Source organism: Blastococcus sp. SYSU D01042 (genome assembly GCF_054050515.1).
The window spans coordinates 54,134-169,476 of the sequence record NZ_JBJGZM010000007.1; the positions used below are offsets into that span (position 1 = coordinate 54,134).

Consider the following 115,343-nt stretch of genomic DNA (forward strand, 5'->3'; position numbering starts at 1 on the left):
ACCGGACCTGCTCGTGGAGGTCGAGGCGGTCGCCGTGCTCGCGTGACGGCGGAGCCGGTGCGGACCGGCGGTGAACGAAGAGTGCCCCCGGCAGGATTCGAACCTGCGCCCCTGCCTCCGGAGGGCAGTGCTCTATCCCCTGAGCTACGGGGGCTCGACTCGTTCGCGTCGTTCGGGGGAGAACCTATCAGCCCCCGGAGGCGCCGCGGGCGGTGGGCCTACGGCGCCGGGAGCGGGGTGCCGCCCCGCGCGGCGAGCATCGTGGCCATCGTCCGGGTCTCCGCGGACTGGGCGCGGGCGATGGCCTGCGCGAGGTCGCGCACCGCCGGGACGTCGGCGTGCTCGACGGCGTACTCGGCCATGTCGAAGCCGCCCTGGTGGTGGCGGATCATCAGCCGGAGGAACTCGACGTCGAACGCGGTGCCGCGCAGCTCGCGCAGGTTCGCCAGCTCCTCCTCGGTCGCCATCCCCGGCATCAGGCCGCCGTCGGTGGCCGTGTGGTCGTGGCCCCCGCCCTCCGACATCCAGGCCATGGTGTCCCCACCGCTCTGCGGCACGCCCCACAGCGACAGCCAGCCCTGCATGCGCCCCGCCTGGTTGGTCTGCGTGGCGGAGATGTCGAAGGCGATCTGCCGGACCTCCGGGTCCTCGCTGCGCTCGGCCACCATGTTCGCCATCTCGACGCCCTGCAGGTGGTGGCGGCCCATGTCACGGGCGAAGCCGGCGTCGACCGAACCCGCGGCCGGGGTGTCCGTGCGGCCGATGCCGACCGCCACGGCCAGGCCGCCGCCGAGCAGCACCAGGCCGACGGCGATGACTGCCAGGAGCGCGGTGCGCAGCGGGCGGCCGCGGTGCTCGGCAGGAGCGGTCACGTCGGCCTCCACCTCGGGTGCGCGGGTCAGCTCGGTCGTCGTCATGCGCGGATCAGCCCTGCTCCTCCGTGCTCGGCATGTCGCTCGGGCCCACCGGGGCGCTCGCGTCGCCCTCGACCAGCGGGTCGGCGGCGAACGCGGGGTTCTCGCAGGAGGCGCCCGGCTCGGGGAACGCCAGCGCCTCGTTGCGGTCGGTGTCGTCGCCGTAGGGCGAGCGGTTGTAGGTCATGAAGTCCGCGAACTGCTCGATCCGCGGGTCGTCGGCGCTGTCCACCTTCAGCTGGTGGTTCCACGACTGGAGGCTGATCGGGGTGTCCATGCCGGCGACCGGCGACATCATCCGGCCGGACTCGCCGTCCACCAGGTCGGCCAGCGTCTCGACGTCGGCGTCGGGGACGGCGTCGGGGTCGTAGGCGATCCAGACCGCTCCGTGCTCGAGGCTGTGCACCGCGTTCTCGTGCCGGATGTCGACGTCGTAGACGGTGCCCGTGCAGTCGGCCCAGGTGCCGTCGTGCGGGCCGCCGACCGGCGGCGACTCGGTGTAGTCGACCTCGGTGGTCACGTGGTCCTGGCCGGGGGAGTAGTCGGCGGCCACGACGCCGGAGATCTCCTCGATCGAGGCGAGCTTGTCGGCGTTGGCCTCGTTCACCTGGACGACGGCGTAGGTGATGGTGGCCGCGGCGAACACGACGACGGCGACCGCGCCGGCGATGAGGCCCCACGGACGCTTCTGCGCGTTGGCCACGACCTGCGTCGGCGGGCGCGTCCGGCCCCCCTTGGCGCGGTTGGGGTTGCCGCCTCCGGACCGGGTGGCGCCGCCGCGGGGGCGGGCGTCGTCGGGCTTGCGGTCCTTGGCCAAGGCCACTCCTCGTTCGCGGGTGCACGGTGCGCCGGCGAGTCTAGGTTGCGAACCTGGGCATTCCCTGCATGCGGCGGGCGGGGGCGCCGGAGCGGCCCGGGGCGGTCAGTACGCTCGTGCGGTGACACCGGAGCAGCTGCAGGACGTCGTCCGTACCGCCGTGGCCGCGGTCGTCGACCGCGGCGCGCTGCCCGTGGAGGTGCCCGCCGAGGTCGTCGTCGAGCGGCCGAGGAACCCCGAGCACGGCGACTACGCCACGAACGTCGCCCTCCGGCTGGCCAAGCCCGCCGGCCGGCCGCCCCGCGAGGTCGCCGAGGTGCTGGCCGAGGAGCTGCGGGCGCACGAGGGGATCGCGTCGGTCGACGTCGCCGGGCCGGGCTTCCTGAACATCACCCTGGCCCAGGGCGCGCTGGGCACGATCGCGGTGCGCGCCGTCGCGGCCGGTGCGGCCTACGGGCGCACCGACGCCTTCGCCGGCCGGAAGCTGAACCTGGAGTTCGTCTCGGCCAACCCGACCGGCCCGGTCACCCTGGGCTCGACCCGCTGGGCCGCCGTCGGCGACGCGCTGGCCCGCCTGCTCGAGGCCACCGGTGCAGAGGTCAGCCGCGAGTACTACGTGAACGACGCCGGCGCGCAGATCGAGCGGTTCGGCCGGAGCCTGCAGGCGGTCGCGCAGGGCCGGCCGGTGCCCGAGGACGGCTACCAGGGCGACTACGTCGAGACCGTCGCCCGGCAGGTGGTGGCCGCCGTGCCGGGCCTGCTCGACCGACCCGAGGAGGAGCAGGTCACCGTCTTCGCCGAGCAGGGCGTCGCGGCGATGGTCGCCGACATCCGCAGCACCCTCGACGGGTTCGGCGTCCACTACGACCGGTTCTTCTCCGAGCGGACGCTGCACGAGTCGGGCGCCCTGGAGAAGGCGGTGGGCCGGCTGCGCGAGCAGGGCCACGTGTTCGAGGCCGACGGCGCCGTCTGGCTGCGGACGACGACCTTCGGCGACGACAAGGACCGCGTGCTGGTCAAGGCCGGGGGCGAGCCGACCTACTTCGCCGCGGACTGCGCCTACTACCTGGACAAGCGGGCACGGGGCTTCGACCGGGTCGTCATCATGCTCGGCGCGGACCACTCCGGGTACGTCGGGCGGTACAAGGCGCTGGTCGCCGCGACCGGCGACGACCCCGACACCCACCTCGAGATCCTGATCGGCCAGCTGGTGAACCTGGTCAAGGACGGCGAGCCGGTGCGGATGAGCAAGCGCAAGGGCAACTTCGTGCTGCTCACCGACCTGGTGGACGCCGTCGGCACGGACGCGGCCCGCTACGCGCTGGCCCGCGCCTCGGTCGACCAGCAGATCGACATCGACGCCGACCTGTGGAGCCGACGGACCAACGACAACCCCGTCTTCTACGTGCAGTACGCGCACGCCCGCATCTCGTCGGTGCTGCGCAACGCCGCCGACCTGGGCCTGGGGCTGGGCGAGGCGGGCGACGTCGACGTCGCCGCGCTGGCGCACCCGCGGGAGAGCGACCTGCTGCGCGCCGTCGGCGAGTTCCCGCGGGTGCTTGCCGCCGCCGCCGAGCTGCGCGCCCCGCACCGGGTGGCCCGCTACCTCGAGGAGCTCGCGGGCACCTACCACCGCTTCTACGACTCGTGCCGCGTGCTGCCGCGCGGCGACGAGGAGGCGACGCCGCTGACCACCGCCCGGCTGTGGCTGTGCGCCGCCACCGCGACGGTGCTGCGCAACGGCCTCGACGTGCTCGGCGTGACCGCCCCGGAGCGGATGTGAGGGCGCACCCGGCCGGGCCGCTGCACGGGAACATCACCCCGCCGACGGCGGCCGGCGCACCCCCGGCGGAGCTGGGCGCCCTGGACCCGCAGGTCTGGCCGCGCTCGGCGACCCGCGTCGACGGCGAGCTGCACCTCGCCGGCCGCGCCGTCACCGACCTGGCCCGCGAGCACGGCACCCCGCTGTTCGTGCTCGACGAGGAGGACTTCCGCGGCCGCGCGGCCGAGTTCGCGACGGCGTTCGAGGGCGCCGACGTGCACTACGCCTCCAAGGCGTTCCTCTGCGGCCAGGTGGCCCGGTGGGTCGCCGAGGACGGCCTGCACCTGGACGCCTGCAGCGGCAACGAGCTCGCGCTCGCCCTGGCCGCCGGCTTCCCGGCCGAGCGCATCGCGCTGCACGGCAACAACAAGTCGCTGGTCGAGCTGCAGCTCGCGGTCGACTCGGGCATCGGGCACGTGGTGCTCGACTCGTTCGACGAGATCGAGCGGCTGGCGCCGCTGGCCGCCGCGCGCGTGGCCGCGGGCGGTGCGCCGGTGCCGGTGCTGATCCGCGCCACGGTCGGCATCGAGGCGCACACCCACGAGTTCATCGCCACCGCCCACGAGGACCAGAAGTTCGGCTTCTCGCTGGCCACCGGTGACGCCCTGGCGGCGGCCGTCCGGGTCATCCGCGAGCCGGCGCTGCGGCTGGCCGGGCTGCACAGCCACATCGGCTCGCAGATCTTCGACACCGCGGGCTTCGAGGCGGCCGCCCACCGGGTCGTCGGCCTGCTGGGCCAGGTCCACCAGGCCACCGGTGAGCTGCTGGGCGAGCTCAACCTGGGCGGCGGCTTCGGCATCGCGTACCTGGCCGAGGACGACCCGGTCAGCCCCGCCGACGTCGCGGCGAAGCTGCGCACCGTCGTGGCCGCCGAGTGCGCCGCCCTCGGCCTGCCGGTGCCGCGGCTGGCCGTCGAGCCGGGCCGCGCCATCGCCGGCCCCGGGACCGTCACGCTCTACGAGATCGGCACCATCAAGCCGGTCCGGCTCGGTGCGGGCGGTGCCCCCGGCGCCCCGGCCGTCCGGAACTACGTCTCCGTCGACGGCGGCATGAGCGACAACATCCGCACCGCCCTGTACGACGCGAGCTACACCTGCGTGCTGGCCAACCGCACCTCCGACGCACCTCCGGCGCTGTGCAGGGTCGTCGGCAAGCACTGCGAGAGCGGCGACATCCTGGTGCGCGACCTCTGGCTGCCCTCCGACGTCGCACCCGGCGACCTGCTCGCCGTGGCCGCCACGGGCGCCTACTGCTGGTCGATGGCGAGCAACTACAACTACCTGCTCAAGCCGCCGGTGGTCGCCGTGCGGGAGGGCGTCGCGACCGAGATCGTCCGACGTCAGACACTGTCGGACGTGTTCGCCCTCGACGCCGTCCTCGCAGACCGGCCCGCACCTCCCGTCGCGCCCTCCCAGCCGGCTCCCGAGCACGCCGCCGGGGCGCGGTCGTGACGGCCCCGCTGCGCGTGGCGCTGCTGGGCTGCGGCACGGTCGGCAGCGCGGTCCTCCGGCTGATCGAGGACCAGGCCGACGACCTCGCCGCCCGCATCGGCCGGCCGGTCGAGGTGGCCGGCATCGCCGTCCGCCGCCCGGCGCACCACCCCGACGTGCCCCAGCACCTGCTGACCACCGACGCCGCCGCCCTGGCGGTCCGCGACGACGTCGACCTCGTCGTCGAGGTGATCGGTGGCATCGAGCCGGCCCGCAGCCTCATGTACGCGGCGTTCCGGGCGGGCAAGTCCGTGGTCAGCGCCAACAAGGCGCTGCTCGCCGAGGACGGGCCCGGCCTGCACGCGGCCGCGGCCGAGGCCGGGGTCGACCTCTACTACGAGGCCGCCGTCGCCGGGGCCATCCCGCTGCTCCGCCCGCTGCGCGAGTCCCTGGCCGGTGACCAGCTGCGCCGCGTCGTCGGCATCGTCAACGGGACGACGAACTACATCCTGTCGCGCATGGCCGAGACCGGCGCCGGGTTCGCCGAGGCGCTGGCCGAGGCCACCGAGCTCGGCTACGCCGAGGCCGACCCGACGGCCGACGTCGACGGCTTCGACGCCGCGGCGAAGGCGGCCATCCTGGCCTCGCTGGCCTTCCACTCGCCGGTGTCCTCGGCCGACGTGCACCGCGAGGGCATCGCCGCGGTGTCGGCGACCGACGTCGCGCGCGCGGCCGAGATCGGCTGCACGGTCAAGCTGCTGGCCATCTGCGAGCGCGTCACGGAGAAGCCGGACGGCGACGCGGCGTCCGATTCCGTGGCCGTCCGCGTGCACCCGGCGATGATCCCGACCACGCACCCGCTGGCCTCGGTCGGTGGCGCCTTCAACGCCGTCTTCGTCGAGGCCGAGGCCGCCGGGCAGCTGATGTTCTACGGCCAGGGCGCCGGGGGGGAGCCCACCGCCAGCGCCGTCCTCGGCGACCTCGTCGCGGTGGCCCGCAACCGCGTCGCCGGCGCCTCGGGGCAGGGCCCGACCGGTTACGCCGCGCTCGCGGTGCGCCCGATGGCCGAGACCCCCACCCGGTACCACGTGAGCCTCGACGTCACCGACCGGCCCGGTGTCCTCGCCGCCGTCGCGCAGGAGTTCGCGCGCCACGAGGTGAGCATCTCCACCGTCCGGCAGACCGGCCGGGGCGACGCCGCCACGCTGGTCATCGTCACGCACAGCGCGCCCGACGCGGCGCTGTCCGCCACCATCGCCGCCCTGCGGGACATGCCCGCGGTGCGCGGTGTCACCAGCGTCCTGCGCGTGGAAGGTCTGCAATGAGCGTCCTCAAGGCGACCCCCGGGTGGCCCGGGCTGATCGAGGCCTACCGGGACCGGCTGCCGGTCAGCGACTCGACCCCGGTCGTCACGCTGCACGAGGGAGCCACCCCGCTGGTCCACGCCCGCGAGCTCAGCAGCCGGACCGGCTGCGAGGTCTACCTCAAGGTCGAGGGCGCCAACCCGACCGGGTCGTTCAAGGACCGCGGCATGACGATGGCCATCACCAAGGCCGCCGAGGAGGGCGCGAAGGCCGTCATCTGCGCCTCCACCGGCAACACCAGCGCCAGCGCCGCCGCCTACGCCGCCCGGGCCGGCCTCACCTGCGCGGTCCTCGTGCCGCAGGGCAAGATCGCCATGGGCAAGCTGGCCCAGGCGCTGGTGCACGGCGCGCAGCTGCTGCAGGTCGAGGGCAACTTCGACGACTGCCTCGCGCTGGCCAGCAAGCTGGCCATCGACTACCCGGTGAGCCTGGTCAACAGCGTCAACCAGTACCGGATCGAGGGCCAGAAGACGGCGTCCTTCGAGGTCGTCGACGTCCTCGGCGACGCCCCCGACATCCACTGCCTCCCGGTCGGCAACGCCGGCAACATCACCGCCTACTGGCAGGGCTACCGCGAGTACGCGGAGGACGGCCCGGCCACCCGCACCCCGCGCATGTGGGGCTTCCAGGCCGCGGGTGCGGCACCCATCGTCAACGGCGCCGTCGTCGAGAACCCGAGCACGATCGCCACCGCGATCCGCATCGGCAACCCGGCGTCCTGGACCAAGGCGCTGGCCGCCCGCGACGAGTCCGGCGGCCGCATCGACGCGGTCACCGACCGCGCGATCCTGTCGGCCTACCGGCTCCTGGCCCGCAGCGAGGCGGTCTTCGTCGAGCCGGCCTCGGCCGCCTCGGTCGCCGGGCTGCTGCAGGTGCACGCCGCCGGTGAGCTCGAGCCGGGGCAGCGGGTCGTCTGCACCGTCACCGGCAACGGGCTCAAGGACCCGGAGTGGGCGATCTCGGGCGCGCCGGCCCCGGTGACCATCCCGGTCGACGCCGCGGCGGCCGCGGCCCAGCTGGGCCTGTGAGCACGGTCGTCCAGGTCCGCGTCCCGGCGACCAGCGCGAACCTCGGGCCGGCGTTCGACTGCGCCGGCCTGGCCCTCGGGGTGCACGACTCGCTGGAGTTCGAGGCCACCGGCGGGGGGCTCGAGGTCGTCATGACGGGGGAGGGCGCCGACACCCTGCCGGCGGACGAGCAGCACCTGGTGGTGCGCGCGTTCCGGGCAGCGTGCGGCGAGCTGGGCTGGACGCCGCCGGGGCTGCGCGTCCGCACGGAGAACGGCATCCCGCAGGGCCGGGGGATGGGCTCGTCGGCCGCGGCTGTCGTCGCCGGGGTGCTCGGCGCCCGGGGGTTGTGCCCCGACGGCGGGGCGATGGACGACGACGCCGTCCTCCGGCTGGTCACCGAGCTCGAGGGGCACCCCGACAACGTCGCGGCCTGCCTGCTCGGCGGGGCGACGCTGTCCTGGATGACGGCCGACGGCGCCCGCGCCGCACGGCTCGCCGTGGCCGAGGAGGTGCAGCCGGTCGTCCTCGTGCCGGACGCGACGCTTCCCACGCACGTCGCCCGCGGCCTGCTGCCCGAGCTGGTCCCGCACGCGGACGCCGCCTTCAACGCCGGGCGCTCCGGCCTGCTCGTGCACGCGCTCACCGCCGCACCGGCGCTGCTGCTCGAGGCCACCGAGGACCGGTTGCACCAGGGGCAGCGCGGCCCGGCCATGCCCGCGTCGCACGAGCTGGTGCAGCGCCTGCGCACGGCCGGCCACGCCGCCGTCGTCTCGGGCGCCGGGCCGAGCGTGCTGGTGCTCGGGCGGCAGCCCGGCAGCGGCGACGTCGCCGCAGTGGTCCCGGACGGCTGGCGGCTGCTCGCGCCGGGGATCGACCGCTCCGGCGCAACGGTGCAGGCCGGGCCTCGGGTATCGTCTCGGTAACGAGGAACACACTGGAACCAACCGGTGTTGTCCACTCCGTGAGCCGCGTCTAGGCTCTCGGCGTAGCCGCCCACTCGGGCGAGCCTCGCGTGGGGCCGAAGCCGGCGATCTCTGCCGCTGATCCGCCCCGCATTCTCGACCCCGCTCTCCCTCCGCCCCCGCCTCATGCCCGGGTCGACGGGGAGCGGTGCACCCCCTGCGCTGGAACGCGCAGGTCACCGCAGGGAAGGACCTGTACGTGAGCGAAAGCACCGACCTCGCCATGACCGGCGCGCAGGACGCCGCCGGCACGAGCGAGGCACCCGCCGCTGCTGAGCCGGCGGGCCGCGCCCGCCGCCGCGGCACGGGCCTGTCCGGGATGCTGCTGCCCGAGCTCCAGCGCCTCGCCGCCGAGCTGGGCATCCCCGGCACGGGCCGCATGCGCAAGGGCGACCTCGTCGCCGCCATCTCCGCCCGCCAGGTGGGCGGGGACGCCGGCGCCCCCGCGCCGCGCGCCGAGAGCCAGGACGAGGGCGCCGACCGCGCCCGCGGCGTGGCCGCCACCGCCGCGCCCCTCGAGGCCCCGATCAGCGGCGGCGCCAACGGCGGCCCCCTGACCACCTCCGACGCCGACGCCCGGCCGACCCGCGCCCGGCGCGGTGCCAGCCGCCCCGCCGGGTCGCCGGCTCCCGAGACGGCCGCCGCACCGGCTGCTGACGGGAACGGCACCCGGGTCGCGGAGGCCGCCGCCGGCACCGACCAGCGCGACGCCGAGCAGTCCGAGAGCGGGCCGCGGGACGCCGAGCAGGCCGGCGGCGAGCGCGAGGGCGGGCGCCCGCCGCGCAACCGCGACCGGAACCGCAACCGCGGCGACCGGGACGCCAACCGTGACGGCGGCCGCGACCAGAACCGCGACGGCGGCCGCGAGCAGGACCGCGACGGCGGCGACCGCGACGAGCGGGCCGCCCGGGACGGGGGCGACCGCCAGGAGCGGGGCGACCGGAACGAGCGCGGCAACCGCGACGGCGCCGACCGGCAGGAGCGCAACCGCGACGGTGGCCGGGACGGCAACCGCGGTCCCGACCGCGGCGACCGCACCGACCGCGACGGCCGGCCGGGCAACCGGAACGAGAACCGCACCGACGGGTCCCGCGGGCCGGCGGCCGACGAGGACGACGACGACTTCGAGGGCGGCCGCGGGCGCCGCGGACGCCGCTACCGCGACCGGAACAAGCGCGGCGCGGCCGTCGGCGGTCGTGACCGCTTCGACCAGGGCGAGCCGACGATCAGCGAGGACGACGTCCTGCTGCCCGTCGCCGGCATCCTCGACGTGCTCGACAACTACGCGTTCGTGCGCACGTCGGGCTACCTCACCGGCCCGAACGACGTCTACGTCTCGCTGTCGCAGGTGCGCCGCTACGGCCTGCGCCGCGGTGACGCCATCACCGGCGCCGTCCGCCAGCCCCGCGAGGGCGAGCGCAAGGACAAGTACAACGCGCTGGTCCGGCTCGACACCGTCAACGGGCTGGACCCCGAGCAGGCGAAGAACCGGCCGGAGTTCACCAAGCTGACCCCGCTCTACCCGCAGGACCGCCTGCGGCTGGAGACCGAGCCGCACCTGCTCACCACCCGCGTCATCGACCTCGTGATGCCCATCGGCAAGGGGCAGCGCGCGCTGATCGTGTCGCCGCCCAAGGCCGGCAAGACGATGGTGCTGCAGTCGCTGGCGAACGCGATCACCACGAACAACCCCGAGTGCCACCTGATGGTCGTGCTGGTCGACGAGCGGCCCGAAGAGGTCACCGACATGCAGCGCTCGGTGAAGGGCGAGGTCATCGCCTCGACCTTCGACCGGCCGCCGTCGGACCACACGACGGTCGCCGAGCTCTCCATCGAGCGGGCCAAGCGCCTGGTCGAGATGGGCCACGACGTCGTCGTCCTGCTGGACTCGATCACCCGGCTGGGTCGCGCCTACAACCTGGCGGCGCCCGCCAGCGGGCGCATCCTCTCCGGTGGTGTCGACTCCACGGCGCTCTACCCGCCCAAGCGCTTCCTGGGTGCTGCCCGCAACATCGAGAACGGCGGCTCGCTGACGATCATCGCCTCGGCGCTGGTCGAGACGGGCTCCACGATGGACACGGTCATCTTCGAGGAGTTCAAGGGCACCGGTAACGCCGAGATCAAGCTCGACCGCCGCCTGGCGGACAAGCGGGTCTTCCCGGCCGTCGACGTCAACGCGTCGGGCACGCGCAAAGAGGAGATCCTCATGTCGCCCGACGAGCTGGCCATCGTCATCAAGCTGCGCCGGGTCCTCGCCGCGCTGGAGCCACAGCAGGCGCTGGAGCTGCTGCTCGACAAGCTGAAGAAGACGCGCAACAACGTCGAGTTCCTCATGCAGATCCAGAAGACGACGCTGGGCCCCGGCCAGGAGTAGCAGGGGGGCCGGGCCGGCCGGTCCCCCGATCTGGGAGACTGGTCGACCGAGCCCCGCCGGGGCGGCCGGAAATACCCCTCCGGTCCCCGGCGTTCACAGCACCGGACGACACAGACTTCGTAGAAGAGGCAGCGCCATGAAGCCCGACATCCACCCGGCCTACAACGTCACCACCGTGACCTGCGGCTGCGGCAACACCTTCACCACCCGCAGCACCTCGCCCAGCGGCACGCTGACCGTCGAGACCTGCTCCGCCTGCCACCCCTTCTACACCGGCAAGCAGCGCATCCTCGACACCGGCGGCCGCGTGGCCCGCTTCGAGAAGCGGTTCGGCAAGCGCGCCGGTGCCGGCGCCCCGGCCGACCAGTAGCACCCCCGACGGCGCCCGTCCCACCCTCGCGGTGGGACGGGCGCCGTCGTCGTGTCCGGACCGATCACGCCCAGGAGTGACCCGATGAGCAGCCCCGCGCCCGACCGGCTGGCCGGCCTGCTCGCCGAGCACGCGGAGCTGGAGCAGCAGCTGGCCGACCCGTCGGTGCACGCCGACCAGTCCCGCGCCCGCCGCCTCGGCCGTCGCTACGCCCAGCTGGCGCCGCTGGTCGAGACCGCCCGCGCCCTGGACGAGGCCCGCGGCGACCTCGGCACCGCCCGGGAGCTCGCGGCCGAGGACCCGTCGTTCGCCGCGGAGGCCGCCGGCCTGGAGCGGCGGATCGAGGAGCTCGGCGAGCGGCTGCGCGAGCAGCTGCTGCCGAAGGACCCCGACGACGACAAGGACGTCATCCTCGAGATCAAGGCGGGGGAGGGGGGCGCGGAGTCGGCGCTGTTCGCCGGCGACCTGCTGCGGATGTACCTGCGCTACGCGGAGCGGCGCGGCTGGGCGACCGAGGTGCTCGACGCCCAGGACGCGGAGCTCGGCGGGTACAAGGACGTCGCGGTGGCGGTCAAGTCGCGCGGCGACGAGGGCATCTGGTCCCGGTTGAAGTTCGAGGGCGGCGTGCACCGCGTGCAGCGGGTGCCGGCCACCGAGAGCCAGGGGCGCATCCACACCTCGGCGGCCGGCGTCCTCGTGCTGCCCGAGGCGGAGGAGGTCGACGTGACCGTGGACCCGAACGACCTGCGGATCGACGTCTTCCGGTCCTCCGGCCCCGGTGGGCAGAGCGTCAACACCACCGACTCCGCCGTGCGCATCACCCACCTGCCCAGCGGCATCGTGGTGAGCTCGCAGAACGAGAAGAGCCAGCTGCAGAACCGCGAGTCGGCACTGCGCGTGCTGCGCTCCCGGCTGCTGGCCGCGGCCCGCGAGGAGGCGGCGGCGACCGCCAGCGACCAGCGCCGCAGCCAGGTGCGCACGGTCGACCGCAGCGAGCGGGTGCGCACGTACAACTTCCCGGAGAACCGGATCTCCGACCACCGGGTCGGCTACAAGTCGCACAACCTGGACCAGGTGCTCGACGGGGACCTCGACGCGGTGATCGACGCGCTGAGCCGCGCGCACACCGCCGAGCTGCTGGCGGCCGGCTCCTGAACCCGCGCGCGCTCCTGGCCGACGCGGCCCGGCGGCTGGCCGAGGCCGGCGTCGCCTCCCCGCGGGTGGACGCCGAGCTGCTGCTGGCCCACGTGCTCGGCCGCTCCCGGGCGGGCCTGGTCACCCTCGACGCGGTGGCCGACGACGACGCCGCCCGCTTCGGCGCCCTGCTCGACCAGCGCGCCGACCGGGTGCCTCTCCAGCACCTGACCGGCCGCGCCCCGTTCCGCCTGCTCGAGCTCGCGGTGGGCCCCGGGGTGTTCGTCCCGCGCCCGGAGACCGAGCTGCTGGTGGAGTGGGCGCTGGAGCGGATCGCCGGCTCCGCGGGACCGGTCGTCGTCGACCTGGGCAGCGGGTCGGGCGCGATCGCGCTGTCCATCGCGCACGAGCACCCCGGCGCCCGCGTGACCGCCGTCGAGCGGGACCCCGACGCGATCGCCTGGACCCGGCACAACGCGCTGGCGCGTGCCGGGGCCCACGACACCCCGGTGGGCGTGGTGGCCGGCGACATGACCGACCCCGGCCTGCTCCGCGAGCTCGACGGGCGGGTGGACGTCGTGGTCTCCAACCCGCCGTACGTGCCCGACGGGGCCGTCGTGCCGCGCGAGGTGGCCGACCACGACCCGCCGCTGGCGCTGTGGGGCGGCCCGGACGGGCTCGACGTCGTCCGCGGGATGCTCGGTGTCGCCGCCCGGTTGCTCCGTCCCGGTGGTTGGCTGGGCATCGAGCACGCCGACCAGCAGGGGACGGCGCTGCCCGCGGTCGTGCGTGCGCACGCCGGCTGGACCGAGGTGGAGGACCACCCGGACCTCGCCGGCCGGCCCCGCTTCACGACCGCCCGCCGAGGCCCGGGGGAGGACAGGTGACCGGAGCGCAGCCCACGCTGCTCGCCGACCGCTACCGGCTGGGGTCGCTGATCGCCGGCGGCGGCATGGGCCAGGTGTGGCGCGGCCGCGACACGCTGCTGGAGCGCCCCGTCGCGGTCAAGGTGCTGCGCGACCAGTTCGCCGCCGACCCGGCCTTCCGCGCCCGGTTCCGCACCGAGGCGCAGCACGCCGCGACGCTCACCCACCCGCACATCGCCGCGGTGTTCGACTACGGCGAGCTCCCCGCCTCCGGCCGGACGCCGCCGCTGGCCTACCTGGTCATGGAGCTCGTGGAGGGCGAGTCGCTGGCCGACGTGCTGCGCCGCGAGGGCCGGCTGGACGTGGCCGGCGCGCTGGACGTGCTGCGGCAGGCCGCCGACGGGCTCGGCGCGGCGCACGCCGCCGGGGTGGTGCACCGCGACATCAAGCCGGCCAACCTCCTGGTGGGCCACGACGGCCGGGTGAAGCTCACCGACTTCGGCATCGCCCGCTCGGTGGCGAGCGCCGCGGTCACCGCCACCGGGCAGGTGATGGGCACCGCGCACTACCTCTCGCCCGAGCAGGCGTCCGGCCGGCCGGCGACGCCCGCCAGCGACGTCTACGCCCTCGGCGCGGTGGGCTACGAGTGCCTCAGCGGGCGGCGGGCCTTCGAGGGCGAGAGCGCGGTGCAGATCGCGGTGATGCAGATCCGCGAGCAGCCCGACCCGCTGCCCGCCGGCATACCGCCGGCGGTCCGGGACCTCGTCGAGCGGGCCATGTCGAAGGACCCGGCGGTCCGGTTCCCCGACGGGACGGCGCTGCGCAACGCGGTGGACGACGTCCTCGCCGGTGCAGCGCCGGCCCCGCACCGGGTGGTCCCGCGCACGCTGGCCCCCACGGCCGTGCTCCCGGCCGTGCCGGCCGCCCCGCCGCTCACCGCCGTCCTCCCCGTCGTGACCGGGGAGGAGGCGCCCGCCTCCCGTCGCCGGCGGCGGCGGTGGCCGGCCGCGGCGCTGCTCGCCCTCCTGCTCCTCGGCGGAGGTGCCGGGCTGCTCGGCGCGGCGCTCCGCGACGGCTCGTCGTCCGCGGCCGACCGCACCGCCGGCGCGACGCCCGCGACGAGCGCGCCCAGCACGCCCGCCGGCGTCGAGGTAGTGGCCGCCGATCTCGTCGGCCGGCCGGTCCAGGAGGTGCAGGCCGAGCTCGTGGGCCGCGGTCTCCGCGTGGAGCTCGCCGCGGTCGAGACGGGGGAGGTGGCCGCGGGTCTGGTGACCGCCGTGGAGCCCGCCGGCACGCTCCCGCCCGATGCGCTCGTCCGGCTCGGCTACGCGGTGCCGCCCGTCCCGGTGCCCGCACCCGAACCGGCACCCGAACCGGCACCCGCACCGGCTCCGGCCCCGGCGCCCGCGCCGGTGGACGAGGAGGAGGCGGACGAGGACGAGGGCGGCGGGAACGGCAACCGGGAGCGGGACCGCGACCGCGAGCGCGGGGAGGGACGGGGCCGCGACCGCGGCGGCGACGACTGAGCCCGGGCGCCCGCCGGCTGCCCGGCCGGTGGGAGACTTCCTCCCCGTGGCCGAGATCTACGACTGCTCCGACCCGGAGGCGCGCGCCGCCGGCCTGGACGCCGCCGCCGCCGCGATCGCCCGCGGCGAGCTGGTGCTGCTGCCCACCGACACCGTCTACGGCGTGGCCGCCGACGCGTTCACGCCGTCGGCGGTCACCGGCCTGCTCGCGGCCAAGAACCGCGGCCGCGCGATGCCCGTCCCGGTGCTCATCGGCGAGGCCTCCACGCTCGCCGGCCTGGTGGTGCACCCGCCGGCGAGCGCGACCGCGCTGGCGCAGGCCTTCTGGCCGGGTGGGCTGACCCTGGTGGTGGAGCACGCGCCGTCGCTGGCCTGGGACCTGGGCGACGCCGAGGGCACGGTGGCGGTCCGGTTGCCCGACGACGAGCTGGCCCGGGAGCTGCTGCGCCGCACCGGCCCGCTGGCGGTGTCCAGCGCCAACCGCTCGGGCCGGCCGGCCGCGACGACCGCGCAGCAGGCCGTCGAGCAGCTCGGCGAGCACGCCGCGGTGGTCCTCGACGGGGGGCCGCGCGCCGACTCCGCGCCGAGCACCATCGTCGACTGCACGGGCGCCGCACCCCGCGTGCTCCGCGTCGGCGCCGTCCCCGTCGACCGCCTCCGCGACGCCGTCCCGGAGATCACCGACTGAGGAGCAGCGGTCTGCGGGCACGGCGGTGCGACGCGGGGCGTCGCCACGTCCTCGCGCTACCGTTGGACGACCGCCGCGCCGCCCAGGGGTGCCGCGGCACGACGTGTCGGAGGGCGGTGGGGATGAGCGCACCCGCCCGTCGGACCCGTCCCGGTCCGATCCGCGCCGGCTGAGCCGATGCGCGAGTACGTCGTCGTCCTGCTCACCGCGGCGCTGGTCACCTTCCTGACCACGCCGGTGGTGCGGATGGTCGCGGTCCGCTTCCGGATGATGGCCGCGCCCCGCGAACGGGACGTGCACTCCATCCCGACGCCGCGCGGCGGTGGGGTGGCGATGTACCTGGGCGTGGCCACCGCGGTGCTGGTGGCGACCCGGCTGCCCGCGCTGCAGCGCACGTTCGACGACTCGCAGACCTACGCGGTGCTGGTCGCCGGCGGGCTGATCTGCGCGCTCGGGGTGCTGGACGACAAGTGGGGCCTGGACGCCCTGACGAAGCTCACCGGGCAGATCGCCGCGGCGGGCGTCATGGTGCTGCTCGGGGTGCAGCTGTCGTTCCTGTTCCTGCCGGTCGCCGACATCGGCACCATCTCGCTGGGCCCGGACGTCGGGGTGCCGCTGACCATCCTGCTGACGGTGCTGGTGGTCAACGCGCTCAACTTCATCGACGGCCTGGACGGGCTGGCCGCGGGCGTCTCGGCGATCGCGGCGCTGGCCTTCTTCGCCTACAGCTACCACCTGGGCCTGGTCGGGTACGACGACGTCGCGAGCGCGCCGGCGCTGATCACCGCCGTGCTGGCCGGTGCGTGCCTGGGCTTCCTCCCGCACAACTTCAGCCCGGCGCGGATCTTCATGGGCGACTCCGGCTCGATGCTGGTGGGGCTGATGCTCTCCGCCGCGGCGGTCACGGCAACCGGGGGAGTGGACCCGCAGTCCTTCGACTCGGCGGCCACCCTGCTGCCGCTCACCCTGCCGCTGCTGGTGCCGGTGGCCGTGCTCTTCATCCCCTTCATCGACCTGGTCATGGCGGTGGTGCGCCGGACGCGGCAGGGCCGCTCGCCGTTCGCGCCGGACAAGATGCACCTGCACCACCGGCTGCTCTCGATCGGCCACTCGCACCGCCGCGCGGTGCTCGTCATGTACTTCTGGGCGGCGCTGCTGTCCTTCGGCGCGGTGGCGCTGTCCATCACCGGCGGGACGGCGGAGCTGCTGGTGGCGATCGCGGTCCTGCTGGTCGTCGGCCTGGTCGTCGTCCTCAGCCCGCGGGCCCGCCGGGCCGCCCGCGAGGCCCGGGCCGCCGAGCTGGCCGCCCAGCGGCAGCGCAGCCGCGCCGACCACCCCACCGCACGGGCCCGGCGGGGGCGCGGCGGCGAGCCGCGGTCCGCCCGGGCCGCCGCGCGCAACGCCCGCAAGGCAGACGCCCCGGAGGCCGTCCGATGAGCACCACCCCCGCGGGCGCACCCGCCCGCAGCACCACCCCGTGGGACGTCTCGTTCCTCCGCGTCGGCACGCTGGTCACCGCGGCCGTCGCCGCCGTGGCCGCGCCGGTGGCCGGGCTGGTCGCCGGCTGGCAGCACGCCGCCGCCATCGCGGTGTCGGCCGTGATCGTGTCGGCGTTCTTCGCCGTCTCCGGCCTGGCGGTCGCCTTCGCCGGGCGGATCGGGGACACCCTCACGCTGCCGGCCGCCCTGCTCGCGTTCTTCGTCAAGGCGGTCGTGCTGTTCGCCGTGCTCGGAGCGCTGCCCGCCGACGGGTGGCTGGACCGGCGCACGGTCGCCTGGTCGGTCGTCGTCGGCGCGCTGCTCTGGAGCGTCGTCCAGCTGCGCTGGGTGTGGACCCGGCAGATCTACTACGTGCCCCCTCCCGCGCCCCCGTCGTCCCCGTCCCGGGTGAACGCGGCCCGGGAGCCGGGAAACGCCGGGAAGGCCGGCTGATAGTGTCCGACCCGATGGCCGAGGACACCTCCTTGAACGGAGGCGCTCGACCACGCCCCGCGCAACCAGCCCGTCAGCCCAGTGGGGCCGACATGGGCTGGGGGGTCACCGGGACGCTCCTGTCCGGGATGGCCGTGTGGGGTGGGGTCGGGTGGCTGCTCGACCGGTGGCTGGACGTCCTGCTGTTCACCCCGATCGGGATCATCCTCGGCGTATCGGTGGCCATCTACGTGGTCGTCATCAAGTACGGAGCGCCCGATCCGGCCCCCGGATCGCGGAGCAGCCACACCACGGGGCGGCGACGGAGCCGGTCCGGGACGCAGAAGGGACAACGGTGACCTCCAGCGCCCACGCGCTCGGCGATCTCCTCGCCGTGGAGAGCGACCCCGGCGGCGGCTTCACGCCTCCCGGCATCGGCGAGTTCTTCCCCAAGGTGCTCACCGAGTTCTCGGTGCTCGGCGTCGAGTTCGAGATCACCCGCATCACCCTGCTGCTCTGGATCGCGACCATCGCCGTGGTCGCCTTCCTCGTCGCCACGGTGCGCAACCCGCAGATCGTGCCGGGGAAGATGCAGTTCCTCGGGGAGTCGGGCTACTCGTTCGTCCGCGACGGCATCGCGCGCGACGTCGTCGGCCCGAAGGGCATCCCGTTCGCGCCGTTCCTGGCCGCGCTCTTCTTCTTCATCCTCGCGAACAACCTGATGGCGATCATCCCCTTCGCCCAGATCTCGCCGATGTCGAAGTTCGCCTTCCCGCTGGTCCTCGCGGTCATCTGCTGGGTCGTCTACATCGCGGTCGGCATCAGGAACCAGGGCGTGTGGCCCTACTTCCGCGACATCATGTTCCTGCCGGGCGTGCCCAAGCCGATGTACGTGCTGATCACGCCGCTGGAGCTGCTGCAGAACTTCGTCGTCCGGCCGTTCACGCTGGCGATCCGGCTCTTCGCGAACATGTTCGCCGGCCACATGCTCCTGGTGACCTTCTCCCTGGGCGCGGTGTACCTGCTGCAGGTCGGCAACTTCTCGGCCGTGTTCGGCCCGATCTCGGCGCTGATGGCGATCGTGATGACGTTCTTCGAGCTGCTGGTGATCTTCCTGCAGGCCTACGTCTTCACGATGCTGATGGGCACCTACCTCAACGGTTCGGTCGAGGCCGCGCACTGACCCACCACGGTGGCCGGGCCCCGGCCGCCCCACGGACTGCACCACCGCACCACCGCACGACCCCGCCAGCCGCCCGGTGACCGCCGGGCGACCGACACAGGAGGAACACCCCGCAATGATCGAGGTTCTCGCAGAGCTCGAAGGCAGCATCGGTTCGGTCGGCTACGGCATCGCCACGATCGGCCCGGGCATCGGTGTCGGTCTGGTGTGGGCGGCCTACATCCAGGCCACCGCCCGTCAGCCCGAGTCCGCCGGCCTGACCCGCACCTACGCCTTCCTGGGCTTCGCCCTCGCCGAGGCGCTGGCCCTGATCGGCTTCGTCGCCCCCCTCGTCTACGGCACCTGATCCCTACGCCTCCCGCGTACGGTCACCGATTCCAGACAGGGACATTGAGAGCATGAGCATCCTGGCCGCGGAAGAACCGAGCGTCCTGGTACCGCCCGTCGGCGAGATCATCATCGGCCTGATCGCGTTCGCGATCGTGCTGTTCGTGGTGGTCAAGTTCGTCGCGCCCCGCTTCGAGCAGGTCTTCCAGGCTCGTCGCGCCGCGATCGAGGGCGGCATCGAGCGTGCTGAGGCCATGCAGGCCGAGGCGAAGGCCGCGCTCGAGCAGTACCGCGCGCAGCTCGCCGAGGCGCGCAACGAGGCGGCGCAGATCCGTGACGCCGCCCGCGCCGAGGGGCAGCAGATCCTCGAGGAGCTGCGCACGCAGGCGCAGGAGGAGTCCGCCCGCATCGTCGCCCGCGGCGAGGAGCAGCTGGCCGGGCAGCGGCAGCAGATCGTGCACGAGCTGCGCGGTCAGATCGGCACGCTGGCCGTCGACCTCGCCGGCCGCGTGGTCGGTGAGTCGCTGGCCGACGACGCCCGCCGCAGCGGCACGGTCGACCGCTTCCTCGACGAGCTCGACGGCATGGCCGCAGCCAGTCCGGACGGCCGGACCGGTGGGGCGACGCGCGTCTCCGGGAGCAACCGCTGATGGAGGCCTCGACCCGTGCGGCGCTCGCCGAGGCGCGCGAGCGCCTCAGCGCGGCCACCCGCGGCGCGGCCGGACCGGCGCTGGTCGCGCTGGCCGACGAGCTGTTCGCCGTCGCCCGGCTGCTCCAGGAGCAGCCGACGCTGCGGCGGGCGCTCTCGGACCCGGCCGGCACGCCGGACGAGCGCGTCGCCCTGGCCCGCCGGATCTTCGGGTCCCGGCTGTCGGCCGCCGCGCTCGACGTCGTCGAGACGGTGGCCCGGCAGCGCTGGTCCCACCCGGTCGACCTGATCGACGCGAGCACCGCGCTGGCCACGGACGCGTCCCTCGACGCCGCCGAGGCGCGGGGTGAGCTGGAGAGCGTCGAGGACGAGCTGTTCCGGTTCGGGCGCATCGTCGCCGGCGACCGCGAGCTGGGCCGGGTCCTCAGCGACCGCGCGGCCCCGGCCGCGGGCAAGGCCGAGCTGCTCGACCGGCTGCTGTCGGGCCGGGTCAGCCCGATCACCGAGCAGCTGCTGCGCAACGTGCTCACCGGCCGGATGGAGGGGAGCGCGGACGTCGCCATCGAGCGCCTGTCCGACGTGGCCAGCCACCGCCGCGGCCAGTCCGTGGCCCGCGTGACGACCGCCGTGCCGCTGACCGCCGCCCAGGAGCGGCGGCTGGTCGACGTGCTCGGCCGGATCTACGGGCGCTCCGTCGGCCTGCAGGTGACGGTCGACCCCGACGTGCTCGGCGGCCTGGTCATCCACCTGGGCGACGAGGTCATCGACGGCAGCATCGTCCAACGCCTGGAAGCCGCCCGCCGGCGGCTGGCCGGCTGACCGCGCACTCCGCACCCACACCGCACACGACCCCCGCAGGGAAGAGGACCAGAGCCATGGCCGAGCTGACGATCTCCGCAGACGAGATCCGCAGTGCCATCCAGAACTACGTCACCGAGTACCGGCCCGACGTCTCCCGCGAGGAGGTCGGGATCGTCACCGAGGCGGGTGACGGCATCGCCCGGGTCGAGGGCCTGCCCTCGGTCATGACCAACGAGCTGCTCGAGTTCGAGAGCGGCGTCCGCGGGCTGGCCCTGAACCTCGACGTGCGCGAGGTCGGCGTCGTCGTCCTGGGCGACTTCGCCGGCATCGAGGAGGGCCAGCAGGTCCGCCGGACCGGCGAGGTCCTGTCCGTCGCCGTCGGCGACGGCTACCTCGGCCGCGTCGTCGACCCGCTGGGCAACCCGATCGACGGCGCCGGCGCGATCCAGACCAGCGGCCGCCGCGCCCTGGAGCTGCAGGCGCCCACCGTTGTCCAGCGCCAGTCGGTGCACGAGCCGCTGCAGACCGGCATCAAGGCCATCGACGCCATGACGCCCGTCGGCCGCGGTCAGCGCCAGCTGATCATCGGCGACCGCCAGACCGGCAAGACCGCCATCGCCATCGACGCGATCATCAACCAGAAGCAGGCCTGGGCCACCGGTGACCCGGCCCAGCAGGTGCGCTGCATCTACGTCGCCGTCGGCCAGAAGGGCTCGACGATCGCCTCGATCCGCTCGGCCCTCGAGGAGGCCGGCGCGATGGAGTACACGACCATCGTCGCCGCCCCGGCGTCGGAGGCCGCGGGCTTCAAGTACATCGCGCCCTACACCGGCTCGGCCATCGGCCAGCACTGGATGTACGAGGGCAAGCACGTCCTCATCGTGTTCGACGACCTCACCAAGCAGGCCGAGGCCTACCGCGCGGTGTCGCTGCTGCTGCGCCGCCCGCCGGGCCGCGAGGCCTACCCCGGCGACGTCTTCTACCTCCACTCCCGCCTGCTGGAGCGCTGCGCCAAGCTCTCCGACGAGCTGGGCGCGGGCTCGATGACCGGTCTCCCGCTCATCGAGACCAAGGGCAACGACGTGTCGGCCTACATCCCGACCAACGTCATCTCGATCACCGACGGGCAGATCTTCCTCGAGACCGGTCTGTTCAACTCCGGTGTCCGCCCGGCCATCAACGTCGGCATCTCGGTGTCGCGCGTCGGTGGGTCGGCGCAGGTCAAGGCGATGAAGTCCGTCGCCGGCCGGCTCCGCCTGGACCTGGCCCAGTTCCGCGAGCTCGAGGCGTTCTCCTCGTTCTCCTCGGACCTGGACGCCTCCAGCCGCGCGACCCTGGACCGCGGCCAGCGCCTCGTCGAGCTGCTCAAGCAGGGGCAGTACTCGCCGTTCCCGGTGGAGCGGCAGGTCGTCTCGCTGTGGCTGGGCACCACCGGCCGGCTGGACCGGGTCCCGGTCTCCGACGTGCGCCGGTTCGAGGGCGAGTTCCTCGAGTTCCTCGCCCGTGGTGACAACGGCATCCTCGACTCGATCCGCACCACCAAGAAGCTCGAGGACGACACCGTGTCCAGCCTGGAGCGGGCCGTCGAGGCCTTCTACGGGCAGTTCACGACCTCCGACGGCGAGTCGCTCGTCAACGAGCCCGAGGCCGAGGCCATGGACGCCTCGGAGCGGGGTCAGGAGCGCGTCCAGGTCAAGCGGGGCGCCTGACCGATGGCCGGCAACCTCCGCGCGCTGCGGCGCCGCATCCGCTCCACGCGGTCGACGAAGAAGATCTTCTCGGCCCAGGAGCTGATCGCCGGTGCCCGCATCGTGCGCGCCCAGAACCGGGTGGAGGCGTCCAAGCCCTACGCCCGGGAGATCACCCGCGTGCTCTCCGCGCTGGCCTCGTCGGCGTCGCTGGACCACCCGCTGCTCACCGAGCGGGAGTCCGCCCGGCGCGCCGCCGTCCTGGTCATCACCTCCGACCGGGGCTTCGCGGGCTCGTACAACGTGAACGTGCTCCGTCGCACCGAGGAGCTGCTCGCCCTGCTGCGGCAGGAGGGCAAGGAGCCGGTGCTCTACGTGGTCGGGCGGAAGGGTGAGACCTACTACCGCTTCCGCGACCGCGAGATGGAGCAGACGTTCACCGGCTTCTCCGAGCAGCCCGCGTACTCCGACGCGCAGGAGGTCGGGCGCGTCCTCATCGACGTGTTCACCGCCGGTGAGGACGACGACGAGCAGGGCGGCGCCGGCGAGGACGGGCTGCTGGGGGTGGACGAGCTGCACATCGTCTACACCGAGTTCCGCTCGCTGCTGAGCCAGGTGCCGGTCGCCAAGCGGATGGCGCCGCTGGAGGTCGAGGAGGTGGAGGAGTTCGACTACGAGCGCGAGGCCAGGGAGACCGGCGGAGCGAACGGTCCGGGTGACTCCGGCGTCCCGACCTCCTACGAGTTCGAGCCGTCGGCCGAGGGGCTGCTGGACGCCCTGCTGCCGAAGTACGTCACCACCCGCATCTACGCGGCGATGCTCGAGGCCGCGGCCTCGGAGTCGGCGTCGCGGCGCCGGGCGATGAAGTCTGCCTCGGACAACGCGGAGGAGCTGGCGAAGAACCTCTCGCGCCAGGCCAACCAGATCCGCCAGGCGGAGATCACCCAGGAGATCAGCGAGATCGTCGGTGGCGCCGACGCACTGGTCTCGTCCGGCGCCAACGACTGAACCCACCGATCGAACCCCCGAGCCCCAGGGCAGGAGAGCACTACAGATGACCGTCACCGAGGACCGTCCGTCCACCTCGCAGACGCAGGCCACCGGCCGCGTCGTGCGGGTCACCGGGCCGGTCGTCGACGTCGAGTTCCCGCGCGACGCGATGCCCGACCTGTTCAACGCCCTGAAGGTCGACGTCACGCTCGCCGACCTCAGCAAGACCCTCACCCTCGAGGTCGCGCAGCACCTGGGCGAGAACGTCGTCCGCACCATCTCGATGGCGCCGACCGACGGCCTCGTCCGCGGCGCGGCCGTCGCCGACACCGGGGAGCCGATCTCGGTCCCCGTCGGTGACGTGACCAAGGGGCACGTGTTCAACGCGCTCGGCGAGTGCCTCGACGCCCCCGGCCACGGTGCCGACGCCCTGCACTGGGGCATCCACCGGAACCCGCCGCGCTTCGACCAGCTCGAGGGCCGCACCGAGATGCTGGAGACCGGCATCAAGGTGATCGACCTGCTCACGCCCTACGTGGCCGGCGGGAAGATCGGCCTGTTCGGCGGGGCCGGCGTGGGCAAGACGGTGCTCATCCAGGAGATGATCCGCCGCGTCGCCCAGGAGTTCGGTGGTGTGTCGGTGTTCGCCGGCGTCGGCGAGCGCACCCGCGAGGGCAACGACCTCATCACCGAGATGACCGAGTCCGGCGTCATCGAGTCCACGGCGCTGGTGTTCGGCCAGATGGACGAGCCGCCGGGCACCCGCCTGCGGGTCGCGCTGTCGGCGCTGACGATGGCGGAGTACTTCCGCGACGAGCAGAACCAGGACGTGCTGCTCTTCATCGACAACATCTTCCGGTTCACCCAGGCCGGGTCCGAGGTCTCCACGCTGCTCGGCCGCATGCCGTCCGCCGTGGGCTACCAGCCCACGCTGGCCGACGAGATGGGTCAGCTGCAGGAGCGGATCACCTCGACGCGTGGTCGTTCGATCACCTCGATGCAGGCGATCTACGTCCCCGCGGACGACATCACCGACCCCGCGCCGCACACCACCTTCGCCCACCTGGACGCGACGACGAACCTGTCGCGCCCGATCTCGGAGAAGGGCATCTACCCGGCCGTGGACCCGCTGGACTCCACCAGCCGGATCCTCGACCCGCAGTACGTCGGCGAGGAGCACTACCGCATCGCGCAGCGCGTGAAGCAGATCCTCCAGCGCTACCAGGAGCTGCAGGACATCATCGCCATCCTCGGCATCGACGAGCTCGGCGAGGAGGACAAGGTCACGGTCAACCGTGCCCGGCGCATCGAGCGCTTCCTCTCGCAGAACATGTTCGTGGCCGAGGCATTCACCGGCCAGCCCGGCTCCTTCGTGCCGCTGTCGGAGACCCTCGAGGCCTTCAAGGCGCTCACCGAGGGCGACTACGACCACGTGCCGGAGCAGGCGTTCTTCATGTGCGGTGGCCTCGAGGACCTCGAGCGCAACGCGGACAAGCTGAAGAAGGCGTAGCCACCGCAGCACCAGCACGTCACCGACGGCCGGGTCCCCCTCGGGGGCCCGGCCGTCGGCGTCCGGTCACCCGTCCGGGTGCTTTTCCGCGGCCCGCGCTCCAGGAACGGTCCTGGAGTGCCGACGATCGCAACGGTGCGCCCGAGCGGCGGGCGCCGTCGCAGGGGTTCGACGTGGAGCCGGTGAGCGCAGCGCAGGAGGACGCCGTCCTGAGCGTCGATGCCGGCTGGGCGTGGCCGCCCTACGGGCCGGAGGAGCCGCTGGCCCGCGGCCGCTTCACCCTCGACGACTGGGCGCCGCCGTCCACCGTCCGCCACCCCTGGGTGCGCGTCGGGCGCTTCACCCTGCTCTACCGCCGCGCGGCCTAGCAGGGGGCCGCAGCAGCCCGCTCGTGCGCCGGCGGTACGGTGGAACCCCGTCCGGAGACCCCCGAGGAGTGTCGTGGCGACCCTGCAGGTCGAGTTGGTGGCCGTCGAGCGCAAGATCTGGTCCGGTGAGGCCACGATGGTCATCGCCCGCACGACCGAGGGCGAGCTGGGCGTGCTGCCCGGTCACGCGCCGCTGCTGGGCCAGCTGGCCCCCGGTGGAGTGGTCACGATCCGCACCGAGAGCGGCGAGGACCTGACCGTCGCCGCGCACGGCGGCTTCCTGTCGGTGAGCGAGCAGGGCGTCTCCATCCTGGCGGAGACGGCCGAGATCTCCAGCGAGATCGACGTCGAGCGCGCCCGCGAGGCGCTGCGCCGCGCCGAGGGCGCCGGGGACGACCCGGAGGCCGTCGACGCCGCCCGCCGCGCCCAGTCGCGGCTGCGCGCCGCCGGCGAGACCGTCTGAGGCTGCCGGCACCTCCCGCACCGCACCCGGCCTCCCCGTGACCACGGTCCTGCTGGTCCTCCTCGGAGTGCTGCTGGTCGCCGTCGCGGTCGCCTTCTGGCTCCGCCGCCGGTTCCTGCTGTCGGGGCTGGGTGCGGTCACCATGTGGCTGCGCACGTCGGAGACTGCGCGCTGGTCGGTGGGCGTCGCCTGGTACGGCGGTGACGCGCTGCTCTGGTACCGGGCGCTGTCGCTGTCGGTGCGGCCGCAGCACCGGCTGTGCCGGTCCACCTTCTCCGTCGAGTCCCAGCGCCGGGCCGGCCGCGACGACCTCGCCCTGCCCGAGGACGTCGTGGTGCTCTCCTGCACGACCGAGGCGGGCCGCCGCGACCTGGCGATGGACCGCTCGACGGTGACCGGCTTCCTGTCCTGGGTCGAGTCGGCCCCTCCGGGCCGCTAGCGCGCGCCGTCCTCCGCGGACTCCCCGGCCGCCGGGCGGCCGCCCGGCACCCACAGGACGTCGCCGCCGGGGTTGGCCACGCGGGACAGGATGAACAGCAGGTCCGAGAGCCGGTTGAGGTAGCGCGCGGTCTCGACGTTGGAGACCCCGGTCCGTCCGGCCGCCTCGTCGGCCTCCAGCAGCGCCCAGACGCTGCGCTCGGCCCGCCGGGCCACCACCCGGGCCTGGTGCAGCAGCGCGGCCAGCGGCGTGCCGCCGGGCAGGATGAAGCTGTCCAGCTTGGGCAGCTGCTCGTTGTACCGGTCGCAGGCCGCCTCGAGCCGCTCGGTGTAGGCGGCCGTGATGCGCAGCGGCGGGTACTTGGGGTCCGGCGTGATCGGGGTGCAGAGGTCGGCGCCCACGTCGAACAGGTCGTTCTGCACCGTGCGCAGGAGCTCGGCCAGCTCCGGCCCGGGGGAGCCCAGGGCCACCGCCGTCCCGAGGACGCTGTTGGTCTCGTCGACGTCGGCGTAGGCGACCAGCCGCGGGTCGGTCTTCGCCACCCGGCTCATGTCGCCCAGGTGGGTCTGACCGGCGTCGCCGGTCTTCGTGTAGATGCGGGTGAGCCGGACGGTCATGCCGTGCAGAGTAAGGCGGGGGGACGGAGCGTCGCCGTCCGCCGCCGTAGGGTGGTCCGGTGGAGTGCTTCGAGGTGTCCGGTGGCGCGGCGTTGTCCGGTCGGGTCCGGGTCACCGGGGCCAAGAACAGCGCGCTGAAGCTGATGGCCGCCGCGCTGCTCGCGCCGGGGCGCACGGCGATCGACGAGGTGCCCGACATCCTCGACGTCTCGATCATGAGCGAGGTGCTGCGCCGGCTGGGCTGCGGCGTCACCTACACGCCGACGCCGGGCAGCGGCGGGGGCGGCCGCGTCGTCGTCGACGTGCCGGAGGAGCCGTCGACCGAGACCGACTACGACCTGGTCCGGCGCATGCGCGCCTCGATCAGCGTGCTCGGCCCGCTCGTCGCCCGCTGCGGCAGCGCCCGGGTGGCCCTGCCGGGCGGTGACGCCATCGGGTCCCGCGGGCTGGACATGCACATCGCCGGCCTGGAGCGGCTCGGCGCCACGATCGTCAGCGAGCACGGCTTCCTCGTCGCCACGGCGCCGAGGTTGACCGGCACGTCCATCTGGCTGGACTTCCCGTCGGTCGGGGCGACCGAGAACCTGGTCATGGCCGCGGTCCTCGCCCAGGGGACGACGGTCATCGACAACGCCGCGCGCGAGCCGGAGATCGTCGACCTCTGCGCGATGCTGACCGCGATGGGGGCGCGCATCGACGGCGCGGGCACCTCCACCCTCACCGTCGAGGGCGTCGAGGGGCTCTCCCCGGTCACGTACACGACGGTCCCCGACCGGATCGTCGCCGGCACGTGGGCGATCGGGGCGGTCATGACCCGGGGCGACGTCGTCATCGAGCGGGCGGTCGCCGGGCACCTGCGGGTGGCGCTGGACAAGCTCGTCGACGCCGGGGCCACGGTCGAGGAGGTGCCCGACGGGCTGCGCGTGGCGATGGACGAGCGGCCGCGCGCGGTCGACGTCGTCACCCTGCCGTTCCCCGGCTTCCCGACCGACCTGCAGCCGATGGCGGTGGCGCTGGCCGCCGTCTCGACGGGCACCGCCCTGATCACCGAGAACGTCTTCGAGGGCCGGTTCATGTTCGTGAACGAGCTGGTGCGGCTGGGTGCGGACGTGCGCATCGACGGCCACCACGCCGTGGTCCGCGGCCGGGAGCGGCTGTCCAGCGCGCCGGTCCTGGCCACCGACATCCGCGCGGGCGCAGGTCTCGTGCTCGCCGGGCTGGTCTCCGACGGGCTCACCGAGGTGCAGGACGTGCACCACGTCGACCGCGGCTACCCCGACTTCGTCGCGCAGCTGCGCGGCCTGGGCGCCCAGGTGGAGCGGACGCAGCGCGAGGGCTGAGTCAGCCCTGGAACGAGCTGGCCAGACCGCGGGCGCGGTCCGCGTCGTCCGGGAAGACCAGGACGTCGGTGCGGTGCGGTGCGGGGGTGCGCTGGGTGGAGCGGATGCCGGCGTCGGAGAGCACGGCCCGCAGCGCCCGGGCGGTCTGCGGGGTCGAGACGGTGGCGACGAGGACCAGCAGCCCGGCGTCGGCGGGCGCGGAGGGGCGCGCCGACCGCCCGTACCCGGAGCCGAAGGCCCAGCGGGTCACCAGGGCCAGCACGCACACGACGAGGACGACCACGGCGATCGAGCCCAGCCCCTGCGACACGGTGATCCCTCCCGGGCCCCCGCCGGAGGTGGAGGGGGTCCGTCCACCGATCGAGTGTGCCACCGGGCACGTCGTCCGGGCGGGGCTGCTCGGGCCCGGGGACCGCCCTACACTCCGCCGGTATGCCGTTCCCGTCATCGCCGGAGGAGCGTGACCGTCCCTGGGTCATGCGCACCTACGCCGGCCACTCCTCGCCGGCCGAGTCCAACGCGCTGTACCGGCGCAACCTCGCCAAGGGCCAGACCGGCCTGTCGGTGGCCTTCGACCTCCCGACGCAGACCGGGTACGACCCGGACGACGAGCTCGCCGTCGGCGAGGTGGGCAAGGTCGGCGTCCCGGTCACGCACATCGGCGACATGCGCGCCCTCTTCGACGGCATCCCGCTCGACGAGATGAACACGTCGATGACCATCAACGCCACGGCGATGTGGCTGCTCGCGCTCTACCAGGCCGTCGCCGAGGAGCACGGGCACGACGTCAGCAAGCTGGCCGGCACGACGCAGAACGACATCATCAAGGAGTACCTGTCGCGGGGGACCTACGTCTTCCCGCCGGCTCCCTCGATGCGGCTGATCACCGACATGGTCGCCTACACGGTGACGACCATGCCGAAGTGGAACCCGATCAACATCTGCAGCTACCACCTGCAGGAGGCCGGGGCGACGCCGGAGCAGGAGATCGCCTACGCGATCAGCACCGCGATCGCGGTCCTGGACTCGGTGCGCGACTCCGGCCAGGTGCCGCAGGAGAAGTTCGGCGAGGTGGTCGCGCGCATCTCCTTCTTCGTCAACGCGGGCGTCCGCTTCGTCGAGGAGATGTGCAAGATGCGCGCCTTCACCCGGCTCTGGGACGAGCTGACGCAGGAGCGCTACGGCGTGCAGGACCCCAAGCACCGCCGGTTCCGCTACGGCGTGCAGGTGAACTCGCTCGGCCTGACCGAGGCGCAGCCGGAGAACAACGTCCAGCGCATCGTGCTCGAGATGCTGGCCGTCACGCTGTCCAAGGACGCCCGCGCCCGCGCGGTGCAGCTGCCGGCCTGGAACGAGGCGCTGGGCCTGCCGCGGCCGTGGGACCAGCAGTGGTCGCTGCGCCTGCAGCAGGTGCTGGCCTACGAGACCGACCTGCTCGAGTACGACGACCTGTTCACCGGCTCGGTCGTCGTCGAGAAGAAGGTCGCCGATCTCATCGAGGGCGCGAAGGCCGAGATGGCCCGCGTCGAGGAGATGGGCGGCGCGGTGGCCGCGGTCGAGTCCGGCTACATGAAGAGCGCCATGGTCGGGTCGCTGGCCGAGCGCCGGCGCCGGATCGAGAGCGGCGAGGACGTCGTCGTCGGCGTCAACAAGTTCGAGACCACCGAGCCCAACCCGCTGCTGGCCGACCTCGACGCCGCGATCATGGTCGTGGACCCGGCCGTCGAGAGCGCCGCCCAGGAGGCCGTGCGGAAGTGGCGCGCCGAGCGCGACCAGGCCGCCGCCGACGCGGCGCTGGCCGCGCTGCGCGAGGCGGCGGGCAGCGACGTCAACCTGATGGCCGCCACCCTGGACTGCGCCCGCGCGGGCGTGACGACGGGGGAGTGGGCCGGGGTGCTCCGGGAGGTCTTCGGCGAGTACCGCGCACCCACCGGCGTGGCCGCGGCCAGCGGTGGCGGTGAGGCCGACCAGACCCTGACCGACGTCCGCGAGCGGGTCCGCTCGACCGGCGAGGAGCTCGGCGGCCGGCTCCGCTTCCTGGTCGGCAAGCCCGGCCTCGACGGGCACTCCAACGGCGCCGAGCAGATCGCCGTCCGCGCCCGGGACGCCGGCTTCGAGGTGATCTACCAGGGCATCCGCCTCACCCCGGCGCAGATCGTCTCGGCCGCGGTGGAGGAGGACGTCCACGTCGTCGGGCTGTCGGTGCTGTCCGGCTCGCACCTGCAGGTGGTGCCGTCGGTGCTGCGCGGCCTCAAGGAGGCCGGTCTGGACGACGTCCCGGTCGTGGTCGGCGGGATCATCCCCGACAGCGACGCGCGGCGGCTGCGCGAGCAGGGGGTGGCCCGGGTCTTCACGCCGAAGGACTTCGGCCTGACCGAGATCATGGGCAGCGTCGTCGACGTCATCCGCGAGGCCAACGGCCTGGGCGAGCAGGTGCCGCAGCCGGCCTGAGGTGGCTAGCGTCGTCGCATGGCTGACGGCGCACCCCGGGTGGAACGCGACGGCGACGTCGTCCGCATCACGATGGTGCGGGCGGCGCGCCGGAACGCGCTCTCCCGGGACCACCTGACCCAGCTGCTGGCCGCGGTCACCGAGGCCGGCGCGAGCGACGCGACCGGCCTGGTGCTGGCCGCCGAGGGGCCGGTGTTCAGCGCCGGGCACGACTTCGCCGACGTCGCCGGCCGGCCGCTCGCCGAGGTCCGCAGCCTCCTGCTCCTGTGCACGGAGCTGATGCAGACCCTGCAGGACGTGCCGCAGGTCGTCGTGGCCCGCGTGCACGCCCTCGCGACGGCGGCCGGCTGCCAGCTGGTGGCGTCCTGCGACCTCGCCGTGGCGGCGGACTCGGCGGGCTTCGCCGCGCCCGGGGGCAAGGGCGGCTGGTTCTGCCACACGCCGATGGTGGCGATCGCCCGGAACGTGGGCCGCAAGCGGGCGATGGAGCTGGCGCTCACCGGCGACGTCATCGACGCCCGGACCGCGCTGGACTGGGGTCTGGTGAACCGGGTCGTCCCCGACGCGGAGCTCGACGCGGCGGTCGACGACCTCCTGGCCCGCGCCACCCGCGGCTCGCGGGCCAGCAAGGCGTGGGGCAAGCAGACGATGTACGCCCAGCTCGACCGCCCGGAACGGGACGCGTACACGACGGCGATCGAGGTCATGGCCGCGGCGAGCCAGCTGGACGGCGCCCGCGAAGGCATGACGGCGTTCCTGGAGAAGCGCCCGCCGGTCTGGACCGACTGACGGTGAGACCGCGCACACCCGGGATGTGGGCGGCGCCGATCCGCATTGACCCTCCCGTGCAGAACCTCTGGGGCCTGACGCGCCGGCGCGCGCTCGACTACGGGCGGACGACGACCGCGAGCTGTTGACGCTCACCGCTCCCGTCGTCCCCACCCCCTCCCGCAGATCGGTCCCCCTCCTGTGCTCGCTCGTCTCCGCCGCGTCCCCTTCGCGGCCCAGGTGCTCCTCGCCCTCGTCGTCGGCGTGGGCCTCGGGCTGGTCGCCCGCGAGATCGGCCCCGTCGCCGACGGCTCGCCGAACTGGCTGACCAGCACCCTCCAGACCATCGGCAGCAGCTTCGTGACGCTGCTCAAGACGCTGGTGCCGCCGCTGATCGTCACCGCCGTCATCGTCTCGATCGCCAACCTCCGGCAGGTCTCGAACGCGGCGAGGCTGGCCGGTCAGACCCTGCTGTGGTTCGGCATCACCGCGCTGATCGCCGTCGGCATCGGCATCGGCCTGGGCCTGCTCACCGAGCCCGGCCGCAACAGCTCGGTCGACGCCTCCGCCGCGACCGACCCGGCCACCACCGGCGGCTGGTGGGACTTCCTCACCGGCCTGGTCCCCGGCAACATCCTCGGCCTCCAGGCCTCCGCCGGCGCGGACGGCTCGGTCGGGCTGTCCTTCAACGTCCTGCAGCTGATCGTCGTCTCGGTCGCCGTCGGCATCGCCGTGCTCAAGGTCGGCGAGCCGGCCGAGCCGTTCCTCGGCCTGGTCCGCTCGGCCCTGGCGATCGTGCAGAAGGTGCTGTGGTGGGTCATCCTCCTGGCGCCGCTGGGCACCGTCGGCCTGATCGGCAACGCGGTCGCCAGCTACGGCTGGGACTCCCTCGGCTCCCTCGGCGTCTTCGCCGGAGCGGTCTACGCGGGCCTGGCCCTGGTCCTGTTCGTCGTCTACCCGGTGCTGCTCAAGGCCCACGGCCTGTCGCCGCTGCGGTACTTCGCGGGCGCCTGGCCGGCCATCCAGCTGGCCTTCGTCTCGCGCTCCTCGATCGGCACGCTGCCGGTGACCGAGCGGGTGACCGAGCAGAACCTCGGCGTCCCGCGGTCCTACGCCTCGTTCGCCGTGCCGCTGGGCGCGACGACCAAGATGGACGGCTGCGCGGCGATCTACCCGGCGCTCGCGGCGATCTTCGTGGCGCAGTTCTTCGGCGTGGACCTCGGCGTCACCGACTACCTGCTCATCGCGCTGGTGTCGGTCGTCGGCTCGGCGGCCACGGCCGGGACGACGGGTGCGGTCGTCATGCTCACGCTGACGCTCTCGACCCTGGGCCTGCCGCTGGCCGGCGTGGGCCTGCTGCTCGCCGTCGACCCGATCCTCGACATGGGCCGCACCGCGGTGAACGTCGCGGGGCAGGCGCTGGTGCCGACCATCGTGGCCAAGCGCGAGGGCATCCTCGACCTCGAGCGGTACGACGCCACCTCGACGATCGAGCCGCTGGCCGACGCCGACGAGCACGGCGGCGTGGACGCCGACCTGCGGCGGCCGGCCACCGTCTAGGCCGCTGTCGCGCGACGGGCCCGGTCCTCCTCGGAGGGCCGGGCCCGTCGCCGTCGGCAGGCAGGTAGCGTCGGCGCCCGTGCGCCTGGTCATTGCCCGCTGCTCCGTCGACTACATCGGGCGGCTCACCGCCCACCTGCCGATGGCCACCCGGCTGCTGCTGGTCAAGGCCGACGGCTCGGTGTCGATCCACGCCGACGACCGTGCGTACAAGCCGCTGAACTGGATGACGCCGCCCTGCACGCTCAAGGACGAGCTGGTCGACGGCTCGGGCACCTGGACGGTCACCAACAAGGCCGGCGAGCAGCTGGTCATCACCATCGAGGCCGTCGAGCACGACCACGCCCACGACCTCGGCGTCGACCCGGGCCTGCAGAAGGACGGCGTGGAGGCGGAGCTGCAGCGGCTGCTGGCGCTGCACGTGGAGACCTTCGGTGCCGGCTGGTCGCTGGTGCGCCGCGAGTACCCCACCGCGATCGGCCCGGTCGACCTGCTGTGCCGCGACGCCAGCGGCGCGACCGTGGCGGTCGAGATCAAGCGCCGCGGGGAGATCGACGGCGTCGAGCAGCTGACCCGCTACCTCGAGCTGCTCAACCGCGACCCGCTGCTCGCACCGGTCAAGGGCGTGTTCGCCGCCCAGGAGATCAAGCCGCAGGCGCGGGTGCTCGCCGGCGACCGGGGCATCGACTGCGTCACCGTCGACTACGCCGTCCTCAAGGGGACCGACGACCCCTCCCAGCGCCTCTTCTGAACCCCGGTGAGAGACTGCCCCCCGATCACCGACGGTGGAGGGATGGCAACGTGGCCAGGGAACTGAACGAGGTCGGCGTCGTGGGGCTGGGCACCGCTGGTGCCGGCATCGCGGAGGTGCTCGCCCGGGCGGGTGTGCAGGTCACCGCCGTCGAGGTCGACGACGAGGCCGTCGCCCGCGGCCGCGCCACCGTGGAGGCGTCGGTCGCCGCCGGTGACGGGGACGCCGACGCGCTGGGCCGCATCCGGTACAGCACCGCGCTGGAGGACCTGTCCGGTGCGCAGCTGATCATCGAGGCGGTGCCGGAGCGCCGCGAGCTCAAGGCCGAGATCTTCGCCCAGCTCGACAAGGTCGCCGCTGCCGACGCGGTGCTGGCGACCAACACCTCGAGCCTCTCGGTGACCGAGCTGGCCGTCGGCACCGGCCGGCCCAACCGGGTCATCGGCCTGCACTTCGCCACCCCGGCGACGACCGCCTCGCTGGTCCAGGTGGTGCGCACCGCGATCGCCGACGCCTCGGCCGTCGAGGACGCCGTGGCGCTCGTGGAGAAGCTCGGCAAGGTGCAGGTGACCGTCGGCGACGAGCCCGGCTTCGTCGTCGACGCCCTGCTGTTCGGCTACCTCAACCACGCGGTCTCGATGTTCGAGAACCGCTACGCCAGCCGCGAGGACATCGACGCCGCCATGCGCTTCGGCTGCGGCCTGCCCAAGGGTCCGCTGCAGGTCCTCGACGAGATCGGCGTGGACACCGCCTACGACGTGCTCGACGCCCTGCACGCGGTCTCCGGCAAGCGGCTGCACGCGCCCAGCCCGGTGCTCAAGCAGATGAGGACCGCCGGCCTGCTCGGCCGGAAGTCCGGCCGCGGCTTCTACACCTACGCCGAGGCGGGCTCCGCCGAGGTCGTGGCCGACGCCGCCACCCCGACCCCCGGCGGTGCCGCCGAGGGCGCGCGCCCGGTGCAGAGCGTCGGCGTCGTCGGCTCGGGCACGATGGCGACCGGCATCATCGAGGTCGTCGCCAAGGCCGGCTACGACGTCACCTTCATCGCCCGCTCGGACGAGAAGGTCGCCGGCGTCGAGGAGGCCCTGGCGAAGTCCCTGGACAAGCAGGTCGAGCGCGGCCGGCTCGAGCAGTCGGTGCGCGACGAGGTGCTCGGCCGGGTCACCGGTGCCAGCTCCGTCGAGGCGCTGGGCGAGGTCGACCTGGTCATCGAGGCCGTCATCGAGTCGCTCCCGGTCAAGGAGGCGCTGTTCGCCGACCTCGGCCGGATCGCCAAGCCGGGCGCGGTGCTCGCCACCACGACCTCGAGCCTGCCGGTCATCAAGTGCGCCCAGGCCAGCGGCCGGCCGGCCGACGTCGTCGGCATGCACTTCTTCAACCCCGCGACGGTCATGAAGCTGGTGGAGGTCGTCTCGACCGTCTCCACGGCGCCCGACGTGGCGGCCACGGTGCACGCGGTGACGGCCAAGGTCAAGAAGGTCGCGGTGTCGTGCACCGACCGGGCGGGCTTCATCGTCAACGCGCTGCTCTTCCCGTACCTCAACGACGCGGTGAGCATGCTGGCCTCGCACTACGCCACCAAGACCGACATCGACACGGCGGTCAAGGCGGGCCTGGGCTACCCGATGGGGCCCTTCGAGCTGCTCGACGTCGTCGGCAACGACGTCTCGCTGGCCATCGAGCAGGAGCTGCACGCCGAGTTCCGCGACCCGGCCCTGGCGCCGGCGCCGCTGCTCGAGCAGCTGGTCACCGCCGGGTACCTCGGCCGCAAGACCGGCCGCGGCTTCCACGACTACGCCCGCCGCTGACGGTTGCCCCGCAGGCGCCCCCGGGCCGGTTCCCGATCGCAGGATCGGAGACCGGCCCGTCCTGCTGAGCGGGTCGAGGCGGCGGCCGACGGCGACTGGGTCGTGCGCCCCCTTACCGGGGCGAGCGCCGGCAAGACCTACCGGTGCCCCGGCTGCGACCAGGAGATCCGGCCGGGGACTCCGCACGTCGTGACGTGGCCCGCCTACGCCCGTGACTCCGACCTCGAGCCGTGGGACACCGACTCCGCCGCGGACCTGCGGCGGCACTGGCACACCACCTGCTGGGCGGCCCGGAGCAGGCGGCGCTAGCCCACCGAGCGGGCATGCACGACGACGTTGTCGGCGTAGCTGCCGCTCGCCCGGTCGAAGGCGCCCCCGCACGTGATCAGCCGCAGCTCCGCTGCTGCCACCGGCCCGTACACGGCGCGGGTGGGGAAGGCGGCCTTGGGTACCCGCTCGACCCGGGTGACCGCGAAGCGCACCGGGCTGCCGTCGGCCCGCTCGACGACCACCTCGTCACCCGGGACGAGCCGGTCCAGGCCGGCGAGGACACCCGGCCGGCCGGCCCCGTCGACGTGCCCGGCGATCACCGCCGGGCCGGGCTGTCCCGGCGCGGGGCCGGCGGTGTACCAGCCGGCCACGGCGGGGTCCGCGGGCACCGCCAGCGCCCCGGCCGCGTCCGGCCCGGTGCGGACCAGGGGAGCGTCCACCCCCGGCCCACGGAGGCGCACGGGCGCGGACTGCTCGCGTGCGTCGGCTGCGGCGCCGGCCAGGGCGACGGCGAGCCGGGGGAACCGGGCGGCCGACGGGGAGCCACCCGCCTCCACGGCGCCGGCGGGTACCACCGCCGGTCCGGCTGCGTCGACCACGGCCCGGGCGGTCAGCGCACCGTCGGCCCCGTCGAGCAGCAGCAGGCTGACGACGGTGCCGGCGGTCACGTCGACCGGGACGGTCGTCGCATCCGGGCCGGCGCCCAGCCGCACGGTCGCGGGCCCGGCCGGCAGCGCGGTGTAGCCGGAGACCGCGGGGAAGCGCAGGTCGGTGGCCAGAGGGGGACCGCCGTCCACGGCGACGTCCAGGACGGGCGCGCCGGCGGCCGCCGCGATGACGCGCACGCGGGCGGCCCCGTCCGGCGGCGCGGTGGGGTCCTCGGGCAGCGGCGCCAGCTGCAGCTCCGCGAACGCTCCGGTCAGCGCGAGGGTCCGGGCGCCTCCCGCGGGGACGTCCACCCGGGTGGAGAGCGCCGGTGGCTCAGCCGGCGAGGCACCCGCGGGCCGGACGCTGACGGCGTAGCTCCCGGCGGGCAGCGGACGGTACCCGCCGACGTCGCCGTAGCCGAGCGCGCCCGCGACGTCTGCACCCTGGTCCGCCGCCGCCCGTCCGTCCGATGCCGGTGCCAGGGCGACGTCGACGGCCGGTGAGTCGGGGGAGAGGTGTGCGATGCGCAGCAGGCCGGGTTCGTCGTCCGCCTGCGCGGCCGGAGCCGGGCCGAGGAGCAGGCCCGCCGCCCCGAGCAGACCCGCCAGGACCAGGGCAGGCAGGCGGTGCCCAGCTCTCAGGAGCGACCCTGGCCGACGGGCTGGTCGATCGACTGGGTGGTCGGTCCGCCCACCGGTGCGGCGGTGGCGCCGGCCGGTGCCTGGTTCGGCCGCGGGGGGAGGGGGAGCTGGCGGGTGGCCGGGCCCTGCGCGGCGGGGGCGGTCGCCGCGGCCGCCGGCTCGGCGGGTGCGGTCTGGTCGGCAGCGGCCGGCTGGGTGGCCCGGGGGGTGGGCTGCGGACGCTGCTCCGCGGCGGGGCGCTCGGCCTCGGTGCCGGGAGCTTCCGGGCGCTCGGCCTCGGGGCGGGGCGACCCGGCGCGGGGCGTCTCCGGGCGGGCGGGCTGCTGCTTCTGCTCGGCCGGGCGGGCCGCCGGCTGCTCGGGGCGGTCGCCCAGGTCGGGCAGGCTGTCCAGCAGGCGACGGGCCTGGACCAGCCGGCTGGTGAGCTCGTCGCGGACACCGCGGATCGCCTCGGCCTTGGCCTCCGCGTCGGCGATGAGCTGCGCGGCGTGCTGCTCGGCGGCTGCGACCCGCTGCCGCGCGGCCTGGGTGGAGACGCGCTCGCGCTCCTCCTCGACCCGGGCGGCCTCGGCGCGGCGGGCGCGCTGGGCGATGTCGAAGTCCTCCTCGACCTTCGCCCGGCGGGCCTGCGACTCGGCGTCCAGACGGGCGACCCGCTCCTGGGCCATGGCGACCAGCTCGTCGGCGCGCAGCTGCGCCTTCTGCATGATCTGCTCGGAGCCCTGCCGGGCCTCGGCGATCATCCGCTCCACCTCGGCCTGACCGGCGGCGTGCCGCTCGAGCAGCGCGCGCTCCTCGGCGTCGGTCTGCTCGCGGACGGCCTGGGCGTCGAGCTCGGCGGCCCGGCGGATCTCGCCCGCCTCCTCCTCGGCGAGCTGCAGCATGTGCTGGATGCGCTCGCTGATGTTCTCGAAGGTCGGCGCCGAGGCGGTGGCGGCCTTCCGCCGCAGCTGGTCGATCTCGCCGTGCATGGCCGAGAGCTGGCCGGCGAGGTCGGCCGAGCGGGCGACGGCGGCGTCGCGGTCGGCCAGCGCGATGCGGAAGTCCGCCTCGAGCCGCTCGATCGTGTCGGCGACCTGACTGCGGTCGTACCCCCGCAGCACCACGTCGAACGAGTGCTGGGCCTCGTGCATCGGCAGGTCGTGGCGGGGGTCGCTCATGTCCACATCCTCGCAGAAGGGGGTCGGTCGGTCACGGTCTCGCCGGCGGTTGTCGCAATCGTCCCCGATGTCGCGCCGGCGGCGGCGGACGGGTGGACGAGCCGGGGCCCGGCTCCCCGGACGGGGAGCCGGGCCCCGGTGGGTCCGTCCTGGTTCAGACGCCGCGGAAGCGGTTGATCGCGTCGACGTGCTTGGCGCGCTTCTCGGCGTCCTTGACGCCCAGCCCCTCCTCGGGGGCGAGGGTGAGGACGCCGACCTTGCCCTGGTGGGCGTTGCGGTGGACGTCGAGCGCGGCCTGGCCGACCTCCTCCATCGGGTACACCTTCGACAGGGTCGGGTGGATCAGGCCCTTGTCGATCAGCCGGTTGGCCTCCCACGCCTCCTTGTAGTTGGCGAAGTGGGAGCTGAGGATGTTCTTGAGGTTCATCCACAGGTACCGGTTGTCGTACTGGTGCATGTAGCCGCTGGTGGAGGCGCAGGTGACGATCGTCCCGCCCTTCTTGGCGACGTAGACGCTGGCGCCGAAGGTCTCGCGGCCGGGGTGCTCGAAGACGATGTCGACGTCCTCACCACCGGTCAGCTCGCGGATCTTCTTGCCGAAGCGCTGCCACTCCTTGGGGTCCTGGTTGTGCTCGTCCTTCCAGAACTTGTAGCCCTCGGCGGAGCGGTCGATGATCAGCTCGGCGCCCATCTTGCGGACGATCTCGGCCTTCTCGGGGCTGCTGACGACGCAGACCGGGATGGCACCGCCGTTGAGGGCCATCTGGGTGGCGTAGGAGCCCAGGCCGCCCGAGGCGCCCCAGATCAGGACGGTGTCGCCCTGCTTCATGTGGGCGCCGTTCCGGCTGACCAGCTGGCGGTAGGCGGTGGAGTTCACCAGACCGGGGCTGGCGGCCTCCTCCCAGGAGAGGTGGGCGGGCTTGGGCATGAGCTGGTTGCTCTTGACCAGCGCGAGCTCGGCCAGGCCGCCGAAGTTGGTCTCAAAGCCCCAGATCCGCTGCTGCGGGTCCATCATCGTGTCGTCGTGGCCGGCCGGGTCCTCGAGCTCGACCGAGAGGCAGTGCGCGACGACCTCGTCGCCGGCCTTCCACTTGTTCACGCCGGGGCCCACGCGCAGCACGACGCCGGCCAGGTCCGAGCCCACGACGTGGTAGGGCAGGTCGTGCCGCTTGGTGAGCTCCGAGAGGCGGCCGTAGCGCTCGAGGAAGCCGAAGGTCGACACCGGCTCGAAGATCGAGGTCCAGACGGTGTTGTAGTTCACCGAGGACGCCATGACGGCGACGATCGCCTCGCCCGGGCCGAGCTCGGGGGTGGCCACCTCGTCGATGTGGAGGGACTTGCGGGGGTCCTTCTCCTTGGTCGGGATCCCCTCGAACATGTTCTGCTCGTCCTTGCGCACCACTACGGCGCGGTAGGACTCCGGCACGGCGAGGCCGGCCAGCGCGTCCAGCTGGTCGGCGAGGATGGCGTCCCTGATCTCGTTCACGCGTACTCCTGGGTCGTGGAAGGCCGTCGTCGGCCGGCTCGGAGGGCGGTGCTGGGCAGTGCGGTGGCGGGGGACGTTACCCAGCGGTAACGCCCCGGCCTGGAGGGTGGTCGGGGGAGGCGGCGCTCAGTGCGCCGTGGCGGCCGGCTCCACGAGCTCGACGAGCACGCCGCCGGCGTCCTTGGGGTGGATGAAGTTGACCCGGCTGTCCGAGGTCCCGCGCTTGGGGACGTCGTAGAGCAGCCGCAGGCCGCGCTCGCGCAGCGTGGCGCTCACCGCCTCGACGTCGTCGACCCGGAAGGCCAGCTGCTGCAGGCCCGGACCGGAGCGGCCGATGAACTTGGCGATCGTGGACTCCGGGGTCAGCGGGGCCAGCAGCTGGATGCGGGTGCCGCCGTCGCCGACGGCGAGCATCGCCTCGCGGACGCCCTGCTCCTCGTTGGTCTCCTCGTGCACCGAGCGCACGCCGAAGGCCTGGGCGTAGAAGGCGATCGCCTCGTCCAGGTCGGGCACGGCGATGCCCACGTGGTCGATGGTGGTGAACAGCCCCTCGGGCAGACCGGTGGCCGCAGCGTCGTTGGTGGTCACGTCGGCATCCTGCCGCGCCACTGCGCGGGGCGACACTCCGGGGGCGCCCCGGGAGCCCGGTCGGGTGACCGGAGTGGGCCACGCCACGTCCTGGGGGAGCGGGGTCCTATCCTGGTATACAGCCCACCGCCGCGCGCCCAGCGCGGTCTGCTCTGTCTCGAACGGTCGCCGGTGTCGGCGGCCCGGCACTGGAGGCCTCCCCCATGAGCGACAACAACAGGACCCGCTCGGTCATCGTCAGCGGCGCCCGCACCCCGATGGGCCGGCTGCTCGGCTCGCTCAAGGACTTCTCCGCCGCCGACCTCGGTGGCTTCGCGATCAAGGCCGCGCTCGAGCGCGCCGGCATCTCCGGCGACCAGGTCGACTACGTGATCATGGGCCAGGTCATCCAGGCCGGTGCCGGCCAGAACCCGGCCCGTCCTGCTGCGGTCAAGGCCGGCATCCCGATGTCGGTCCCCGCGCTGACCATCAACAAGGTGTGCCTCTCGGGCCTGAGCGCCATCGCCATGGCCGACCAGCTCATCCGCGCCGGCGAGTACGACATCGTCGTCGCCGGCGGCCAGGAGTCGATGACCCAGGCGCCGCACCTGCTCGCCGGCTCGCGCACCGGCACGAAGTACGGCGACACCAAGCTGATCGACTCGATGGCGCACGACGGCCTGTCCGACACCTTCGACCAGGTCGCCATGGGCGAGCTGACGGAGAAGGCCAACGCGCGGTACGACCTGACCCGCGAGGAGCAGGACGAGTTCGCGGCCGCCAGCCACCAGAAGGCCGCCCGCTCGCACAAGGACGGCGTCTTCGCCGAGTCGATCACCCCGGTGCTCATCCCGCAGCGCAAGGGTGACCCGATCGAGTTCACCGACGACGAGGGCATCCGCGCGGACACGACCGCCGAGAGCCTCGGCAAGCTCAAGCCCGCCTTCGCCAAGGACGGCACGATCACCGCCGGCACCGCCTCGCAGATCTCCGACGGTGCCTGTGCCGTGGTCGTCATGAGCGCCGCCAAGGCCGCCGAGCTGGGCATCACCCCGATCGCCGAGATCGGGGCCCACGGCGTCGTCGCCGGCCCGGACGCCACCCTCCAGAGCCAGCCGTCCGCGGCCATCAAGAAGGCCTGCGCCCGCGAGGGCATCGACCCCAAGGACCTCGACGTCGTCGAGCTCAACGAGGCCTTCGCCGCCGTCGGCATCGTCTCCACCCGCGAGCTGGGCATCGACCCCGAGAAGGTCAACCCCAACGGTGGCGCGATCGCCCTGGGGCACCCGGTCGGCATGAGCGGCGCCCGCGTCGTCCTCGACGTGGCGCTGGAGATCAAGCGCCGGGGCCTGAAGGTGGGTGCCGCCGCGCTGTGCGGCGGCGGTGGCCAGGGCGACGCCCTGATCCTGCACGCGCCCAGCAAGGCGTGACGGAGGTCCCTGCGGGGACCGCGGTCCAGACGTCCGCCCCCGCCGCCCCCGGGCGGCGGGGGCGGCGTGCTGTCGACGTCCCCGCGCTGGTCGAGGGGGCCCGCCAGGGCGACGCCCGCTCGGTGGCCCGGCTGATCTCGCTGGTCGAGGACGCCAGCCCCGCGCTGCGCGAGGTGGCGGCCGCGCTGGCCCCGCACACCGGCCGGGCGCAGGTGCTGGGCCTGACCGGCTCCCCGGGCGTCGGCAAGTCCACGACGACGACGGCGCTGGTGCGGGCGCTGCGGGAGGCCGGCAGGCGCGTCGGCGTGCTCGCGGTCGACCCGTCGTCGCCGTTCTCCGGCGGCGCCCTGCTCGGCGACCGCGTGCGCATGCAGGACCACGCCGGGGACGGCGGCGTCTTCATCCGCTCCATGGCCTCGCGCGGCCACCTCGGCGGGCTGTCGTGGGCGACCCCGCAGGCGCTCCGGGTGCTGGACGCCGCCGGCTGCGACGTCGTCCTGATCGAGACGGTCGGCGTGGGCCAGTCCGAGCTCGAGATCGCCTCGCTGGCCGACACCACGCTGGTGCTCGTGGCGCCCGGGATGGGCGACGGCATCCAGGCGGCCAAGGCCGGGATCCTCGAGGTGGCCGACGTCTTCGTCGTCAACAAGGCCGACCGCGACGGCGCCGACCAGACCGTGCGGGACCTCCGCTACATGCAGTCCCTCGGCGGCCGGCACGACCTGTCCGGGGGCTGGCGCCCGCCGATCTGCCGCACCGTGGCCGCGCGGGAGAGCGACAACGGCATCGACGTCGTCCTCCAGCGGGTCGAGGAGCACCGGGCCTGGCTGGAGTCCTCGGGCGAGGGCCGGCGGCGGCGGGCCGAGCGGGCCGCCCGCGAGATCGAGGCGATCGCCCTCGCGGCGCTGCGGGAGCGGATCGGCGACCTGCGGGGCAGCGCGGCGCTGGACGCGCTGGCCGACCGCGTGGTGGCGGGGGAGACCGACCCCTACCGCGCCGCCGACGAGCTGGTCGCCCAGCTCTGATCCGGCTGCCGCTCCGACCGGGCGGTCAGCCGCTCCCACGGCAGGATCGACAGGATCGCGACGCAGTGCGGCAGGAAGATGATCTGCACGCCGGCGTAGGTCATCACGTGGAAGCCGATGAGGAACAGCGCCAGAGCGATCCGCGCCCGGTCGCTGCGGACCAGCAGCATCAGCGGTGCCAGGAACTCCAGGACCAGCATCACCCACTGCGCGGCCGGCAGGAGGCCGGGGACGTCGAGCGTCCAGTCCGACAGCGGTGTGCCGCGCCGCACGACCGCGCGGGTCAGCGTGGAGCCGGTCGGCCAGTCCCAGCCGCCGAAGCGCACCTTCGCCCAGGCGGCGAGGAAGTAGGTGAGCATGACGGTGACGAAGACCGCCGCCATCGCCCAGCCCGCGGACTCCGAGAGCCGGCGGTCGCGGACGCGCGCCCGACCGACCGTGGGGAGCACGGCGAGGGCGACGAGGAAGGCGATCCGGTCGTGGTCGACCTTGCCGTAGCTCATCGCGATGACCATCCACTCCGCGTACAGGAGGAAGACGGCGGCGCCGAGCAGCCGGGGTGCGCGACCGGTCGCCGCGGCGACGGCGGCCAGCACCAGGGCCCACTGCACGACCAGGATGAGCGTGTGGGTGGGCGTGGGCAGGTGCAGCAGGCGCCCGACCAGCAACGGCGCGTACCACTCGGTGGGGACGTCGGCGTGCGCGCGGACCCAGGCGGTGGTCAGGAAGACGTCGACCGGGATGAACAGGTAGGCGATCGCGCGGAAGACCGCGACCCGCGCGAGGGGGACGGGGGCGAACCACCACCGGCCCGTCATGGGCGGCGCGGCGTCCGGTGCGGGGGTGCTCACGGGGTCCGGTCCTCCAGGTCGAACTCGACGACCACGGTGTCGGTGTAGCCGCCCGTCGGCTGCCCGTCGGACAGCTCGAACTTCCGGTGCACCATCTGCACCGCCACCAGCTCCGGCGCCGACGGGTTGGCCTCGGCGAAGGCGTCGGCGAGCAGCCCCAGCAGCTCCGGCTCCTCGCGCAGCCGCTGGATCTGGCCCTCGAACTCCGCGCGGCGCAGCCCGACCTGCCCGCCGGAGAGCCGGACCTCCTCGCCGGCGGCGGTGATCCCGACGGCGCGCGTGGAGATCACCGGGGTGTTCGGGTCGTTGCGCGTCGAGTACATGCGGAACGGGCCGAAGGGGAACGCGTCGTCGTCGCCCCAGACGGTGCCCGCGAGCAGCAGCGCCAGGACGACGACCACGCTCGCGAGCCGGCGGCGGCGGGCGGCGGGCGTCAGCCGGTCCACCTCCGGTGCGGCCGCCGGCGGGAGGTCGAGGGAGTGGTGCACCGGCGCAGGCTAGATCCGGCCCGAGTCCGACCGCCACGGGCACGCGCACGGTGCCCGCCGCCGGCGCCCCAGGCGCCCGGCGCGACCCACGGGTACCGGGCCGGCTTGCGGATGACCGGTGCCCTCGTGAGGATCACCGGGTGAGCGGGCGTGCTGGACGACCGGATGCCGTCGTCGTCGGAGCGGGGCCCAACGGGCTGGCCGCGGCGCTGCGCCTGGCAGCGGCCGGGCTGCGGGTCCAGGTCGTGGACGCCGGCGACCGGCCCGGCGGCGGGATGCGGACCGAGGAGCTGCTGCAGCCCGGCTTCCACCACGACGTCTGCTCGACGGTGCAGCCGATGGCCGTCGCCGCGCCGTTCTTCCGCGAGTTCGACCCGGAGAGCCGGGGCGTGCGGTTCGTCCACCCCGAGGTCAACTTCGCCCACCCGCTCGACGGCGGGGGAGCGGCCCTGTCCTTCCGCTCCCTCGAGGAGACGGCCGCGGGGCTCGGACCCGACGCGGAGGCCTACCGCCGGCTGTTCGGCCCGCTGGTCGAGCACGGCACCGACGTCATCGACTTCTTCCTCTCCAGCCGGCTCCGCTCGCTGCCGACCAGGAGCGTCGCCGAGGTCACGAAGTTCGCCCTCACCGGCCTGCCGAACGTGCGCTGGCTGGCGCACCGGTACTTCGACACCGAGGAGGGCCGGGCGCTGCTCGGCGGGGCGGCTGCGCACGGGATGCTCGACCTGAGCCAGCCGCTGACGTCCGCGCTGGGCATGCTGCTGGCGATGCTCTCGCACCACGCGGGCTGGCCGCTGGTCGAGGGCGGCTCGCAGAAGCTGGCCGACGCGATGGTGACGGCGCTGGAGGAGCAGGGGGGCGAGGTCGTGACCGGGCACCGGGTCACCGACCTGCGCGAGTTCGAGGGCGTCCCGGCGGTCCTGCTCGACACCACCCCCGAGGACTTCGTGACCATGGCGGGGGACCGGCTCAACGAGGGCTACCGGCGCTGGGTCCGGCGGTACAAGCACGGCGCCGGCGTCTTCAAGATCGACTGGATCCTCTCGGAGCCGGTGCCGTGGACCAACCCCGACGTCCGCCGGGCGGGCACGATCCACGTGGCCGGCGACCTCGAGGAGACCCTCGCCGGGGAGCGGGCACCCAACCAGGGCCGGCTGACCGACAAGCCCTACGTGCTGGCCGTGCAGCCGACGGTGCCCGACCCGACCCGGGCTCCCGACGGCGGCCACATCTTCTGGGCCTACGTGCACGTGCCGCACGGGGCGGACGTCGACATGACGGGGCCGATCGAGGACCAGATCGAGCGCTTCGCACCGGGGTTCAAGGACACCGTCGTCGCGCGGGCGACGAAGACCGCCGTCCAGATGGAGGCGTGGAACCCCAGCTACCTCGGGGGCGACATCTCCAACGGGCAGGCCACGCTGCGCCAGATGCTCGCCCGCCCCGTCCCGCGGTGGAACACCTACCGGACCCCGGTGGAGGGCGTGTACATGGCGTCCTCCGCGACGCCGCCGGGGCCGGCCGTGCACGGCATGTGCGGCGACCTCGCCGCCCGGGTCGCGCTGCGCGACGTCTTCGGGGTGCGCGAGGTCCCGCCGCTGCGCCCGGCCCTGCGCTGAGCCGGGCGCCGACTAGCGTCCTCCCCATGGTGCGACCGCTGGGGCTGCCCTTCGACCCGATCGAGCGCGCCGCGGAGACGTGGGAGGAGCGCTTCGGGTCCGCCGCGGCGATGCGGGCGGCGACGTCGGTGTTCCGGGTGCAGCAGATCCTGCTCGCCCGCTTCGACGAGGTGCTCAAGCCGCACGGGCTGACCTTCGCGCGCTACGAGGTGCTCGTGCTGCTCACGTTCAGCCGCACCGGGAAGCTGCCGCTGAAGGTCATCGGCAGCCGGCTGATGGTGCACCCGACCAGCGTCACCAACGCGATCGACCGGCTGGTGGCCGCGGGCCACGTCGAGCGCCTGCCCAACCCGTCCGACGGCCGCGGCGTGCTGGCCGGCATCACCGGCGACGGGCGGGCGGTGGTGGAGCTCGGCACCCGGGCGCTCACCGAGCTGGGCTTCGGGCTCGCCGACGTGCCGGAGGCGGAGCTCGACGCGCTGTTCGCCGTGCTGCGCCGGGTGCGGCTGGGCGCCGGCGACGTGGCCGGAGCCGGTTCCTGACAGACCCCTCCGGCACCCTCACCGCCATGACCGGACCAGCCGCTGCGCGGCACCACGCCATCGACTACGTCGAGCTCACCGTCACCGACCTCGCCCGCGCGAAGCGGTTCTACGCCGAGGCGTTCGACTGGGCCTTCACCGACCACGGACCGGCCTACGCCGGCATCCGCGGCGCGGGCGAGGGGGCGCCCGAGGCCGGGGGGCTGCGCCTCGACGAGCGACCGCCCCGCCCCGGCGGCCCGCTGGTGCTGCTCTTCTCCGCCGACCTCGACCGCACGCTGGCCGCCGTCGAGGCCGCCGGAGGGCGGGTGACCGACGGCCCGTACCCGTTCCCCGGCGGCCGCCGGTTCCACTTCGCCGACCCGGACGGCAACGAGCTCGGGGTGTGGGCCGAGAGCTGAGGAACCCGGACCCGACACGCCGGTGCGCCCGGTGGGATGATCGAGGTCATGCAGCCGACCCGCCCCGGACGCCCCGACCCCCGCGCGCAGGCCCAGATGGCCGCCACCATGGCCGGGGCGGTCGACCTCGCCGCCGTCAAGGCGCGGTCGGAGGCGGCCGCCCGGGCGCAGGCGGCGCCGCCGCCGAGCGCCGCGGTGCCGGCGGGGGCTCCAGGGAGCGCGGTCGTCGACGTCACCGAGGCGACGTTCCAGGCCGAGGTCCTCGACCGGTCCTTCCAGGTGCCGGTCGTGCTCGACCTCTGGGCGGAGTGGTGCGGCCCGTGCAAGCAGCTCTCCCCGGTGCTGGAGCGGCTGGCCGCCGAGGGTGGCGGCTCGTGGGTGCTGGCGAAGGTGGACGTCGACGCCAACCCCGCGCTGGCGCAGGGGCTGCGGGTGCAGGGCATCCCGGCCGTGAAGGCCGTCTGGCAGGGGCAGCTCATCGCCGAGTTCAACGGCGCCATCCCCGAGGAGCAGGCCCGGCAGTTCGTCGCCGAGCTGGTCCGCGCGACGACCGGCGGGGCCGTGCCCGCCGACGGCGAGGAGGCGCCCGAGGTGGAGGACCCGCGCCTCGACGCCGCCGAGGCGGCGCTGGAGCGGGGCGACCTGGCCGCGGCCGAGGCGGCCTACCAGGCGATCCTCGCCGAGGAACCCGACCACCCGGACGCCGGCATCGCGCTGCGCCAGGTGCAGCTCTTCCGTCGGGCCGAGGAGGCGGGGCCCGACGCGCTGGCCGCCGCGGACGCCGCTCCCGACGACGTCACGGCGCAGACCCGCGCCGCGGACTTCCTGCTCGGCACCGGGGACATCGAGGGCGCCTTCGAGCGGTTGCTCGCCGTCATCCGCCGGACCGCGGGCGACGAGCGCGACCAGGCCCGCAAGCACCTGGTGGAGCTGTTCTCGGTCGTCGGCGACCAGGACCCGCGCGTGGGCCCGGCGCGCCGGGCGCTCATGACCGCGCTCTTCTAGCCTTCGAGGCCGCAGGCGTCGAGCCCCTCGACGAAGCCGTTGCGGAACAGGTCGACCAGCTGGAAGCCGGTCAGGTCGGCGGCGGGCACCACGGAGGGCTCGTTGCCGAAGGCGAGCAGGAACTGCACGCTCTCGTCGACGTCGCCGGCCGAGATGACGCGGGTCCTCGGGTCGTCGCGGAAGAGCACGTTCGTGTACCAGCCGCTGAGGCACACCGCGGAGCGCACGGCCTCCTCGTCGTCGGTGGAGAGCCCGAGCTGGTCGCGCACGGCCAGCCCGTAGGGGAGGGCGATGGCGGTGGCGACCGCGAAGTCGCCCAGCTCGTACGCCGGCTCGGCCAGGTCCGCCTCGTCGAAGCCGACGAGCTGCTCGTCCTGGCAGTACACGAGGTCGAGGTCCTGATCGGGGGCGCACGCCGGCGGGTCCCCGTCGAAGGGCTCGATCGTGGGCGCCTCGAACCGCTCGTCGAGGAGCTGGTCGAAGGTCTGGTCCCACACCTCCGGCAGCGTGTCCCCGACGATCTCGAGGAGCTCCCCGTAGGGGGCGTTGCCCCCGCTGGACACCTCCTGGTCGCGCAGCGGGCCCTGGGTGAAGAGGCGCCCCTCGTCGAAGTTGTCCCGGCACGCCTCGGTGCCGCTGTCGAACCCCTCCTGGAACGCGGCGACCCGGTCGAAGTAGGACCCGTGCGCCTGCTCCTCGCGCGCGCTGGTCCCGACCGGGTCGCGCAGGAGCAGGTACCCGCGCAGCAGCTCGTCGAGCTCGGGGGTGCGCAGCACCGAGTGCTCGGCCTCGCCCTCGGCGACCCAGCGGGTCCAGGTCCCCGCGAAGCAGTCGGCCTGCGTCTCGGCGGCGATCGAGGCGGCCGGCGAGCCCACCCGGGCCTGGACCGCGTGCCCGAACTCGTGCGCCATCACCAGCGCCGGGATGAACCTGCCGAACTCGGAGCCCAGCTCGGCGAGGAACGTGCGGTCGTAGCTGATCGAGTCGGAGTTCGGGGCGTCGGGGGCCACGCAGTAGAACGCGTTGTTCTCCAGGTCCAGCGGGTCGCTGCCGCAGCCGATGCCCTGGGGGTACGCGGCCGGGTCGACGTCCCCGGGGTCGACGCTGAAGTAGCCGCCCTGCAGCGGCTCGAAGGAGGTGCCGAAGACCTCGGGGAACTGCTCTCCCCAGTAGGTCTCCAGGTCGGTCAACGCGTTCCGGGCCAGCACGTCGACCTCCTCGCCGGTCGCGCCGACGACCCCGGTGTCACCGGCCTCGGCGTTCGTGACCGGGGGCCGCGCGGGGCTCGCCCGTCCCACGACGACCACGCCGCAGCCGCTGAGGGTGAGCAGGCACAGCACGGCGGCGGTGAGCCTGGCCCACCGCCGCCGTCGCGTGTCGTCGATCCGCACGGAGCGACCGTTACCCCGCGCCGCCCCGATCAGGCCTCGTGCCGGAACCAGACCGTGCCGAGCGGGGGAGCCGAGATCGTGGCCGAGTACGGCTGCCCGTGCCAGGGCTCCTCGACCGCCTCCACGCCGCCGTAGTTGCCGACCCCCGACCCGCCGTACCCCTCGCCGTCGGTGTTGAGCACCTCGCGCCAGAAGCCGGGCCGGGGCAGCCCGATCCGGTACTCGTGGTGGGGCGTGCCGGCGAAGTTGACCACGCAGGCCAGCGCGGAGCGGCTCGCGTCGGCGGCGGTCTCCTCGCCCTCCTCGGACGCGGGGGCGGCGGAGCGCCCGTAGCGCACGAAGGACAGCGTGTTCCCGCCGGCGTCGTTGGCGTCGATCCACTGGAAGCCCTCGGGGTCGACGTCGTGCGCCCAGAGCGCGTCGTCCTCGCGGTAGCGCGCGTTGAGGTCCGTGACCAGCTGCAGGACGCCGCGGTGCGCGGGGTCGTCGAGGTGCCACCAGTCCAGCGAGCGGCTCTCGGCCCACTCCGAGTCCTGGGCGAACTCCGAGCCCATGAACAGCAGCTGCTTGCCGGGGTGGGCCCACATGTAGGCCAGGTAGGCCCGCAGGTTGGCCAGCTGCTGCCACCGGTCACCCGGCATCTTCCGCAGCATGGAGCCCTTGCCGTAGACGACCTCGTCGTGGCTGATCGGCAGCACGTAGTTCTCGGAGTAGGCGTAGTGCATCGAGAACGTCAGCTGGCCGTGGTGGAAGCTGCGGTAGACCGGCTCCCGCTCGACGTAGTCCAGCGAGTCGTGCATCCAGCCCATGTTCCACTTGAAGCCGAAGCCCAGGCCGCCCAGGTGCGTGGGCCGGGTGACGCCCGGCCACGCCGTCGACTCCTCGGCGATGGTCACCACGCCGGGGACCTCGCGGTAGACGGTGGCGTTGAACTCCTGCAGGAACGCGACGGCCTCGAGGTTCTCCCGGCCGCCGTACTTGTTGGGCACCCACTCGTCGCGCGAGTAGTCCAGGTAGAGCATCGAGGCGACCGCGTCCACGCGGATGCCGTCGACGTGGAACTCCTTGCACCAGAACAGCGCGTTGGCGACCAGGAAGTTGCGCACCTCGGAGCGGCCGAAGTCGAAGACCAGCGTGCCCCAGTCCAGCTGCTCGCCCCGGCGCGGGTCGCCGTGCTCGTACAGCGGCGTGCCGTCGAAGCGGGCCAGCGCCCACTCGTCCTTGGGGAAGTGCGCGGGGACCCAGTCGACGATGACGCCGATGCCGGCCTGGTGCGCCCGGTCGACCAGGTAGCGCAGGTCGTCGGGGCTGCCGAAGCGCGAGGTGGGGGCGTAGTAGGAGGTGACCTGGTAGCCCCACGAGCCGCCGAAGGGGTGCTCGGCCAGCGGCATGAACTCGATGTGCGTGAAGCCGGCGGCGACGACGTAGTCGACCAGCTCGTCGGCCATCTCGCGGTAGGAGAGCCCCTGCCGCCAGGAACCTGCGTGCACCTCGTAGACGCTCATCGGGCGCGCGTGCCAGTCCCCGGTCGCCCGCTCGGCCAGCCAGGCGTCGTCCTGCCACTCGTGGGTTGACTCGGCGACGACGGAGGCGTTCAGCGGCGGCACCTCGGTGGCGAACGCCAGCGGGTCGGACTTCTCCCGCCAGGTGCCGTCGGCGCCGAGCACGTGGTAGCGGTAGCGGCTGCCGACCGGGACGCCGGGCACGAAGATCTCCCAGACGCCCGAGGAGCCCAGCGACCGCATCGGGTAGGCGCGGGCCTGCCAGTAGTCGAAGTCCCCGGTGACCTTCACCCCGCGGGCGGCGGGCGCCCAGACGGCGAAGGAGACGCCCTCGACCGTGCCGCGCGGGGTGTCGTACCGGCGGACGTGCGCGCCGAGCACCTCCCACAGCCGCTCGTGGCGGCCCTCGCGGATGAGGTGCTCGTCCAGCGGCCCGAGGGTGGGCAGCCAGCGGTACGGGTCATCGACGGTGTGGCGGGTGGTGCCGCCCTCGCCGTCGGGGTACTCGACCTCGATGCGGTAGTCGCCCGGCTGGCGGGGGAGCGGGGCCTCGTAGATGCCGCCGGGGTGCACCCGGGCCGCCTCCACACGGCTGCCGTCCTCGTCGAGGACGGCGACCGAGACCGCGTCGGGGCGCAGCGTCCGGACCACCCAGCCCTCGCCCGCCTCGTGCGCGCCGAGCACCCGGTGCGGGTCGTGCGACCAGCCCTCGACGATGGCGCGCAGGTCCTCCTCGCCGACCTCGCCGAGGCTGGGCTGCTCGCCGGCCGCGGCCGGGCCACCTGCCTCGCCCGGCGCCTGCGTGGGCGCCTCCGCCGGGGCCGCAGGAGCGTCCGCGGGAGCGCCGTCCTCCGGCGCCTGCGGTGCGCTGGGCTCCGCGGGGTCCGGGTCCGGCGGCTCCGGGGGAGCGGCCGGAGCGCCCGTGCCGTCGCCGGGCTCGGCGATCGGCGCGGGCGAGATCACCGGCGGCACGGTCGTCGGGCCGCCCTCGGGCGCGGTCGACGCGGTGCTCGGCTGCTCGTCGGTCGTCTGCACGCCCTCGGGCGCGACGTTGCCGGTCGCGGCGGCCTTCTTCGCCGGAGCCCGCTTCGCCGTCTTCCGTGCCGGGGCCTTCTTGGCCGGCGCAGCCTCGCCCGCGGCGCCCTTCGCGGCCGGGGCCTTGCGGGGGGCCGCCTTGCGGGTCGCCTTCTTCGCCGGTGCGTTGACCACCGGCTCGCTGCCGGCCGCCGCCTCCGCGTCGGCCACCCGCTGCTCCACGGCGCGCTGCAACTCGTCCTTGCCGGCCACCGGTTCCTCCCGGTCGTCGCTGCTCATCGTCTCGTCCTCCGGTGCCGTCGTGCTCGGGTCGTCGTGGCCGCGCGCCGCGTCACTCGCGGCTGGTGAGCCGGGACAGCGAGTCCAGCGGGATCATCAACCAGTGCGGACGGTTGCGTGCCTCGTAGACGCACTCGTAAACCGCCTTGTCGGCCTCGAACGCCCGAAGGAGTGGTGACCCGCCGCACGGGTCCAGGCCGCTGGCCTCCGAGTAGCCGGTGCAGAACGCCGCCCGGTTGCGCTCGGCCCACTCCTGCGCCCGGTAGGCGCGCTGGGTGTCCTCCGGCTGCTCGACGAGCATGTGCCGGGCCGCGTAGTCGAAGCTGCGCAGCATGCCCGCGACGTCGCGCAGCGGGCTGTCCAGCTCGCGGCGGGCGGCCAGCGGGCGGGCCGGCTCGCCCTCGAAGTCGAGCACGATCCAGCCGGTCGCAGTCCGCAGGACCTGGCCCAGGTGCAGGTCGCCGTGCACCCGCTGGCGCACGACCGGCTCGGTGCTGTCCGCGACCGCGGCGTAGATGCGCCGCAGCCCGTCGGCGTGCTCGGCGAGCTGCGGGACCACCTCGATCGCGGCGTCGAGCCGCTGACCCATCTGCCGGGCCACGGTGGCGTACCAGTCGCGCTCGGCGGGCTCGGTGGGCAGGACGGTGGCCATGTCGGTGTGCACCGACGCGGTCGCCGCGCCCAGCCGCTCGCTGTCGGCCGCGAAGTCGCCGCCCACCTCGTCGGCGTGCAGGTCGCCCTCGGCGTAGAGGTCGCGGACGCTGGCCGTCGCGAGCCGCCAGCCGTCGCTGGCGTTGGGCACGAACGTCTGCAGCATCGCCACCGTCGCCGGCGGGTTGGCCTGATCGGGGTCGTCGATCTCGATGTGCCCCAGCAGCGGCGCGATGTGCGGGTTCTCCGCCCGGCGCAGCGCGTCGTGGATCTCCACGTCGGGGTTCAGCCCGGGCTCGAGCCGGCGGAACAGCTTGAAGATCGCCTCCTGGCCGTAGACCAGCGAGGTGTTGCTCTGCTCGGTCGAGACGATGTCGCCGGGCACGCCCTCGGGGATGTAGGCGACACCGGCCGGGTGGAAGTGCATCGGCCCGACGGTCGAGGCGTTCACCAGGTGGATCAGCCACGGCGTCGTCGCGTCCCGGTCGCGCATGGCGTCGTAGGCGTGGGACTCGCGGCCGTCGCCGGCCACCGTGCCGATGTAGGCCGAGCCCAGCTCCTCCACCTCGGAGTCGCGCCAGGAGATCGGCACGAGGTAGGTGTCCGCGCCGCCGTCGGCGTAGGTGACCCGCACCCGGTGCACGGAGAGCACCGGGTCGCTGCGGTCGAGGAAGAAGCCGTCCTCGGTGACCTCGGCCCACTCGCGGCCCTTGCTCCCGAACCAGCGCTGCCCGGGCATCCACTCGCGGAGCAGGTCGGCCAGTGCGCTCATCGGGGCCCTCCCTGGGAGTCGTCGGGGTCGGGGAGGTTGTCGCCGGGGGTCTCCTCGGCGGCGCTGACCACGCCGGCGGCGAGCAGCGAGTCGGCGATGGCGCTGCTGCCGGTGGTCTCCCAGTCCTCGGGCTCGTCCACGAACGGCTCGGCCGGCTTGGACAGCTCGAACCAGTAGAAGCCGTGCCCGGCGAGGGTGAGCATGTAGGGCAGCACGCCGATCTGCGGGAACTCGACCCGGCCGGTCAGCTCGACGGGCGTGTAGCCCTCGAACTGGCGCAGGTCGAGCTCCACCGGCTGCGGAAAGCGGGACAGGTTGTTCACGCACAGCACGACGTCGTCGCCGAACCGGCGCACGAAGGAGAGCACCGTCGGGTTGCGCGAGCCGATCTCCTCGAACGTCCCCAGACCGAAGGTCGGGTGCTGGCCGCGCACCTGGATCATCCGGCGGATCCAGTGCAGCAGCGAGGTGGTGTTGCGCAGCTGCGACTCGACGTTGGTGACCTGGTAGCCGTACACCGGGTCGGCGTTGAGCGGCAGGTACATCCGCTGCGGGTCGGCGGTCGAGAACCCGCCGTTGCGGTCCGGCGTCCACTGCATCGGCGTCCGGACGCCGTCGCGGTCACCGAGCCAGATGTTGTCGCCCATGCCGATCTCGTCGCCGTAGTACAGGACCGGCGAGCCCGGCAGCGACAGCAGCAGCGCGTTGAACAGCTCGAGGGTGTTGACGTCGTTGTCCAGCAGCGGCGCCAGCCGCCGGCGGATGCCGATGTTGGCCTTCATGCGGGGGTCCTTGGCGTACTCGCCCCACATGTAGTCGCGTTCCTCGTCGGTGACCATCTCGAGGGTCAGCTCGTCGTGGTTGCGCAGGAAGACGCCCCACTGGCAGTTGTCCGGGATGTCCGGCGTCTGGGCCATGATCTCCGAGATCGGGAACCGCTGCTCCCGGCGGACGGCCATGAACAGGCGCGGCATCACCGGGAAGTGGAAGGCCATCTGGCACTCGTCGCCGTCCTCGCCGAAGTACTCGACGACGTCGGCCGGCCACTGGTTGGCCTCGCAGAGCAGCACGGTGTCGGGGTAGTTCGCGTCGACGACCTTGCGCACCTCCTTGAGGAACTCGTGGGTGCGCGGCAGGTTCTCGCAGTTGGTGCCCTCCTCCTCGAAGAGGTAGGGCACGGCGTCGAGGCGGAACCCGTCGATGCCGAGGTCCAGCCAGAAGCGCAGGGCGTCGATGATCGCCTCGCGCACCTTGGGGTTCTCGAAGTTGAGGTCGGGCTGGTGGGAGAAGAACCGGTGCCAGAAGTACTGCTTGCGCACCGGGTCGAAGGTCCAGTTCGAGCTCTCGGTGTCGACGAAGATGATCCGGGCGTCCGCGTAGCCGGTGTCGTCGTCGGCCCAGACGTAGAAGTCGCCGTAGGGGCCCTCGGGATCGGTGCGGCTGGCCTGGAACCACGGGTGCTGGTCCGAGGTGTGGTTCATGACGAAGTCGATGATCACGCGCATGCCCCGCGAGTGGGCGGCGTCGAGGAACTCCTTGAAGTCCTCGATGTCGCCGAACTCGGGCAGCACCGCGGTGTAGTCGCTGACGTCGTACCCGCCGTCGCGCAGCGGCGAGGCGAAGAACGGCGGCAGCCACAGGCAGTCGACGCCGAGCCACTGGAGGTAGTCCAGCTTGTCGATCATGCCGCGGAGGTCACCGACGCCGTCGGCGTTGCTGTCGGCGAAGCCGCGGACGAGGACCTCGTAGAAGACGGCGCGCTTGTACCACTCGGGGTCGGTGCCCGGAGGCGGCAGCGCGGAGTGGGCGGGAGCGGACTCGGGAACGGGAACGGTCATCGCTGGGGGAGCCCTCGGGAAGTCGCGGGTGGGCGGTCGGGGGTGCCCCTGGTCAGGAAGGGACCGGGGGCGGGAACTGCACGGGGCGGGGGAAGGTGACCGCGAAGACGTGCGCGGGCTCGCGGAACGGGTCCAGCTCGAGGTAGTTGAACTGGCCCCAGTCGTACGAGGCGCCGGTGAGCTCGTCGGTGACGGAGAACCGCTCGTGCCAGTCCAGGCCGAGGGTCTGCATGTCCAGCGCCGTCGTCCCGATCTGGGTGTCGCGGCTGGACAGGTTGACCACGACCAGGACGGCGTCGGCCGAGCCCGGGTCGGTCTTGGAGAAGCAGATCAGGTTCGGGTTGTCGACCGGGTGGAAGCGCAGCGTCCGCAGCTGCTGCAGGGCGGGGTGCGCCCGGCGGATCTCGTTGAGCCGCTTCAGGTAGGGCGCCAGGCTGCGCCCGGACTCCTCGGCGGCGGCCCAGTCGCGCGGCCGCAGCCGGTACTTCTCGCTGTCGAGGTACTCCTCGCTGCCCGGCTTGACCGCGACGTGCTCGAAGAGCTCGAAGCCGGAGTAGACGCCCCAGGTGGGGCTCAGCATCGACGCGAGCACGGCCCGGATCTTGAACATCGGCGGGCCGCCGAACTGCAGCGACTCGTGGAGGATGTCCGGGGTGTTCACGAAGAAGTTGGGCCGCATGTAGTGCGCGTTCCCGGCGAGCTCGCGCCCGTACTCCTCGATCTCGCCGCGCTCGGTCCGCCACGTGAAGTACGTGTAGGACTGGGTGAACCCGATCCGGGCGAGCTGGTGCATCATCGCCGGCCGGGTGAACGCCTCGGCCAGGAAGAGCACGTCGGGGTCGGTCCGCTTGACCTCCCAGATCAGCCAGTGCCAGAAGTTCAGCGGCTTGGTGTGCGGGTTGTCGACGCGGAAGATCCGCACGCCGGCGTCCATCCAGTGCCGCACGACGCGCAGCACCTCGGCGTAGATGCCTTCGGGGTCGTTGTCGAAGTTGATCGGGTAGATGTCCTGGTACTTCTTCGGCGGGTTCTCGGCGTAGGCGATCGTGCCGTCGGGCTTGGTGGTGAACCACTCGGGGTGCTCGGCGACCCAGGGGTGGTCGGGCGCGGCCTGTAGCGCGAGGTCGAGGGCGACCTCCATGCCCAGCTCGCGGGTGCGCGCCACGAAGGCCGTGAAGTCCTCGAGCGTGCCCAGCTGCGGGTGCACCGCGTCGTGGCCGCCCTCGGCGCTGCCGATGGCCCAGGGCGAGCCGACGTCGTCCGGGCCGATCTCGTGCGGGTTGCCGCCCGGGAACTGCGCGGTGTTCGGGCCCTTGCGGTTCACCGTGCCGATCGGGTGGATCGGCGGGAGGTAGACGACGTCGAAGCCCATGTCGGCCACCGCCGGCAGTCGGTCGGCCGCCGTCGTGAAGGTCCCGTGCGTGGGGACGCCGCCGACGACGGGACCCTCCGAGCGCGGGAAGAACTCGTACCAGGAGCCGTAGAGGGCCCGCGGGCGGTCGACGAAGACCTCGTGGTCCGGCGTGGCCGTGACCAGCTCGCGGACCGGGTGCTCGTGCAGGTAGCGCTGCAGGCCCGACGCCAGGGCCGGCGCCACCCGCACGGTGAGCTCCTGGGTGTCGTCGCGGAGCGCGGCGGCCGCGGCCACGACCCGGTCGCGCCAGTCCGCGCCGGCCTCGGCCGCGACGCGGTCGAGCAGCCGGGCGCCCTCCTCGAGGTCGTTGGCGAGCTCGTCGGCGCCCTGCCCCGCCTCGATCTTCACCTCGACGGCGTGCCGCCAGGTGGCCAGCGGGTCGCTCCAGGCCTCGACGCGGAAGGTCCAGGTCCCCTCGCGGTCCGGGACGACGGTGGCCAGCCAGCGGTCGGGCTCCGGCCCGAACCTCGCCATGCGGGTGAACGGGCCGGCGGTCCCGTCGGGGGCGGTCCACACCACGTCGGCGGCGACGGCGTCGTGCCCCTCGCGGAACACGGTCGCGGTGATCGGCAGGTGCTCGCCGACCACGGCGCGGGCCGAGAAGGTCCCGCAGGAGACGACGGGGGCGACATCGGTGATGCCGAGGCGGAGGTCAGCGCGGCCATTCATCCCCGTCACGCTATCGAGGTACGCAGGTGCGGGCACTTCGGCGGCACCCGTCCGGGTGGCCGTGCGGCGACCGCCCGGCATGTGGCGCGTGGGGCGCGTGTGGCGCGAAGACCTCCTCGACCCCCTGGCGCCACCGCTCAGGCTGGCTAGTCTCGACCGGTGCGAGCTCTCCGACGTTTCACTGTCCGCGCCGCCCTCCCGGAGCCGCTGCTCCCGCTGTCGCAGCTGGTGATGAACCTCCGCTGGTCGTGGCACCCCGAGACCCGGGACCTGTTCGAGACCCTCGACCCGGCGCTGTGGCGGCGCTGCGGTGGTGACCCGGTCAAGGCGCTGGGCGAGGTCTCGGCCGAGCGGCTGGCAGCCCTGGCCGCGGACCGCAAGTTCGTCCGCCGGCTGCAGGACGCCGTCGACGACCTGGAGGAGTACCTCTCCACGCCGCGCTGGTACCAGTCGCTGGGCGCCGAGGCGCCGGCGAGCATCGCCTACTTCTCCGCCGAGTTCGGCATCACCGAGGTGCTCCCGCAGTACTCGGGCGGTCTGGGCATCCTCGCCGGCGACCACCTCAAGGCCGCCTCCGACCTCGGGGTGCCGCTCATCGGCGTCGGGCTGCTCTACCGGGCCGGCTACTTCGAGCAGGGTCTGTCCGCCGACGGCTGGCAGCTCGAGCACTACCCGTCGCTGGACCCGCACGGCCTGCCGGTGAAGCTGCTGCGCGAGCAGGACGGCTCCGCCGTCGTCATCAACGTGCCGCTGCCCGAGGGGCGCACGCTGTTCGCGCACGTCTGGCGGGCGCAGGTCGGCCGGGTGTCGCTGCTGCTGCTCGACAGCGACATCGAGGAGAACGCGCCGGCCGAGCGCGGGGTCACCGACCGGCTGTACGGCGGCGACGAGGACCACCGCCTGCGCCAGGAGATGCTGCTCGGCATCGGCGGCGTGCGCGCCGTGCGCGCCTACTGCACGCGCACCGGCACCCCGGTGCCCGAGGTGTTCCACGCCAACGAGGGACACGCCGGCTTCCAGGGCCTGGAGCGGATCCGCGAGCTCATCGAGTCGCACGGCCTCACGTTCGCCGAGGCGCTGCAGGCGGTCCGCGCGGGCACGGTCTTCACCACCCACACCCCGGTGCCGGCCGGCATCGACCGCTTCCCGAAGGCGCTCATCGAGCGGTACTTCGCCGGCTTCGGCGTCCCGCTGCACGACCTGCTCGCGCTCGGCGCCGAGGAGGACCCGTCGAAGTACAACATGGCGCACATGGGCCTGCGGCTCGGTCAGCGGGCCAACGGCGTGAGCGAGCTCCACGGCCACGTGAGCCGGGGCATGTTCAGCAACCTGTGGCCGGGCTTCGACGAGGGCGACGTGCCGATCGGGTCGATCACCAACGGCGTGCACGCCCCGACGTGGACCGCCCGCGAGCTGGTCGACATGGGGACGCAGAGCTCGAGCCAGGGCGACCCCGTCGTCGTCGACGGGCCGGTGCACTTCGACGGCGTCGACCGCATCCCGGCCGGTGACCTGTGGGCGGTCCGCCGCACGCTGCGCGGCCGGCTGGTCGAGGAGGTGCGCCGGCGGCTGCGCGAGACCGCGCTGTCCCGCGGCGCGACCGAGGCCGAGGTCGGCTGGACCGACACCGCCTTCGACCCCGACGTCCTGACCGTCGGGTTCGCCCGCCGGGTGCCGTCGTACAAGCGGCTCACCCTGATGCTGCGCGACCCGGCCAAGCTCAAGGCGATGCTGCTGGACCCGCAGCGCCCCCTGCAGCTGGTCATCGCCGGCAAGAGCCACCCCGCCGACGACGGCGGCAAGAAGCTCATCCAGCAGATGGTGGAGTTCGCCGACGACCCGGAGATCCGGCACCGCATCGCGTTCCTGCCCGGCTACGACATCGGCATGGCGCGCTACCTGTACTGGGGCTGCGACGTCTGGCTGAACAACCCGCTGCGGCCGCTGGAGGCCTGCGGCACCTCGGGCATGAAGTCGGCGCTCAACGGGGGGCTGAACCTCTCCATCCGCGACGGCTGGTGGGACGAGTGGTTCGACGGCCAGAACGGCTGGGCCATCCCGACCGCCGACGGCGTCGCCGACGCCGACCGCCGCGACGAGGTCGAGGCGCGGGCCATCTACGACCTGCTCGGCACCCAGGTGCTGCCGCGGTTCTACGAGCGGGACGGCGAGGGCGTGCCCGCCCGGTGGGTGGAGATGGTCCGCCACACGCTGCGCGAGACCGGCCCCAAGGTGCTGGCGACCCGCATGGTGCGCGACTACGTGCAGGCGCTGTACGTCCCGGCGGCGCAGTCCGCCCGCGTCATGTCGGCGGAGGGTTACGCGCCGGCCCGCGCGGAGTCCGGCTGGCGGGCGCACCTGCTGCACAACTGGTCGACCGTCCGCGTCGCGCACGTCGAGGCGACCGGTGCCGGTGACACCCCGGAGATCGGCTCGACCCTGGCGCTGCGCGCCGAGGTGGAGCTGCCCGGGCTGGAGCCGGGCGACGTCGAGGTCCAGGCCGCCTACGGGCGGGTCGACGACGCCGACGGGCTGCACGAGGTGACCTCGGTGCCCATGGCGCACGAGCAGACCGAGGGCTCCCGGCACTGGTTCACCGCGACGGTGCCCCTGGAGCGGACGGGTGCCTTCGGCTACACGGTGCGGGTGCTCCCGCACTCCGAGCACCTGGCCGACCCGGCCGAGCTCGGCGTGGTCACGACTGCGTGATCGACGTGTCGTGACCCTCTGGTCACCCCCGCCACACGGGTACGTGTGACGTCGTGCGGACACGGCGTGGCGGGGGGCGGCCGGGCGCCGAAGCCGATTGCGCATCACTAGGCTGGCCGCCATGCCCGACCGCTGTGAAGTCCTCCCCGGAGACGCCGTCGTCGCCCGCCGCGACGGCGGTCTGCTGTGGGTCGACGCCCCCGGTTCCCCCGCCCTCGTCGCGGCCCTGCACGCCTGCCTCGGGGTCTCCGGCCCCGGTGCCGAGCAGGTCCTGACGGCCGTCGCCGCGCAGGCGGGGTCGCTCTCCTCCGGCAGCGCGTCCTACGCCCTCGTGCTGGCCGACGCCGCCTCCGGCACCGGCGTCGCCCTCTGGTCCGGCAAGGGCCAGCTCTCGGTCGACGGCGTGCCGGTCACCGGTTCGTCGGTCGAGGGCGGCAGCGTCGCCTCCGGCTTCCGCCTGGGCCGCGCCCTGTACGTGGGCCCGGGTTCGGCGGCCGCGCAGGCGGCCTCCGGCGTCACCCTCGACCTGGTCGAGGGCACCGTGCCGGGCTCCGGCGCGACGCTGCACCTCACCCCGGCCGCCGCGCCGTCCTCGGCCCCGGCGCAGGCGCCGTCGTCGTTCACGGCCTCCTCCGACGCCGGCTTCGGCTCGGGTGGCAGCACCGGCTCGAGCCGGGCCGGTGCGGCGCCCGACTCCGGTGAGCAGACCGCGTTCTGGCGGCCGGACTCCGACTCCGACGCCCCGGCGAGCTCGGCGCCCGTGCTGCGCTTCGACGACGGGCTCGTCATCACGGTCGACGAGGACCTGGTGCTGGGCCGCCGTCCCGACAACCACGAGATGGTCACCGCCGGCACGGCCCGCCCGGTGCCGATCGCGGACACCCAGAACGTGCTCTCCTCGGCGCACGCCGCCCTGACCCGCTCGGGCGACCAGGTCTCGCTGGTCGACCTCGGCTCGCTCAACGGCACCCACGTCGCCGGCCCCGAGGCCACCGAGTGGACCCAGCTCGAGCCCGGTCAGCCGCACCCGCTCTCCGACGGCGACCGCCTCCTGCTCGGCTGGACCGTCATCACCTTCGAGCAGGCCGAGTAGCCGCACCCCGTTGAACGCGAGAGGCCCAGAACCGCACCGGTTCTGGGCCTCTCGCGTTCACCGGTCAGCCCGTCAGGGACGCCGCAGCACCTTGAGCAGCCACACGCACCGGCCGGGCAGCTCCACCGGGCCGGGCGCGATCATCGCGGGCTCGGGTGGCGCGCCGGTGGCGTACTCGGTGGAGACGACGAGCTCGTAGCCGTCGGCCCAGGGCGCGTCGGGCAGCTGCACGGTGAGCGGCTCGGCGCCGGCGTGCAGCCAGACGAGGTAGGAGTCGTCGACGACCGGCCGGCCGGAGGCGTCGCGGTGCCGGATGCCGCGGCCGTCGAGGTACATGCCGACCGTCTGCAGCCCGGTGTCGAACCAGTCCGCGGTGGTGAGCTGGCCGCCGTCCGGGGCGAACCACGCGAGGTCGCGGGTGCCGCCGGTGCCGGGCAGCTCGTGGCCCTCGAAGAACGCCTCCTGCCGCAGCACGGGTGCGGCGTGCCGCAGCCGCAGGACGTGGGCCACGAACGCGCGCAGCTCCTCGTCGACCGCCGTCCAGTCCAGCCAGGAGAGCTCGCCGTCCTGGCAGTAGGCGTTGTTGTTGCCCCGCTGCGTGCGGCCGAGCTCGTCCCCCGCGGTGAGCATCGGGACCCCGGTCGAGAGCAGCAGCGTGGCCAGCAGGTTGCGCACCTGCCGGCCGCGCAGCGCGAGGACGGCGGGGTCGTCGGTCTCGCCCTCGACGCCGCAGTTCCAGCTCCGGTTGTGGCTCTCGCCGTCCCGGTTGTCCTCGCCGTTGGCCTCGTTGTGCTTGCCGTCGTAGCTCACCAGGTCGCGCATGGTGAAGCCGTCGTGGGCGGTGACGAAGTTGATGCTGGCGAACGGGCGCCGGCCGTCGGATCGGTAGAGGTCCGAGGAGCCGGTCAGCCGGTAGGCCAGGTCGCGGACGCCCACGTGCGCTCCGGCCCACACGTCGCGCACGGTGTCGCGGTAGGCGGCGTTCCACTCCGTCCACGGCGGCGGGAAGTTGCCCACCTGGTAGCCGCCCGGGCCGACGTCCCAGGGCTCGGCGATGAGCTTGACCCGGCTGACCACCGGGTCCTGGTGCACCACGTCGAAGAAGGCCGAGAACCGGTCGACGTCGTGCGTCGAGCGGGCCAGGGCCGGGGCGAGGTCGAACCGGAAGCCGTCGACGTGCATCTCGGTGACCCAGTAGCGCAGCGAGTCCATGAGCAGGCCCAGCACCGCCGGCCGGCGCACGTCCAGGGTGTTCCCGCAGCCGGTGTAGTCGGTGTACCGCGCCGGGTTCGACCCGTCGAGCCGGTAGTAGCCGGCGTTGTCGATGCCCTTGAAGGCCAGTGTCGGCCCGGTCTGGTCGCCCTCCGCCGTGTGGTTGTAGACGACGTCGAGGACCACCTCGATGCCGGCGGCGTGCAGCGCCTTGACCATCGTCTTGAACTCGGTCACCTGCCCGCCGCCGCTGCCCGCCGAGCTGTACGCCGCGTGCGGGGCGAAGAACCCGAGGGTGTTGTAGCCCCAGTAGTTGGTCAGGCCGCGGCGCAGCAGGTGCGGCTCGCTGACGAAGTGGTGCACCGGCAGCAGCTCGACGGCGGTGACGCCGAGCGCGGTGAGGTGCTCGACGAACGCCGGGTGGGCCAGGCCCGCGTAGGTGCCGCGCAGGTGCTCGGGGACGTCGGGGTGCCGGGCGGTCGCGCCCTTCACGTGCACCTCGTAGATGACGGTGTCCGACCACGAGGTCCGCGGCGCGCGGTCGCCGTCCCACGGGAAGGTGTCGTGCACGACGACGCCGCGGGGCACGTGCGGCGCGGAGTCCTGCTCGTCCGGGACGGCGCTGTCGACGGCGTCGCCCGGGTGCCCGAACACCGCCGGGTGCAGCTCCAGCCCGCCCTCGACGGCGCGCGCGTACGGGTCGAGCAGCAGCTTCGCCGGGTTGTACCGGTGCCCCGCCGCCGGCTCGTAGGGCCCGTGCACCCGGAAGCCGTAGCGCTGCCCGGGCCCGACGCCGGGCAGCCGCCCGTGCCACACCTGGTGGGTGCTCTCGGTGAGGCGGTGCCGGTGCTCGGTGCCGTCGGCGTCGAAGAGGCACAGCTCCACCGCGTGCGCCCCGGCCGACCAGAGGGCGAAGTTCGTGCCGGTGCCGTCCCAGTGCGCGCCGAGCGGGGTGGGCGAGCCGGGCAGCACCTCGGCGGCGGGGGAGGGGGTCACCGGGCGATCGTGCCAACCCCGGGGGGTGTGCGTGTGCAGGCGGCGCGCGCCGGGTTGGTTGGATGGGGACGTGTCGAGCATCGGTCGGGTGGGTGGGGGCGGCACAGACGCCTCGGACGAGGCCGTCGTACGGATGACCGGGGTCGGCGTCGTGCGCGGGGAGAACACCCTGCTGCGCGGTGTCGACTGGCGCGTGGACGCCGACCACCGCTGGGTGGTGCTCGGGCCGAACGGGGCGGGCAAGACCACGCTGCTGCAGCTGGCCGGCGCACTGCTGCACCCCAGCCGGGGGGAGGTGCAGCTGCTGGGGGAGACCCTCGGCGCGGTCGACGTGTTCGAGCTGCGGCCGCGCATCGGGCTGACCAGCGCGGCGCTCACCCAGCGGATCGCGCCGGCGGAGAGGACCGGGGACGTCGTCGTCTCGGCCGGGTACGCCGTCGTGGGCCGGTGGCGGGAGCGGTACGACGTCCACGACCTGACCCGGGCCGGGATGCTGATGGAGCAGTGGGGCGTCGCTCAGTTCGCGCACCGGCCGTTCGGCACCCTCAGCGAGGGCGAGCGCAAGCGCGCCCAGATCGCCCGCGCGCTCATGCCCGACCCCGAGCTGCTGCTGCTCGACGAGCCGGGGGCCGGCCTGGACCTGGGCGGTCGCGAGGACCTCGTCTCCCGGCTGTCCGACCTGGCTCGCTACACCTACGCCCCGGCCCAGGTGCTGGTCACCCACCACGTCGAGGAGATCCCGCCGGGCTACACGCACGCGCTCCTGCTGCGCGGCGGCGAGATCGTGGCGGCGGGTGCGGCCGACGACGTCCTCACCGCCGGGAACCTCTCGGACACCTTCGGGCTGCCGCTGGAGCTGACCCGCACCGACGGCCGGTTCGCCGCCCGCAGCGCTCGCTAAGGTGCCGCCATGGCTGAGCCCGAGTTCGTGACCCTGCAGGTGGAGGACGGCGTGGGCACGATCCGCCTCGACCGGCCGAAGATGAACGCCATCGACGAGCAGCTGCACCACGAGGTGCGGGCCGCGGCGATGGAGGCGGGGGAGCGCGCCGACGTGCGCGCCGTCGTCCTCTACGGCGGCGAGCGGGTGTTCGCCGCGGGCGCCGACATCAAGGCGATGTCGCAGCTCGACGGCTCGTCCATGGTGGCGTGGGGTCGCGAGCTGCAGAACTCGTTCCGCACCGTCGCGCGGATCCCCAAGCCGGTCATCGCGGCCATCACCGGCTACGCGCTGGGTGGCGGCTACGAGCTGGCGCTGTGCGCCGACTTCCGGGTGCTCGGCAGCCGGGCGAAGATCGGCCAGCCCGAGATCCTGCTCGGCGTCATCCCCGGGGCCGGCGGCACCCAGCGGCTGGCCCGCCTGGTCGGCCCGGCCAAGGCCAAGGACCTCGTGTTCACCGGCCGGCACGTCGGCGCCGAGGAGGCCCTCGAGATCGGCCTGGCCGATGCCGTCGTCCCGGACGACGAGGTGTACGCGACGGCCGTGGCCATGGCGCGCAAGTTCGCCGCCGGCCCGCCGCTGGCCCTCGCCGCCGCCAAGCGCGCCATCGACGAGGGGCTGGAGCTGCCCATCGACGAGGGTCTGGACCTGGAGAGCCGGCTGTTCGCGGAGCTGTTCGACACCGAGGACCAGGCCACCGGCATGCGCTCGTTCCTGGAGAGCGGCCCCGGCAAGGCGGAGTTCACCGGCCGCTGACGCACCGTTCCGTCGCCGAGTGGTCGACGGATCGTCACGTGGCAGTACCAGGCACGGCCACACCCGGTCGACCACAATGCGCGAGGCCGTCCGTGCGGGACGGCTCCACACCAGGAGGAAACGTGCGACGAAGCACCACCCTGCGGACCGCGGTCGCGGTCGTGACGGCGGGACTCACCCTCACCGCCTGCGGCTCGGACGACGGCGGCTCGGGCGGCTCCGGCAGCGGCTCGGACTGGGCCACCGCCACGTCCGTCGAGGACGGGGGAGGGATGGACGCCCTCGTGGAAGCCGCGCAGGCCGAGGGCGAGCTCAACGTCATCGCGCTGCCGCCGGACTGGGCCAACTACGGCGAGATGCTCGAGACGTTCAGCGAGAAGTACGGCATCGAGATCAACAGCGCCAGCCCCGACGGCTCCAGCCAGGACGAGCTCAACGCCGTCACGAGCCAGCGCGGGCAGGACCGGGCTCCCGACGTCCTCGACCTCGGCACGGCGTTCGCCCGCCAGGCGCAGGCGCAGGACCTGCTCGCGCCCTACAAGGTGGAGACCTGGGACGACATCCCCGAGGACCAGAGGGACCCCGACGGCCACTGGTACAACGACTACGGCGGCTACATCTCGATCGGCTGCAACGCCACCATCGTCGGCGAGTGCCCGCAGACGATGCAGGACCTGCTCGACCCGCAGTACGCGGGCCGGGTGAGCCTCAACGGCAACCCGACCCAGGCCGCCGCGGCGTTCTCCGGCGTCTGGGCGGCGGCTCTCGCCAACGGCGGCGACCTCGACGACATCGGTCCGGGCATCGACTTCTTCGTCCAGCTCAAGGACAGCGGGAACTTCAACCCGGTGGAGAGCACGCCGGCCACGATCGAGAGCGGTGAGACCCCGATCGTCATCGACTGGGACTACCTCAACGCCGCCTACGCCGAGGGGCTGGCCGAGATCGGCACCGCCTGGGAGGTGGCCGTGCCCACCGACGGCCTGATGGGCGGCTACTACAGCCAGGCCATCAGCAAGTTCGCGCCGCACCCCGCTGCGGCCCGCCTGTGGCAGGAGTTCCTCTACAGCGACGAGGGCCAGAACATCTGGCTCGGCGGCGGTGCCCGGCCGGTGCGGCTGCCCGTGATGGAGGAGGCCGGCACCGCCGACGCCGAGGCCCTCGCGGCGCTGCCGCCGGTCGAGGCGGAGGCGGACTTCCCGACCCAGGAGCAGGAGACGGCGGCCAAGGACGTCGTCACCTCGCGCTGGAACGAGGAGATGTCCGGCTGAGCACCGCAGCGGTCCCGACCGGTGCGCCGGCCCCCCGCAGCACGCGGGGCCGGCGCGCCGGTGTGCTCGGCGCGCTCGGCATGGTGCCGTTCTTCCTCTACCTCGCGGTGTTCCTCCTGCTGCCGCTGGGCGTGCTCTCCGTCGAGGCGTTCCGGTCCATCGACCCGGTCACCTTCGAGGAGGGCTGGTCGACGGCGAACATCGGTGCGGTGACCGCCGAGGGCGCCTACCGCCGCGCCTACCTCGGCAGCCTCCAGCTGTCGGCGATCACCGCGGTGCTCGGCGCGGTCCTCGGGCTGGCGCTCGCGCTGGCCGTCGTGCGGTCCCGGCGCGGGCGGCTGCTGCGCCGGCTGGTCCTCACCGCGTCGGGCGTCCTGGCGAACTTCGGCGGCGTCCCCCTGGCCTTCGCCTTCCTCGCCACCATCGGGAACGCCGGCGTGGTGACGGCGCTGCTCACCGACACCCTCGGGCTGTCGTTCTCGCTGTACTCGATGACCGGCCTGGCGCTGGTCTACCTGTACTTCCTCGTCCCGCTGATGGTGCTCACCATCATCCCGGCGCTCGAGGCGCTGCGGCCCCAGTGGCGGGAGGCCGCCGACAACCTCGGCGCCAGCGGCTGGCAGTACTGGCGGCACGTCGGCGGGCCGGTGCTCGCGCCACCGGTGCTCGGCGCCACGATGCTGCTGTTCGCCTCGGCCTTCGCCGCCTACGCCACCGCCAAGGCCCTCGTCGGCAGCAGCATCCCGCTGGTCACGCTGCAGATCGCCGACTCCCTGTCCAGCAACGTCGTCGTCGGTGCGGAGAACCTGGGCAAGGCGCTGGCGCTCGGGATGGTCGTCCTCGTCGGACTGGTCATGGCGTTCTACGCCTGGGTCCAGCGGCGCACCGCGCGGTGGCTGCAGTGACCGCGCTGGCAGAGGGGGTCGCCGGAGCGGGCGGCGTCGCTCCCGACACCCCGCGGCGGCCCGGCCGCCGGGGCAGCGGTGCCTGGCGCTGGATCGTCTTCCTCGCGCTCGGGGCCTACTTCGTGGTGCCGATCGGCGCCTCCGTGTGGTTCACGATCCGCGACCGCCGAGGCGGGGGCATCACCCTCGAGCCCTACACCCAGATCCCCGGCGCACCCGGCTTCACCGAGGCCTTCACCCGGTCGCTGGTGCTCGGCGCGCTCACCGTGCTCATCGCCCTGGCGCTGATGGTGCCGACCGTCGTCCTGGTCGAGCTGCGGTTCCCCCGCCTGCGGACGACGGTCGAGCTGCTCACCCTGCTGCCGCTGGTGCTGCCGCCGATCGCGCTGGTCGTGGGCGTGCGCAGCGTGCTCGCCTGGGCGCCGGACCACTTCTACGGGACGCCGGTGGCGGAGTTCATGTTCGCGCTCCAGGAGCCGGACCTGCCGTGGATCCTGGTCCTCGTCTACGTGGTGCTGGCGCTGCCGTTCGTCTACCGGGCCCTGGACGCCGGCATCCGCGGCGCCGACCTCCGCACGCTGACCGAGGCCGCCCGCAACCTCGGCGCCTCGTGGCCCCGGACGATGGCCTCGGTCGTCCTGCCCGTCCTCCGCACCTCGGTGCTGAACGCCGCGTTCCTGACCTTGGCGCTGGTGCTGGGGGAGTTCACCGTCGCGAACATCCTGGGGTTCGAGACGTTCCCGACCTGGATCGTCCTGGTCTCGGGGGCGGCTCCCCAGCTGTCGGTCGCGGTGTCGGTGCTCTCCCTGCTGCTCACCTGGGGCCTGCTGCTGCTGATCTCCGCGCTGGACCGCCGGCGCGGCACGAAGGAGACCGCATGACCGCCGCCCCCGACACGGTCACCGCCCCGGCGCGGGCGGGTGTCGCGGTCCGCCTCGAGGGCCTGACCCGCCGCTACGGCTCGGTGGTCGCCCTCGACGGGCTGGACCTCGACATCGCCGGCGGGGAGTTCCTCGCCCTGCTGGGCCCCTCGGGGTGCGGCAAGACGACGGCGCTGCGGGCGATCGCCGGCTTCGACCGGCCCGACACCGGCCGGGTGCTGCTCGACGGGCGCGACGTCACCGGCGTCCCGGCCAACAAGCGGCACATGGGCATGGTGTTCCAGGCCTACAGCCTGTTCCCGAACCTGACCGTCGCCGAGAACGTCGCCTTCGGGCTGCGGGTCCGGCGCCGCGACCGGTCCGAGCAGCGGACCCGGGCCGCCGAACTGCTCGAGCTGGTCGGCCTCGCCGACCGGGGCGACCGGTACCCCCACCAGCTCTCCGGCGGGCAGCAGCAGCGGGTGGCCCTGGCCCGGGCGCTGGCCGTGGCGCCGGAGGTGCTGCTGCTGGACGAGCCGCTGTCGGCCCTCGACGCGCAGGTGCGCGTGCAGCTGCGCGAGGAGATCCGGCGCATCCAGCTCGAGCTCGGCACCACCACCGTCTTCGTCACCCACGACCAGGCCGAGGCGCTGTCGGTCGCCGACCGGGTCGGGGTCATGCGCGCCGGGCGGCTGGAGCAGGTGGCCGGGCCCGACGAGCTCTACGAGCGACCGGCGACGGCGTTCGTCGCCGAGTTCGTCGGCACCATGAACCGGCTGCCGGCGACGACGTCGTCCGGCGCGGTCGAGGTGCTCGGCGTGCGCCGTCCCGCGGCCGGCAGCGTGCCGAGCGGCCCGGTCGAGGCGCTGGTCCGGCCCGAGGCGCTCGTGGTCACCGCCGGGGGGCCCGGCCGGGTGGTCACCCGCACGTTCTCCGGTGCGAGCACCCGGCTGCTGGTCGCGCTGCCCGGTGGCCTGGAGGTGCGGGCGGACCTCGCCAGCGCCGACAGCCAGCACCTCACACCCGGGACGGCGGTGCAGGTCGTCCCCGCGGAGCGGCCGGTGCTGGTCGTCCCGGCCGACCCGGCGTGACCGCGGTCGACCGGTCCGACGCCGGCGGGCGGGCCTGGGTCGACCGCGCCGTCGCCCTGGTCGAGGCCGACGCCCGGCGCAGCGCCGACACCCACCTGCTGGTCTACCCCCTGCCGCCGGAGTGGGGGATCGACCTCTACCTCAAGGACGAGTCGACCCACCCGACCGGCAGCCTCAAGCACCGGCTGGCCCGCTCGCTGTTCCTCTACGGGCTCTGCTCCGGGCAGATCACCGAGGGCAGCACCGTGGTCGAGGCCTCCAGCGGGTCGACGGCGGTGAGCGAGGCGTACTTCGCGCGGATGCTCGGGCTGCCCTTCGTGGCGGTGATGCCGCGCTCGACCAGCCCCGAGAAGGTGGCGCTCATCGAGTTCCACGGCGGCCGGTGCTCCTTCGTGGACACCGCCGCGGAGATGTACGAGGCGGCCCGGCGGCTGGCCGCGGACTGCGGCGGGCACTACCTCGACCAGTTCACCTTCGCCGAGCGGGCCACCGACTGGCGGGGCAACAACAACATCGCCGAGTCGATCTTCGAGCAGCTCTCCGCCGAGCGTCACCCGGTGCCCGAGTGGGTGGTCGTCGGCGCCGGCACGGGTGGGACGAGCGCGACCATCGGCCGCTACCTGCGCTACCGGCGGCACCCCACGCGGCTGGCCGTGGTGGACCCGGAGAACTCGGCCTTCTTCCCCGGCTACGCGGCCGGCGACGCGGGGGTCACCACCGGGACGCCGTCGCGGATCGAGGGCATCGGCCGGCCGCGGGTGGAGCCCTCCTTCGTGCCGACGATCGTCGACCGGATGCTCCAGGTGCCCGACGCTGCGTCGTTGGCGGCGATGCGGCACCTGGCCGCGGTGACCGGCCGTCGCGCGGGCGGCTCGACCGGCACCAACCTGTGGGGCGCCTTCTCGCTGGTGGCCGAGATGCTGGCCGCCGGGCGCACCGGCAGCGTCGTCACGCTGCTGTGCGACGGCGGCGAGCGGTACGCGCACACCTACTACTCCGACGAGTGGGTGGCCGCCCAGGGCATGGACCTCGCCCCGCACGCCGCCACGCTGCGCCGATTCGCCGAGGCCGGGAGCTGGGCGCCGGGACCGTGACGTGCCTCACCCGGCCCTCGTTCCTGCGACCCTTAACGTGCAAGTAACCTCCAAGCCGGAGCTGGGCGGGCTGTCTGCCCGCGCCCCATGACCCCGTCGCGGAGGTAGGTCTGGCGTGAACATCGTCGTTCTGGTCAAGCAGGTCCCGGATTCGGGCAGCGAGCGCAAGATGGACCCGGCGGACAACACCGTCGCCCGCGCCGCCGCCGACAACGTCGTCAACGAGATCGACGAGTACGCGATCGAAGAGGCGCTCGTGGTCAAGGAGGCGCAGGGCGGTGAGGTGACGGTCCTGACCGTCGGCCCCGACAGCGCCACCGACGCCATCCGGAAGGCCCTCTCGATGGGCGCCGACAAGGCCGTCCACATCTCGGACGAGGCGATCAAGGGCTCCGACGCCGTGCAGATCAGCGCCGTCCTGGCCGCTGCCCTGCAGCAGCTCGAGTACGACCTGGTCATCTGCGGCGCCGAGGCGACCGACAGCCAGATGAGCGTCATGCCGGCGCTGCTGGCCGAGCGCCTGGGCCTCCCGCAGCTCTCCGGCGCCCGGAAGCTCACCGTCGACGGCGGCGTCGCCAAGATCGAGCGGCAGACCGACGGCGGCTACTGGGCCGTCGAGGCACCGCTGCCCGCGATCGTCTCCACCTGGGACACGATCAACGAGCCGCGCTACCCCTCCTTCAAGGGGATCATGGCCGCCAAGAAGAAGCCGGTCGAGACCAAGACCCTCGCCGACATCGGCGTCGACGCCTCGGTCGTCGGCCAGGCCAACGCCACCACCCAGGTCCTCGACTTCTCCGGCCGCCCGCCGAAGGGCGAGGGCGTCAAGGTCACGGACGAGGGCGACGGCGCCCAGAAGTTCGTCGACTTCCTCGCCGGCCAGAAGATCGTCTGACCCGGTCCGGATAAGGAAGAGGAGAAGCACTCATGGCAGAGGTCCTGGTCCTGGCCGAGCTCGACCCGGCCGGAGGGGTCCGCAAGGCGACCCTCGAGGCACTGACCGCCGCGCGCGCGCTCGGTGAGCCCGCCGCCGTCGTCATCGCCGCCCCCGGCACCGCCGCGGGCGTGAAGGACAAGCTGGCCGAGTACGGAGCGGCCACGGTCTACGTCGCCGAGGCCGCCGAGGTCGACGAGTTCGTCGTCGCCCCCAAGGCCGAGGTGCTGGCCCAGCTGGTCGGCGAGAAGTCGCCGGCCGCCGTCGTCATCCCGTCCTCCCCGGAGGGCAAGGAGGTGGCCGCCCGCCTCGCGCTCAAGATCGGCAGCGGCTTCCTGACCGACGTCACCGAGATCGCCGCCGACGGCTCCGCGACCCAGGTCGCGTTCGCCGGCTCGGTGATCGTGCACTCGAAGGTCACCGCCGGTACGCCGATCTACACCCTGCGCGGCAACTCGGTCACGGCCGAGGCGGCCCCGGCCGCGGGCGCCGAGCAGGCCGTGTCGGTGTCGGTTTCCGACGCCGCCAAGGGCGCCAAGGTCACCGACCGGGTCGTCGAGCAGAAGAGCAGCCGCCCCGAGCTCACCGAGGCCTCGATCGTCGTCTCGGGTGGCCGTGGTGTCGCCAGCGCCGAGAACTTCTCGATCATCGAGGCCCTGGCCGACTCGCTCGGTGCCGCCGTCGGTGCCTCGCGCGCCGCGGTCGACTCCGGCTTCTACCCGCACAGCTTCCAGGTGGGTCAGACCGGCAAGACCGTCTCGCCGAACCTCTACGTGGCCGTCGGCATCTCCGGTGCCATCCAGCACCGCGCCGGCATGCAGACCTCGAAGACCATCGTGGCCATCAACAAGGACCCCGAGGCCCCGATCTTCGAGCTGGCCGACTTCGGCGTCATCGGCGACCTGAACACGGTCGTCCCGCAGGCGACCGAGCAGATCAACGCCCGCAAGTAACCCAGGCACGCGTTGTCCGGGCGTCGCCCCCTCGGGGGCGGCGCCCGGACGTGTTCATGGACCCGGGAAGCAGCGGCGCCCGGCGGCGGTTGGGCCGTTCGTGGAGGAGACCGTGCCGGCGAGCATCTGGGACGCCGCGCACCGGCGCACCACCATCGGCCTGCTCACCCTCGTCACGCTGATCGCCTTCGAGGCGATGGCCGTGGGGACGGCGATGCCGAGCGCGGTCGACGAGCTCGACGGCACCGCCTGGTACGCCTGGCCGTTCAGCGCCTTCCTGGTCGCCTCCGTCGTCGGCATGGTGATCGGCGGCGACGTGGGGGACCGGCGGTCACCGCGCCCCGGCGTCCTGGCCGGGGTGCTGGTGTTCGCCACCGGGCTGCTGATCGCCGGCGTGGCCCAGCACATGGCCGTGCTCGTGCTCGGCCGGGCGGTGCAGGGGCTGGGCGCGGGCGTCGTCATCGTGCTGCTCTACGTCATCGCCGGGCAGGGCTTCTCCTCCGAGCTGCGCCCCCGGCTCTTCGGCGCCTTCGCGGCCGGGTGGGTGCTGCCCGCGCTCATCGGTCCGCTCGCCTCCGGCCTGGTGACCTCGCACGTCGGCTGGCGCGGGGTCTTCCTCGGCCTGCTGCCGCTCGTCGGCGCCGGCCTGGCGCTGCTGCTGAGCGCCGGCCCGGACGAGCAGCCCGCTCGGCAGGCGGCCGCCCGGCGCAGCAACGCCCCGTCCGCCCTGCTCGCCGGCGCCGGGATCGCGGCCCTGCAGTACGCGGCCCAGCGGCTCGACCTCCCCGCCGTCGGCCTCGCCCTGCTGGGCGCGACCGCGCTGGCACTGGGCCTGCGGCGGCTGCTGCCGCGCGGGACGGTCCGGGCACGGTCGGGCATCCCGGCGGTGATCGCCAGCCGCGGGCTGCTGGCCGGCGCCTTCTTCGGCATGGACGCCCTGCTCCCGTTCGTCCTGACCGAGCAGCACGGCTGGAGCGCCGCGACCGCAGGGCTCCCGCTGACCGCCGGCGCCGTCGGCTGGGTGCTGGCCGCGCAGGTGCAGGGGCGCCGCCCCGACGTGCCGCGCCAGCGGGTGCTGCGCGCCGGCTTCCTCCTGCTCGCGCTGGGGCTGGTGGCGACGGCGACGACCGCCGTGCCCGCGCTCGGTGGCTGGCCGGCGTACCTGACCTGGGCCGTGGCCGGGGTGGGCATGGGGCTGGGCATGCCGAGCGTCGGGGTGCTGCTGCTCGACCAGTCGCCGGAGGCCGAGCGCGGCGCCAACTCGGCCGCGTTCCAGATCTCCGACGTCACCGCCTCGGCCCTCTGCGTCGGCCTCTCCGGCGTGCTGGTCGCCGGGGCCGCCGACGGCGGCGGCGAGCTGTGGCCGGCGGTGCTGGCCGCGGTGGCCGTGCTGTCGGTGCCCGCGTTCCTCGGTGCCCGGGTGGCCGGGCGCACCGTCCCGCCGGGCCAGGGGGCTCCGGCGGCCGCGACTACCCTGGCGGCGACATGACGTATCTGGACCACGCGGCGACGACGCCGGTGCTGCCCGAGGTGCTCGCGGCGATGACCGAGCAGCTCGGCCGGGTCGGCAACGCCTCCTCCCTGCACGCGAGCGGCCGGGCCGCCCGTCGGGAGGCCGAGCAGTCCCGCGAGCGGCTGGCCGAGGCCCTCGGTGCCCGTCCGTCGGAGGTGCTGTTCACCGGCGGCGGGACCGAGAGCGACAACCTCGCGGTCAAGGGCATCTTCTGGGCCCGGCGCGGGTCCGACGCGCAGCGCCGCCGGCTGGTGGTGAGCCCGGCCGAGCACCACGCCGTCCTGGACAGCGTCGAGTGGCTGGTCAAGCACGACGGCGCCGAGGTGACCTGGCTGCCGGTCGAGCCGAGCGGCCGGGTGCTGCCCGACGCGCTGGCCGACGCGCTCGGCGACGGGCGGGACGTCGCGCTCACCAGCGTCATGTGGGCCAACAACGAGATCGGCACGGTGAGCGACATCGCCGCGCTGGCCGCCGTCTCGCACGCCGTGGGCGTGCCGATGCACACCGACGCGGTGCAGGCCGTCGGGCAGGTGCCGGTCGATTTCGCCGCCAGCGGCGTGGACGCGCTCACGATGACCGGGCACAAGCTGGGCGGACCGATGGGCGCCGGCGCGCTGCTGCTGCGCCGCGACGCCGAGTGCACCCCGCTGCTGCACGGCGGCGGCCAAGAGCGCGACGTGCGCTCGGGCACGCTCGACGTCGCCGCGATCGTCGGTCTGGCCGTCGCCACCGTGACCGCGGTCGGCCGACGGGAGCAGCGGGCGTCGGAGGTCGGCGCGCTGCGGGACCGCCTGGTGAGCGGGGTGACCGAGCTGATCCCGGACGCCCAGCTCAACGGCGTCGCGCTCGACGACGTGCTCGCCGGCGGGCCGGGCCGGCTGCCGGGCAACGCCCACCTGTCCTTCCCCGGTGCCGAGGGCGACGCGCTGCTCATGCTGCTCGACGCCAAGGGCATCGAGTGCTCGACCGGCTCGGCGTGCAGCGCCGGCGTCGCCCGGCCCAGCCACGTGCTGCTCGCCGTGGGCGCCGAGTCCGAGCGGGCCCGCAGCTCGCTGCGCTTCAGCCTCGGGCACACCTCGACCGCTGCCGACGTCGACGCCGTGCTGGAGGTCATCGGCCCGGTCGTCGAGCGCGCCCGGCGGGCCGGGCTGGGCCGCCGATGAGGGTGCTCGCCGCGATGAGCGGCGGCGTGGACTCCGCCGTGGCCGCGGCGCTCGCCGTCGACGCCGGCCACGACGTCACCGGCGTCCACCTGGCGCTGTCGCCGGACCGGCAGACGCTGCGCAGCGGCGCCCGCGGGTGCTGCAGCGTCGAGGACGCCCACGACGCCCGCCGCGTCGCCGACGAGCTGGGTATCCCGTTCTACGTCTGGGACCTGGCCGAGCGGTTCACCGAGGACGTCGTCGACGACTTCGTGGCCGAGTACGCCGCGGGTCGGACCCCGAACCCGTGCCTGCGCTGCAACGAGAAGATCAAGTTCTCCGCGGTGCTCGACCGGGCGCTGCAGCTCGGCTTCGACGCCGTCGTCACCGGGCACCACGCGCGGCTGGACGACGGCGTGCTGCGCCGCTCGGTGGACGCGGCGAAGGACCAGTCCTACGTGCTCGGTGTGCTCACGCCGGCGCAGCTGGCGGCGGCGCGGTTCCCGCTGGGCGGCATGACCAAGGACCGGGTGCGGGAGATCGCCGCCGAGCGGGGCTTCGCGGTCGCGGCCAAGCCGGACTCGCACGACATCTGCTTCATCCCCGACGGCGACACCCGCGGCTTCCTCGCCCGCCGCCTCGGCAGCCGGCCGGGTCCGGTCGTCGACGCCGCGACGGGGGAGACCGTCGGCGAGCACGACGGCACTTACGGCTTCACCGTCGGGCAGCGGCGCGGGCTCGGGGTGAGCGTCGGCGACGCGCAGCCGCGGTACGTGCTCGCCATCGAGCCGGTCAGCCGCACGGTCACGATCGGCACCGCGGACCTCGCCTCGGTGGAGGAGGTGCGCACCGGGCTCCCGACCTGGACCGGCGCGGCGCCGGTGCTCCCGGGCCGGTTCGAGGTGCAGCTGCGGGCGCACGGCACCCCCGTCGCCTGCGAGGTCACCGCCGAGGACGGCGGGCTGCGGATCGCGCTGGCAGTACCGCAGCGCGGCGTCGCGCCGGGCCAGTCGGCCGTGCTCTACGAGCCGGACGCCGCGCTGGGCGACCGGGTGGTCGGCCAGGCGGCCGTGGCGGGCGCCCGGTGACGTCGGTGTTCGGGCCGGCGACCGGGGTGGGCTCGCTCCCGGGCACCGATCCGGCCGAGGCGGTGCGGCTGGTCCTCGGCGAGCTGCCCGGGATGCCGCACCTGCCCGAGCTGCCCACCCGCGGTGCGGGGGCCGACATGGTCGGCCGGACGGCCGGGCTGCTCGTGGACCTCGCCGTCGACCTCACGCCGGCCGGGTGGCGGCTGGTGCCGCGGTCGGGCGTGGACCAGCGGCGGGCCGCGGAGTTCCTGGCCCGTGACCTGGACGCGCTGCACGACACGGCCGAGGGGTACGTCGGCCCGCTGAAGGTGCAGGCGGCCGGGCCGTGGACGCTGGCGGCCTCGCTGGAGCGCGTCCGCGGCGAGCGCGCCGTCGTCGACCCGGGTGCCCGGCGGGACCTCGCGCAGTCGCTCACCGAGGGCCTGGCCGCGCACGTGGCCGCCGTCGCCGGGCGGGTGCCCGGCGCGCAGGTCGTGGTGCAGCTGGACGAGCCGAGCGTGCCCGCCGTGCTGCAGGGCGGGCTGCCCACCGCGAGCGGCTTCGGCAAGCTCCCGGCCGTGGCCGCGGAGGCGGTCGAGCAGGAGCTGCGGGCGGTGGTCACCGGGCTGCCGGTGCCGGTCGTCGTGCACTGCTGCGCGCCCCGGGCGCCGCTGGGCCTGTTCCGCGCGGCCGGCGCCGCCGGGCTGTCGTTCGACCTCGGGCTGGTGCAGGACCTCGACGCCCTGGGCGAGGCGGTCGACGCCGGCGTGCACCTGCTGCCGGGCGTGGTCCCGGGCACCGGCGCGGCGCTCGCGGCGCCGAAGGCGACCGCCTCGCGGGTCGCGGGCCTGTGGCGGGAGCTCGGCTTCGGCGAAGAGCAGCTGCCCGGGGCGGTCACGCTCACGCCGTCCTGCGGGCTGGCCGGCGCGAGCCCCGCCTACGCCCGTGCCGTCATGACGCACCTGCGCGAGGCGGCGGAGCACCTCCAGCCGGGGTGAGCCGAGCGGGTGACGTCGGGTTGGCCGTCGTACCCGGCGGATAACGTTCGGCCCGTGAGCACCGATCCCGCCGCGCTGGACGAGCCGGTCGTCGAGGCCCCGACCGACCGCGAGGACCTCACCCAGGTCCCCGACGACGCGCGCACGCGGCACCGCGACCTCTCCGAGGAGCTCGACCGCTACGCGTTCGCCTACTACGTCCGCGACGAGCCGCTGGTCAGCGACGGTCAGTACGACGAGCTCATGGGGGAGCTCAAGGCGATCGAGGCCGCGCACCCGGCGCTGGTCACGCCCGACTCGCCCAGCCAGAAGGTGAACGGCGGGTTCGGTGGCACGGCCACCTTCGCGCCGGTCCAGCACCTCGAGCGGATGCAGAGCCTGGACAACGCGTTCAGCAGCGACGAGCTCTCGGCCTGGGCCGCGCGGGTCGAGCGCGAGGGCGCGGCGGGTGCGGCCTACCTGTGCGAGCTCAAGGTCGACGGCGTCGCCGTGGCCATCGTCTACGAGAAGGGCCGGCTGGTCCGCGCCGCGACCCGGGGCGACGGGACGACGGGGGAGGACGTCACGGCCAACGTCCGGACCATGGGCAACGTCCCGCAGCAGCTGACCGGTGACGACGTCCCGGAGCTGCTGGAGGTCCGCGGCGAGATCTACTTCCCGGTCTCCGGCTTCGCCGACGTCAACGCCGGCATGGTCGAGGCGGGCAAGGCGCCGTTCGCCAACCCCCGGAACGCCGCCGCCGGCTCCCTGCGGCAGAAGGACCCCAAGGTCACCGCCTCCCGGCCGCTGCGCCTGGTCGTGCACGGCGTCGGTGCGCACCGCGGCTTCGACGTCGACCGGCAGTCGGCCGCCTACGACCGGCTGCGCGCGCTCGGCCTGCCGGTCAGCGACCGGTCCCAGGTCGTCGACGACCTCGAGGCGGTGTGGGCCTACATCGAGCGGACGCAGGAGCAGCGGCACTCGGTGGAGCACGAGATCGACGGCGTCGTCGTCAAGGTCGACCAGTACGCGCTGCAGCGCCGGCTCGGGTCGACGTCGCGGGCGCCGCGGTGGGCGATCGCGTTCAAGTACCCGCCGGAGGAGGCGACCACCAAGCTCCTCGACATCAGGGTGAACGTGGGCCGGACCGGCCGCGTGACGCCGTTCGCGTACATGGAGCCGGTGAAGGTCGCCGGCTCCACGGTGCAGCTGGCCACGCTGCACAACGCCAGCGAAGTCGTGCGCAAGGGCGTGCTGATCGGCGACACCGTGGTCATCCGGAAGGCCGGGGACGTGATCCCCGAGGTGCTCGGACCGGTGGTCGCGGCGCGGGACGGCTCGGAGACGGCGTTCGTCATGCCGTCGCACTGCCCGGAGTGCGGGACCGAGCTGCGGCCGGAGAAGGAGGGCGACGCCGACATCCGCTGCCCCAACGCGCGGTCCTGCCCGGCCCAGCTGCGGGAGCGGGTGTTCCACGTCGCGGGACGGGGCGCCTTCGACATCGAGAACCTCGGGTACGAGGCCGCGATCGCCCTGCTGCAGAGCTCGCTGCTGCAGGACGAGGGCGACGTGTTCTTCCTCGACGCCGAGCAGCTGCAGCGGTCCTCGTTCTTCACCAAGAAGGACGGCACCCTGTCGGCCAACGGCCAGAAGCTGCTGACCAACCTGCAGAGCCGCAAGGACGTGCCCCTGTGGCGGGTGCTGGTGGCGCTCTCCATCCGGCACGTCGGCCCCACCGCCGCGCAGGCGCTGGCCCGCGACTTCCGCTCGCTGGACCGCATCACGGAGGCGTCCGAGGAGGAGCTCGCGGCGGCGGACGGCGTGGGGCCCACGATCGCGAAGTCGGTGCGCGACTGGTTCGACGTCGACTGGCACCGCGACGTTGTGGAGAAGTGGCGCCGCGCCGGTGTGCGGATGGTCGACGAGGGCAGCGACGCCGGCCCCGGCCCGCTGACCGGCGTCACCGTCGTCGTCACCGGCTCGCTGCGCGACCACAGCCGCGACCAGGCGATCGCCGCGATCCAGGAGCGCGGCGGCAAGGTCACCGGGTCGGTGTCGAAGAAGACCGGCTTCGTCGTCGTCGGGGCGGACCCCGGCAGCAAGTACGACAAGGCGGTGCAGGTCAAGGCGCCGATCCTCGACGACGACGGCTTCCAGGTGCTGCTCGCCGAGGGCCCGGACGCCGCCCGGGCGGTCGCGACGATCGGTGACGGGAGCGAGCCGCCGGCGGAGTGACGCGGGAGGTCGGGGGTAGGGGCGGGGTCCACCCCTCCGGAAGGACCCAGCGTGTCGCTGCCCGACGCCCTGCTCGACCTGCTCCGCCGGCCCAGCCCCTGCTTCCTCTCGACCCTGATGCCCGACGGCTCGCCGCAGATGACGCAGACCTGGGTGGACACCGACGGGCGCGACGTCCTGATCAACACCGTCCGCGGGCACCAGAAGGTCCGCAACGTGGAGCGCGACCCGCGGGTGGCCCTGAACGTGGCCGACCCCGACGACCCGAGCCGCTACTTCGAGGTCCGCGGTCGCGTCACCGAGGTGACCGAGGTCGGTGCCCGCGAGCACATCGACGAGCTGTCGCAGCGCTACATCGGCCGCCCGTACCCGTGGTTCGGCGGACGGGACCAGGTCCGCCTGCTGGTCCGGATCACGCCGGAGAAGGTGACGTCACCGCGCGGCTGAGGTCCGCTCGCCCGTCCCTCCCGCTGCCTCAGAACGGCGGCGGGGTGGTCGTGGCGACCAGGCCGGTCGGTGTGGTGACCGTCAGCGTGCCGTCCGGGGCCAGGTCGTGGCGCCAGCCGGGTGCCTGGTGCTTGCCGCGGTGGTGGCCGGTGCAGTAGCCGATCAGGTCGCCCGCGCTGGTCGTGCCGCCCGGCCACGGGCGGTCGTGGTCGAGCTCACCGCCGCGCGGCACCCGCTGGCGGCAGCCGGGGAAGCGGCACCGCCGGTCCCGCGCGCGGACGTACCGGTCGAGCGCGGCCCCCGGTCGGTAGCCGGCGCTCGTGCCAGGCGGACCGAGACCGGGCCGACCCGTGAGGTCGTGGTCGCACCGCGCCGGGTCGCGACGGCAGCGGCGGGCGCCGCACGTGGCGTGCCGGCGCAGCTCGTCGCTGTCGGTGAGGCAGCGCAGGGCGCCGGTCAGCTCGTCCACCACGGCGATGCGCGGCCTGTCGACGAGGCCCCCGCCGGCGCTGCGGTCGAGCAGGGCGGCGAGCGCGTCGCGCTGCTCGTCGGTCAGCGCGCGGAGGGCGGCCAGGTCGCTCGCCGCGGTGCTCACCCGGCCGGCGGGGCTGTCGTCCCACGCGTCCCGGTCGTCCGCCTCGGCGCGGCGGGCGTCGGTCACGGCTCGATCCGCGCGGCAGGTGGCGCGCTGCAGTTCCAGGAGCAGGGCGCCGGCCTCGTCCACCGCCCGGTCGGCGTCCGCCCATCCGCCCGCGGCGGGGACTGCCGGCGCTGGGTTTTCTGGCTCGGGGTCCGGTGGCGGTTGCGCGTGCTCGGCGTCGAGCGCCCACCAGCGCTCCATCTCCTCGGGCGGCGGGTCCTCCTCGCCACCCCACTCACCGTGCAGCGCCCGCGCCTCGACCTCGGCCCACCACCGCTCGTCGGCGGCCCGCAGGGTGTCGTCCCACGTCTCCTCCGGCGGGACGTCCACCCGCCGGTGCGGTGCGGGGGAGCGCGCGGGGTCGGCCGGCAACAGGCCGAGCGCCCGGGCCAGGGCGCGCACGACGTCGGCGGGCACCGGCTCGCCGCCGATCTCACCCGGTGCGGAGCCACCGGCCAGCGTGCGGATGCCGGCGACGACGGTGAGCTGGGCCTGCACCGCGGGATGGCCGTTCTCGCCCGGGCGGAGCACCAGGTCGAGGAGGCAGTCGGCCATCTTCTGGCCGCGGGTCCGCGTGTCCTCGGGGTCGTCGATCGCATCGGCGCACCGGCCCAGCGCATCGAGCAGCGCCTGGGCCTCGGGGACCGTCAGCAGCGCGTCGAACACCGCCATGCCCTCCCGGCGGTCGGCGCGGGCGGAGACGCCGCGCTCCCGCAGCGCCCGCACCAGCCGCTGGGCTGCGGCCGCGGCGTCGTGCCGGAGCACCGAGCGCCGCACCTTCGCGGTCAGCTGCGGCGGGGTGGTGACCTGCCGGCCGGCCACCCAGTCGAGCACCTCGCGCTCCACCCGGGCGCGGACGGCGGTGTCACGGACCGGGGCGACCCGCTCCAGCATCGACCAGAGGTGGCCGTCGTGGATCAGCCCGGATTCGAGGGCCTCCAGGGTCCGGGGGAGACGGTGGACGAGGGTGAGCGACCGCTCCAGCAGGTTCTCGGCGGCCGTCCGGGTGATCGACAGCGCCACCACCAGCTCCTGCGCCGCCCACTCGCTGACGTCGGCGAGCACCTCCGGCCGCGCCGCCCGGCGGTCGGCGCTCATGGCGCCCGGAGCTCCCGCGGGGCGGTCCGCTGACGCGGGGCGGGATGCGGCGAAGGCCGCGACCGCCCTCGCCCGCACGGCGGTCTGCCGTGCGATCTCGCGGCTGGCCGCCTGCACCGCACCGAGCGGCCCGCTCGCCCACCCGACCGACGGCGCACCGGTGGCGGCGGTGGGACGGGAGGCGGTGTCGGGCACGGTTCGATCATATGTTCGACCACCGACACCTACAGGTGACCGCCGGCGAGCGGGAGCAGCAGACCCACGGGCCTGCTCGAGCGGATCAGGTCTCGCGCACCGTCACGCCGGCGGCAGGTGCCGGACGGTCGAGGCGATCCCGATGAGGTGCACCAGCCGCAGCAGCTCGGAGCGGCGGAACGCCGGCCCGCCCGACCGGCCCACGACGACCGCGCAGTGGTCCCCGCCGTACGGCGCGGCCATCATCTCGATCGCCATCTCGCGCCAGCGCTCGGGCAGCCAGTCGTCGTCGCTGGGCAGCAGCCGCGCACCCGACAGCGGCAGCCACGGCAGCGACACTCCCGCGAAGCCCGGCGCCGCCTCGGACGCGGCCTGCACCGACCAGCCGTCCGGCCCGCAGTCGAGCACCACCGCCCACCCGCTGTGGAACACCCGGGGCAGCTCCGCCGCCAGCAGCGCTGCCGCCGACGCCTCGCCGGCGCGGGCCAGCGCGTCGAGCAGCTCCAGCTCGCGGTGGGTGTCCAGGGGGCCGGCGAAGGGCCGCAGCGACTCGACGCGCACGTCGGGCACGCCCTGGGCCACCGTGATCAGGCTGTCGGGCAGCCGGCCGGGCGGCAGGTCCACCACGAGGTCGTCCACCGCGATGCCGGTGCCGCGCTCGAGCACGTCCAGCGACACGATGTCGATGCCGGCGGTGCCCAGCGCCGTCGCGACGGCGCCGAGGATGCCGGGGCGGTCGGGCATGACCAGCCGCAGGAGATAGGACACGGTTCCTCCGAGGAGCTCTGGGGCTCGGGCCGATCTCCGGTGATCGCAGTCGGGAGCAGCCTCTCACGGTGACGACCTGGCCAGACCCCCCACGTACAGTGGGAAGGTCCGGTGCCGGCCCCCGACCGCGGGAGCCCGTGCCGAAGGTCCCCTCGAAGTGGAGTTCCGCCGCGCATGAGCACGCCGTCCCGCAAGGACCGACTCACCCGTGACGAGGTGGCCCACCTGGCCCACCTCTCGCGGCTGGCCGTGACCGACGAGGAGCTCGACCTCTTCGCCGGTCAGCTGGGCGCCGTGCTGGACGCCGTCGCGCAGGTGGGCAAGGCCGACGTCGCCGACGTCGCGCCCACCACGCACGCCGTGCCGATGACCAACGTCTTCCGCGAGGACGTCGCCCGGCCCAGCCTGCCCCGCGACGTCGTGCTCGCCGGTGCGCCGGCGGCCGAGGACGGCCGCATCCGCGTCCCCCGCATCCTGGGGGAGGAGGCGTGAGCGAGCTGACCACCACGGACGCCGCCGAGCTCGGCCGGCTGCTCACCGCCGGCGAGGTCACCTCGGTCGAGGTCACCCGCGCCTACCTCGACCGCATCGAGGCCGAGGACGCCGCGCTCGGCTCCTACCTGCACGTCGACGCCGAGGCGGCGCTGCGCACCGCCGAGCAGGTCGACGCCGCCCGCGCCGGGGGCACCGCCACCGGTCCGCTGGCCGGCATCCCGCTGGCGCTCAAGGACGTCGTCGTGACCGAAGGCGTCCCGACGACGAGCGGCTCGAAGATCCTCGAGGGCTGGCGCCCGCCGTACGACGCGACGCTGGCCGCCCGGCTGAAGAACGCAGGCACGGTGCTGCTCGGCAAGACCAACATGGACGAGTTCGCGATGGGCTCCTCCACCGAGAACTCCGCCTACCGCGTGACCCGCAACCCCTGGGACCACGACCGCATCCCGGGCGGCTCGTCCGGCGGCTCCTCCGCGGCGGTGGCCGGCGGCCTCGCGCCGTGGGCGATCGGCACCGACACCGGCGGCTCGATCCGCCAGCCCGCCGCCGTCACCGGCCTGGTCGGGCACAAGCCCACCTACGGCTCGGTCTCCCGGTACGGCCTCATCGCCTTCTCCTCGAGCCTGGACCAGGCCGGGCCGATGACCCGCACCGTCCTCGACGCGGCGCTGCTGCACGAGGCCATCGCCGGCCACGACCCGCTGGACTCCACCTCCATCGCCTCGCCGGTGCCGGTGCTCGCGGAGGCGGCCCGCCGCGGCGCCGAGGGCGACCTGGCCGGCCTGCGCGTCGGCGTCGTCACCGAGCTCGGCGGCGAGGGGCACACCGACGGCTACGACGAGGGCGTGCTCGCCCGTGTGGCCGAGGCCGTGGCCCTGCTGGAGAGCCTGGGCGCGGAGGTCCGCCAGGTCTCCTGCCCGGCCTTCGACCTGGCGCTGCCCGCCTACTACCTGATCGCGCCCAGCGAGGCGTCGTCCAACCTGGCCCGCTTCGACGGCGTCCGGTACGGCCTGCGGGTCGGCGACGACGGGAACCGGGACCTCGACCAGGTCATGGCGCTCACCCGCGAGCAGGGCTTCGGCCCCGAGGTCAAGCGCCGGATCATCCTGGGCACCTACGCGCTGTCCAGCGGCTACTACGACGCCTACTACGGGCAGGCCCAGAAGGTCCGCACGCTGATCACCCGCGACTTCACCAGCGCCTGGGACGACGTCGACGTGCTGGTCAGCCCCACCAGCCCGACGGTCGCCTGGCCGGTCGGCGCCCGCGTCGACGACCCGATCGCGATGTACGCCGCCGACCTGTGCACGCTGCCGGCGAGCCTGGCCGGCATCCCGGCCATCTCGGTGCCGTGCGGGCTGTCCGAGGGGCTGCCGGTCGGCTTCCAGATCATGGCGCCGGCGCTGGCCGACGACCGCTGCTACAAGGTCGCCGCCGCGCTCGAGGCCGCGCAGGACGCCGCTCGCGGGTCCCGGTTCCTCGACCAGCTGACCGCGGGGAGCGCCGCGTGAGCGCCCCGCTCAAGGCCGCCTGGGGCCTCACCGCCTTCGTCATCGTCGCCGGCGTCGTGGGGTGGATCGCCACCGACCGCGCCGTCTTCGCCGTCTTCCTCGTCCTGGGCGTGCTGACCGCCCTCGGCGCCGTCGTCACCGGCCGCGCCGAGCGGGCCGCAGCCCGGCGCACTGCCCCCAAGGAGGGCCCGACCCCGTGAGCACCGCCACCGCCGACCGCCTCGTCGCGTACGAGGAGGTCCTCACCCGCTACGAGCCGGTGATCGGCCTGGAGACCCACGTCGAGCTGGGCACGGCGTCGAAGATGTTCTGCGGCTGCGCCACGACCTTCGGCGCCGAACCCAACACCCAGACCTGCCCCACCTGCCTGGGCCTGCCGGGCTCGCTGCCGGTGGCCAACGCCGTGGGCATCGAGTCGACGATCCGCATCGGCCTGGCCCTGGGCTGCCGCATCGCCACCTGGGCCCGGTTCTCCCGGAAGAACTACTTCTACCCGGACATCCCCAAGGGCTTTCAGACGACGCAGTACGACGAGCCGCTGTGCGTCGCGGGCCACCTGGACGTCGAGGTGGACGGCGAGACGTACCGCGTCGAGATCGAGCGCGTGCACCTGGAGGAGGACACCGGCAAGAACCTGCACGTCGGTGGCTCGACCGGGCGCATCCACGGCGCCGACCACTCGCTGATCGACTACAACCGCGCGGGCATCCCGCTGGTCGAGATCGTCACCCGGCCCATCCCCGGCGCCGGTGCAAAGGCCCCGGAGGTCGCGAAGGCCTACGTCACCGAGCTGCGCGAGGTCCTGGTCGCCCTCGGCGTCTCCGAGGTCCGGATGGAGCAGGGCAACCTGCGCTGCGACGTGAACACCTCGCTGGCGCCGACCGGCAGCCTCGAGTGGGGCACGCGGACCGAGACGAAGAACGTGAACTCGCTGCGCTCGGTCGAGCGGGCGGTGCGCTTCGAGATGCGCCGTCAGGCGGCCGTGCTCGACGGCGGCGGCTCGGTCCTGCAGGAGACCCGGCACTTCCACGAGGACACCGGCTCCACCTCGCCCGGCCGCAGCAAGGAGGAGGCGACGGACTACCGGTACTTCCCCGAGCCCGACCTGGTGCCGGTCGCCCCCGACGAGGAGTGGGTCGCCACGCTGCTCGCCGAGCTGCCCGAGCTGCCGGCCGCCCGCCGATCGCGGCTCTCCGACGAGTGGGGCATCTCGCCGACCGAGATGGCCTGGCTGGTCAACGCCGGCGCCGTCGAGCTGGTCAGCGCCACCGTCGCCGCGGGCGCCTCGCCCGCCGACGCCCGCAAGTGGTGGCTGGGTGACCTCGCCCGCCGCGCCAACGACACCGGCACCGAGCTCGCCGAGCTGGCCGTCACCCCGGCCCAGGTGGCCGAGCTGATCGGGCTGATCTCGGCCGGCACGATCAACGACCAGCTCGCCCGTCAGGCGCTGGACGGCGTCCTCGCCGGCGAGGGCGACCCGGCGGCCGTGGTCGAGGCGCGCGGGCTGGCCGTCATGGGCGAGTCCGACGAGCTGGTCAGCGCCGTCGAGGCCGCGATCGAGGGCAACCCCGACGTCGCGGAGAAGGTCCGCGGCGGCAAGGTGCAGGCCATCGGCGCGCTCGTCGGGGCGGTCATGAAGACCACCCGGGGCAAGGCCGACGCCGCGACCGTGAAGCGGATGCTCGAAGAGCGCCTGGTCTCCTAGAGCGGGGAGCCGCCGGCAGCGGACGGCGGGTTGATCCGCAGCACCTTGTCGTCGTCCTCCGCCGGGGTGCCGATGCCGTCGCGGTTGGACGTGGTGATCCAGAGGGCGCCCGTGGGGTCGGCGACGACGGTCCGCAGCCGGCCGTACTCGCCGGCGAGGAACTCCTCGAGCTCGCCGGAGACGGTGCCGCCCCCGTCCACCGGGACGGCGTGCACCCGCTGCCCGTCCAGCGCGCCGAGGAAGACCGCGTCGCCGGCGACGGCGCACCCGCCCAGCCCGTCGGCGCCCGGCGGGATCTCCACCACCGGGGCGGTGACCGCGTAGTCGGTGCCCTCGACGAGCCCGTTGAGCTCGTCGGGGCCGTCGGCCGAGGCGTCGGCGGCGAACAGCCGGTCCTCCTCCCCGGTGCAGACGGCGGTCACGTCGCGGTGGCCGCTGGTGAACACCGGGCCGGCGCCGACCGGCCGGCCGAAGACGTCGATCCGCAGCACCTTGCCGGCGAGCGAGACCGGATCGGTCGCGGCCGCGGGGTTCCCGGCGTCGCCGGTGCCGACGTAGAGGGTGCCGTCGGCACCGAAGACCAGGCCGCCGCCGTTGCGCACCTCGCCGCGCGGGATGCCGGTCAGCACCGCGTTCGGGACGCCGCCGACGGGGAAGCGCACCACCCGGTTGTCGGTGGCGGTGGAGAGGTAGGCGTAGAGCAGCCCGTCCTCGAGGTAGGTGGGTGAGACGGCCAGGCCCAGCAGGCCGCCGTCGCCGGCGGTGTCCACGCCCGGCACGACCATGAGCTCGCGGGCGGGGGAGCGGTCGGGGAACACCTGCAGGATCCGGCCGGTGTCCCGCTCGCCGACGACCGCGGTGCCGTCGGGCAGCAGCGCCAGCCCGGTGGGGACGGCGAGGCCGGTGGCGACCACGTTCGGGTCGCCGCCCTCCTCGTCGGCGCCGGGGTCGGCCGGCCGGCCGGGGACCGGAGCGGAGGACCGGGGCGGACCCACCTCCGGCGGTGCGCCCTCGGGCAGCGGGCGGAAGGGGCCGGACGGCTCGTACCCGTCGCTGCCGCACCCGCCGAGCAGGACGGCGGCCAGCAGCAGCGCACCCGCCCTCGCCCGCCGCATGGCTCCACAGTACGTGCGCGGGCTGGGCCCGACCGGCGCGTGCGCCTACTGTCCTGGCTCGTGAACGAACCGCTGGTCGGCCCCGACGAGGTGCTCGACGTCCTGGTCCCCTCCCGTGCCCTGGCGGCCGCCGCCGAGGCGGTCTCCCCCCGGGTGCGCGCGCACCGGTGGTCGGCGGCCGACGGCTCGCCCACGGGCGACGCCGCCCGCTCCAAGGTCTGGGTCCCGCGCTCGGGCGGCGCGGACGTGCCCGACGGCGAGTTCTTCGCCGCCCTGCCCGACCTCCGCGTGGTCCAGCTGCTCAGCGCCGGCGCCGAGCGCTTCGCCGGCCGGCTGCCCGACGGCGTCGCGCTGTGCAACGCCCGCGGCGCGCACACGCCGTCGACGGCGGAGTGGGCGGTGGCGGCCACGCTCGCCGCCCAGCGCGGGCTGCCGTTCTTCGTCCGGGAGCAGGACGCCGGGCGCTGGACGCCCCGCACCCACCACAGCCTCGTCGGCGCGAAGGTCCTCGTCGTCGGCGCCGGGGACATCGGCCGCACGATCGGCCGGATGATGGCCGGCTTCGACGTGGAGCTGACCTTCGTTGCCCGCTCCGCCCGCGACGGGGTCCACCCGACCAGCGCGCTCCCCGAGCTGCTGCCGCAGGCCGACGTCGTCGTCGTCATCGTGCCGGTCACCGACGAGACCACCGGGCTGGTGGACGCCGCCTTCCTCGCCGCGATGCGGGACGGCGCGCTGCTGGTCAACGCCGCCCGCGGCGTCGTCGTCGACACCGACGCGCTGCTCGCCGAGCTCACCGCCGGCCGGCTGCGCGCCGCCCTGGACGTGACCGAGCCCGAGCCGCTGCCCGAGGGGCACCCGCTCTGGAGCGCGCCGAACCTGCTGCTCACCCCGCACGTGGGTGGCGACGTGCCGGGCACCAACGAGCGGGCGGCGGCGGCGGTGACGGCGCAGCTGCGCCGGATCCTGGCCGGCGAGCCGTTGGAGAACGTGGTCGACCGCTACTAGCGGACCGGGATCCGCCCGTCGGAGGCCCGGCCGATGGCCGGGAGGTCGCGGGCGCGGACGGCGGGCAGCCGCACCTCGGTGCCGCCGGTGGTCACCAGCCACAGCTCGGCGCGCTCGCCGACGCGGACGCCGGCCAGCTCCGTCCAGGGCACCCGGCGCGAGCCGGCCAGCGTGCGGACGGTGATGGCCGCGTCGTCCACGTCGAAGCCCGTGCGGACCACCCAGGCCGCCAGCAGCACCGGCACGAGGAGCACCAGCAGGAACCAGACCGAGGCCGCCGTGAGCGGGAGCAGGCAGATCGCGAACACCAGCACCGGCAGCAGGGTGGTGCGGTTCATCCGGAAGCGGGTGGGCGTGTCCACGACCGTCGATCCTCCCAGACGGCTCAGCCGGACAGCCGGGACAGCCGGGCCGCGCTGCCGGGATCCGCGGCGGTGTAGACGACCAGCTGGAGGCCGGGGGCGTCCGCCGGCGTGAGCTGGTGGTGCTCGAGCACCAGGGAGCCGACCTCGGGGTGCTCGAAGCGCCGCTCGGTGGAGGTGAACCGGTCGACGTCGTGGCTGGCCCACCCCTCGCGGAACGCCGGGCTCGCCTCCTCCAGCCGGGACACCAGGGCGACCACGCCGGGGTCGGCGAGCCGCGGTCCGGCCTCCGCCCGGAACTGGGTGAGGAAGCGCCGGCTGTCGGTCGCCCAGTCGCCGAGCAGCCGGCGGACGGCCGGGTCGGTGAACACCACCCACAGCAGGTTCCGGTCCTCGACCGGCAGCGCGGCGACGCCCGGGTAGAGGCGTGCGTACGCCGCGTTCCACCCGGCGATCGACCAGCTCGAGGTGATCGCGTACGCGGGGGAAGGGCCGAGGGAGTCCATCAGCCGCTGCAGGTGCGCGGGGACGGTCTCGGGGGCCTCGTCGCTGCGCACCGGGCCGTTGCCGGACAGCCGCAGCACGTATTCCCGCTCGGCGGGCGAGAGCCGGAGGGTGCGGGCCAGGGCGTCCACGACCTGCACCGACGGCCGGATGTCCCGCCCCTGCTCGAGCCACGTGTACCAGGTGTGGCTGACCCCGGCGAGCAGCGCGACCTCCTCCCGGCGGAGCCCTGGCGTGCGCCGGTTCGCCCCGGCCGGCAGGCCGACGGCGGCGGGGGAGAGCTGACGACGGCGGGAGCCGAGGAACTCGGCGAGCTCGCGGCGGGCGGAGGCGGTCACGGACGTCCGTTCGGTGGTGGTGCCGCTACTAGTACCAGCACCGTCTCGGAGGTGTCACCGGTCGCGCCTACGATCCATCCCCGTGACCATCGGCGAGGACCTCATCCCGGGCAACGACTCCGCGAGCGCGACCCGCAGCCCGCTCAAGCCGCGCAGCTACGAGGTGACCGACGGGGACGCCAAGGCGCCCGCCCGCGCCATGCTGCGCGCCGTCGGCATGGGCGACGACGACATGGTCAAGCCGCAGATCGGCGTCGCCTCGTCGTGGAACGAGATCACGCCCTGCAACCTGTCGCTGGACCGCCTGGCCAAGCGCGCCAAGGACGGCGTCCGCGCAGCCGGCGGCTTCCCGATGGAGTTCGGCACCATCTCGGTCTCCGACGGCATCTCCATGGGCCACGAGGGCATGCGCGCCTCGCTGGTCTCCCGCGAGGTCATCGCCGACTCGGTCGAGACGGTCATGTTCGCCGAGCGGCTCGACGGCTCCGTGCTGCTGGCCGGCTGCGACAAGTCGCTGCCCGGCATGCTCATGGCCGCCGCCCGGCTCGACCTGGCCAGCGTCTTCCTCTACTCGGGCTCGACGATGCCCGGCAAGCTCGACGACCGCGACCTCACGATCATCGACGTGTTCGAGGCCGTCGGCGCCTGCGCCCGCGGGCTCATCTCCCGCGACGAGCTGACCGCGATCGAGAAGGCCGCCTGCCCCGGCCAGGGCTCGTGCGGCGGCATGTACACCGCCAACACCATGGCCAGCGTCGCCGAGGCCCTGGGCATGGCGCTGCCCGGCAGCGCCGCACCGCCCGCGCCCGACAGCCGCCGCGACGACTACGCCGTCGCCTCGGGCGAGGCCGTCGTGAACCTGCTCCGCCTGGGCATCACCGCGCGGCAGATCATGACCAGGAAGGCGTTCGAGAACGCCATCACCGTCGTCATGGCCCTGGGCGGCTCCACCAACGCCGTCCTGCACCTCATGGCGATCGCCCACGAGGCGCAGGTCGACCTCTCGCTCGAGGACTTCAACCGGATCGGCGACCGCACGCCGCTGCTGGCCGACGTGAAGCCCTTCGGCCGGTTCGTCATGACCGACGTCGACCGCGTCGGAGGCGTCCCCGTCGTCCTCAAGGCGCTGCTGGACGCCGGCCTGCTGCACGGCGACGTCCTGACCGTCACCGGGAAGACGATGGCGGAGAACCTGGCCGACCTCGCCCCGACCGACCCCGACGGCGCGATCATCCACGCGATGAACGACCCGATCCACCGGACCGGCGGGCTGGACATCCTGCACGGGTCGCTGGCCCCCGAGGGTGCGGTCGTGAAGTCGGCCGGGTTCGACTCCACGACCTTCGAGGGCACCGCGCGCGTGTTCGACGGCGAGCAGGGCGCCATGGACGCCGTCACCGACGGCACGCTCAAGCCCGGCGACGTCGTCGTCATCCGGTACGAGGGCCCGCGGGGCGGCCCCGGCATGCGCGAGATGCTGGCGGTCACCGGGGCGATCAAGGGCGCCGGCCTCGGCAAGGACGTCCTGCTGCTCACCGACGGCCGCTTCTCCGGCGGCACGACCGGCCTGTGCATCGGGCACGTGGCACCCGAGGCCACCGACGGCGGCCCGATCGCCTTCGTCCGCGACGGCGACCGGATCCGCCTGGACCTCAGCACCCGGCAGCTGGACCTGCTGGTGGACGCCGACGAGCTGGCTCGCCGCCGGGAGGGCTGGGAGCCGCTGCCCCCGCGCTACACCACCGGCGTGCTCGGCAAGTACGCGAAGCTCGTCGGTTCCGCGGCCCAGGGCGCCATCTGCGGCTGATCCGCCGCTGGACCCGGCGCGGACCGACCCCCCTCCGAAGGGGTGAGGTCCGCGCCGGACGGCTTGGCCGCGGGCCTCCCCGTGCCGAGAGATGCGGTGTGGACCCGCGCCGATGGTGGTTGCTCGCGGTGGCCGTGCCGGCGGGACTCGCCTGCACCGCCGCCGCCGCGACGCCTGCCCTGAGGGACCTCGGCGACCTCGCCGTCGTCCTCGTCGGTCTGATCACCTCCGCCGTCCTGTGGACCGCCGGACGGCGACCGGACCGGTCCCGCGCGTGGCGGCTGTTCGCCGCCGCGCCCCTGTTCCCGGTCGTCGGCGCCGTCCTCGCGGCCGTGGTGCCCGCATCCGACCCGCTGGACCAGGTGGTCCTCCGGTGGGTGCCCACGGTCCCCGGCTACGCCATCGCGATCGTCGCGCTGCTCGGTCTGGCCGGGCGGTCGCGGCTGCGCACCGGGCGCCGCGCGGCCGCCGAGGTCGCGCTGTTCCTGACCTCCTGCGTGGTCGCGGTCCGCCTGCTCGTCGCCGGCCCCATGGGCGACTGGGCCAGCATGGTCCTGGCCGAGCAGGTCGTCCTGGGCGCCGCCGTCGTCGTCACCTCGGCGACGATGACCGCCGCACTCCTCCTCCTCGGGGTCGTCGAGCCGGCCCGCCGGCCGATGGCCGTCGTGCTCCTCGCCGGCACCGGCCTGCTGACCAGCGGTCGCGGGCTCGGGACCTCGGCCGTCCTCGCCGACGCCGCCGCCTTCACCGCCTGCGCCCGGTTCCTCGTCGTGGGCGGCCTGCTGCTGCTCAGCCTCGCCGTCCTGCTCGACCCGGGCGCCACCGCCCCGGCGCCGCGCGGCTTCGCCCGCGCGGTGGACGTCGGGCAGCTGCTGCCGATGGCGGCCCTGCTGGTCGCGGTCGCCGCGGCCGGTGCGGTCCGCTTCCTCGGTCACACCCTCGACGTCGTCACCTGGGGTGGGCTCGTGCTGGCCGTCCTGCTCGCCCTCGTGCAGCGCTGGACCACCGCCTGCCAGGAGCACCACCTCTCGGCCCGGCTGCGCCGCAGCGAGGCATACTTCCGCTCGCTGGTGCACTCCGGCACCGACGCCGTGGTGCTCCTGGACGACCAGCTCCGCGTGGTCTGGGCCTCGCCGGCGCTGGACCGGGTGCTCGGTGCGGCCGCGGCCGGCCTGGTCGGGCAGCCGCTGCTGGACGCCGCGCACCCCGAGGACCACCCGGTCCTCACCGGGGCCCTGACCGCCGGCGCCGCCGCGCCCGCGCTGGTCGGGCTGCGGCTGCGGGACGCCGACGGCGTGTGGCGCTGCCTGGAGGCCGGCATCGCCGACCTCCGCGACGACCCGGACGTCGGTGCCGTCGTCCTGCAGTGCCGCGACATGACCGAGCGGGAGTCCCGCGAGCGCTCCCTGCAGAGCATCGCCTACACCGACCCGATGACCGGCCTGCCCAACCGCGCGGGCATGCTGCGGCTGCTCGGCGAGCGGCTCGCCGTGCCCGCGGACGTCCGCGAGCCCGGCACGCTGCTGGTGGTCGAGCTGGACGGCGCCCTCGACGCGCGCGAGCACGTCGGCCGCGACGCGTTCAGCGCCGTGGTGGCCGAGATCGGCCGCCGGCTGCGCTCGACCGTGCGCGGGGAGGACGTCGTCGCCCGCATGGGCGGCGGGGCCTTCGCCGTCCTCGCCGGGGGGGAGGGTGCCGACGCCGACCGGCTGGCCGGCCGGATCCTCTCCGTCGTCGAGCAGCCCATCGTCACCGCCACCGGCATCCTCGACCTGACCGCCGGCGTGGGCCTGGTCGAGCTGGACGAGGCCCTGGCCGTGGAGGACGTGCTGGCCCGCGGCGACCTGGCCGTCCGCGCCGCGCGCGCCGCCGGCCTGGGCATGGCGCAGCGGTACCGCGCCGCCCTGGGCGAGGCCGCCGCGCGCCGCGAGCGCCTCCGCGAGGACCTGCGCTCGGCCCGCACGCGGGGCGAGCTGTTCCTGCTCTTCCAGCCCGTCGTCGCGCTGGCCGACCAGCGGGTCGCCGGCGTCGAGGCGCTGCTGCGCTGGCGCCACCCCGTCCTGGGCGAGGTCCCGCCGGCGGAGTTCCTGCCGATCGCCGAGCAGTCCGGGCTCATCGGCGAGCTGCAGCGGTTCGCGCTGGACGAGGCGACCCGGGCAGCGGCCGCGCTGCCGGCCGAGGTGCGGGTCGGCGTCGACGCGCCTGCGGGCTACGTCGCCACGGGCGCGATGATCACCGACGTCGAGTCCGCCCTGCGCCGGTCCGGCCTCGCGCCCGAGCGGCTGGTCCTGGAGATCGGCGACGGCACCGTGACCTCCACGGAGGAGCGCGACGGCCTGGACGTCTCCACCCTGCGGCTGATGGGCGTGCACGTGGCGCTCGCCGGCTTCGGGGGCGACTCCTCGATGCTCACGCACCTCACCCGGCTGCCGATCGACATGGTCAAGCTCGACCGGGCGTTCGTCTCCCGCATCGACCGCGACCCCAAGACCAAGGCCCTGTGCGAGTCGATCGTCGGCATCGGGCGCGCCCTGGGCATGCAGGTCGTCGCCGAGGGCGTGGAGACCGCCGCGCAGCTGGCCGTCCTCAGCGGCTTCGGCTGCGACTACGCCCAGGGCTTCCTGCTCGCCCGCCCGATGCCGCTGGAGCAGGTCGTGACGCTGCTCTCCGACGAGGCAGGCGCTCTGTGGCCCGGACTCGTCGCCTCCCGGTGACCCGCGCCTGGCCCCGGCGGTCCGTGCTGGCAGCCCTCGCCGGCGCCGCGCTCGTCGCCGCCGCGCAGCAGCTGCTGCTGCCGGGGTGGAGCGGCTGGAGCGGCCCGGCGGTCCTGGCCCTGGCGGCGCTCGGCGTCGCCGCCCTGGTGGCCCGGCACGTCCGCGGTCTCGATCCGGCGGCGGCGGCCACCTGGGGCGCCTTCGCCGTCCTCGCCGTCCTCCTGGGGGCGGGGCAGCTGGTGCGCGCCGCGACGGGGGCCGGCACCAACCCCGTGGCCGCCGGCCCCGCCGACGTCCTGTTCGCCGCCTCCGGTCCGGTGGCCGTGCTCCTCTGCGCGCGGCTCCTGCGCTCGTCCGGCGGGCGCATCCGCGTGCAGGTGGTCCTGGACGCCGCAGTCGCCCTGGTCGCGCTCGCCGCGCTGCTGCAGATGCTGGTCCCGCTCACCGCGGGGCCGCCCGGCGCGCCGGCCGACCCCGTGCTCACGGTCTTCTACCCGACCGTCGCCGCGCTGCTCGTCGCCGCCGGGCTGGTCACGCTCGGCGCGGTGCAGCCGGCGAGGCGGGCAGCGGCCGGCTGGATGCTGCTGGGCTTCGCCGCCCTCGCGGTCACGACGGCCGCCAGCGCGCTCGCGGTCACCCGCCCGTCGGCGCTGGTGGACGCCGTCGCCTCCACCGCGTTCCTGGGCATGCTCGCCGCTGCGACCCTCGCGCTCGCCGCCGACCCCGGTCCCCGCACGACGGTCGACCGGCCCACCGCGGCCGTCCCGCTGGCGGGCGTGGTCGTGAGCTACTGCCTGTGCTTCGCCGCCCTCGCGCTGCTGCTCGGCGCGCTCGCCACGGGCCGGCCGCCGGCGGTGCTCGTGACGGCGACCGTCGGCCTGCTGGTGGTGCTGACGTTCACCCGAACCGTGGTGTGGGTCGTCGACGGCGCCCGCCTGACCCGGCGCGTGCTCCGCACGGAGACCTACTTCCGCGCCCTCGTGCACCAGGCTGCCGACGTCACCGTCGTGCTCGACGCGCACGGCTCGGTCACCTGGGCGGCGGTGTCGGCGCCGGAGATGCAGGCCTGGCTCCCGCGCGACCTCGAGGGCCGGCCGCTGCGCGACGTCGTCCACCCCGACGACCGCCACGAGCTGCACCGCGCCCTCGATCGGGGAGCCGGTGCCGCCGGCCCGTCGGCCGGGGGGAGCCCCGTCCTGCGCCTGCGCGGCCGGGACGGCGCGTGGCGCAGCCTCGAGTCGGTCCGCGGCGCGACGTCCGCCGACGGCGTCGTGCTGCACCTGCGCGACGTCGCCGGGCGACGCAGCGCCGAGCTGGAGCTCGAGCGGCTGGCCTACACCGACTACCTGACCGGACTGCCCAACCGCGCGCGGCTGATGGCCGCCCTGGCCGACGCCCGCAAGCGCGCCGCCCGGGGCGAGGCGTGGTCGTTCCTCCTGCTGGACCTCGACGGCTTCAAGCTGGTCAACGACGTGGCCGGCCACGAGGCGGGCGACGACCTGCTCGTGCAGGTCGCCGGACGGCTCCGCGCGGCGGTGCGGGACGGCGACCTGGTGGCGCGGCTCGGCGGCGACGAGTTCGCCGTCCTGGTGCCCGGCGGCCTCGACGAGGCCGTCGGCCTCGCCGAGCGGATCGTGGCCGACCTGCGCACCGTCCGCGCCGTCGACGAGGTGACCGAGCACGCCTCCGGCGTGGTCTTCGACGTCTCCGGCAGCATCGGCGCGACCGCACTGGACCCGGAGGACGAGGTGGCGGGCACCGTCCGGCTGGCCGACGTCGCCCTCCGCGCGGCCAAGACCGCCGGCAAGTCCTGCGTCCGGACGGCGGCGAGCGCCGTCGACAGCGCGATGGGCCGCCGCGCCCGGCTGGCGCGCGACCTGCCCGCCGCCCTCGCGCAGGAGCAGTTCCGGATGGTCTACCAGCCGGTGGTCGGGCTGGAGGAGCGGCGCATCCTCGGCATCGAGTCGCTGGTGCGCTGGGACCACCCGCAGCTGGGCACCGTGCCGCCGGACGAGTTCATCTCCCTCGCGGAGGACGACGGCCTGATCGTCGCCCTGCAGCGCTGGGCGCTGGGCCGGGTGACGCGGGACGCCGCCGCGCTGCGCGCCGCCGGCTGGGAGCTGATGACCAGCCTCAACGTCTCGGTCCGCCACTTGCAGGCCGGGTGCCTGGCTCCGGACGTGGCGCAGGCGCTGGCCGAGGCCGGTCTCCCGCCGCACAAGCTGATGCTCGAGGTCACCGAGTCGGTGATGCTCGACGCCGAGGACCGGCTGCAGAGCGACCTCACCACGCTCCGCGAGATGGGCTGCGTGCTCTCCGTCGACGACTTCGGGCGGGGGTACTCCTCGCTGGCGTACCTGGCCCGGCTGCCGGTGCAGATCCTCAAGCTGGACCAGGCGTTCATCGCCGACATCGAGCGCGACGAGCGCGGGGCGACGCTGCTCGGCGGCGTCCTCGACCTCGGCGACCGCCTGGGGCTCGACGTCGTCGCCGAGGGCGTGGAGACCCCGGGGCAGCTGCGCATGCTGCAGGAGATGGGCTGCCGCTACCTGCAGGGGTGGCTGTTCGGCCGCCCGGTCGACGTCGCCGAGCTCCCCGCGGTGCTGGCCGGCTTCGACCCGGCCGTCCTGGACGCCCTCCCGCAGGATCTGGACACGCTCGTCCACTGAGTGGGACAGCGTGGTTGACGGACGCCGCGGTGGGGGCGCACAGTGTGCAGGTGCCCCACGCCTGCCTGCTCGTCGACGGCTGCTCCCGCAGCCTCCTCGTAGTTCCCTAGCGCGCCGGTCGTCCCGACCGACGCGCTGACCCCTCCGTGCCTGCGGCACGAGGGGTTTTTTGTTGCCCGACAGCTGTCGACGAACCGCCGGCACCCGCTCGCCCCGCACGGCCCAGGAGAGACGACCGAGATGACCACCAGCCAGAGCGAGTCAGCCACCCGCGAGGCCGCCGCCGCCCTCACGGGCGTCGAGACGACGGCCCGCTCCCTCGAGGAGTCGGCCGCCGAGCCGGCCACCGGCATCACCGGGGCGCAGAGCCTCGTCCGCTCGCTGGAGGCCATCGGCGTCGACGTCGTCTTCGGCATCCCCGGCGGCGCGATCCTCCCGCTCTACGACCCGCTGTTCGACTCCTCGGTCCGCCACGTCCTGGTGCGCCACGAGCAGGGCGCCGGGCACGCCGCGACCGGCTACGCCCAGGCCACCGGCCGGGTCGGCGTCTGCATGGCCACCTCCGGCCCCGGGGCGACCAACCTGGTCACCCCGCTGGCCGACGCCTACATGGACTCGGTCCCGGTCGTGGCCATCACCGGCCAGGTGCCCAGCGGCTCGATCGGCACCGACGCCTTCCAGGAGGCCGACATCCGCGGCATCACGATGCCGATCACCAAGCACAACTTCCTGGTGACCGACGCCGCGGACATCCCGCAGCGGATCGCGGAGGCGTTCCACCTGGCCTCGACCGGCCGCCCCGGGCCGGTGCTCGTCGACGTCCCCAAGGACGTGCTGCAGGCGACGACGGACTTCGCCTGGCCGCCGCGGATGGACCTCCCTGGCTACCGGCCGACCACCCGCCCGCACGGCAAGCAGGTGCGCGAGGCCGCGGCGCTGATCGCCGGCGCCCGCCGCCCGGTCCTGTACGTCGGTGGCGGCGTGCTCAAGGCCGGCGCCACCGAGGAGCTCGCGGAGCTCGCGGAGCTGACCGGCGCGCCGGTGGTCACCACGCTGATGGCCCGCGGCGCCTTCCCGGACAGCAGCCCGCAGCACCTGGGCATGCCGGGCATGCACGGCACGGTCGCCGCGGTGACCGCGCTGCAGAAGTCCGATGTCCTGGTCGCCCTCGGTGCCCGCTTCGACGACCGGGTGACCGGCCAGCTGTCGACCTTCGCGCCCGACGCGCTGGTGGTGCACGCCGACATCGACCCGGCCGAGATCGGCAAGAACCGCAAGGCCGACGTCCCGATCGTCGGCGACGCCAAGGAGACCATCGGCCAGCTGGTCACCGCGCTGCGGGCCGAGCACGAGGCCGGGCGCACCCCCGACCTGGCCGACTGGTGGGCGCAGCTGGACGACTGGCGCGACCGGTACCCCCTGGGCTACGACGAGCCGGAGGACGGCGCGCTCTCGCCGCAGTACGTGATCGAGCGGCTCGGCGCCATCGCCGGCCCCGACGCGATCTACACCTCCGGCGTGGGCCAGCACCAGATGTGGGCCGCGCAGTTCATCAAGTACGAGAAGCCCGGCACCTGGCTCAACAGCGGCGGCCTCGGCACGATGGGCTACGCCGTCCCGGCGGCGATGGGGGCCAAGCAGGGCTGCCCGGACACCACGGTGTGGGCCATCGACGGCGACGGCTGCTTCCAGATGACCAACCAGGAGCTGGCCACCTGCGCCATCGAGGGCATCCCGATCAAGGTCGCCGTCATCAACAACGGCAACCTCGGCATGGTCCGGCAGTGGCAGACCCTGTTCTACGAGGGCCGCTACTCCAACACCAAGCTGCACGCCCAGAACGCCGACGGGACGCCCAAGCCCGTGCGCATCCCCGACTTCGTGACCCTCGCCGAGGCGCTGGGCTGCGTCGGGCTGCGCTGCGAGAGCAAGGACGACGTGGACGCCGTCATCGAGAAGGCCATGGCCATCACCGATGCGCCCGTCGTCATCGACTTCGTCGTCGGCTCCGACGCCCAGGTGTGGCCGATGGTCGCCGCGGGTGCCAGCAACGACGACATCCTGGCCGCGCGCGACGTGCGGCCCGTCTTCGGAGAGGGTCAGGTCTGATGCCCCGCCACACGCTGTCGGTGCTGGTCGAGAACAAGTCCGGTGTCCTGGCCCGGGTCTCGGCGCTGTTCAGCCGCCGCGCCTTCAACATCGAGTCGCTGGCCGTCGGGCCGACCGAGAACCCCGGCCTGTCGCGCATGACGATCGTGGTCGACGCCGACGCCCAGCCGCTCGAGCAGATCACCAAGCAGCTCAACAAGCTCGTGGAGATCATCAAGATCGTCGAGCTGGAGACCGGGGCCGCCGTGCAGCGCGAGCTGCTCCTGGTCAAGGTGCGGGCCCCCATGGCCGAGCGCACCCAGGTGCTCCAGACCGCCGAGCTCTTCCGCGCCCGCGTCATCGACGTGAACCCCGAGACGGTGACCCTGGAGGCCACCGGCACCCCCGACAAGCTGCAGGCGCTGCTCGCCGTCCTCGCCCCCCTGGGCATCAAGGAGATGGCGCAGTCGGGCACCGTGGCCCTGGGCCGCGGCCCGCGGTCGATGTCCGGCACCGGTACCTTGCGCCCGGTCGAGCGCACCGCCTGAACCCCCACCGCCCCACCCGCTTTATCGCGATAAAGCAGAACCGGAAGGAAGTTCCACCGCATGGCTGCCGAGATCTTCTACGACGACGACGCCGACCTCTCGATCATCCAGGGGCGCACCGTCGCCGTCCTGGGCTACGGCAGCCAGGGGCACGCGCACGCGCTGTCCCTGCGCGACTCGGGCGTCGACGTCCGCGTGGGCCTCCCGGAGGGGAGCAAGAGCCGGGCCAAGGCCGAGGCCGAGGGACTGCGGGTCGTCACCCCGGCGGAGGCGTCCGCCGAGGCCGACCTGATCATGATCCTCGCGCCGGACCACGTGCAGCGCAGCCTCTACGCCGAGTCCGTGGAGCCCAACCTGCAGGACGGCGACGCGCTGTTCTTCGGGCACGGCTTCAACATCCGGTTCGGCTACATCAAGCCCCCGGCCGGCGTCGACGTCGCCATGGTCGCCCCCAAGGGCCCGGGCCACCTCGTGCGCCGCGAGTTCGAGAACGGCAAGGGCGTGCCCTGCCTCATCGCCGTGGAGCAGGACGCCAGCGGCTCGGCCCAGGCGCTCGCGCTGTCCTACGCCAAGGCCATCGGCGGCTCGCGGGCCGGCGTCATCAAGACGACCTTCGCCGAGGAGACCGAGACCGACCTGTTCGGCGAGCAGGCCGTCCTCTGCGGTGGCGCCAGCGCGCTGATCACCGCCGGGTTCGAGACCCTCACCGAGGCCGGCTACCAGCCCGAGGTCGCCTACTTCGAGTGCCTGCACGAGCTCAAGCTGATCGTCGACCTCATGTACGAGGGCGGCATCGCCAAGCAGCGCTGGTCGGTGTCCGACACCGCCGAGTACGGCGACTACACCTCCGGCCCCAAGGTCATCGACGCCCGCGTCAAGGAGTCCATGAAGGACGTCCTCACCGCGATCCAGGACGGCTCGTGGGCCGCGGCGTTCATCGCCGACCAGGACGCCGGCGCGCCGGACTTCAAGGCCAAGCGCGCCGCCGCCGAGGCGCACCCCATCGAGGAGACCGGGCGCAAGCTGCGCGGCCTGATGAGCTGGGTGTCGGCCGAGGACGACTACACCGGTACCGCCGCGCGCTGACCCGCGACGCACGAGGGCCCCGTCACCTGCTGGTGACGGGGCCCTCTGCGTCCTACCCGGTCAGTAGCCGTAGCCGCCCGCGGCCTGGTACTTCGGCGAGGGGCCGTGCTGGTTCGGGGCCGGGTGCCCGTCGGTGGCCCAGAAGACGATCAGGACGATCCACCCGACCAGCGGCACGAGCGCGATCAGCTGCCACCAGCCGGACTTGCCGGTGTCGTGCAGCCGTCGTGCGCCCACGGCGAGGCTCGGGATCAGCAGCGCGAGCAGGAGCAGCAGCCCCACGATGCCGGTGCCGGTCCCCTCGACCAGCTCGCTGCCGATCGCCAGGTCGACGATCGAGGCCACGATCGAGGCGAGGAACGAGGCCAGGTAGAACCACCAGAACTCCGAGCGGCGCGCCCGGCCGGTGAAGTCCGCGTACTTGTCGAGGACGACGGTGCGCACCGCGGTGGCGATGTCCATCTGCGGGGACGCGGGGCTCGGTGCGCTGTAGCCGGGGGCCGCCGGGTAGGGCTGGCCGTAGCCGGGTGCCTGGCCGTAGCCGGGTGCTTGGCCGTAGCCGGGTGCCTGGCCGTAGCCGGGCGACGGCGGGGGAGTGGCGCCCCAGCCCGGCTGGTCCTCGGGCGGTACGTCACGCGGGTCGGTCGGACCGCTGCCGGTGGGGGTGCTCATGGACGTGATCCTCCTGGTCGGGTCAACATGTCAGGCGCCGCGCCGCGCCCGGTGGGCGGCGAAGAACTGCGCCGCCGGCGGCAGCGACAGCAGCACGACGATGGCCAGCGCGGCGAGGAACAGCAGCAGGTTGACGACGACGTCGCCGCCGGACGTGCTGCCCAGGCTGCCCAGGAAGCCGAGCGTGGTGAAGAACAGCGCGATCGAGCCGCCGACCAGCAGCAGCACCCGGCTGCGGCCGGTCAGCGCCCAGACCGACCCCCAGATCATCAGCGCCGTCCAGGCCAGCGCCAGCAGCCCGAGCACGAGGGCGACCCCGACGGCGGCGTCGGCGAACTCGTCGAAGCCGGCCGGTGCGTCGTCGTCCACGCCGCCGGCGACGGCGCCCAGGAAGATCGCCCCCAGCGTCACGATCACGCCGAAAGCACCGAACACGAACCCGAGGACGGCGGCGGCGACGACGTGCCCCGGGCGGTTCGGGGGTGGGCCCCAGGGCTGCGGCGCGCCGTACTGGCCGTAGGCGGGCTGCCCGTACTGGCCGTACTGCTGCGGCTGCCCGTACGGCTGCTGCCCGCCGTACTGGGGCGGCTGCCCGTACGGGGGCGGCTGGCCGTACTGCGGCTGCTGGCCGTACCCGGGCTCGGTGGGGCGGTCGTCGGGCTCGGTCATGGTGTCCTCCGTCGGCGCCGCGGACCGGCTGTCGTCGAGCGGTCAGGATGTCGGCCGCCGTGGGCGCGCGGCAAGCAGACTCGCTCGTCCTGGCGAACCGGACAGCACCCCGACCAGCGGGAGGCCGGTCGCCCCGGGTGCGGCGCTGCTCCCTAGGCTGTCGCCCCGTGACCACGACTCCGCCCGTCGTCCTCATCGCGGAGGAGCTCGCCCCGAGCGTCCTCGAGGTCCTCGGGTCCGACGTCGAGATCCGTCACGTGGACGGGGCCGACCGGTCCGCGCTCCTGCCCGCGCTGGCCGACGCCGCCGCGGTGCTGATCCGCAGCGCCACGCAGATCGACGCCGAGGCGCTCGCCGCGGCTCCCAACCTGCAGGTGGTGGCCCGGGCCGGGATCGGCCTGGACAACGTCGACGTCACCGCGGCCACCGAGCGCGGCGTGATGGTCGTGAACGCGCCGACCTCCAACATCGTCAGCGCCGCGGAGCACGCCGTGGCCCTCCTGCTCGCCGCGGCCCGCCAGATACCCGCCGCCGACGCCTCGCTGCGCGCGGGCGCCTGGAAGCGGTCGACGTTCACGGGCGTCGAGGTGACCGGCAAGACCGTCGGCGTCATCGGGCTGGGCCGCATCGGCGTGCTGGTCGCCCAGCGGCTGGCCGCGTTCGACGTCGAGCTGGTCGCCCACGACCCCTACATCCAGCCCGGCCGGGCCGCGCAGCTCGGGGTCCGGCTGGTCTCGCTGCAGGAGCTGCTCCGCGAGTCGGACTTCATCACCATCCACCTGCCCAAGACGCCGGAGACCCTCGGGCTCATCGGCGCCGACGAGCTGGCCGCCACCAAGCGCGGCGTGATCATCGTCAACGCCGCCCGTGGCGGGCTGGTCGACGAGGCCGCGCTCGCCGAGGCCCTGCGGTCGGGTCAGGTCGGCGCCGCGGGCCTGGACGTCTACGCCACCGAGCCCACGACCGACAGCCCGCTGTTCGGGTTGCCCAACACCGTCGTCACCCCGCACCTGGGCGCCTCCACCACCGAGGCCCAGGACAAGGCAGGCAGCGCCGTCGCCCGTTCGGTGCGCCTGGCGCTGCAGGGCGAGTTCGTGCCCGACGCGGTGAACGTCCAGGCCGGCGGTGTCGTCGCCGAGGAGGTGCGCCCGGGCCTGCCGCTGGCCGAGAAGCTCGGCCGGGTCTTCACCGCGGTGGCCGGCGGGCTCGCCCAGTCGGTGACCGTGGACGTGCGGGGCGAGCTGGCCGAGTTCGACGTCTCGGTGCTCCAGCTGGCCGTGCTCAAGGGCGTCTTCTCCGACGTCGTCGAGGAGCCGGTCACCTACGTGAACGCCCCGCTGCACGCCGAGCAGCGCGGCCTCGAGGTCGCGCTGACCAGCGAGCCCGAGAGCCCCACCTACCGCAACCTGGTCACCGTGCGCGGGGCCATGGCCGACGGCCGGCAGGTCACGGTCTCGGGCACGCTCTACGGCAAGAACCAGGTCGCCCGCCTCACCGAGGTGGCCGGCTTCGAGATCGACCTCGCCGCCACCGGCCGGCTGCTGTTCTTCACCTACGCGGACCGGCCCGGCGTGGTCGGTACCGTCGGCGCAGCCCTGGGCGAGGCCGGCATCAACATCGCCGGCGCCCAGGTCAGCCGCACCACCGAGGGCGGCGAGGCGCTGATGGCGGTGACCGTCGACAGCCCGGTCGCCCCGGAGCTGCTGGAGGACATCGCCGGCCGCATCGGCGCCCGCGATGCCCGTGCCGCAGACCTCGACACCCTCTGAGACCTGAGACCTGGAGCAACCCATGCGCTTGGCAGTCATCCCCGGCGACGGCATCGGCCCCGAGGTCGTCGCCGAGGGCCTCAAGGTCCTCCGCGAGGTCGCCCCCGACCTCGAGACGACGCCCTACGACCTCGGCGCGGCCCGCTGGCAGCGGACCGGCGAGCTGATGCCCGACACCGTGCTCGACGAGCTGCGCCAGCACGACGCGATCCTGCTCGGCGCGATCGGCGACCCCAGCGTGCCGCCGGGCATCCTCGAGCGCGGGCTGCTGCTCCGGCTGCGCTTCGAGCTCGACCACCACGTCAACCTGCGGCCGGCCCGGCTGTTCGACGGCGTCCGCGGTCCGCTGACCGCCGAGGGCCCGATCGACATGCTGTGCGTCCGCGAGGGCACCGAGGGCCCCTACGTCGGCAACGGCGGCGTGCTGCGCAAGGACACCCCGCAGGAGCTGGCCACCGAGGTCAGCCTGAACACCGCGTTCGGCGTCGAGCGGGTGGTCCGCTACGCCTTCGAGCGCGCCGTCGCCCGGCCGCGCAAGCACCTGACGCTGATCCACAAGACCAACGTGCTCACCCACGCCGGTGGGCTGTGGTCGCGGATCGTCGAGGAGGTCTCGGCGGAGTTCCCCGACGTCACCGTGGCCTACCAGCACGTCGACGCCGCCTCGATGTTCTTCATCACCGACCCGGGCCGCTACGACGTCATCGTCACCGACAACCTCTTCGGCGACATCGTCACCGACATCGCGGCGGCCGTGACCGGTGGCATCGGGCTCGCGGCCAGCGGCAACCTCGACGCGTCGGGCACCAACCCGAGCATGTTCGAGCCGGTGCACGGCTCGGCGCCCGACATCGCCGGCCAGGGCATCGCCGACCCGACCGCCACCGTGCTCTCGGTCGGGCTGCTGCTCGAGCACCTCGGCCGCGCGGAGCAGGCCAAGAAGGTCAACGCCGCCGTCGCCTTCGACCTGTCGACGCGGGACCCGCAGCAGCAGATCCGCACCGCGCAGGTCGGCGACCGGCTCGCCGCGCTCGCCTCGGGCTGACGCGGTGCGCCTGTTCCGGCGTCCGCTCGACGAGGGGGAGTTCTGGGCGCTCATCGGCCGGATGGGCGGGCGGGGCGACGACCAGGCGGTCGAGAACCTGACGGAGGCGCTGCGCGGACGCCGCCGCAAGGACGTGGTCGGCTTCCAGGAGCAGTTGGCCCGCGTGCTGTTCGACCTGGATCGGGAGGTGCTGGCCGATCAGCCCGTCCGGTTCCGGGACGACCCGTCCGACGAGGACCCGGTCCCGCTCAGTGATGACGGCTTCCTCTACCTGCGGGCGGGCCTGGTGGTCAGGGGCCGTGAGACCTGTGAGCGCGTGCTCCGCGACCCCACCGTGCTGGCCCAGGGTGAGTGGGAGGAGTGCGAGGAGCTGCTGTACGTGGCCGAGGAGATCCTCGGCCAGGAGGTCGACACGACGGTGTCGTACGAGACCGGCTCCAACGCGCAGTACTGGACGCCGCGTCCCGAGCCGGAGAGCGAGCCCTGGGACCAGGGCCTGCGCTTGGTCTCCGTGGACGCCCACGACCTGTCGGACCCGATCGAGGCGGGGCGTTCCACCGCGGACGGGGGCTGGGAGTCCTTCACGGTGTACTACCCGCCCGGGTTCCTCCGCAGCGACGTCCTCCACGACGTCTCGACCGACCTCGCTCGCATCGTGACGACCAATGGCGGGCTGCCGGAGCACCTGGGCGTCGATCACGTCGCCGCGGTGATCGAGTTCGCCGACACCTGGCGAACGGAGCCGGAGGTGGGCGAGCCGGCTCGCTCGGAGATCGGTGTCCACGACGAGATCCGGGTACGGGTCGCCGTCTCGTCCGACTCCGTCCGCGGGTGGCGGGCCGAGGAGCGCCGGAGGGGACTGGCGGCTCTGGGAGCGTCGTGCGTGCTCGCCGTGCTCCCGGACGACCATCCCGCGCGGCCCCAGCTCGAGGAGCTGCGCCGCGCCGGTGCGCAGCTGCTGCCGACCTAGAGCCGACGGCGATCACCCGGCTTCCCGGCCCGGTCAGTCCTCCGGCGGGTGCTCGCGCAGCAGGTCACCGACGGGGACAGGCAGCTGCGCTCGGCCCGTCTCGCCGGGCGCCGGCCACTCGGGCCGCACCGTGCAGCCGGCGGGGGAGGACTCGACCAGCACCACCGGCTGCCAGGTCCAGTCCTCGTCCGGCTCCCCGGCGTCGACGAGCCCGGTCAGGGGCCCGTCGGGAAGCCGCGCCCACCAGCGACGGTCGAGGGCGGCCAGGCCGCGGGACCGCAGCAGCTCGACCCCGTCGTGGGCGGGCGCGGCCAGCGGCGCCCCGGTGAGCAGCCGTGGCCGTCCGTCGGCCGCCAGCCACCCGACCAGCTCGCCGTCGGCGCGGTACACGGGGGTCCAGCCGGTCGGGATCACGGCGGGGGAGCCTGCCAGGCCGGGCCCGCCCGCGGCGCGTGATTTACTCGTCGCGATGCACACCACCCGCTCGATCATCATCGTGTAGCGCGCAGTCCCCTCCTCGACTGCGCGCAGACCTCCCGTACCCGGGGGGTCTTTTTCGTGTTCGGGCCGGCAGCACCCCTCCCAGGAGTTCCGATGACCACCAGCGCGACCGACTTCCACGTCTTCGACACGACGCTGCGCGACGGCGCCCAGCGCGAGGGCGTCAGCTACTCCGTGGCGGACAAGCTCGCCGTCGCCCGGCTGCTGGACGAGATCGGCGTCGGCTTCATCGAGGGCGGCTGGCCGGGTGCGCTGCCCAAGGACACCGAGTTCTTCTCCCGTGCCCGCACCGAGCTCAAGCTGCGGCACGCCCAGCTGGTGGCCTTCGGGTCCACCCGCAGGGCGGGCGTCCGGGTGGAGGACGACCTGCAGGTCCGAGCCCTCCTGGACGCCGGGACGCCGGTCGTGTGCCTGGTCGCGAAGTCCGACGTGCGGCACGTCCGGGAGGCGCTGCGGACGACGCTCGAGGAGAACCTCGCGATGGTGGCCGACACCGTCGCCTTCCTGGTCGGCCACGGCCGGCGCGTCTTCGTCGACTGCGAGCACTTCTTCGACGGCCACGCCGCCGACCCCGGCTACGGGGTGGCCGTGCTGCAGGCCGCCTTCGACGCGGGCGCCGAGGTGGGCGTCCTGTGCGACACCAACGGCGGGATGCTGCCCTCGGGGGTGAGCCGGGTCGTCACCGACGTGCGCGCGCGGGTGAGCGGGCGGCTGGGCATCCACTGCCAGGACGACACCGGCTGCGCGGTGGCCAACTCGCTGGCCGCCGTCGAGGCCGGCGTGACCCACGTGCAGGGCACCGCCAACGGCTACGGCGAGCGGGCCGGCAACGCCGACACCTTCGCGCTCATCGGCAACCTGGTGACCAAGATGGGCCTGCCGGTGGTGCCGGCCGAGTGCCTGCCGGAGCTGCAGCGGGTCAGCCACGCCATCGCCGAGCTGGCCAACATCGCCCCCGACGACCACCAGCCCTTCGTCGGCGCCTCGGCGTTCGCGCACAAGGCCGGGCTGCACGCCAGCGCCATCAAGGTCAGCCCCGAGCTGTACAACCACCTCGACCCCGCCGTCGTCGGCAACGACATGCGCATCCTGGTCACCGAGATGGCCGGCCGGGCGTCGGTGGAGCTCAAGGGCCGCGAGCTCGGCGTCGACCTGTCCGGACAGGGGGACGCGATCGGCCGCGTCGTCGACCGGGTCAAGGTGCTGGAGGCCGACGGCTGGTCGTTCGAGGCGGCCGACGCCTCCTTCGAGCTGCTGCTGCGTGGCGAGCTGCCCGACGCGCCCGCGCCGCTGTTCGAGCTGGAGAGCTACAAGACCTCGGTCGAGCACTGGGGCAACGGCGTCGTGGTCAGCGAGGCCACCGTCAAGGTGCACGTCGACGGCGAGCGGGTCATCAGCACCGCCGAGGGCAACGGCCCGGTCAACGCCCTGGACAACGCGCTGCGGCAGGCGCTGGTCAACCGGTACCCGCAGCTGGCCGACGTCGCGCTGGCCGACTACAAGGTCCGCATCCTCGGCTGGCGCGGCGGCACGAGCGCGACCACCCGCGTGCTCATCGACACCACCGACGGCGTGGGGGAGTGGACCACGGTCGGCGTGCACGCGAACATCGTCGAGGCGTCCTGGCACGCGCTCGTCGACGCCATGACCTACGCCGTCCTCCGCCGGCCCGCCGCCGGCTGAGCCGTGGGCGTCCGGATGGGCGATCGGCCTCCGAGCCGGCTCGGGACGCTGCCCGCGACGACTCGCACGGTGGACCTGGCCGAGCGGAAACCGGGCGGACGCGACACGGCCTTCGATGACTGGTCGATCGACGGAGTTCCGCTCCGCACGCACGTGGCAGCGCGGTGGGCGGTCGCCGAGCCGCCCAGCGAGCTGACCCGCTTGTGGCCCGACGCGCCACGTGAGGCCGTCAAGGGCCTCCATGCGCTGCTGGGCACAGGAGCTCCGGACACGTCCGACGGGAGGGTGGCGCTCCTCGTGTGCCCGATCGACCAGGACCTCGCCTGCCGGGCGCTGACCACCCGGGTCGTGCGTGACGCCGACGTGGTCGAGTGGCAGGACGTCGGGTGGCAGGTGGAGTACGAGGACTTCGTCCCCGAGGCGGACGAGTACGGCCCTCTGCTGTCGTTCCGGTTCAGCCGTCCTCAGTACGAGACGCTGCTGCGCAGCCTGCTCGTCGAGTACGAAGCCCTCGCCGAGCAACTCCCGGAGCCCGCGCCGGTCGCGCGCCGCCGCAGATTCTGGCGACGCCGCCGGAGCTGAGCCGTCAGCGGGGCTGGATCTCGCCCATCGGGCCCCAGCCGGGGACGTCGGGGGCGTCGACGTAGATGATCTGCGGCTGCGCGGCGACCAGCTCGGGGGCCTGCTCGACGAAGCGCTTGAAGGCGTCGGTGCCCACGTGCGCGGCACCGGCGTCCGCGTCGCGGAACCCCTCGACGCAGACGAAGGTGTCCGGCTCGTCGAGGCTGCGCGACCACTCGAAGAACAGCGAGCCCTCCTCGGCGTTCACCGAGCGGGCGTAGTCGGCGGCCAGGCCCACCCACTCGTCGGCGCGCTCGGGGCGGACGGGGAACTTCACGACGATGAGGATCACCGGGACATTGTCGTCCCCGGGCCCTGCCCGGCGCGACCGTGCTCAGAGGGGGTCGAGCCGCGTCCTCAGCAGGCAGAACTCGTTGCCCTCGGGGTCGGCGAGCACGTGCCAGCCCTCGTCGCCGGTCTGGCCGACGTCGGCGCGGGTGGCGCCGAGGCCGAGCAGGCGCTGCAGCTCGGCCTCCTGGTCGCGGTCGGTGGGGTTGACGTCGATGTGCAGGCGGCGCCGGCCGGGCGTGGGGTCGGCCACGGGCCCGAACACCAGCGTGGGCGCCGCTCCGCCGAAGCCCTCGGCCGGGCCGATCTCCACCGAGCCGTCCTCCTCGCGGCCCAGCACCCGGTAGTCCAGCACCTGCGCCCAGAAGGCGGCGAGCGCCTCGGGGTCGCGGCTGTTGACGACGAGCTCGGAGAAGCGGCAGGCCATGGTCGGACGGTAGTCGGCGGGCGGCCCGACTAGCCTCGGGCCGTGCGCATCGTCCGTTTCGCCTCGCCCCAGGGCATGTCCTTCGGTGTCCTCGACGGAGACGGCCAGGTGGCCCAGATCGAGGGCCACCCCTTCGGCCAGATCTCCTTCACCGGCGCCCGCTACGCGCAGGCCGACATCCGGCTCCTGTCGCCGATCCTCCCGAGCAAGGTCGTGTGCGTGGGCAAGAACTACGCCGACCACATCGCGGAGATGAAGGGCAGGACCGGCGACGCCCCGAAGGAGCCGCTGCTGTTCCTCAAGCCCTCGACGTCGGTCATCGGACCCGGCGACGCCATCCGCATCCCGCCGGGCAGCACGAACGTGCACCACGAGGTGGAGCTCGCCGTCGTCATCGGCGCCCGGGGAGCCCGCAACGTCTCCCCGGAGCAGGCGCTGTCCAGCGTCTTCGGCTACACGATCGGCAACGACGTCACCGAGCGCGACATGCAGCAGTCCGACGGGCAGTGGACCCGCGCCAAGGGCTTCGACTCCTTCTGCCCCCTGGGCCCCTGGATCGAGACCGACCTGCCCGGCGTCGGCCTGGACCCGACCGACCTCGAGGTCTCCTGCACCGTGGACGGCGAGCGCCGCCAGCACGGCCGGACCAGCTCGCTGATCTTCGGCATCCCGACGCTGATCTCCTACATCTCCCGCGTCATGACGCTGCTGCCCGGCGACGTCGTCTTCACGGGCACCCCCGCCGGCGTCGGCCCGATCCGCGCCGGCCAGCGGGTCGAGTGCACGATCGAGGGCCTGGGCACACTGGCCAACTCGGTCACCGCCGCCGACGCCGTCTCCACCGCGGGTGGCGCCCGATGAGCGTGCCCGGACCGGTGCGCACGCGCTTCTGCCCCTCGCCGACCGGCATGGTGCACGTCGGCCTCATGCGGACGGCGCTGTTCAACTGGGCGCACGCCCGGCACACCGGCGGCGCCTTCGTCTTCCGCATCGAGGACACCGACGCCGCCCGCGACTCCGAGGAGTCCTACCGGCACCTGCTCGACTGCCTGCGCTGGCTCGGCCTGGAGTGGGACGAGGGCCCCGAGGTCGGTGGCCCGTTCGGCCCCTACCGGCAGTCGGAGCGGTTCGACGTCTACCGCGAGGTCGCGGGCAAGCTGCTCGAGTCCGGCCACGCCTACGAGTCGTTCTCCACCAACGAGGAGGTCGACGCGCGGCGCCGGGCCGCCGGGCAGGACCCGAAGCTCGGCTACGACAACCACGACCGCTTCCTCACCGACGCGCAGAAGGCCGCCTTCCGCGACGAGGGCCGCGCGCCGGTGCTGCGGCTGCGCATGCCGGACGAGGACCTGGTCTGGACCGACCTGGTGCGCGGCGAGGTGCGCTTCGCCGCGGGCTCCGTGCCCGACTTCGTCCTCGTGCGCGGCAACGGGGCGCCGCTCTACCCGTTCGTGAACCCCGTGGACGACGCGCTCATGCAGATCACCGACGTGCTGCGGGGTGAGGACCTGCTGCCCTCCACCCCGCGCCAGCTCGCCCTCTACGCCGCGTTGACCGACATCGGCGTCGCGCAGGGGACGCCGCGGTTCGGGCACCTGCCCTACGTCACCGGCGAGGGCAGCAAGAAGCTCTCCAAGCGCGACCCGCAGTCCAACCTCGACGTCTACCGCGAGCGAGGCTTCCTGCCGGAGGGGTTCGCCAACTACCTGGCGCTGCTGGGCTGGTCGATCGCCGAGGACCGGGACATCTTCTCGACCGCCGAGATGGTCGAGGCGTTCGACGTCACCCGGGTCAGCGCCAACCCGGCCCGCTTCGACCTGAAGAAGGCCGAGGCGATCAACGCCACCCACCTGCGCGCGCTGCCGGTCGAGGAGTTCACCGAGCGGGTCCTGCCGTACCTGGCGGCGGCCGGGCTGGTCGCCGAGCCGCCGACCGAGGAGCAGCAGCGGGTGCTCGCCGCGATCGCGCCGATGGCGCAGGAGCGGATGATCGTGCTCTCCGAGGCCGTCGGGCTGCTCGGCTTCCTCTTCGTCGAGGACGTCGAGATCGACCCCGCCGCCGCGGAGAAGCAGCTGGCCGGCGAGAACGCCGTCGGCGTCCTGGACGCGGCGACCGCGTCGCTGCGCGAGCTGGGGGAGTGGACCACCCCGGCGATCGAGGCGGCGTTGAAGGGAGCCCTCGTCGACGGGCTGGGGCTCAAGCCCCGGCAGGCGTTCGGGCCGGTGCGGGTCGCGGTCAGCGGGCGCACCGTCTCGCCGCCGCTCTACGAGTCGATGGAGCTGCTGGGCCGCGAGCGCACCCTGGCCCGGCTGGCCGCGGCCCGCGACATCGCCGGCGGATGACCGCCCCGGCGCCGGAGGAGCAGGGCTACACCGGACCGCCACCGACCCTGCGGCCGTCGCCGGAGCAGCACGTCCCGGTGGCGCGGGTGGAGGCGGCCGACGAAGTCGAGCCGCCGGCCCCGGCGCCGCGGGTGCCGTACCTGCTGGCCATGCGCGACGTCCCGTGGGCGTGGTGGCGCCCGGCGGCCGGCCTGCTGCTGGTCGCCTTCCTGCTCGGCATCGCGCTGGTCCTCACCCGCGTCGTCGAGGTGCTCACCGGCACCGGCGCCGATCTCGACCCCGTTCCGCTGACCTGGCGCGGGCTGCTGGTCACCGACGTCGGCGTGGCGGTCGCGCTGCCCGCGGTGCTGCTCGCCTGGCCGATCGCGCACGGCATCGGCCCGGGGCGCGGGCTGTCGGTCGACGGACGCCTCCGGTGGCCGCGGCTGCGGCGCTCCACGCTGCTCGCGCTCGCCACCGCGGGCGCAGCGGTCGGCCTGGGGGTCCTCGGCGCGGTGGCGCTCGCCGACCGGGAGGTCGCCGGCCCGGTCCCCGAGGTCGGCTGGGTGCTGCTCGCCGGGCTGCTCACCGTGCCGCTGCGCGCCGCGGCGGAGGAGGTGCTGCTCCGCGGCTACCTCAGCCAGGCGGTGGCGGCCTGGATCGGCCGGCCGCGCGCCGGCGCCGTCGTCGCGGCGCTCGTCAGCGCGCTGCTGGGCGCCCTGGTGCACGGCACCGACGACTGGCCCGCCTTCCTGGGTCGGGTGCTGCTCGGGCTAGCCGCCTCGGCCGCGGTGGCGCTCACCGGTGGCGTCGAGGCGGCCGTGGCGCTGCACGTGGTGGTGGCGGTGGTCGTCCTGGTCCTGGCCGCCGTCCTCGGGGAGGGGGCCGTGCCGGGGCTGGTGCCGGGCGGCCCCGGACAGGCGTTCGCGCTGGTCGGAGCGGCAGGGGTGCTCGCCTTCGCGGCTCTCGCCGCCCGCCGGGGCGCGCGGACCTAGAGGGGGGTGCACCGGCCCGCGAGGCGTCGGGTATCGTTCTCTGCGGCGCCGTGAGAACGGCCCATGGGGTATGGGGTAATTGGCAGCCCGACGGTTTCTGGTTCCGTTAGTCTAGGTTCGAGTCCTGGTACCCCAGCGAGGAAGCGCCAGCTCCTCACGCTGCAGCACCACCGCAGCACTGCACGGCCCCGTCGTCTAGCGGCCCAGGACGCCGCCCTCTCACGGCGGTAGCGAGGGTTCGAATCCCTTCGGGGCTACGCGAACGAGAGCCCCCGACCGGTGACGGTCGGGGGCTCTCGCGCGTTCCCGGGGGGTCCGTGCGGAGCCGGCCGCGAGGGCATGGCAGGATGTCCGAGTCCGGCCCCGTCGTCTAGCGGCCTAGGACGCCGCCCTCTCACGGCGGTAGCGAGGGTTCGAATCCCTTCGGGGCTACAGCGAACGAGAGCCCCCGACCGGCAACGGTCGGGGGCTCTCGTCGTCCCCGGGTCAGCCGCGCAGCGTCAGCACGGTCTCCAGGGGCAGGTCGACCGCCGTCGTGCCGACCCGCAGCCGGTAGCTGCCCGGCTCGTGCTGCCAGCCGCCGGCCCAGTGCGCCAGCAGTCGGGTGGGCACCGGCACCGGCACGGACGCCGTCCCGCCGGCCGGCACCCGGACCGGGGCGGAGCCCACCAGCCAGCGCACCGGCCGGTCGACCGCGGAGTCGGGCCGCTCGGCGTAGACCTGCACGACCTGCTTTCCGTCGCGCTCGCCGCGGTTGGCCACCTCGACGGTCAGCGTGACGACCTCGCCGGGGCCGGCCTGCTCCGGTGCGTCCACGCCGACCAGGTCGATGCGGGTGTAGCCGCGCCCGCTGCCGAACCAGTAGGCCGGGGCGGCCTCCTGCCGGAGCCAGGCGCGGTAGCCGATGTGGATGCCCTCGACGTACTCCAGCGCGCCGTCGGTGGGCGTGCAGGAGAGCACCGGGACGTCGGCCTCCGCGGCCGGCCAGGTGGTGGGCAGCCGGCCGCCGGGCTCGGTGACGCCGAGCAGGACGTCGGCGACCGCGTTGCCGAACTCCTGCCCGCCGAACCAGCCGACCAGGAGCCCGGCGACGTCGTCCCGCCAGGGCAGCAGCACCGGGGAGCCGGCGTTGACCAGCACGACCGTGCGGGGGTTGGCGGCGGCGACGGCGCGGACCAGGTCGTCCTGCCGGCCGGGCAGCGCCAGCGTCGTCCGGTCGTAGCCCTCGGACTCGACGAGGGAGTTCGTGCCGACGACGACCAGGGCCACGTCGGCCTCCGCCGCGGTCCGGGCCGCCTCGGCGATCAGCGCGTCGGCGTCGACGTCGGCCGGCTCCGTGCCCAGGCGCAGCGACATGGCGCGGGCGTTGAAGCCGCGGCGCCGGCGCAGGTCGTACACCAGCCGCAGGTCGACCGGCGTGCCCGCGGTGACCCGCACCTCGGCCGAGGCCGTCGGCGGGTTGGTGAACGCCGCACCCAGCGCGTCGGCGGCCGGCCGGAGCTTCTCGTCCACGAGCAGCTCGTCGTCGGCGTAGAGGCGGGCGGTGCCGACGAGGGCGACGCCGAGCCGGACGACGCCGCTCTCCGACGGTGTCCAGCGGGTGGTGAGCTCGAACTCGGCGGCCTCCTCGATCGGGACGTCGCTGCCGAAGTAGACGAGGTTGCTCGACCGGCGGTCCTCGACGTGCAGCTCGGAGCCGTCGTCGGCCAGGAAGCGGGCGTGCAGGCCCGGCTCGCCGGTGGCCGGCACCGCCAGCTCGCGCAGCGGCAGCTCCACGACGCCGTCCTGCACCACCGCGCCGACCGAGTACCGCACGTCGACCCCGGGCAGGGCGGCGCGCAGGCCCTCCAGCGGCGAGACGGTGTACTCGGGCACGACGGTCGCGCTGCCGCCGCCCTGCGTGCGGGCGGCGGAGGCGTTGTTGCCGATGACGGCCAGCGAGCGCAGCGCCGTCGCGTCCCACGGGAGCTCGTCGCGGTTCTCCAGCAGCACGGTGCCCGCGGCGGCGGCCTCCCGCGCCAGGCTCGGCCCGTCCTCCACCAGCAGGGGCTCGGCCGGCGCGGTGCCCTCCAGCGCACCGACGCGCTCCGCGAGGCGCAGGATGCGCAGCACCTTGCGGTCGACGACGGCCTCGGCGATCTCGCCGGCGCGCACCGCGGCGACCAGCGCCTCGCCCCACGGTCCCTGCGGGCCGGGCATGACGAGGTCCTGCGACGCCCGGGCGCTCTCCAGGCTGCGGACGCCGGTCCAGTCGCTGATCACCACGCCGTCGAAGCCCCACTCGCTGTTCAGCGGCGTCTCGAGCAGCTCGTTCTCGCTCGCGGTGGCGCCGTTGATCGAGTTGTACGAGCTCATGACCAGCCAGGCGCGGGCCTCGACGACGGCCTTCTCGAACGCCAGCAGGTAGAGCTCGCGCAGCGTGCGGTCGTCGGCGCGGACGTCGACGGTGAAGCGGTCGGTCTCGAAGTCGTTGGCGACGTAGTGCTTCGGCGTCGCGCCCACCCCGTTGTCCTGGACGCCGGCGACGTAGGCGGCGGCCAGCTCGGCGGTGAGGACGGGGTCCTCGCTGAAGCACTCGAAGTGCCGGCCGCCCAGCGGCGAGCGGTGCAGGTTGATCGTCGGGCCGAGGACGACGTCGACGCCCTTGCGCCGGGCCTCGACCGCGGCCGCGGCGCCGTACCGGCGGGCGAGGTCCGGGTCCCAGGCGGCCGCGAGCGCGGTCGCGGACGGCAGGTTGAGCGAGGGGTCCCGCTCGTCCCACACCTCGCCGCGGACGCCGGAGGGCCCGTCGGACACCAGGATCCGGCGCAGCCCGATCGACTCCAGCGGCCAGGTGGTCCAGAAGTCGCGCCCCGTGAGCAGCTGCACCTTCTCCTCGAGGGAGAGCGCTCGGAGGGCGTCGTCGAGCCGGGTGCCGGGGAGTGCTGCGGGTCGCGTCATGGGTCCGTTCTCGTGGTCGGCTGCTGCGCGGGTGAGGTGCGGCACACGCTAGTGAGCGACATGGCCGCGGTGGAGCCTCCCTGCGGTGGCCGCGTGATCACCACGGGTCTAGCGTCGGCCGCGGCCGTCCGCTCCTCGGGCACGGTCATGCTGCTCAGGAGGGGTGTCCCCGGTGATCCGGACGGATCGTCAGCTGGCCGACGGCCGGCAGATCCTCTACTTCGACGACGGGTCGCAGCCCGCCCCGCACGACGCTCCCGACACCCGCGACCTGCCGGCGGTGGCCACGCGGTCGCAGCTCCGGTGGGACGCGCTGCTCGGCGAGTGGGTCGTGGTCGCCTCCCACCGGCAGAGCCGCACCTTCCTGCCGCCGGCCGACCAGTGCCCGCTGTGCCCGACGCGGCCCGGGCGGCCCACGGAGATCCCCGACGCCGACTACCAGGTGGTCGCCTTCGAGAACCGCTTCCCCTCGCTGGCCACCGGTGTCGAGCGCGACGTCCCGCCCACCGCGCCCGGCTCGCCGCTGGCCGAGCTGCGCCCGGGCTTCGGCCGCTGCGAGGTCGTCGTCTTCACCAGCGACCACGACCGCGACTTCGCCGACCTCGGGGCCGACCGCGCCCGGCTCGTCGTCGACGTGTGGGCCGAGCGCACGGCGGAACTCTCCGTGGTCGAGGGGATCGAGCAGGTCTTCGTCTTCGAGAACCACGGCGAGGAGATCGGGGTGACCCTGTCGCACCCCCACGGCCAGATCTACGCCTACCCGTTCGTCACCCCGCGGGTCGAGAAGGTGCTCGCCTCCGTGCGTCGCCACCGGGAGGCCACCGGCGGCGACCTGTTCGCCGACGTCGTGGCCGCCGAGCGCACCGGGCCACGGGTGGTGACGGAGAACGAGCACTGGACGGCGTTCGTGCCGGCGGCCGCGCGCTGGCCCTACGAGGTGCAGATCTTCCCGACTCGGAAGGTGCCCGACCTGCCGGCGCTCACCGACGAGGAGCGGGACGCCTTCGTCGAC

General features: G+C 74.2%; 101 protein-coding genes and 4 tRNA genes (2 of these 105 running past the window's edge). 77 read left to right on the forward strand and 28 right to left on the reverse strand.

The genetic code is table 11. From position 1 onward, the window contains the following. Window positions 1-46, forward strand: the 3' portion of a protein-coding gene (locus ACI79H_RS13885; RefSeq protein ID WP_456554989.1) for a RidA family protein. 362 nt of this gene lie to the left of the window's left edge; the window shows 46 of its 408 coding nt (coding positions 363-408); its start codon lies off the left edge, out of view; its stop codon occupies window positions 44-46. Window positions 47-82: 36 nt separating this feature from the next. Here the strand turns inward: ACI79H_RS13885 and ACI79H_RS13890 are convergent. The 3 genes from ACI79H_RS13890 to ACI79H_RS13900 form a co-directional block, all read right to left on the reverse strand. Further along, window positions 83-154: transfer RNA gene (locus ACI79H_RS13890), tRNA-Arg, on the reverse strand. A 64-nt stretch (window positions 155-218) separates the two neighbouring features. Next, window positions 219-917, reverse strand: a complete 699-nt coding sequence (locus ACI79H_RS13895) for a DUF305 domain-containing protein (RefSeq protein ID WP_456554990.1) — start codon at window positions 915-917, stop codon at window positions 219-221. A gap of 7 nt (window positions 918-924) precedes the next feature. Further along, the gene (locus tag ACI79H_RS13900) at window positions 925-1,737 is read right to left on the reverse strand and encodes a DUF3105 domain-containing protein (RefSeq protein ID WP_456554991.1); all 813 of its coding nucleotides are present in this window, start codon (window positions 1,735-1,737) and stop codon (window positions 925-927) included. 115 nt (window positions 1,738-1,852) lie between these two features. On the opposite strand from ACI79H_RS13900, the gene argS reads away from it, so the two are divergent. The 24 genes from argS (at window position 1,853) to ACI79H_RS14020 (ending at window position 25,605) form a co-directional block, all read left to right on the forward strand. After that, window positions 1,853-3,514 carry an arginine--tRNA ligase gene (gene argS / locus ACI79H_RS13905; protein ID WP_456554992.1) on the forward strand — a complete coding sequence of 554 codons (1,662 nt, stop codon included), beginning with the start codon at window positions 1,853-1,855 and terminating at the stop codon, window positions 3,512-3,514. Further along, entirely contained in the window at window positions 3,511-5,004 is a 1,494-nt protein-coding gene (gene lysA / locus ACI79H_RS13910) for a diaminopimelate decarboxylase (RefSeq protein ID WP_456554993.1), read from the forward strand. Before argS ends, lysA begins: the two co-directional genes overlap by 4 nt. After that, window positions 5,001-6,308, forward strand: a complete 1,308-nt coding sequence (locus ACI79H_RS13915) for a homoserine dehydrogenase (RefSeq protein WP_456554994.1) — start codon at window positions 5,001-5,003, stop codon at window positions 6,306-6,308. Before lysA ends, ACI79H_RS13915 begins: the two co-directional genes overlap by 4 nt. Then, window positions 6,305-7,375 carry a threonine synthase gene (gene thrC / locus ACI79H_RS13920; RefSeq protein WP_456554995.1) on the forward strand — a complete coding sequence of 357 codons (1,071 nt, stop codon included), beginning with the start codon at window positions 6,305-6,307 and terminating at the stop codon, window positions 7,373-7,375. Before ACI79H_RS13915 ends, thrC begins: the two co-directional genes overlap by 4 nt. After that, window positions 7,372-8,280, forward strand: coding sequence for a homoserine kinase (gene thrB, locus ACI79H_RS13925; protein ID WP_456554996.1), 909 nt, complete (start codon window positions 7,372-7,374; stop codon window positions 8,278-8,280). The genes thrC and thrB overlap by 4 nt, the downstream gene beginning before the upstream one ends. Window positions 8,281-8,518: 238 nt before the next feature. Beyond that, window positions 8,519-10,693: a transcription termination factor Rho gene (gene rho / locus ACI79H_RS13930; protein ID WP_456554997.1), complete on the forward strand. Its 2,175-nt coding sequence runs from the start codon at window positions 8,519-8,521 to the stop codon at window positions 10,691-10,693. A 136-nt stretch (window positions 10,694-10,829) separates the two neighbouring features. Further along, window positions 10,830-11,063, forward strand: coding sequence for a 50S ribosomal protein L31 (gene rpmE, locus ACI79H_RS13935; protein ID WP_456554998.1), 234 nt, complete (start codon window positions 10,830-10,832; stop codon window positions 11,061-11,063). Between the two features lie 84 nt (window positions 11,064-11,147). Next, on the forward strand, window positions 11,148-12,218 hold the full coding sequence (gene prfA / locus ACI79H_RS13940) for a peptide chain release factor 1 (protein WP_456554999.1): 1,071 nt from the start codon (window positions 11,148-11,150) through the stop codon (window positions 12,216-12,218). Window positions 12,219-12,232: 14 nt separating this feature from the next. After that, window positions 12,233-13,084, forward strand: coding sequence for a peptide chain release factor N(5)-glutamine methyltransferase (gene prmC / locus ACI79H_RS13945; RefSeq protein ID WP_456555177.1), 852 nt, complete (start codon window positions 12,233-12,235; stop codon window positions 13,082-13,084). Beyond that, window positions 13,081-14,589 carry a protein kinase domain-containing protein gene (locus ACI79H_RS13950; protein ID WP_456555000.1) on the forward strand — a complete coding sequence of 503 codons (1,509 nt, stop codon included), beginning with the start codon at window positions 13,081-13,083 and terminating at the stop codon, window positions 14,587-14,589. Before prmC ends, ACI79H_RS13950 begins: the two co-directional genes overlap by 4 nt. Window positions 14,590-14,635: 46 nt before the next feature. After that, window positions 14,636-15,277 (forward strand): L-threonylcarbamoyladenylate synthase, encoded by a 642-nt coding sequence (locus tag ACI79H_RS13955; protein ID WP_456555001.1) that lies wholly within the window; start codon window positions 14,636-14,638, stop codon window positions 15,275-15,277. A 177-nt stretch (window positions 15,278-15,454) separates the two neighbouring features. Further along, entirely contained in the window at window positions 15,455-16,714 is a 1,260-nt protein-coding gene (locus ACI79H_RS13960; RefSeq protein ID WP_456555002.1) for a glycosyltransferase family 4 protein, read from the forward strand. Then, complete coding sequence (locus tag ACI79H_RS13965; protein WP_456555003.1) at window positions 16,711-17,208, forward strand: hypothetical protein; 498 nt, start codon at window positions 16,711-16,713, stop codon at window positions 17,206-17,208. Before ACI79H_RS13960 ends, ACI79H_RS13965 begins: the two co-directional genes overlap by 4 nt. A 92-nt stretch (window positions 17,209-17,300) precedes the next feature. Then, the gene (locus tag ACI79H_RS13970; RefSeq protein ID WP_456555004.1) at window positions 17,301-17,546 is read left to right on the forward strand and encodes an AtpZ/AtpI family protein; all 246 of its coding nucleotides are present in this window, start codon (window positions 17,301-17,303) and stop codon (window positions 17,544-17,546) included. Next, window positions 17,543-18,370 (forward strand): F0F1 ATP synthase subunit A, encoded by an 828-nt coding sequence (gene atpB, locus ACI79H_RS13975; protein WP_456555005.1) that lies wholly within the window; start codon window positions 17,543-17,545, stop codon window positions 18,368-18,370. The genes ACI79H_RS13970 and atpB overlap by 4 nt, the downstream gene beginning before the upstream one ends. 115 nt (window positions 18,371-18,485) lie before the next feature. Then, window positions 18,486-18,716, forward strand: coding sequence for an ATP synthase F0 subunit C (gene atpE / locus ACI79H_RS13980; protein ID WP_014377627.1), 231 nt, complete (start codon window positions 18,486-18,488; stop codon window positions 18,714-18,716). Window positions 18,717-18,768: 52 nt separating this feature from the next. Then, window positions 18,769-19,347: a F0F1 ATP synthase subunit B gene (locus tag ACI79H_RS13985; protein WP_456555006.1), complete on the forward strand. Its 579-nt coding sequence runs from the start codon at window positions 18,769-18,771 to the stop codon at window positions 19,345-19,347. Continuing rightward, window positions 19,347-20,165: a F0F1 ATP synthase subunit delta gene (locus ACI79H_RS13990; protein WP_456555007.1), complete on the forward strand. Its 819-nt coding sequence runs from the start codon at window positions 19,347-19,349 to the stop codon at window positions 20,163-20,165. Before ACI79H_RS13985 ends, ACI79H_RS13990 begins: the two co-directional genes overlap by 1 nt. A 56-nt stretch (window positions 20,166-20,221) precedes the next feature. Continuing rightward, window positions 20,222-21,856, forward strand: coding sequence for a F0F1 ATP synthase subunit alpha (atpA, locus tag ACI79H_RS13995; protein WP_456555008.1), 1,635 nt, complete (start codon window positions 20,222-20,224; stop codon window positions 21,854-21,856). A gap of 3 nt (window positions 21,857-21,859) precedes the next feature. Beyond that, window positions 21,860-22,843 carry a F0F1 ATP synthase subunit gamma gene (locus ACI79H_RS14000; protein WP_456555009.1) on the forward strand — a complete coding sequence of 328 codons (984 nt, stop codon included), beginning with the start codon at window positions 21,860-21,862 and terminating at the stop codon, window positions 22,841-22,843. A 46-nt stretch (window positions 22,844-22,889) separates the two neighbouring features. After that, window positions 22,890-24,335 (forward strand): F0F1 ATP synthase subunit beta, encoded by a 1,446-nt coding sequence (gene atpD / locus ACI79H_RS14005; protein WP_456555010.1) that lies wholly within the window; start codon window positions 22,890-22,892, stop codon window positions 24,333-24,335. 182 nt (window positions 24,336-24,517) lie between these two features. Continuing rightward, a complete protein-coding gene (locus tag ACI79H_RS14010; protein ID WP_456555011.1) occupies window positions 24,518-24,703 on the forward strand; it encodes a hypothetical protein in 186 nt (61 codons plus the stop codon). A gap of 73 nt (window positions 24,704-24,776) precedes the next feature. Beyond that, window positions 24,777-25,166: a F0F1 ATP synthase subunit epsilon gene (locus ACI79H_RS14015; protein ID WP_456555012.1), complete on the forward strand. Its 390-nt coding sequence runs from the start codon at window positions 24,777-24,779 to the stop codon at window positions 25,164-25,166. A 37-nt stretch (window positions 25,167-25,203) separates the two neighbouring features. Continuing rightward, window positions 25,204-25,605, forward strand: a complete 402-nt coding sequence (locus ACI79H_RS14020; RefSeq protein WP_456555013.1) for a DUF2550 domain-containing protein — start codon at window positions 25,204-25,206, stop codon at window positions 25,603-25,605. On the opposite strand, the gene ACI79H_RS14025 is transcribed toward ACI79H_RS14020, so the two are convergent. Next, window positions 25,602-26,222, reverse strand: coding sequence for a cob(I)yrinic acid a,c-diamide adenosyltransferase (locus ACI79H_RS14025; protein WP_456555014.1), 621 nt, complete (start codon window positions 26,220-26,222; stop codon window positions 25,602-25,604). The two genes, ACI79H_RS14020 and ACI79H_RS14025, sit on opposite strands and share 4 nt — an antisense overlap. 59 nt (window positions 26,223-26,281) lie before the next feature. Here ACI79H_RS14025 and murA point away from each other — a divergent pair, with 59 nt between their 5' ends. After that, a complete protein-coding gene (murA, locus tag ACI79H_RS14030; RefSeq protein ID WP_456555015.1) occupies window positions 26,282-27,562 on the forward strand; it encodes a UDP-N-acetylglucosamine 1-carboxyvinyltransferase in 1,281 nt (426 codons plus the stop codon). A 1-nt stretch (window position 27,563) separates the two neighbouring features. Here murA and ACI79H_RS14035 read toward each other — a convergent pair whose 3' ends face one another. Next, complete coding sequence (locus ACI79H_RS14035; RefSeq protein ID WP_456555016.1) at window positions 27,564-27,872, reverse strand: hypothetical protein; 309 nt, start codon at window positions 27,870-27,872, stop codon at window positions 27,564-27,566. 122 nt (window positions 27,873-27,994) lie between these two features. Between ACI79H_RS14035 and ACI79H_RS14040 the strand changes: the two genes are divergently transcribed. The 5 genes from ACI79H_RS14040 to ACI79H_RS14060 all read left to right on the forward strand — a co-directional run bounded on the left by ACI79H_RS14040 (window position 27,995) and on the right by ACI79H_RS14060 (window position 34,900). After that, the gene (locus ACI79H_RS14040; protein WP_456555017.1) at window positions 27,995-30,013 is read left to right on the forward strand and encodes a protein meaA; all 2,019 of its coding nucleotides are present in this window, start codon (window positions 27,995-27,997) and stop codon (window positions 30,011-30,013) included. Window positions 30,014-30,031: 18 nt separating this feature from the next. Then, on the forward strand, window positions 30,032-30,802 hold the full coding sequence (locus ACI79H_RS14045; RefSeq protein ID WP_456555018.1) for an enoyl-CoA hydratase-related protein: 771 nt from the start codon (window positions 30,032-30,034) through the stop codon (window positions 30,800-30,802). A gap of 180 nt (window positions 30,803-30,982) precedes the next feature. Further along, window positions 30,983-32,341, forward strand: coding sequence for a dicarboxylate/amino acid:cation symporter (locus ACI79H_RS14050; RefSeq protein ID WP_456555019.1), 1,359 nt, complete (start codon window positions 30,983-30,985; stop codon window positions 32,339-32,341). A 79-nt stretch (window positions 32,342-32,420) separates the two neighbouring features. Next, window positions 32,421-33,092: an endonuclease NucS gene (gene nucS, locus ACI79H_RS14055; protein WP_456555020.1), complete on the forward strand. Its 672-nt coding sequence runs from the start codon at window positions 32,421-32,423 to the stop codon at window positions 33,090-33,092. Window positions 33,093-33,142: 50 nt separating this feature from the next. Then, a complete protein-coding gene (locus tag ACI79H_RS14060; RefSeq protein ID WP_456555021.1) occupies window positions 33,143-34,900 on the forward strand; it encodes a 3-hydroxyacyl-CoA dehydrogenase family protein in 1,758 nt (585 codons plus the stop codon). A gap of 305 nt (window positions 34,901-35,205) precedes the next feature. Here ACI79H_RS14060 and ACI79H_RS14065 read toward each other — a convergent pair whose 3' ends face one another. The 4 genes from ACI79H_RS14065 to mce form a co-directional block, all read right to left on the reverse strand. Continuing rightward, complete coding sequence (locus ACI79H_RS14065; RefSeq protein ID WP_456555178.1) at window positions 35,206-36,459, reverse strand: class F sortase; 1,254 nt, start codon at window positions 36,457-36,459, stop codon at window positions 35,206-35,208. Further along, entirely contained in the window at window positions 36,456-37,619 is a 1,164-nt protein-coding gene (locus ACI79H_RS14070) for a hypothetical protein (protein WP_456555022.1), read from the reverse strand. The genes ACI79H_RS14065 and ACI79H_RS14070 overlap by 4 nt, the downstream gene beginning before the upstream one ends. Window positions 37,620-37,773: 154 nt before the next feature. After that, window positions 37,774-39,105 carry a crotonyl-CoA carboxylase/reductase gene (ccrA, locus tag ACI79H_RS14075; RefSeq protein ID WP_456555023.1) on the reverse strand — a complete coding sequence of 444 codons (1,332 nt, stop codon included), beginning with the start codon at window positions 39,103-39,105 and terminating at the stop codon, window positions 37,774-37,776. A 126-nt stretch (window positions 39,106-39,231) separates the two neighbouring features. Next, window positions 39,232-39,693, reverse strand: a complete 462-nt coding sequence (mce, locus tag ACI79H_RS14080) for a methylmalonyl-CoA epimerase (protein ID WP_456555024.1) — start codon at window positions 39,691-39,693, stop codon at window positions 39,232-39,234. Window positions 39,694-39,896: 203 nt separating this feature from the next. Here mce and ACI79H_RS14085 point away from each other — a divergent pair, with 203 nt between their 5' ends. Continuing rightward, window positions 39,897-41,102: an acetyl-CoA C-acetyltransferase gene (locus ACI79H_RS14085; protein WP_456555025.1), complete on the forward strand. Its 1,206-nt coding sequence runs from the start codon at window positions 39,897-39,899 to the stop codon at window positions 41,100-41,102. Then, a complete protein-coding gene (gene meaB, locus ACI79H_RS14090; RefSeq protein WP_456555026.1) occupies window positions 41,099-42,127 on the forward strand; it encodes a methylmalonyl Co-A mutase-associated GTPase MeaB in 1,029 nt (342 codons plus the stop codon). The genes ACI79H_RS14085 and meaB overlap by 4 nt, the downstream gene beginning before the upstream one ends. Here the strand turns inward: meaB and ACI79H_RS14095 are convergent. After that, window positions 42,091-42,978 (reverse strand): MFS transporter permease, encoded by an 888-nt coding sequence (locus tag ACI79H_RS14095; protein WP_456555027.1) that lies wholly within the window; start codon window positions 42,976-42,978, stop codon window positions 42,091-42,093. The genes meaB and ACI79H_RS14095 overlap by 37 nt on opposite strands. Then, on the reverse strand, window positions 42,975-43,466 hold the full coding sequence (locus tag ACI79H_RS14100) for a hypothetical protein (protein WP_456555028.1): 492 nt from the start codon (window positions 43,464-43,466) through the stop codon (window positions 42,975-42,977). Before ACI79H_RS14100 ends, ACI79H_RS14095 begins: the two co-directional genes overlap by 4 nt. A 140-nt stretch (window positions 43,467-43,606) precedes the next feature. Here ACI79H_RS14100 and ACI79H_RS14105 point away from each other — a divergent pair, with 140 nt between their 5' ends. The 4 genes from ACI79H_RS14105 to ACI79H_RS14120 are packed head-to-tail and all read left to right on the forward strand — an operon-like array spanning window position 43,607 to window position 47,033. Next, complete coding sequence (locus ACI79H_RS14105; RefSeq protein WP_456555029.1) at window positions 43,607-45,085, forward strand: phytoene desaturase family protein; 1,479 nt, start codon at window positions 43,607-43,609, stop codon at window positions 45,083-45,085. A gap of 26 nt (window positions 45,086-45,111) precedes the next feature. Next, the gene (locus ACI79H_RS14110; RefSeq protein ID WP_456555030.1) at window positions 45,112-45,627 is read left to right on the forward strand and encodes a MarR family winged helix-turn-helix transcriptional regulator; all 516 of its coding nucleotides are present in this window, start codon (window positions 45,112-45,114) and stop codon (window positions 45,625-45,627) included. Window positions 45,628-45,653: 26 nt separating this feature from the next. Continuing rightward, complete coding sequence (locus ACI79H_RS14115) at window positions 45,654-46,028, forward strand: VOC family protein (protein WP_456555031.1); 375 nt, start codon at window positions 45,654-45,656, stop codon at window positions 46,026-46,028. A gap of 48 nt (window positions 46,029-46,076) precedes the next feature. Beyond that, window positions 46,077-47,033 carry a tetratricopeptide repeat protein gene (locus ACI79H_RS14120; protein WP_456555032.1) on the forward strand — a complete coding sequence of 319 codons (957 nt, stop codon included), beginning with the start codon at window positions 46,077-46,079 and terminating at the stop codon, window positions 47,031-47,033. Here ACI79H_RS14120 and ACI79H_RS14125 read toward each other — a convergent pair. The 5 genes from ACI79H_RS14125 to ACI79H_RS14145 are packed head-to-tail and all read right to left on the reverse strand — an operon-like array spanning window position 47,030 to window position 56,584. Continuing rightward, the gene (locus ACI79H_RS14125; protein ID WP_456555033.1) at window positions 47,030-48,424 is read right to left on the reverse strand and encodes a neutral zinc metallopeptidase; all 1,395 of its coding nucleotides are present in this window, start codon (window positions 48,422-48,424) and stop codon (window positions 47,030-47,032) included. The genes ACI79H_RS14120 and ACI79H_RS14125 overlap by 4 nt on opposite strands. A gap of 29 nt (window positions 48,425-48,453) precedes the next feature. Further along, the gene (gene glgB / locus ACI79H_RS14130) at window positions 48,454-51,240 is read right to left on the reverse strand and encodes a 1,4-alpha-glucan branching protein GlgB (protein WP_456555034.1); all 2,787 of its coding nucleotides are present in this window, start codon (window positions 51,238-51,240) and stop codon (window positions 48,454-48,456) included. A 52-nt stretch (window positions 51,241-51,292) separates the two neighbouring features. After that, on the reverse strand, window positions 51,293-52,663 hold the full coding sequence (locus ACI79H_RS14135) for a maltokinase N-terminal cap-like domain-containing protein (RefSeq protein ID WP_456555035.1): 1,371 nt from the start codon (window positions 52,661-52,663) through the stop codon (window positions 51,293-51,295). Next, complete coding sequence (treS, locus tag ACI79H_RS14140; protein ID WP_456555036.1) at window positions 52,660-54,501, reverse strand: maltose alpha-D-glucosyltransferase; 1,842 nt, start codon at window positions 54,499-54,501, stop codon at window positions 52,660-52,662. Before treS ends, ACI79H_RS14135 begins: the two co-directional genes overlap by 4 nt. A gap of 52 nt (window positions 54,502-54,553) precedes the next feature. After that, window positions 54,554-56,584, reverse strand: coding sequence for an alpha-1,4-glucan--maltose-1-phosphate maltosyltransferase (locus tag ACI79H_RS14145; RefSeq protein WP_456555037.1), 2,031 nt, complete (start codon window positions 56,582-56,584; stop codon window positions 54,554-54,556). Between the two features lie 159 nt (window positions 56,585-56,743). On the opposite strand from ACI79H_RS14145, the gene glgP reads away from it, so the two are divergent. Together glgP and ACI79H_RS14155 are read left to right on the forward strand one after the other, a co-directional pair. Continuing rightward, entirely contained in the window at window positions 56,744-59,293 is a 2,550-nt protein-coding gene (gene glgP, locus ACI79H_RS14150) for an alpha-glucan family phosphorylase (RefSeq protein WP_456555038.1), read from the forward strand. A 121-nt stretch (window positions 59,294-59,414) separates the two neighbouring features. Beyond that, on the forward strand, window positions 59,415-60,386 hold the full coding sequence (locus tag ACI79H_RS14155) for an FHA domain-containing protein (protein WP_456555039.1): 972 nt from the start codon (window positions 59,415-59,417) through the stop codon (window positions 60,384-60,386). Between the two features lie 72 nt (window positions 60,387-60,458). Here ACI79H_RS14155 and glgX read toward each other — a convergent pair whose 3' ends face one another. Continuing rightward, window positions 60,459-62,594, reverse strand: a complete 2,136-nt coding sequence (gene glgX, locus ACI79H_RS14160; protein WP_456555040.1) for a glycogen debranching protein GlgX — start codon at window positions 62,592-62,594, stop codon at window positions 60,459-60,461. Window positions 62,595-62,727: 133 nt separating this feature from the next. On the opposite strand from glgX, the gene ACI79H_RS14165 reads away from it, so the two are divergent. The 15 genes from ACI79H_RS14165 (at window position 62,728) to ACI79H_RS14235 (ending at window position 78,779) form a co-directional block, all read left to right on the forward strand. Continuing rightward, window positions 62,728-63,495 (forward strand): ABC transporter ATP-binding protein, encoded by a 768-nt coding sequence (locus tag ACI79H_RS14165; RefSeq protein WP_456555041.1) that lies wholly within the window; start codon window positions 62,728-62,730, stop codon window positions 63,493-63,495. Between the two features lie 9 nt (window positions 63,496-63,504). Then, on the forward strand, window positions 63,505-64,290 hold the full coding sequence (locus tag ACI79H_RS14170) for an enoyl-CoA hydratase/isomerase family protein (protein ID WP_456555042.1): 786 nt from the start codon (window positions 63,505-63,507) through the stop codon (window positions 64,288-64,290). A gap of 122 nt (window positions 64,291-64,412) precedes the next feature. Further along, window positions 64,413-65,561, forward strand: a complete 1,149-nt coding sequence (locus ACI79H_RS14175; protein ID WP_456555043.1) for an ABC transporter substrate-binding protein — start codon at window positions 64,413-64,415, stop codon at window positions 65,559-65,561. A gap of 62 nt (window positions 65,562-65,623) precedes the next feature. After that, entirely contained in the window at window positions 65,624-66,466 is an 843-nt protein-coding gene (locus ACI79H_RS14180) for an ABC transporter permease (protein ID WP_456555044.1), read from the forward strand. Beyond that, window positions 66,463-67,347: an ABC transporter permease gene (locus ACI79H_RS14185; RefSeq protein WP_456555045.1), complete on the forward strand. Its 885-nt coding sequence runs from the start codon at window positions 66,463-66,465 to the stop codon at window positions 67,345-67,347. The genes ACI79H_RS14180 and ACI79H_RS14185 overlap by 4 nt, the downstream gene beginning before the upstream one ends. Beyond that, window positions 67,344-68,417: an ABC transporter ATP-binding protein gene (locus ACI79H_RS14190; protein WP_456555046.1), complete on the forward strand. Its 1,074-nt coding sequence runs from the start codon at window positions 67,344-67,346 to the stop codon at window positions 68,415-68,417. The genes ACI79H_RS14185 and ACI79H_RS14190 overlap by 4 nt, the downstream gene beginning before the upstream one ends. After that, window positions 68,414-69,511, forward strand: a complete 1,098-nt coding sequence (cds1, locus tag ACI79H_RS14195) for an L-cysteine desulfhydrase Cds1 (protein ID WP_456555047.1) — start codon at window positions 68,414-68,416, stop codon at window positions 69,509-69,511. Before ACI79H_RS14190 ends, cds1 begins: the two co-directional genes overlap by 4 nt. Window positions 69,512-69,626: 115 nt before the next feature. Next, window positions 69,627-70,406: an electron transfer flavoprotein subunit beta/FixA family protein gene (locus ACI79H_RS14200; RefSeq protein WP_456555048.1), complete on the forward strand. Its 780-nt coding sequence runs from the start codon at window positions 69,627-69,629 to the stop codon at window positions 70,404-70,406. Between the two features lie 32 nt (window positions 70,407-70,438). After that, the gene (locus tag ACI79H_RS14205) at window positions 70,439-71,398 is read left to right on the forward strand and encodes an electron transfer flavoprotein subunit alpha/FixB family protein (protein WP_456555049.1); all 960 of its coding nucleotides are present in this window, start codon (window positions 70,439-70,441) and stop codon (window positions 71,396-71,398) included. A 112-nt stretch (window positions 71,399-71,510) separates the two neighbouring features. After that, window positions 71,511-72,887, forward strand: coding sequence for an MFS transporter (locus tag ACI79H_RS14210; RefSeq protein ID WP_456555050.1), 1,377 nt, complete (start codon window positions 71,511-71,513; stop codon window positions 72,885-72,887). After that, window positions 72,884-74,074: a cysteine desulfurase family protein gene (locus ACI79H_RS14215; RefSeq protein ID WP_456555051.1), complete on the forward strand. Its 1,191-nt coding sequence runs from the start codon at window positions 72,884-72,886 to the stop codon at window positions 74,072-74,074. The genes ACI79H_RS14210 and ACI79H_RS14215 overlap by 4 nt, the downstream gene beginning before the upstream one ends. After that, entirely contained in the window at window positions 74,071-75,141 is a 1,071-nt protein-coding gene (gene mnmA / locus ACI79H_RS14220) for a tRNA 2-thiouridine(34) synthase MnmA (RefSeq protein ID WP_456555052.1), read from the forward strand. The genes ACI79H_RS14215 and mnmA overlap by 4 nt, the downstream gene beginning before the upstream one ends. After that, the gene (locus ACI79H_RS14225; RefSeq protein ID WP_456555053.1) at window positions 75,138-76,118 is read left to right on the forward strand and encodes a methionine synthase; all 981 of its coding nucleotides are present in this window, start codon (window positions 75,138-75,140) and stop codon (window positions 76,116-76,118) included. Before mnmA ends, ACI79H_RS14225 begins: the two co-directional genes overlap by 4 nt. 54 nt (window positions 76,119-76,172) lie before the next feature. After that, a complete protein-coding gene (gene ligA / locus ACI79H_RS14230) occupies window positions 76,173-78,332 on the forward strand; it encodes an NAD-dependent DNA ligase LigA (RefSeq protein ID WP_456555054.1) in 2,160 nt (719 codons plus the stop codon). 51 nt (window positions 78,333-78,383) lie between these two features. After that, complete coding sequence (locus ACI79H_RS14235) at window positions 78,384-78,779, forward strand: PPOX class F420-dependent oxidoreductase (RefSeq protein WP_456555055.1); 396 nt, start codon at window positions 78,384-78,386, stop codon at window positions 78,777-78,779. A 28-nt stretch (window positions 78,780-78,807) separates the two neighbouring features. On the opposite strand, the gene ACI79H_RS14240 is transcribed toward ACI79H_RS14235, so the two are convergent. Together ACI79H_RS14240 and ACI79H_RS14245 are read right to left on the reverse strand one after the other, a co-directional pair. After that, window positions 78,808-80,712, reverse strand: a complete 1,905-nt coding sequence (locus tag ACI79H_RS14240) for a DUF222 domain-containing protein (protein WP_456555056.1) — start codon at window positions 80,710-80,712, stop codon at window positions 78,808-78,810. Window positions 80,713-80,814: 102 nt separating this feature from the next. Beyond that, window positions 80,815-81,480: an ACT domain-containing protein gene (locus tag ACI79H_RS14245; protein ID WP_456555057.1), complete on the reverse strand. Its 666-nt coding sequence runs from the start codon at window positions 81,478-81,480 to the stop codon at window positions 80,815-80,817. A gap of 174 nt (window positions 81,481-81,654) precedes the next feature. Here ACI79H_RS14245 and gatC point away from each other — a divergent pair, with 174 nt between their 5' ends. The 4 genes from gatC to gatB are packed head-to-tail and all read left to right on the forward strand — an operon-like array spanning window position 81,655 to window position 85,191. Further along, a complete protein-coding gene (gatC, locus tag ACI79H_RS14250; protein ID WP_456555058.1) occupies window positions 81,655-81,972 on the forward strand; it encodes an Asp-tRNA(Asn)/Glu-tRNA(Gln) amidotransferase subunit GatC in 318 nt (105 codons plus the stop codon). After that, complete coding sequence (gene gatA, locus ACI79H_RS14255) at window positions 81,969-83,486, forward strand: Asp-tRNA(Asn)/Glu-tRNA(Gln) amidotransferase subunit GatA (protein ID WP_456555059.1); 1,518 nt, start codon at window positions 81,969-81,971, stop codon at window positions 83,484-83,486. Before gatC ends, gatA begins: the two co-directional genes overlap by 4 nt. Next, window positions 83,483-83,686, forward strand: a complete 204-nt coding sequence (locus ACI79H_RS14260) for a hypothetical protein (protein ID WP_456555060.1) — start codon at window positions 83,483-83,485, stop codon at window positions 83,684-83,686. The genes gatA and ACI79H_RS14260 overlap by 4 nt, the downstream gene beginning before the upstream one ends. Next, on the forward strand, window positions 83,683-85,191 hold the full coding sequence (gatB, locus tag ACI79H_RS14265; protein ID WP_456555061.1) for an Asp-tRNA(Asn)/Glu-tRNA(Gln) amidotransferase subunit GatB: 1,509 nt from the start codon (window positions 83,683-83,685) through the stop codon (window positions 85,189-85,191). The genes ACI79H_RS14260 and gatB overlap by 4 nt, the downstream gene beginning before the upstream one ends. On the opposite strand, the gene ACI79H_RS14270 is transcribed toward gatB, so the two are convergent. After that, window positions 85,188-86,306 carry a PQQ-dependent sugar dehydrogenase gene (locus ACI79H_RS14270; RefSeq protein ID WP_456555062.1) on the reverse strand — a complete coding sequence of 373 codons (1,119 nt, stop codon included), beginning with the start codon at window positions 86,304-86,306 and terminating at the stop codon, window positions 85,188-85,190. The genes gatB and ACI79H_RS14270 overlap by 4 nt on opposite strands. 60 nt (window positions 86,307-86,366) lie before the next feature. On the opposite strand from ACI79H_RS14270, the gene ACI79H_RS14275 reads away from it, so the two are divergent. After that, on the forward strand, window positions 86,367-87,314 hold the full coding sequence (locus ACI79H_RS14275) for a 2-hydroxyacid dehydrogenase (RefSeq protein WP_456555063.1): 948 nt from the start codon (window positions 86,367-86,369) through the stop codon (window positions 87,312-87,314). Here ACI79H_RS14275 and ACI79H_RS14280 read toward each other — a convergent pair. Together ACI79H_RS14280 and ACI79H_RS14285 are read right to left on the reverse strand one after the other, a co-directional pair. Further along, on the reverse strand, window positions 87,311-87,676 hold the full coding sequence (locus tag ACI79H_RS14280) for a PH domain-containing protein (RefSeq protein ID WP_456555064.1): 366 nt from the start codon (window positions 87,674-87,676) through the stop codon (window positions 87,311-87,313). The genes ACI79H_RS14275 and ACI79H_RS14280 overlap by 4 nt on opposite strands. A 23-nt stretch (window positions 87,677-87,699) precedes the next feature. Next, the gene (locus ACI79H_RS14285; RefSeq protein ID WP_456555065.1) at window positions 87,700-88,518 is read right to left on the reverse strand and encodes a helix-turn-helix transcriptional regulator; all 819 of its coding nucleotides are present in this window, start codon (window positions 88,516-88,518) and stop codon (window positions 87,700-87,702) included. Window positions 88,519-88,600: 82 nt separating this feature from the next. On the opposite strand from ACI79H_RS14285, the gene ilvD reads away from it, so the two are divergent. The 6 genes from ilvD to ilvC all read left to right on the forward strand — a co-directional run bounded on the left by ilvD (window position 88,601) and on the right by ilvC (window position 99,430). After that, the gene (gene ilvD, locus ACI79H_RS14290; RefSeq protein WP_456555066.1) at window positions 88,601-90,325 is read left to right on the forward strand and encodes a dihydroxy-acid dehydratase; all 1,725 of its coding nucleotides are present in this window, start codon (window positions 88,601-88,603) and stop codon (window positions 90,323-90,325) included. 98 nt (window positions 90,326-90,423) lie between these two features. Further along, on the forward strand, window positions 90,424-93,039 hold the full coding sequence (locus ACI79H_RS14295) for a putative bifunctional diguanylate cyclase/phosphodiesterase (RefSeq protein ID WP_456555067.1): 2,616 nt from the start codon (window positions 90,424-90,426) through the stop codon (window positions 93,037-93,039). Beyond that, complete coding sequence (locus ACI79H_RS14300) at window positions 93,036-95,708, forward strand: putative bifunctional diguanylate cyclase/phosphodiesterase (RefSeq protein WP_456555068.1); 2,673 nt, start codon at window positions 93,036-93,038, stop codon at window positions 95,706-95,708. Before ACI79H_RS14295 ends, ACI79H_RS14300 begins: the two co-directional genes overlap by 4 nt. Window positions 95,709-95,948: 240 nt before the next feature. Next, window positions 95,949-97,817 carry an acetolactate synthase large subunit gene (locus tag ACI79H_RS14305; RefSeq protein ID WP_456555069.1) on the forward strand — a complete coding sequence of 623 codons (1,869 nt, stop codon included), beginning with the start codon at window positions 95,949-95,951 and terminating at the stop codon, window positions 97,815-97,817. Next, window positions 97,817-98,344 (forward strand): acetolactate synthase small subunit, encoded by a 528-nt coding sequence (gene ilvN, locus ACI79H_RS14310; protein WP_456555070.1) that lies wholly within the window; start codon window positions 97,817-97,819, stop codon window positions 98,342-98,344. The genes ACI79H_RS14305 and ilvN overlap by 1 nt, the downstream gene beginning before the upstream one ends. A gap of 60 nt (window positions 98,345-98,404) precedes the next feature. Continuing rightward, on the forward strand, window positions 98,405-99,430 hold the full coding sequence (gene ilvC, locus ACI79H_RS14315) for a ketol-acid reductoisomerase (RefSeq protein WP_456555071.1): 1,026 nt from the start codon (window positions 98,405-98,407) through the stop codon (window positions 99,428-99,430). A gap of 60 nt (window positions 99,431-99,490) precedes the next feature. On the opposite strand, the gene ACI79H_RS14320 is transcribed toward ilvC, so the two are convergent. Continuing rightward, entirely contained in the window at window positions 99,491-100,102 is a 612-nt protein-coding gene (locus ACI79H_RS14320; protein ID WP_456555072.1) for a DUF805 domain-containing protein, read from the reverse strand. A gap of 30 nt (window positions 100,103-100,132) precedes the next feature. Further along, on the reverse strand, window positions 100,133-100,771 hold the full coding sequence (locus tag ACI79H_RS14325; protein WP_456555073.1) for a hypothetical protein: 639 nt from the start codon (window positions 100,769-100,771) through the stop codon (window positions 100,133-100,135). 167 nt (window positions 100,772-100,938) lie between these two features. Here ACI79H_RS14325 and serA point away from each other — a divergent pair, with 167 nt between their 5' ends. The 3 genes from serA to ACI79H_RS14340 are packed head-to-tail and all read left to right on the forward strand — an operon-like array spanning window position 100,939 to window position 104,555. Further along, on the forward strand, window positions 100,939-102,540 hold the full coding sequence (serA, locus tag ACI79H_RS14330) for a phosphoglycerate dehydrogenase (RefSeq protein ID WP_456555074.1): 1,602 nt from the start codon (window positions 100,939-100,941) through the stop codon (window positions 102,538-102,540). A 22-nt stretch (window positions 102,541-102,562) separates the two neighbouring features. After that, on the forward strand, window positions 102,563-103,585 hold the full coding sequence (locus ACI79H_RS14335; protein WP_456555075.1) for a 3-isopropylmalate dehydrogenase: 1,023 nt from the start codon (window positions 102,563-102,565) through the stop codon (window positions 103,583-103,585). Window positions 103,586-103,589: 4 nt separating this feature from the next. Next, window positions 103,590-104,555, forward strand: coding sequence for a DUF4240 domain-containing protein (locus tag ACI79H_RS14340; RefSeq protein WP_456555076.1), 966 nt, complete (start codon window positions 103,590-103,592; stop codon window positions 104,553-104,555). 33 nt (window positions 104,556-104,588) lie between these two features. On the opposite strand, the gene ACI79H_RS14345 is transcribed toward ACI79H_RS14340, so the two are convergent. Next, entirely contained in the window at window positions 104,589-104,969 is a 381-nt protein-coding gene (locus ACI79H_RS14345; RefSeq protein WP_456555077.1) for a hypothetical protein, read from the reverse strand. A gap of 180 nt (window positions 104,970-105,149) precedes the next feature. On the opposite strand from ACI79H_RS14345, the gene cimA reads away from it, so the two are divergent. Together cimA and ACI79H_RS14355 are read left to right on the forward strand one after the other, a co-directional pair. Then, complete coding sequence (gene cimA, locus ACI79H_RS14350) at window positions 105,150-106,739, forward strand: citramalate synthase (protein ID WP_456555078.1); 1,590 nt, start codon at window positions 105,150-105,152, stop codon at window positions 106,737-106,739. A 297-nt stretch (window positions 106,740-107,036) separates the two neighbouring features. After that, window positions 107,037-107,321: a hypothetical protein gene (locus ACI79H_RS14355; RefSeq protein WP_456555079.1), complete on the forward strand. Its 285-nt coding sequence runs from the start codon at window positions 107,037-107,039 to the stop codon at window positions 107,319-107,321. Between the two features lie 4 nt (window positions 107,322-107,325). On the opposite strand, the gene ACI79H_RS14360 is transcribed toward ACI79H_RS14355, so the two are convergent. Continuing rightward, entirely contained in the window at window positions 107,326-107,652 is a 327-nt protein-coding gene (locus tag ACI79H_RS14360) for a putative quinol monooxygenase (RefSeq protein WP_456555080.1), read from the reverse strand. A gap of 42 nt (window positions 107,653-107,694) precedes the next feature. After that, window positions 107,695-108,075 carry a VOC family protein gene (locus tag ACI79H_RS14365; RefSeq protein WP_456555081.1) on the reverse strand — a complete coding sequence of 127 codons (381 nt, stop codon included), beginning with the start codon at window positions 108,073-108,075 and terminating at the stop codon, window positions 107,695-107,697. A 42-nt stretch (window positions 108,076-108,117) separates the two neighbouring features. Between ACI79H_RS14365 and ACI79H_RS14370 the strand changes: the two genes are divergently transcribed. The 6 genes from ACI79H_RS14370 (at window position 108,118) to ACI79H_RS14395 (ending at window position 111,823) form a co-directional block, all read left to right on the forward strand. Then, entirely contained in the window at window positions 108,118-108,936 is an 819-nt protein-coding gene (locus ACI79H_RS14370) for a fumarylacetoacetate hydrolase family protein (RefSeq protein ID WP_456555082.1), read from the forward strand. Further along, complete coding sequence (gltX, locus tag ACI79H_RS14375) at window positions 108,933-110,417, forward strand: glutamate--tRNA ligase (RefSeq protein WP_456555083.1); 1,485 nt, start codon at window positions 108,933-108,935, stop codon at window positions 110,415-110,417. The genes ACI79H_RS14370 and gltX overlap by 4 nt, the downstream gene beginning before the upstream one ends. Beyond that, window positions 110,414-111,391 (forward strand): CPBP family glutamic-type intramembrane protease, encoded by a 978-nt coding sequence (locus ACI79H_RS14380; RefSeq protein WP_456555084.1) that lies wholly within the window; start codon window positions 110,414-110,416, stop codon window positions 111,389-111,391. The genes gltX and ACI79H_RS14380 overlap by 4 nt, the downstream gene beginning before the upstream one ends. 64 nt (window positions 111,392-111,455) lie before the next feature. After that, window positions 111,456-111,527 (forward strand) — tRNA-Gln (locus tag ACI79H_RS14385). 48 nt (window positions 111,528-111,575) lie between these two features. Then, window positions 111,576-111,648 (forward strand) — tRNA-Glu (locus tag ACI79H_RS14390). Between the two features lie 102 nt (window positions 111,649-111,750). Then, window positions 111,751-111,823: transfer RNA gene (locus ACI79H_RS14395), tRNA-Glu, on the forward strand. A 54-nt stretch (window positions 111,824-111,877) separates the two neighbouring features. On the opposite strand, the gene ACI79H_RS14400 is transcribed toward ACI79H_RS14395, so the two are convergent. After that, window positions 111,878-114,331: a glycoside hydrolase family 3 protein gene (locus ACI79H_RS14400; RefSeq protein WP_456555085.1), complete on the reverse strand. Its 2,454-nt coding sequence runs from the start codon at window positions 114,329-114,331 to the stop codon at window positions 111,878-111,880. Window positions 114,332-114,503: 172 nt separating this feature from the next. Here ACI79H_RS14400 and galT point away from each other — a divergent pair, with 172 nt between their 5' ends. Then, on the forward strand, window positions 114,504-115,343 hold the 5' portion of the coding sequence (gene galT, locus ACI79H_RS14405; RefSeq protein ID WP_456555086.1) for a galactose-1-phosphate uridylyltransferase. 246 nt of this gene lie beyond the right edge of the window; 840 of the gene's 1,086 nt are visible here — the first part of the coding sequence; it begins with the start codon at window positions 114,504-114,506; its stop codon lies off the right edge, out of view.

Excerpts from the sequence above, each read along its gene's own strand:
- ACI79H_RS13895 (WP_456554990.1), bottom strand. The coding sequence starts at position 917 with ATGACGACGACCGAGCTGACCCGCGCACCCGAGGTGGAGGCCGACGTG.
- thrC (WP_456554995.1), top strand. The coding sequence starts at position 6,305 with ATGAGCGTCCTCAAGGCGACCCCCGGGTGGCCCGGGCTGATCGAGGCC.
- rpmE (WP_456554998.1), top strand. The coding sequence starts at position 10,830 with ATGAAGCCCGACATCCACCCGGCCTACAACGTCACCACCGTGACCTGC.
- prfA (WP_456554999.1), top strand. The coding sequence starts at position 11,148 with ATGAGCAGCCCCGCGCCCGACCGGCTGGCCGGCCTGCTCGCCGAGCAC.
- ACI79H_RS13960 (WP_456555002.1), top strand. The coding sequence starts at position 15,455 with ATGCGCGAGTACGTCGTCGTCCTGCTCACCGCGGCGCTGGTCACCTTC.
- ACI79H_RS13965 (WP_456555003.1), top strand. The coding sequence starts at position 16,711 with ATGAGCACCACCCCCGCGGGCGCACCCGCCCGCAGCACCACCCCGTGG.
- ACI79H_RS13970 (WP_456555004.1), top strand. The coding sequence starts at position 17,301 with ATGGGCTGGGGGGTCACCGGGACGCTCCTGTCCGGGATGGCCGTGTGG.
- atpE (WP_014377627.1), top strand. The coding sequence starts at position 18,486 with ATGATCGAGGTTCTCGCAGAGCTCGAAGGCAGCATCGGTTCGGTCGGC.
- ACI79H_RS13985 (WP_456555006.1), top strand. The coding sequence starts at position 18,769 with ATGAGCATCCTGGCCGCGGAAGAACCGAGCGTCCTGGTACCGCCCGTC.
- ACI79H_RS13990 (WP_456555007.1), top strand. The coding sequence starts at position 19,347 with ATGGAGGCCTCGACCCGTGCGGCGCTCGCCGAGGCGCGCGAGCGCCTC.
- atpA (WP_456555008.1), top strand. The coding sequence starts at position 20,222 with ATGGCCGAGCTGACGATCTCCGCAGACGAGATCCGCAGTGCCATCCAG.
- ACI79H_RS14000 (WP_456555009.1), top strand. The coding sequence starts at position 21,860 with ATGGCCGGCAACCTCCGCGCGCTGCGGCGCCGCATCCGCTCCACGCGG.
- atpD (WP_456555010.1), top strand. The coding sequence starts at position 22,890 with ATGACCGTCACCGAGGACCGTCCGTCCACCTCGCAGACGCAGGCCACC.
- ACI79H_RS14025 (WP_456555014.1), bottom strand. The coding sequence starts at position 26,222 with ATGACCGTCCGGCTCACCCGCATCTACACGAAGACCGGCGACGCCGGT.
- ACI79H_RS14040 (WP_456555017.1), top strand. The coding sequence starts at position 27,995 with ATGCCGTTCCCGTCATCGCCGGAGGAGCGTGACCGTCCCTGGGTCATG.
- ACI79H_RS14045 (WP_456555018.1), top strand. The coding sequence starts at position 30,032 with ATGGCTGACGGCGCACCCCGGGTGGAACGCGACGGCGACGTCGTCCGC.
- ACI79H_RS14070 (WP_456555022.1), bottom strand. The coding sequence starts at position 37,619 with ATGAGCGACCCCCGCCACGACCTGCCGATGCACGAGGCCCAGCACTCG.
- ACI79H_RS14085 (WP_456555025.1), top strand. The coding sequence starts at position 39,897 with ATGAGCGACAACAACAGGACCCGCTCGGTCATCGTCAGCGGCGCCCGC.
- ACI79H_RS14110 (WP_456555030.1), top strand. The coding sequence starts at position 45,112 with ATGGTGCGACCGCTGGGGCTGCCCTTCGACCCGATCGAGCGCGCCGCG.
- ACI79H_RS14115 (WP_456555031.1), top strand. The coding sequence starts at position 45,654 with ATGACCGGACCAGCCGCTGCGCGGCACCACGCCATCGACTACGTCGAG.
- ACI79H_RS14120 (WP_456555032.1), top strand. The coding sequence starts at position 46,077 with ATGCAGCCGACCCGCCCCGGACGCCCCGACCCCCGCGCGCAGGCCCAG.
- glgB (WP_456555034.1), bottom strand. The coding sequence starts at position 51,240 with ATGAGCAGCGACGACCGGGAGGAACCGGTGGCCGGCAAGGACGAGTTG.
- ACI79H_RS14135 (WP_456555035.1), bottom strand. The coding sequence starts at position 52,663 with ATGAGCGCACTGGCCGACCTGCTCCGCGAGTGGATGCCCGGGCAGCGC.
- treS (WP_456555036.1), bottom strand. The coding sequence starts at position 54,501 with ATGACCGTTCCCGTTCCCGAGTCCGCTCCCGCCCACTCCGCGCTGCCG.
- ACI79H_RS14145 (WP_456555037.1), bottom strand. The coding sequence starts at position 56,584 with ATGAATGGCCGCGCTGACCTCCGCCTCGGCATCACCGATGTCGCCCCC.
- ACI79H_RS14155 (WP_456555039.1), top strand. The coding sequence starts at position 59,415 with ATGCCCGACCGCTGTGAAGTCCTCCCCGGAGACGCCGTCGTCGCCCGC.
- ACI79H_RS14165 (WP_456555041.1), top strand. The coding sequence starts at position 62,728 with ATGACCGGGGTCGGCGTCGTGCGCGGGGAGAACACCCTGCTGCGCGGT.
- ACI79H_RS14170 (WP_456555042.1), top strand. The coding sequence starts at position 63,505 with ATGGCTGAGCCCGAGTTCGTGACCCTGCAGGTGGAGGACGGCGTGGGC.
- ACI79H_RS14190 (WP_456555046.1), top strand. The coding sequence starts at position 67,344 with ATGACCGCCGCCCCCGACACGGTCACCGCCCCGGCGCGGGCGGGTGTC.
- ACI79H_RS14205 (WP_456555049.1), top strand. The coding sequence starts at position 70,439 with ATGGCAGAGGTCCTGGTCCTGGCCGAGCTCGACCCGGCCGGAGGGGTC.
- ACI79H_RS14215 (WP_456555051.1), top strand. The coding sequence starts at position 72,884 with ATGACGTATCTGGACCACGCGGCGACGACGCCGGTGCTGCCCGAGGTG.
- mnmA (WP_456555052.1), top strand. The coding sequence starts at position 74,071 with ATGAGGGTGCTCGCCGCGATGAGCGGCGGCGTGGACTCCGCCGTGGCC.
- gatC (WP_456555058.1), top strand. The coding sequence starts at position 81,655 with ATGAGCACGCCGTCCCGCAAGGACCGACTCACCCGTGACGAGGTGGCC.
- ACI79H_RS14270 (WP_456555062.1), bottom strand. The coding sequence starts at position 86,306 with ATGCGGCGGGCGAGGGCGGGTGCGCTGCTGCTGGCCGCCGTCCTGCTC.
- ACI79H_RS14305 (WP_456555069.1), top strand. The coding sequence starts at position 95,949 with ATGACCACCAGCCAGAGCGAGTCAGCCACCCGCGAGGCCGCCGCCGCC.
- ilvN (WP_456555070.1), top strand. The coding sequence starts at position 97,817 with ATGCCCCGCCACACGCTGTCGGTGCTGGTCGAGAACAAGTCCGGTGTC.
- ilvC (WP_456555071.1), top strand. The coding sequence starts at position 98,405 with ATGGCTGCCGAGATCTTCTACGACGACGACGCCGACCTCTCGATCATC.
- ACI79H_RS14320 (WP_456555072.1), bottom strand. The coding sequence starts at position 100,102 with ATGAGCACCCCCACCGGCAGCGGTCCGACCGACCCGCGTGACGTACCG.
- ACI79H_RS14325 (WP_456555073.1), bottom strand. The coding sequence starts at position 100,771 with ATGACCGAGCCCGACGACCGCCCCACCGAGCCCGGGTACGGCCAGCAG.
- ACI79H_RS14335 (WP_456555075.1), top strand. The coding sequence starts at position 102,563 with ATGCGCTTGGCAGTCATCCCCGGCGACGGCATCGGCCCCGAGGTCGTC.
- cimA (WP_456555078.1), top strand. The coding sequence starts at position 105,150 with ATGACCACCAGCGCGACCGACTTCCACGTCTTCGACACGACGCTGCGC.
- ACI79H_RS14365 (WP_456555081.1), bottom strand. The coding sequence starts at position 108,075 with ATGGCCTGCCGCTTCTCCGAGCTCGTCGTCAACAGCCGCGACCCCGAG.
- gltX (WP_456555083.1), top strand. The coding sequence starts at position 108,933 with ATGAGCGTGCCCGGACCGGTGCGCACGCGCTTCTGCCCCTCGCCGACC.
- ACI79H_RS14380 (WP_456555084.1), top strand. The coding sequence starts at position 110,414 with ATGACCGCCCCGGCGCCGGAGGAGCAGGGCTACACCGGACCGCCACCG.
- ACI79H_RS14400 (WP_456555085.1), bottom strand. The coding sequence starts at position 114,331 with ATGACGCGACCCGCAGCACTCCCCGGCACCCGGCTCGACGACGCCCTC.